We start from the raw sequence: 82850 nt of genomic DNA, 5'->3' as shown, positions 1-82850 counted from the left end.
ACACGGCGCCCGACTTCGAGGTGCCGACCGACGCCGACACCAACAACACCTACATCGTCACGGTCCGCGCGACCGACGGCAACGGCAACACCTCGAGCCAGACGATCACGGTGACCGTGCTCGACCTCGACGACACCGCGCCGGTGGTGGCCGCGGGGCAGAGCTTCGCCTATGCCGAGAACCAGTCCGCGGGCGCGGTGCTGGGGACGGTGGCGGCGAGCGACGCGGTCGGCGTGACCGGGTTCCGCTTTGCGGCGACCGGGACGGCGACGAGCGCGGACGGCTACTACGCGATCTCGAGTGCGGGGGTGATCACGCTGACCGCGGCGGGGGCCGCGGCGGGGGCGCCGAGCAACGACTTCGAGACCGCTCCGAACAGCTTCGTCCACGGGGTCGAGGCGCGCGACGCGGCGGGCAACTGGTCGGCGGCCGCGGACGTGACCCTGGCGGTGACCGACCTCGACGACGCGGCGCCGGTGATCACCGGTCCGTCGGGCGGTGCGGGGGCGACCGCCTCGGCGATCTCGGTGAACGAGAACCAGACCGCGGTGACCACGCTGACCGCCGACAAGGCGGTGACCTGGGCGATCACGGGGGGTGCCGACGGGGGCCAGTTCTCGGTGAGCCCGTCGGGGGTGATCACGTTCAACACGGCGCCCGACTTCGAGGTGCCGACCGACGCCGACACCAACAACACCTACATCGTCACGGTCCGCGCGACCGACGGCAACGGCAACACCTCGAGCCAGACGATCACGGTGACCGTGCTCGACCTTCCAGACAGTCCGCCCGTTCTCCTCGGACCCGGGGGCTCGACCGGACCCGAGGCATCGATCAGCGTCCCCGAGGGCAGCACCTTGGTCGCGACCCTTTCGGCGAACGTCCCGATCTCCAACTGGGCCATTGTGGGCGGCAACGACCGGGCGCTGTTTGCCATCAGTCCGACAGGTGCCTTATCGTTCACTTCGCCCCCGGATTTTGAGCGCCCGGCCGACAGCACCCAAAGCAACACCTACGTGCTGGTGATTGAGGCCACCGATGCGAATGGAAACCGGACCCGGCAGACAGTGACCGTGACCGTGACCGATATCGCCGACACGCCGCCGGCCATAACGGGTCCGAGCGGCAGCGCCGGTGCAGCCACCTCCTCCGTTACCGTTAACGAGGGTTCGACCGAAGTGACGCAGCTAGGAGCAAACGTGCCTGTGACGTGGTCGATCGTCGGCGGGGACGACCGCGCCCAGTTCGCGATCACTCCGACGGGCATCGTGACCTTCGTCGCTGCGCCCGACTTCGAGTCGCCGACAGACAGTGATCGCAACAACGTGTACACGCTGGTGGTGCAGGCCCGCGACCAGCACGGCAACACTTCGAGCCAGACCATCACGGTGACCGTGGTGAATGTCGACGAGATCCAGCAGAAACTGGACGAAATCGGCGGGAGCCTGCGACGCGATCTCCGGAACCACGCGTTCTCGAGCCTGTCGACCATGCTGGCGTTCAACGAAGACCTGATTGGTTTGGATGACACCTGTGCAAGCGCGGGCGATCGCAAGCTTCTATCGGGCGGCGTCCAGGCGGACGAACGGCAGCAGCAAGCCGGGGTTGGCATCTCCCGCGATCTCTCGTCATGTGAAAGCCGGACCCGCGTGTTCATCGATGGCGGTCTGGCCTTCACCCGTGTCGACGGGAACTGGGCCAATCGCGGCCTGGCATCTGCCCGGTTCGAACGACGGGCCGGGGAGCGTACCGTACTCGGGGCAGCTCTCGTGGGTACCGCCGCTAAAGGAGACCTCGCAGCGTTCGACGATAGCAAAGTGAGCGATCAAAGCCTGCAATTGAACGTCTATGGACGCACCTACCTGGCCGATGCCTTGCGGTTTGCCGCGTTCGCCGGGTGGGGCCGCGCCTGGTATTCGTTCGAACTCGCTGATGATGGCTTCGCAGCGAATGGCGAGATGACCGGGAAGCGTCACCTGTACGGCGCAGCTCTTTCGGGTGACATCATCGTGGGTGCCACCTCGATTACAACGGACGCCATCCTGTCGCGCGCTGTGGAGCGGCTCGGGTCGAGCAAACTCGAAGCCAGTGCCGGTGGGGAAAGCCGGTCGGGGATTCTGTTCGACGTTGGCACAGTGGACATTACGCGGCTGAGCCTGCCAGTGCATCTCGCTCATGTGTTCGGACAGCCAGCGGACGGCCGCGACGCCACGCGCCTCGACGTGAGCCCAGGCGTGCTGTGCCAGGACATCGCGCAGGATTCGTCGGCACTAACTTGCGGTTACCAGCTTGGGTTGGGTTTCCGCCATGCCCCCTCCTTGAACACAATCCTGCGCGGAGAGGCGCGGTTCGAATCGGTTGGCGGGTATCTGCTTCACCGCTTCACGGTCGGATTTGAACGGCGGATCTTCGGGGAGAGGCCGATTTCCGTCGGCCTGGACCTGGGGCGTTCCGCAGGAGGCGCGCAAGCAGATAACCGGGTCTTGGTTCGCTTCGGACTTAGTCCCTGAGGTCATGTCGTTGATCGCCCCGTTGACCAGCGACTATGCTCGTCGAGGCGGCGTGCTGGTGCGAGCAATGTGGGAGGGGCTCGACACGGTGGAAATCACCGTCCGATACGTCCAGCCGGTCAACTTCATTCTCTTCCAGACGCCTCCCATTACCCTGCGGGAAACGGAGCGCGTCTTCACCCAGCTGAAACAGGAATAATCCTCCCCGAATCCTTCGACCAGGAAACCACCTGGAAAAGTGGGGGCGCCTCTAGTGCCGTCGGCGCTGCATCGCGGGTCGCATCAACCCACTCCATTGGAATATCGGCTAAGAATCTTACGCCGCCCGATTTGCTCGGCTGCCACACCAACTCAACGGGTCGATTGTAATCGAGCCACTGCAGGGTAGCCGTCTCGAACGGGTGCGGCTTAGATAGAGTGACCTGAGCACCGGATACTGACAGATCCTCTATCACGGCAAGTTGGACCCGGCTGGCTGTTATCAGTTGTGCTGGCAAGCCCACGCGGACGCGCGCATGGGATCGTCGTCCAATCTGAATCTCGATGGACGTAGCCCCGCTCATCCTGCCAAATTATCGTTTCGATCATTAAAGACCCAAGGCCGTTCTGCGATAACGGGAGGTTACTCCAAGCACTCCTTCCCTCCTCTCGGTTGTCAAGGCATCCATTTGATCGTGAGGGAGCAAATTAGCAGTCGAGACGAACTCTTGAGGCGGATCGACAAAATTCATGGGTTCGCAGCGTTTCCTCTCCGCTCCAGTTTGAACCTGACTGTCTCTCGGCGGGACACCGAACGCCCAAACCGACCTTCCCTAACTTTCGATTACTGTTCGAGAAACCCGTTAACTCTTAAGTAATGTTCATCCCGAGACCGACGAGTCGCAAAGGCCGGGAAATCCATGGAAACCGTAGCTGACGGGGCATTTAGCCCCGCCGGAAAGCCCGCTGCATCTTGCGGCTCAAGGGCGGTAAGCGGTTTGGTTGTTTGGAAAGGTGGGGGATGCGATTTTTGTTCGCGATGCTGATTGCGGCAGCCTTTGCTGTCCCTGCTTCGGCTGAAGAGATCAACAACGTTCGCACGGTCCATATCGCGATCGATGGCACGATCGCGCAACGCTGCGCGATGGGCAGCATCGGGAATATGGACTTCGGCGATCTCAGCCGGCCCGGGTTACGCGCGAAGGCCTTGGTCACGTTAGACTGCAACATCCCATTCACCATGAACATCGTCGGCACTACCGGCGCGCTGACCAACACTGCCATGCCTCTCGGGCAAGGGCCCTACTCGGGCTCGTTGCCCTATTCGCTGGGCGTGTCGGTGCCGGTGCGGCATCCGTCGGTCGAAATGCTGAGCCGCACGTTCGACAGTCGCCAGCTGCGGGGGGGCGGCACCCTGTCCAGCAACGGCGGCATCGCAACGGACGGAATGACCCTGTCGATCGAGCTCGGCACGCCTTCGAGCGAAGCCGGTCTGTTGGCAGGAAATTACTCGGAGACGATCACCATCACGGTGACGCCGAGCTGACATTCGCCGGTGGAGCAACGCTCCGCCTGCGGCCGGACCATCCCGCGTGGCGGGTCTGGCACGGTAAACCGGTCGGCAGGCACCGCTGCCGCTTCGGGGTTGAGAGCAAGCGGTGCGAGCAACCCTGTCACCCGTCCCAGTACGGGCGACTCTTGAAGGATCGTGGCATGAAGATGATTATCAAGGCCGCTCTGGTCACCACCGCAATGGTGTCGCTGGGTGGCGTCGTCCAGGCGCAAACGCACAGCATTGTAAACCCAGTCAACGAGCAAGTCGTGACGCCGGTCACTACAACAACCACGACGATCGTGTCGCAGCGACCCACAAATACAAACTCGTCTTCGGGCGGCTTCACGACGAACGGTTGTCCGGGCAATCCGGCTTGCGTGAACACGCCTGTCACGACCACCACGACCACGAATGTGGTCGAGACCCAGTTCACCATCACCGGTTCGGCCGCCAACGACACGACCACGGCGACGCCGACGGTCGAGAATAGCTTCACGCTGACCGGCACTGTGAGCAAGGATTGCTCGTTCTACGCCGGTAACACCACCGGCGCGCGCACGATCGACTTTGGCACGATTGGCATCCGCACCGGCAACAACGAGAACGTGAACGCCGCGTTCGAGATGGCCGGTCCGGCCTCTGCCGACGTCCAGACGCTGACCGCGGGCTGCAATACCAACAACTCGGTCGAGATCAGCAAGAACGACATCCGCGGCATGGTCAACGCCAACCCAAGTGGTTACGACACCGACGAGTTCCAGGCGAACATTCCCTACTCGGTCCAGGCCAGCTGGACCGGCGTCGGCGTGAACTCGATTGCCTCGGGCACGCCCCAGACCTTCACCGTGCCCACCACCGCCAACGCCGGCAGCGTGCAGCAGGGTGCATGGCGCTCGACCATGGACATCAAGTTCAACGCGCCCGCGATCACCGATCGTGGCCTGGTCGCCGGTACCTACACCGGCACCACCACGGTGACCCTGCGCGCGCTGTAGGACTTCGAGGACCGGCAGTCCGGGTCTCTCGGACTGCCGGTTGATACGCTTGAAATGCACGCACCGCTGGGTCGCGGTCCTCGGTGGTGCAGGCCGAGCTCCCATCTGTATTTCCACATTAAGGATGAATTGCTATGAAGACCCTTCTTTACGTGAGCGCGGCTGCTTCCGCTCTCGTGGGCACCACCGTGCATGCCCAGACTCACCAGACGACCAACATCAACGAGTACGCGAGCTCGGCGCCGATCAACGGCAGCGCGACTTCGATCAATGCCACTAACGCCGGTGAAGTGGCTGCCGCTGAAGCGATACTGGCGCAGGGCAATAATCCGACCGTGGCTCTCGGTACGCGTTACACCGCCCGCACGACCGCGGCCGACGACACGACCGCGGCGACGCCGACGGTCGAGAATAGCTTCACGCTGACCGGCACTGTGAGCAAGGATTGCTCGTTCTACGCCGGTAACACCACCGGCGCGCGCACGATCGACTTTGGCACGATTGGCATCCGCACCGGCAACAACGAGAACGTGAACGCCGCGTTCGAGATGGCCGGTCCGGCCTCTGCCGACGTCCAGACGCTGACCGCGGGCTGCAATACCAACAACTCGGTCGAGATCAGCAAGAACGACATCCGCGGCATGGTCAACGCCAACCCAGGTGGTTACGACACCGACGAGTTCCAGGCGAACATTCCCTACTCGGTCCAGGCCAGCTGGACCGGCGTCGGCGTGAACTCGATTGCCTCGGGCACGCCCCAGACCTTCACCGTGCCCACCACCGCCAACGCCGGCAGCGTGCAGCAGGGTGCATGGCGCTCGACCATGGACATCAAGTTCAACGCGCCCGCGATCACCGATCGTGGCCTGGTCGCCGGTACCTACACCGGCACCACCACGGTGACCCTGCGCGCGCTGTAGGACTGAATCCGGTATCGATGGAAGAAGGGGGGGAGCGCGGGCTTTCCCCTTTTTTCACCTCTGTATGGCAGGTCAAGATTTTTGAGTGGACGGGACGCATGACGATACTGGTGATGCTGCGACAGCGCTGGTGCGCGATCATCGCTGCGCTCGCGCTGATGACCGCGGCAGGAGCGGCATATGCAATGCGCGTCTCGCCCATGGTGATCGAAATGGAATCGCGCGGGAGCACGGCGGTCGCGCGTCTCGAAGTCCAGAATATCAACCGCGGAAACCTCGCGTTCGAGACGAGAGTCTATCGCATGACGCTCGACGCCGATGGCAACATCATCGAAGTACCGGCGGATGACCAGTTCCTCATCTTTCCGCCGCAGGGCGCGCTTGCGCCCGGTGGCCGCCAGGTCGTTCGGCTGCAGTGGGTCGGCGCGGCCGATCTTGCCGCGTCCGAGGCCTTTTATGTTTCGGTGAACCAGCTCCCGGTGGCATTCGCACCCGGAACCGAAGATTCGGTCGCGGCACAGGTGCAGGTCGTTTACAACATGCGCGCGTTAGTGGTCGTCGCACCACCTGGCGCTGCGCCCAACGTCCAGGCCACTTCGGTCGAACCTATTACCTATACTCCGCCCTCGGCTGCGGAAACAGAAACGCCCCCCAGATCCGTTCCGGGCTTGGCGGTGACGTTAGCAAACACGGGCCGCCGCCATGCCATGATGTCAGAATTCAACTGGCGTTTTGAAGGCACCGACCCGAACGGAAAGCCGCTCCGGATCGATGTCAGTGCGGAAGAGCTCAACCGCCACCTGGGTACCGGCTATGTACCGGCGCTCGGACAGCGGACCTTCCGGCTCCCGGTCATGGGGTTCGGGACCCAGCCGATTAAGCTGTCGTTCTTTCGGTGAGAACGCTTCTGCTGTCCTCGACAGCGATAGTCCCCTTGATCATCGGCCCGGCCGCCCACGCGCAAGTCACGGTGCCGCTGCGGCCATCGCCGCCTGAGCAGGCAACCCCTGCCACGCCAGCACCGGCGCCGAGCGGACCAGTGTCCGTGCCGCTCCCTGCTCCCCTCGAGCCGGTGCAGAGCGATCCGCCAGTGTTTGTGCAGGTCCCGATCGGTGCACACGGCCGCCCCGATATCAATCCATATGAGCGGGACATCGACATGACGGTGCCGCTTACGTTTCTCAGCCGATCACTCGGGGACATCCCCATGCGTCTGACGGCCGATGATCGCTTCATGCTCGAGACCGAGACTTTCCTCCGCCTGATGAGAAAAGTGCTCAACGAGGAAGCCCACATTTCTCTCAGCGCGCGGTTGAAGCCGATCGCCTCATTCGGTCCCGAAGATCTCGAGGAAACAGGGGTTGAGCTGACCTACGACCCGGCGTCACTCGCCGTGGTCGTGGTCGAGGTGTCGCCTGAGCAACGCGCGGTAGAGGATCTGTTCGCACCCCCGCGGGACGACCTTGACGACACCAGCCTCAGCCCGGCGCGCGTCTCGGGCTATCTCAACCTCAACGCCTCCCACACCTACGTCTGGAGCAGGGACGATCAGCCCGCTCCGACGGTCAACCTCGACGGGGCAATCCGCCTCGGGCCCATCGTCTTCGAGGCGGACGCCGCGCTGCGCGAAGATTTTGGCCGTGTCCGTCCGTCTTATCGCTTCGCCCGCAATTACGCCCGCCTGGTGTACGACCAGCCTCACGACTATCGCCGGTGGTTCGCAGGCGACCTCGATCCCGAGATCCGGGGTCAGCAGTCGTTCGTGCAGATGGGCGGGATCGGGGTCGCTCGTCAGCAGCGCCGCTTCAACGTGTTCCGAGCCGCTGTGCTGCAGGGCAACCGTCAACTTGTCCTGCAGCGCGAGTCAACTGTGCGCTTCCTTCGCAACGGGAGCCTGTATCGCGAGTTGCGCCTGCAGCCCGGGCGGTACGATTTCAGCTCCCTGCCGCTTCTGGCGGGAAGCAACGACGTGCGCGTGCAGGTGCAGGACGATACTGGTGGAATTCAGAACCTGTCGTACTCGCAGTACCTTGATCCGATCGATCTCGATCCCGGTGACTACGAGTACAGCGCGTACTTGGGGCCGTCGAGCGAGCGACTGGGCAGCTCTCCCGATTATCGCGGGCCGATCGTGTTCACCGGGTTTTTCCGCAAGGCGTTTTTCGACCGCCCGGCGATCGGCATCGGGCTGCAACTGAGCGAGGACGTCCAGACCGTTACGGGTCAGACCCAGTTCGTTCTCCCGACCGGGGGTCGCTTGCTGCTCGACGGCGGGATAAGCAATTCGACAGTGGCCAGGCTCGGGTATACCATTGGCCTGGGCTATGACCAGTTCTTCGACCGGGGCGGCCTCGCGGACAACTTCTCGATCCGCGCGGAGCATATCTCGCGTGAGTACGCCAATCTCGGCAATCCGGAAGGTTTCAACTCCACGTCGCTCGCCGTAACCGCGCAGTACACCCGGCAATTCAGCCAGCGTTTCCTCACGACGGTGAGCGGATCGTTGATCAAGAACCGTCGCCAGTCGGGAGACACGTATCGCATCGGGGCGACAGCGTTCTACCGCCTGACCGATCGGTGGGCGATCCGCGGCGGCGTCGACTATGCGGGGTTCGCGACCCCTCTCCCGACCGGCCGCGGGTTTAGCGCCAACATTGGCGTGGTGTTCCAACCGAGTTACCGCCGCCGGGCGGAAGCGCGCTACGAGTCCCGCGACAACTTCGCTGAGCTGTCGTACGTGCAAAGCGGCTTGAACGAACTCGACAGCGTTGGGTTCGGCGGGGTGCTCAACCACCGCAGCGGCACCGTGCAGGCCCAAGGCTTCGCCAGCTATTCAGGGAACCGGTTCGATGCGTCGGCGAGTCACGCTGCGGTCGGTGAGAACTTCTCGGACCTGGGTGCACTGAATGCGACATCGGTGCGGGTCGGCACGACCCTGGCGTTTGCGGATGGTGTCGTCGGGTTCGGCCGGCGGATCAACGACAGTTTCGCGCTGGTCTATCCTCACACGACGCTGGGCGACCGCAGCGTCGCCGCGGGTGCCTCGCTCGCCCAGAACAACTATATCGGCAAGAGCGGCGCGCTCGGGGCGGCGGTCAACAACTCCTTGAGTTCGTACGTCACCCAGTCCGTCCAGTACGACGTCGAGAACCCACCGACGGGCTACGACATCGGGCCCGGTGTCGTGCGGGTGCGGCCCCCCTACCGCAGCGGCTTTGCAGTTCGCGTGGGCACGGACGCGTTCGTCAGCACGATGGGGGTGCTGCTCCGCGGAGGAAAGCCGGTATCGCTGATCGGTGGCCGCGTGACGCTGTTGGACGTCCAAGAAGGCGAGAATCCGCAGCCGGTACCGTTCTTCACCAATACGGTCGGACGTTTTGCGATCTCATCGCTCTTGCCTGGCCGTCGCTATCTGGTGGAAACATACGGCCCCGGTGGAACCGTCGAGCGGAGCTTCGAATTCAAGGTGCCTGCGGACAGCGACGGCCTGGTCGATCTCGGCGCAGTGAGCGCGGGCAGGAACAAATGAGAGGACACCCGATCATGCGCCAGATAATCCGCACGGTGACGTTAGCCACGTGCCTTGTCGGGGTTCCGGTCCTGGGACAGTCGGCGGGCGCTGCCCCGAGCGACTGCCGGGTGCGGGTCAACGCCACGCCGGCCGCTTGGATCATCCGCGGATACGACCCATACGAAAGCACGCTGCCGGAAAGCACGTTCAGCGTCACCTTTACCAACGATGGCGCGCAGGAATGCCGGTTTACCCCGGTTTTCCAGCTCGATGATCCGCCGATCGGGATGTCTTCGGGCGTGGGAAGGACGATCGGATACTCGCTCATCAACCTCAGCGACGCGCGGGACGTGACCCCCCGCAACGGTCGCCCGGTCAGCAGCGGCGACCGACGCCAGATCGTGCTCGGTGCCAGCGGATCGCACACCGTCATGTACAAGCTGGTGGCAACCGAGGCCGACGTCTCGCGGTCAGGTACCTTCACCCAGAATGTCACGCTGGAGGCACAGGACGCAAGCCTTCGTGTGCTCGGCGGTACGCCGGTCTTGCTCGGACTCGAGGTGCTGCCATCTGCCCGCATCGGCCTCGCCGGCGCCTACAGGATAAGCGACGGTCACGCGCTCGTCAGCCTTGGAGAGCTTCGGAAAGGGCCTGCCCCCGTCCCGCTGCAGCTGCGGGTCAACAGCACGGGCCGCTATGACCTCGACGTGACCTCGCTCAATGGCGGCAACCTGCGGCTCGGTTCGAGCGGATGGAAGGTGCCGTACTCGATAGCCATCGGTGGCACGAAGTTGAACCTGTCGGGCACCGGTCGGGTTTCGGGGCCCTCCGACGACGGTCTTACCCGGGCCGCGCTGCCGATTCACTTCGTCATCGGCGATGTATCCGACCGGCCAGCGGGGAGGTACTCTGACCTCATATCGATCTCGGTCACGGCACGATAGCGTGCGCCCGGTTTAACCGAATTCCAAGCATTTGCAGGTAGCAGGATCACACCTGATCGCGTCCGCTCGAGGACCAGGAGTGATCGACAATGCGCAACTTCACGCTCGTGGCCGGTTTGGGATTGCTTGCCGCGCCCGTCAGCACTGTCTCGGGCGCCGATGCCGGATTCTCGCTCGGCGCGCGCGTACCGGTCTTTTGCGAGGTAAGGCAGCGCGGCGTGGTCGAGGATGCCATTTCGGGCAGCGCTGTCTCGCTGGGCAAGTTCCTCGAGTATTGCAACGCTCCCGGCGGCTATCGGTTCGTCGTCCGCTATGCGCCCGGTAGTTTGCGGGGGGCAGTTCTGACCGCAGGGGGAGACCAGGTGGTGCTCGACGGATCGGGAGAGGCGGTGCTGAGCCGCGCGACCGGCCCCCGTATCCGCGAACGTGCGATCACGGCCACCCCGGGCGCGGCCGGCTTCGACACCGACCATATCACCTTCCAGCTGGTGTCCGCCTGAGCAGTCGTTCTCGGCCGTGCAGGTATCGAAGTGGTGGCTGGCCCAAAGAGGATGTCGGATACTGCTAGCAACAGGTCTGATAATGACTGTTGTCAGGCAGGCGGGGCGCCGGGATGATGAGATCGTACCTGTGTATCGCAAAAATCGGACACGCAATAATGCGTAACCCAGGGCGAACACATAATTGACCACGACTGGCGCAAGCCCGTGAGATGGGAGTCGCAGGCAACCAAATCGCAACGGGTTTGAACGGCAATCGGGGGCACCTGTCCGCCGCCCTCGCAACAGCGGTTATATTTGCGCTTTGCGCTTATCTGCTGAACATCGCCTCCCTTAATGATGGCCAGCTAGCCGGATTGTGGATCGCGAATGCGATCGTCATCGGCTTGTTGTTCGGCAAACCTCGCACGTTCGTCGTCTCATGCCTTCTGGCCTGCGTTCTTTCTGGAACGGTGGCCAACCTGGCAGCTGTCGCTATGCCAGTCGTGGCTCTGGGCCTGGCACTGGCTAACGTCCTTGAGATGGCAATCGTGCTGATAGCGCTCGAACTCGTTTTCAAGAATCGCGATCCGCTTGCAAAGCAAAGCGACCTTGCCGTCCTGGCTCTTTTGGGGGCGGTTTGCCCGATCGTTCCTGGTTTCCTCGCGTCTGCCATTCTCTCTTTTCAGGGGTCTGTCGGCTATCTCGATGCATTCGCGACCTGGCTTGTCGGGCATTGCATGGCCATCCCAGTCTTCACCGCCATGGTGCTGGCGTTGCGTGGATTTGGCAGTCACCCTTCCGAACCGGTCATTAGCATTTCGAACAAGGCGTTGTTGGGCTTAAGCCTATTAGTGGCGGTTGTCCTGATCTTCGGGCAGCGTTCCTACCCCTTCCTGTTTCTCGCGCTGCCGGTGATCTTGCTCGCCGCGTTTACTACCGGCAGGTCTGGCACGGCGCTCGCGGTAGCCGTCTTCTCCGCGGCCGCCGCGATTGCTTACGCCCGGGACCAGGGTCCGCTCGCGCCCGTAGAGGGTCCCGAGCGGGTGGACCTGATCACGCTCCAGGCCTTCATGGCCGCCTGCCTGTCGGTCGGCCTCCCGGTGGCTATTGCGCTTGCCAATCGGGCGGTCATCAGGCGGGAACTCAGCTCGAGCGAAGCGAGGTTCCGTCGGCTGGCCGAGGCCTCTCCGGTCGGTATCTTTCAGGCGGACGCCGAAGGTGACCTCACCTACGTCAACAGTGCCTGGCTCAAGCAATTCGGTTTCGAGAGTGAAGAGATTCTCGGGGCGGGCTGGAAGAGGCTTCTCGCGAGCGGCGAGGAGTTCGAAGACGATCCGGCGTTTACCGGCTTTCACAAACCCGGTGATGTCCGTCACCGCATCCTCCGTTTTCGGGACGCGGAAGGGCGCGCTTTCTGGTGCGAGACGGTTAACTCGGCCGAATTCGATCCCGATGGCCGCATCTGCGGATTCGTTGGTGTCGCGCACGACATTACCGAGCAGCGAGCGGCGATGGAGCTGCTGGTCGAGAGCGAAAAGCGGTTTGCTGCGCTCGCCGACATGGCACCTGCCGGCATCTTCCGAACCACCCCCGACGGCAGCTGCAACTACGTGAATGAGAGATGGAAAGCGCTCACCGGCCTCAAGGATGACGAGTGGGAGGGCGAGGGCTGGGCTAGCGCCCTCCACCCTGACGACCTGGAGCGGGTCATTGATATCTGGTCCGCATGTGTCGAGGCGGGGAAGAGCGGCGATGCCGAGTTTCGCTGGCTGCGTGCGGATGGCACTGTCGTCTGGGTACACGTGGTGTTTGGTCCCGAGGTCGACAGCCGCGGCAACGTCACCTCTTTCATCGGGGTAGTAAGCGACATCACCGAACGGCACATCGCACGCAAGCAGATCGCCGACCGGGAGGCCCAGCTTGCCCTGCTCGCGGACAATGCCACCGACGCGGTTGTGCGTCTCGATCTGACAGGCCGGTGCACATATGCCTCGCCGTCAGCAACCAATGTGTTCGAAGTCCCGCACGAACGACTGATTGGGCACAAGCTGATCACTAGGCTTCATCGAGAAGAAGAGCGCGCGGTCAAGGAGGCCTTTCAACGCTTGAGGGAGGGTCAATCTGACAAGGAACGGCTCGCATTTCGCGCTGAAAGTCTGGTTCGGCCAGGTGAATTCAACTGGCTCGAGGCTAACTGCGGTTTGCTCCGCGACCCTACGACGAGCGATCCATGCGGTATCATCGCCTCATTGCGGAATGTCGACGGCACGAAGCGTCTCGAAGCAGAACTGGTCGAGGCAAAGGCGGAGGCGGAAGCGGCAGCGGAAGCCAAATCCGCGTTTCTCGCCAACATGAGCCACGAAATCCGGACACCGATGAATGGCGTCATTGGTTTCACCGAGCTGGCGCTGGCTAACGAGCTATCGGACGAAGTCCGCGGACAGATCGAAATGATCGCAGACTCGGGCCGGGCCATGCTGCGTCTGCTCAACGATCTTCTGGATCTGGCGAAGATCGAGTCTGGCCAGATGGCGATTATCAGTGAACCGGTCGATCTGCGCAATAAGCTGGATGGGATCGTTCAACTCATGCGCCCCGTGGCGCAGCAAAAGGGCCTCCACCTCGATCTCGCCGTCGCTGAGGCGGTCCCGGAATGGCTTTTGTCCGATGCGATGCGGCTGAGGCAGATCGTGCTCAATCTCGTCGGCAATGCCGTGAAGTTCACCGAGCGCGGCTCGGTCCGCGTGGCGGCCAACACTGTCGATAACCCAGGGGTCAGACGGTTGCAGATAGCAGTGACTGACACCGGCATCGGCATTCCCGAACAAAGCGTCGGGCTCGTGTTCGAGAAATTCAGCCAGGCCGATGCAAGCATCGCGCGCCGGTTTGGCGGCACCGGACTGGGGTTACCGATCAGTCGGCAACTCGCCGAGAAGATGGGGGGGGCGTTGAGCGTGCAGAGCAAGGAAGGCGAGGGGACGACCTTCCTGCTCGACCTGCCGCTGGAGCAATGCGCCCCGCCGCTGGTGACCGCGGACCATGTCAGCCCCGCAGGTCCATCGCGGCGCATCCCCCGCCAGGCTCGGATTCTCGTCGCGGATGACAATCCCATCAACCAGGCCCTGACCCTCGGCATGTTGCGCCAGGCCGGGTTCGAGGGAGAAGTGGCCAGCAATGGCCGCGACGCAGTGTCCAAGGTTATCGAGGCACGGGGACAGAGACAGGACTTTGATATGGTCCTGATGGACGTCCAGATGCCGGAACTCGACGGACTCGAAGCGACGCGGCGCCTGCGCAGCGTAGGATTCACGCCCGAAAGCCTGCCCATCGTGGCGTTGACTGCCAACGCCTATGCCGACGACATCAAGGCGTGCCTGGCCTCCGGCATGCAGGGGCATATTGCCAAGCCCGTGCGGCTCAGGGACCTGCGAAGTGCGCTTGAATGTCACCTGCGAAGCAATGACGAGAGCGAGGACAGCACGGACGATCCTCTCGTCAACGGCCGGCTGGCGGCCATGTATCGCGAGCGGAAGCAGCAGGTCCTGAACGCGATCGACGAGGCTTTGCGCGAAGGGAAACTGGAAGGGCGCTCGATCGAGGAAGTCGCGGGCTTGTTGCATCAGATTGCGGGAATTGCCGCGTATTTCGGCGAAGAAGGGCTAGGCGAAGCGAGCCTCGGCGCCGAGGAACGCCTTCCGACCCTGTCAATCGAGGAGAAACGGCGGCTGCTCAGGGAGATGCGGGATTTGCTGGCTGCCTAGGGCGGATCGCGTGGCAGAGATCAGCCAGGTGGAAGCATCACGATCGCGGGCCCATGCTCACACCTCTCAGGCAGCTCCCGGTAGGGCGGGCGGCGGCGATCCGGGTCTCTGGCCGGACGTGCGGTCGAGATCAACCACGGGCACTTGAACTTGGCGCTCGATCATGCCCGCGACGTGGCGTTATCGGGCAAGGGGGGAGGGGGGGAAACGCAGAAATGCAATTCAACCCCATGCACAGTGGATTTCAGCACCTTTTCCGCGCAGCCGGGAGCCGCTAGTATCATCACGGTCCTGTTTTTCCGGGGATGGGAGCGCGAGACGTGACGTCGGCGAAAGCGGCAAAGGCGAACCCGAAGAAAACGTCCGGCTCGCCGAAGGGCAAGACGTTCGAGGTGACCCCCGAAGGCGTGGCCGAGGCGGTTGGATCGACGTCCGAGGCGTTCCAGATCACGGCGATTAGCCAGGCGCTCGAAGCCTTGTGGCAGCCGGCCCGGAAACCCGAAGAGACCAGGGAGCGCGAACTGCAGGCGACGTACGACGCGCTACGCAGCATCGCCCCGCGCAGCGAGCTCGAAGGGATGCTCGCGGTGCAGATGCTGTCGGTGCACAACGCGGCGATGGAGTGCATGCGACGGGCCATGTTGGAGCAGCAGACGTTCGAGGGACGCGACCAGAACCTCAAGCACGCGGCGAAGCTGATGAGTCTCTACGAGCGGCAGCTTGCCGCGCTCGACAGGCATCGCGGCAAGGGACAGCAGAAGATCACCGTCGAGCACGTCACCGTCGAGGCGGGCGGGCAGGCGATCGTCGGTGATGTCAGCCTTGCCAAGGACAACACGATACCGGGCGGCAACCGCCAGCTCGGCGACGAGGGAGCCGGTTCGATCGAACCCTCGGGCGATCAGGCCCGCGTGCGCCAGGCGGCAGGCCGCCGCAGGTGATCGCGCTGGTCTTGGTGCGTTTGTGACGTGGCAGACATGACGGACCATTCGCGCAACACCGAACCGATGCGGGCCAGCCCGCGCTGCGGCGCGAAGACCAGGGGCGGTACGCCTTGCCGCGCGCCCGCGGTGAGCGGAAAGCGGCGCTGCCGCATGCACGGGGGCGCGGCCGGGTCGGGCGCGCCGAAGGGTAATCAGAACGCGCTCAAGAGCGGGCTCTATACCCGCGAGATGATCGAGATGCGGCGGAAGCTGGCGCAACTGATGCGCGAGGCGCGTCAGACCTTACGGGACCTGTCCTGAGCTAGGGGCGGCGCAGGCGAACACCGGGCGAGGCGAGCGGATCACCGATGAACTCGATGCCCGCGACCTCGAGCGCGGTCTTTACCTTGGCGAGCGTGCCACCTCGAGACGGGGGAATGCCCTGAGCGGTTTCAAATCGCTGGATCGTCCGCAAAGGCAGGCCCGCTCTGACGCCTAACTCAGCCGCCGATATCCCGATCAGGGCGCGTGACGCCCGAATTTGCGCCGCGCTTATCAAAGCTTGTCTTGTGTCGTATTTTGCGTCATAAAACTCGTCGTGTCTGGTCGTTCGGCAGGTCTGTGTCACCTCGACGCGATACTCGCTCGCTGCGACGGAGCATATTCTCCGATCACTCTTCGTGGCTACCGAAATGATCTCCTCGTGTTTATGAGTTGGTGCGTTCGGAGTGGCCAAAACTGGCTGCCCGCCTCGCCCGCATCGGTCGCCCGCTTTATTGACGAGGAAACAAACTCGAAGTCGATCGCCACGATCAGGCGGCGGGTGTGCGCGATCCAGTTCGCACACAGGATCTCGGACCTGCCTTCGCCGCTGCGCCACAGCGACGTGTTCCTCGCGTTGCGGCGGGCAACGCGCGCGAAACGGCGTCGCCCGCGGCAGGCGCTTGGTCTCACCGCCGGGATGCTTGAGAGGATCGCGGCGGCCTGTCCCGACACGCTGTTGGGTGCGCGGGACGCCGCGCTCTTCAGCGTGGGATACGACACGCTGTGCCGCAGTGCCGAACTCGCCGCCATCCACGTTGAGCACGTCTCTGCCGACCTTGGCAGTCTCGTGGTTCCGCGTTCGAAGTCCGACCCGTTCGGTGACGGGCGGGTGGCATTCCTCTCGGCGGCGAGCGCAGCCCGCCTGCGGCGATGGCTCGACCTCACAGGGATAGCGCAGGGCCCACTGTTCCGCGGTCTTCACACCGGCACGCTCTCGCCCACGTCGCTCGATACCTCTTCAATCCGTCGCCGGATCAAGGTCGTCGCACGGCGCGCGGGTCTGTCTCCCGACCAAGTCAGCCATCTCTCGGGACACTCGATGCGGGTGGGAGCGGCGCAAGACATGCTGGTCGCGGGCGTAGACGCTCTCGGCATCATGCAGGCTGGCGGGTGGCGCAGCCACGCGGTTCTCGCGCGATATGTCGAGTACGCAGCGGCGGGCGAGATGCACCACCGACGCTGGGCAAAACTGCAAGGGCAACGGAGTCGGTCGAGTTGCTACCATCCGGAAATTGCATGAGAGCAACGAAGGCGACGGGTAAGCCATTGACAACTTGTGTGTTGTGACCGATGCGCGCGTCCCCGGTCGCACGAGTGTGACCGGCGGCTCAAGGGCACTCGAGGAATCAAAAGAAGATTGCGATGGTCGGCTCGGACTATGTCGGTCTGGTATCGAGCGCGTGCTTTGCCGATTTCGGGCACGAGGTCGGGGCAAACGTTCAGGACGTTGCGCGCGGAATCGGGAGGGACGGACGCATCGGCGCCAAGTTCCTCCATGCCGGCCCCGGCTATGGCGGCAGCTCTTTTCGCGAGGACACGCTGGCACTGCTCAAGACCGTCGAGGATGCGGGTTCCATCAAATAAGCACTGCCGAGGCATGCGCATTGGTACGTGGGTAGGACTTACTCGGTGCCAAAAGAGTTCGAGAATTCAGAGATGATTTCGCTATTGTACAGCTACTGGCGCGTTGCAGACCTGACCCTGCGAACACCTAACCTCCGTCAAGCGCGAGGGTGACTAAGGTGAAGGTCCCACGCCATCCTCGTTTGTGCGTGTTCACTCGGGCATGGCTGTCGTCGGGCGCAGGGCTGTTTGCGCAGGAACTGGTGGCGGGCATGGGAGACGTTGGGGCAGAAGTAACCTTCGTGGCCCCTCGCGCTGAGAGTGCGCGGTTTGAAATACCGCGTGCCGGCATTGCTCGTATGCGCCCGCCGCGGGAGCGACGTGACAACGGGCCGAGGCTGGTGCGGATAATTTGGTCGCTTGCTCGGGTGGTTGGCGGGCTGGCTGCTTTGCTGCTCGCGCGGGCGCGCCACCGAATCTTTGTGGTGACTATACCAGATCCATTGATCTTCTCGGTGCCGATTCTCGCACTTCTTCGGATTACTGGAGCAAGAATAATCTTCGTGGCGCATGATCCCGTTCCGCACGCGTGGCGCCTACCCAAAATGTTTCGATGGCTCGAACTGAAAATGCATGAATCTTGTTATCGGCTGGCGGAGGCAGTCGTAGTACTTAGCGAGCCCGGTAGAGAAAAAATTCTCGAGACGTTCCCCAAAATTAAGACTCGGATCACAGTGATCGAGCATGGCGTTTTTCCCCTTGGCGAACCGACGCCGATACCGGGGGCTGGGCGGTTGTTGGTCTTCGGAGCTCTGCGGCGTAACAAAGGCATCCGAGAATCAATTGAGGCGACGGTTGCGGCCGCCGCCAGCGGAACGCCAGTAACGCTGGTAATAGCTGGAGAACCGCATAACGAGGAGCCAGGATACTGGCGCGCCTGCGAAGCGTTAGCACGGGCCCATCCTGAAGTAATTGATCTTCGGATCGGATACGTGCCGGACGAAGCACTAGAGCGACTGATTGCGGAATGTGACGCCTTTCTTTTACCGTACAGCGAATTTTTCTCACAAAGTGGTGTGGCATTGCTCGCGGCTTCGAACGCACGGCCGCTGATTGCTTCCCCAGTGGGAGGGATTGGTGCGCTGATGGCGGAAGGCATGCCAGCATCAACGATCGAGTTGCCTGTAAGCGCGGAGAGCGTGCGTCAGGCCATCGAGGACTTTTTTCGCACCTCGCCGGAGAGCTGGCGGAAATACGCTTCAAACTACCGGGCGGAGACATTGGCTCGGCGAGCCTGGCCGGCGATTGCAAGATCCTATTGCGAGTTGGTGCAGGAGATCTCTGCATGACGACCCGAGTAGCAATCGTACTGCCAGAACTGCTGCCGATGCCGCCGGTCCACGGCGGGGCGGTGGAGCATTGGGTCGAGGAGGTGGTGCGACGATACCTTCGTGACGGCGTCGAAATAACGATCTTCTCGCGGCCTGCTGGCGTCGCTGGCCAGCCGGGAGTCCATTATGTCGGGATACCCTGGACCACGACTGAGAAGCGCGCCAAGGCTTTGCGAGACCGCCTCGGGGGACGCAACCCGCTCAGGCCGTTGCTGAAGATCCAGAATGTTTGGTCCTATGGTCGGCGGGTGGTGCGGCAGCTGGACGGGTTTGACATCGTCTGCATCCAGAACGAGCCCAACCTGCTCGCGATGGTGCGAAAGCGTGCCGGGCAGCGTTTGGTGCTCCACATGCACAACGACCATCTGATTTCGCGCCCATTACGCTTGCTCTATGCGCGCGCGCTATCGAAGGCGGACCGGATCATTTGCGTCAGCGATTATATCCGCAAGCGGGCCGTCGCCGCCTTTCCGAAGCATGAGGGGCGGTTCGGGGTGGTCATCAACGGCACCGACCCCGACACATTCAAACCACTCGGGTCAGACGATGCGGGGGGCGCGGCAGCGCTGCTGGAGACGCTTCACGGCAAGGGGGTGATCTTCTATGCTGGCCGGCTGGTTGAACAGAAGGGAGTGCATGTCCTGATCGCGGCGTTCCGCACGCTGGCGGCATCCAATCCGGCGGCGACGTTAGTGATCGCGGGGTCGTCCTTCTTTGACGGGGCGGCGGTGACGGCCTATCAGCGGCGGCTGGCGGCGAGCGCGGCGGCGGTGGGGGATCGGATCGTTTTCACCGGCTTCGTGCCGCACGGGACACTAAAGCATCTGTACGCACGGGCGGACGCAATCGTGTTGCCGTCGATCTGGAATGAGCCCTGTTCGCTGACGGTGATCGAGGGGATGGCATCCGGCAGCGCTGTGGTGGCGACGCGGGTGGGTGGCAATCCGGAACTGGTGGTGGACGGCGAAACGGGCCTGTTAGTGCCGCCCGACGACGCTCCTGCGCTGCTGGCGGCAATGCGCGGGCTGATCGACAATCCGGAGCGGCGGGCGGCCCTGGGGGCCGCGGCACGCGCGCGCGTGATCGCGCAGCTCAACTGGGATCGTGTCGCGCGTGACTTCGCCCGCGAGCTGGAGGGGCGGGGATGATTGTGATCGTCTATCCGCAGCTTGAGGGGGTCGGCGGGATCGCGCGGTATCTGCGGTCCTTCCTAGCCAATTACCCGCCGGACGCGCCTGAGCTGCTGGTCCTCGCGGGAGATCGGGGGCCGGCGGTGTCGGCACCGCCCAACGTGACGGTCGAGTATCTAGGAATGGCCGCCGACCGGGGCGGGCAGGCGAAGTGGTCCCTCGCAGTTCGCCGTCGCCTCAAGGCGATCGCCCGGACGGGCAAGCTGCAGGCGATCAACCTCCAGCTACCTCCGCTGATCCCGGCGCTGATGGTGCAACGGCTGGCGCCGATCATCGTGACGGCGCACACGACCTATCTGGGCATGTCCGGGCAATTTTATTCGCCGCGACGCTTTACGAGTCACTGGAGCGCCATGTCGATCGCGATCAAGAAGGCGATTGAGCGCACCTTATTCGCCCGTGCCTCCGCGATTATCAGCCTGACCGAGCAAGGGCGGCAGGAAATTGAGCGTTATGGCTACAAGGGGCCCGTAGCGGTACTGCCCAATGGCGTCGACATCGCTCAGTTCGCGCCCTCTATCGATCCGATGAAGACGATCGACGTGATCTTCACCGGACGGATCGAGAAGCGGAAGGGCAGCCGGCCGATGGTGGAAATCGTTCGGCGTCTAGTGGCTGCGCGCCCCGGGATCCGCATCTGCATCGTCGGCTATGGGGAAGATGAGGACCACGTCCGCGCGGAATTGGGTGGGCTAGGGGACCGAGTCGAGCTCACCGGCAAGATCCCGTTCGATCAGATCGCCGCCCGGCTCGACGCCGCCACCGTCTATGCGTCGGCTTCCTATTATGAGGGTCTGCCGGGCACGTGCATGGAGGCGATGGCGATGCGCCTGCCGGCGGTAGTTTGGGATTTCCCATTTTACAACGGTTTGGTGGACGACGGTGCCACCGGCCGCCGCGTGCCTCCCAACGACATGGACGGGTTTGTGGGGGCTGTGACGGCGCTCCTCGACCGGCCCGATAAGGCGTGTGCTATGGGTGCGCGGGGCCGGACGCGGGTAGAGGCGGAGTATGACTGGGCGAATCTCAGTCCGCGTATCGCCGCCGAGATGGCCGAGCATGCCGGCCGCGCGACCGCGGCTCGATGACGGGCGTCGCGAGCCCGGCTGCCGCCGGCAATGGCATGAACCGCGGCAAGCTCTACATGCTCGCTGCGACGATCGCGCGGATGAGCGCAGGGCTAATCACCTTCATCCTGCTCGCGCGCTATCTGGGGCCGGTCCAGTTCGGCCTGATCGCGACCGCCATAGCCTACGCCACCTTCGCAGGCATTGCGAGCGACTATGGTCTCTCGACCTATGCGCTGCGAAACGCGAGCGCGGATCGCGAGGAGGCGGCGCGCATCGTCGGCGAAGCGCTGGCGGTCAAGACGCTGCTGTCGGTGTCGGTGTTCGCGCTATGCGCGGCGCTCTTCGCCGCGGTCCTGTCGCCTTTCGATACTTCGGTCTACGCGCTGGTGTTCGCCGGCGCGCTTGCGGCATCCTTCGCGGACCTCGCGCTCGTAGGAGTGCGCGCGCAGCAGCGCTTCGATATAGAGGCCAAGCTGGTGGTCGCCGCCAGCGTCTTCTGGATGCTGGTGGTCGGCGGCGTAGCCGCGCTGACCCTGGACGTGCTGGCAAGCGCAGCCGCCTTCGCGGCCACCCGGATCGGCTATCTGCTCGTGGTGATGATCGCGCTGCGCGGCTGGATCGACGCTCCCGCGCGGTGGCGGCGATCGGCTACTCAGCTGCGGACAACCCTGTCCGGCGCCTCGGCCTATGCAGCTGACAGCGTACTGACGACGGTTTCCGGTCAGATCGACATTCTCGTGCTCGGGCTCTCGTTGGCGGCGTACGAGATGGGCATCTATCAGGCAGGCGCGCGCTTAGTTCAGGTGATCGTGCCCTTCGCGGTGGTCTTATCGACCGTCTATCTCCCCGCCATGGCAGGAGCAGTGTCGGCCGACCGAAAGGAGGCCTATTCGGCATCCCGGAACCGTCTGACGCTTGAGTTCACCGTTATTGCTATCCTTGCAGGGCTCGGCTTTGCGATGCTTGGGCCGCTTGTTTCACGGCTGCTCTACGGTGACAGCTACGACGCGCTCTTTTCTTTATGGCCCGGCTTCGCTGTGTTCGTGATATTCCGCTTCACGGCCGCCGCCTACGGCATTCAACTCGTGGCAATTGGCCGCATCAGGCCGCGGATCATCGCGCAAGTGGCTTCGATCGCGATGTTCGTGCTGTCGTCGCTGATCCTACTGCCCACGCACCGGCTGGAAGCGACGTCGTGGCTGCTGGCGCTATCATCGCTCGTCACCTTCGTTATTCTGGCGGGCGCGGTTCTTTCTCGGGGGGGAGGCGGACGCGTTCTGTGGGGCGCAGCGGCACTTACTCTGCTTGCCGCGATACTTATCTCATTATTCGCTCCACGTTAGGAGATTCGATGATTCGATCTATTCTCAACCGGCTCCACAGGCGGCCAACGCTTTTGCAAGAACTGGAGAGCGAAGTGCTGCGTGCTCGCTTCCGCGATCGAGGAGTCGACGTCGGTCTGTACAGCTATGGATGCTTTGATCTCCAGCGAGTTCCTGCGGGCGTGCGCGTCGGCAGATATTGCTCGTTCGCGCCGAGCAGCCAGATCTTCTTGCGAGATCATGGCCTGAACTTCTTGGGGTTAACGGCCTATCTTTATAATGCGGAGCTGGGCGTGGTGGATGAGAGCACGATTGAGCATGCCCGAATGGAGATCGCGGACGACGTCTGGATCGGACACAACGCAATTCTGCTGTCGGGAGTGGGTGCGGTCGGACGGGGAGCAGCGATTGCCGCGGGAGCCGTGGTGACCAAGCCGGTTCCCCCTTATGCAATCATGGCTGGCAATCCCGCCCGGGTGATTAGGATGCGGTTCGACGAAAGGACAATCGACGCGATCGAGGCGACGGAATGGTGGAGGCTCGACCCGGCCGCTCTCCGGGAATTGATCAAAAGCAATCCGGATCTGGTGTTCTCCCCAGCACAGCATTTTTTGGCAGACTGAGGTGACGCGCCCCATTCATATCGCACTTCTGTGGCATACCGTCGGGCACGGCAATCTTGGCGTAGATGCGTTGGCGCGGTCCAACGCCGCGATCTTGCGGGCGGCGGCCGAGCGGTCAGAGCGAGTGGTGCAATTCACCACGCTCGGATCGGGGCAGCCACAGTCGATTGAAGCGCTGCCCGAAGATGTCACGGTGGGACCAATGCCCCGGATCAAGCCGCTGCTAAAGCTGCAGTCCGACTATTTAGCCGTCCTCAGGCGGAGTGACCTTGCAGTCGACATTGGTGAGGGCGACAGCTGGACTGACATCTATGGCCCGCGGCGATTCGCCTTCCACTTCGGGACCAAAGTTGCCGCGCTCGCGCTTCGCAAACCGCTGGTGCTCGCGCCGCAGACGATTGGTCCATTCGCATCCACGGTGCGCCGGCGGATGGCGTTCGCGGTGATGAACGGTGCGCGGGCGGTGTTCACCCGCGACTCGCTCTCTACCGGCTATCTGCGTACGCATGGTTTACGCGCCGAGACGGCCGAATACATGGACGTTGCATTCCGTCTCCCTTTCACGGCGCGTTCGCGCGGCGCGGGCGACAGGGTACAGGTCGGTCTTAACGTGTCCGGGCTGCTCTATAATGGCGGCTATACTGGTGCCAATGAGCTTGGCGTCACCCTTGATTATCCCGATTATAGCCGGCGCCTGATCGAGGCGTTGCTAGCCCAGGGCGCCGACATCCACCTAATCGCCCATGTCACGGCCGAAGGTGGCAATGACGACGACCGCTCGGTTCTCCCCGAGCTGGTCGCGCGTTATCCAGCACTGAAGATAGCACCGGAATTCCGATCTGCATCGTCCGCCAAGAGTTTCATGTCGGGCATGGACTTCGTGGTCGCCGGCCGCATGCACGCGTGCATCGGCGCCTTCTCGGCCGGCGTTCCGGTGGTGCCCGTCGCCTATAGCCGCAAGTTCAACGGCTTGTTCGATACGCTGCGCTACCCTCACTACGTGGACGGCAAGGCGATGGACACCCAAGCCGCCCTGGCCGCCACGCTGCGGGCGTTCGCCGAACGAACGAGGTTAGAGGCGGACATCACGCATGGTCTGGAGATTGCCCGGGACCGGCTAGCCGCATATGAGGATCGAATGGCCATGCTGATCGCGGGACTGCGGGCATGAGCATCGATCTCGCCACCATCGTCGATAATGGCATGTGCCTGGGGTGCGGCGGTTGCGTGGCCGCCATCGGGCGGCCAGATTTTGCGATGGAGATGAGCGCTGAGGGCTATCTGCGTCCCATTGCCGCAACGCCGCTCTCGGCTTCGGAGCGCGAGACGCTGGCGGAGGTCTGCTCCGGCCGCACCATGGCCCATGATGGTGAGGCTGGGCTGGATTATCATCCTCTTTGGGGACCACTTCGCCGGGTCGCGACCGGGCATGCCACTGATCCGGAAGTCCGGTATCGCGGATCCTCCGGCGGAGTGCTCACGGCTATCGCAATAGCGCTGGTCGAGTGCGGCGCGGTCGAGTTCGTGCTATCCACGGCGGCCGGCGCGGACGACCCGATCGGCAACGAGACCGCGCCGCGAGGAGACCGGAACGCGCTGATGGCTGCGGCCGGATCTCGCTACGCGCCATCTGCGCCCCTCGCGGGCTTGGAGCGGCATCTTGCGGCGGACTCCCGCTTCGCCTTCATCGGCAAGCCCTGTGATGTCGCTACGCTGCGCCGGATGGCGAAGCGGGATCCTCGCATCGATCGATGTATTCCGTACATGTTCGCGTTCTTTTGCGCGGGCGTGCCGAGCCGCAAGGGCACGCTTGACTTGCTCGACGCGATGGGCCTGGCCCCGGCAGACGTCGGCAACTTCCGTTTCCGAGGTGACGGCTGGCCGGGGCTGGCGCGCGCGATTTCCCACGACGGGAGCGAGGCCACCATGGATTATAACAGCAGCTGGGGCACGATCTTGAATCGACACCTCCAGTTCCGCTGCAAGATTTGCCCGGATGGCACTGGCGAGTTCGCAGACATCGTCTGCGCGGATGCCTGGTACGGCAAAGACGGTTATCCCGAATTCGCCGAGCAAGACGGGCGCAGCCTTATCATCGCGCGCACCCCTGCGGGCGAGCAACTACTGCGAGAAATCGAGTCGGCAGGCCGAATTACAACGATGCCGCTTGACGTACGAGAGATCGCGCGGATGCAACCCTACCAAGCTCATCGCAAGTGCAACGTCATCGCGCGCTTGGCCGGCCTTAAGGCCAAGCGTAGGCCAACCCCGCGCTACCGCCGTCTGGGGCTGTTGCGGCTGGCGTTGCGTTCCCAGCCGTTGGAGCAAATTCGGAATCTTATAGGTACTTACCGGCGGGCGATCGGAAGGCTAGCGTGATGGCTACAATTGCTGACGATCGACGAACGGTCGCTGTCGTCCTCAATTGGCGTGGCGCGAACGACACGCTGCGCTGTGTTGCGAGCCTCGTTGCGCTGGATCGTCCGCTTGATATTGTGGTGGTTGACAACGCTTCTCCAGACGGCTCGCTGAACTCGATCCGTGCTGAGCTACCGGCAATTCTGCCGCCAAGAGGCGATATAGAAGTGCGTGAGGCGGAGCCGGCGCCGTCGGTAGCGCCGTGGCGAACAGACGGCGGTCGTACACTGCTGCTCGTTCAGAGCGGGCGCAACGGCGGTTATGCGTTCGGAAACAATGTCGGTGCGGCGCTTGCACTGCAGCAGACGTCGACGGCGTTCGTATGGATCCTCAACAACGACACAATCGTGCCGAACGCGACTACGCTTGACGCATTAGTAGCCCGCATGGACGAGGATGGGTCAATCGGGATCTGCGGCGCAACGGTTGCGTATATTGGCCGCGGTAGCGCCATTCAAACTCGTGCAGGTGGGACCTTTAAATCTCTCCGAGGGCGCTGCATGCCGATTGGGGCGGGTGACGCACCAGACCAGCCGGTCGATCGCGACGCAGTCGAGCGCGAGCTCTCTTATGTCAATGGTGCGGCCAGCTTTGTGCGGCGTCAGGTATTCGAGACGATCGGATTGATGCGCGAGGACTTCTTTCTATATTGGGAGGAGTTCGACTGGGCCCGCAGGTTGTGGCCGCACTTCCGGCTTGGCTACGCCCCGCAGGCTCTGGTCCTGCACGCGGTAGGAGCCTCCATCGGCACGGATGATTTCGGCGGCGGATCGCCCTTGTCCGCTTACTATCTCAGTCGCAACCGACTACGCGCCCTTGCCCTTCACGCGCCATTGTCGCTGATACCTGCGATCGTCGATGAGATGTTTTCAGTGCTGCGAGCCTTGCTTAGCGGTCGCAAAGAGCAAGCAAAGGCTCGCGTTCGTGCAATCTTGGGTTTGGAGCATCGCTTATGAACCGCCGGGTTCGTCCTCGGATCATGTTCCTTGGCTTACGCGGCATCGGTGGTATCCAAGGCGGCGTAGAGACCCACGTTTCTGAACTTGTCCGCAATCTGCCATACGCCCGCGAAGAGTTGGAGGTAATCGGACGCCGGCCATACCGGCGCACTGACCTGCAGAACGACCCCGCGTCGCCAATAATTCGTTGGCTGCCAGCGTGGCGTCATCCCTTTGTGGAAGCAATTTTCCACTCACTGTTGGGTGTTCTATATGCGGCCGTTCGCCGCCCGCACTTGCTTCACATTCACGCGATTGGACCGAATATCGTCACCCCACTCGCTCGCCTGTTGGGGTTACGAGTCATTTCAACCCATCATGGTGAAGATTATAGACGCGAGAAATGGGGCAGAGTAGCGCGCCTAATTCTTCGATTAGGGGAGCGTAACGCGGTTTGCAGCGCCAACGCATGCATCTCGATCTCGCCAACGGTGACAAACACTCTTGAAGCCCGCTTTAACCGCCAGGTGTTCTATATTCCAAACGGCGTGAGTCCACTTCCGCCGCTTTCGGCAGGTGAAACGCTAGCGCGGATGGGGCTACGACCTGGAGAGTACGTGCTAAACGTCGCAAGGTTAGTGCCAGAAAAAAGGCAAATCGACCTTATTAATGCGTTTCGCGCTTCTAATCTGAGGAACGCGAAGCTTGTCCTTGTAGGAGGAGCTGACCACCATACCGATTACACTAAAGCAGTGCACGAACTTGCCTGCGGGGATCCCCAAATTGTACTCGCAGGCCACTTATCCGGACCACCTTTAGTAGAGGTATTTAGCAACGCGGCTTTGTTCTGCCTTCCTTCAAGCCATGAAGGTCTTCCCATTGTGCTCTTGGAAGCCCTTTCGTACAATTTGCCAGTGTTACTGAGCGATTTGCCAGTCTATCGGGCTATGGGAATGCCTGCTCAATGCCTAGTGCCTGTGGGCGATGTACAATCTTTGGCGGCCAAGCTTTCGACTTCCTTTCCGCAATATCCGACTAGAGCAGACTGGCAGGAGACTTTGAAGCCTTATCGTTGGCGGCAAATCGCTAAGGAAACTGCTAAAATTTACGAGCGCGTGATTTGCAAGAAATGAGAAACAGTGGAATGAGAGGCAAGTTAACTGTCCAGGATTATCATAATCGACGGGATGATCGTAATGATCGGGTAATTTCAGCGCGCGTAGAAGATCGCCTTGCACTAAGCAAGCTAGCTTCACGGTGCGTGCTATTCGCATTGATTATACATTTCCTTTGGCCAAGATATTTCTTCTTCGACATCGCTGGGGTGGGAGTTAGTCCATTTACTTTCATAAGTCTATTTCTTCTGGCATCGTGCGTGTATGCTTGGCTCACGAAGTGGACTATGCGCAGGAGCATTCACAATGTAATTAGAGAAAACAAATTTTTAGCTTACACATTTGCAATGTATTGGTTATGGAGGATCTTGAGTGACTTGCTAGGGCTTTCGCCAATAGAGTCTCTGGGCGAAACCTTTCGTGCATTCTTATATTTAGGTTCATGGATGTTGATTGGTGTTGTCATTTTCTTGAATAAAAGAATTCGTGATCATTTCCCACAAATTATCATATTTTCGATTCTCTTTTCAACGGCCGTTGCAATGTTAGAGCTAATCCGGGGGGAATCGATTGTTGCTGCGCTTGGTCTAACGGGATTGATGGCGGGCAATCAAATGATCAACGAGGCCATCACTGCAGTACAGATCCGAGATGGGGCGGTTCGGGTCCAGTCTGTTTTTAATCATCCCATCGTCTTCGGGCAACTGATGATGGCGATGATGCCTTTGCCGTTGCACTTTTTAATGACTGGCGAAAAAAAAGTGAAGGTAATTTGGATTTTTGCGCTTGGCGCGATCATTCTTTGTGGATTTCTATCTAACACACGGTCAGCGTTGGTTGTAGGTATTATTGCTGCGGTGTGCTATTTCGCTCTTTATTTTCTGAATCCTCGAAGGCGTGGCGGCTTCTTAATGATTGTGGGCGCGGCGATCGCCTCTTACTTGCTTGCGCCAGTGGGGGTGGAGCTAGCCTCTCAAATAGCATATGGGAGGAATTCGGGAGAATTCGGGAGTTTCAAAGCGCGGGAAGCGCAAATTGCAACCGGTCTTGAAGCTCTTGAGGATCGTCCAGTGTCCGGCTTCGGTTCAGGCCATTCACTGCGGGTGGCAGGCTTAACCTCGGGAAGGTATCGTATTATCACCATCGACAATTTCTATCTAAGTTCCGCTCTAGAGGGCGGTTACCTCGGTTTAACATTTGTCACGCTTTTGTTTTTCGCAATTGTTCTCTGTGGAGTAAAAAGGTCCTTCAGTAATACGAGGGTTGCGCAGAGGAGCTTGTTAATGGCCTACACGGCGATGGCTTTCAGTTTGATGTGTGGTCTCGTCGTAATTTCAATTCAAGACACACTTTCAGTAATATTCCTGCTGGCAGGGTGCCTGGCCGCCGGTTTGCCCAAGCGACATTACGGTCGAGGGCAGAATCGGAATAATTCACTATTCTCGGTAGCGAGATAGAGCCGCTTGATTGGGCGTTCAATTTAATTTCCACCGTCATCGCAAATGCTCTGTAGGGATGGCCGCTGCTTGTAAGTCGCTTTCTGAATGATCATGAGCAGATTCTGCGTGGGCATACGATGCGATATGCTAAATGCCTATGCGATTTGGTGTTTTTGTTGAAGACCGTCTTATAGATGGGGTTTAGCGCCGGGAAGATGTAGGGGAATCATCGAAAGATCTTTTATCCAACCTCGGGAGGCTTTCGCGCCCGGGCCGCCTGCGGTCACGACGAAATGTTGAACCTTACATTTTTGTGAAACGCTGAAAGTAAGAACTTTCTGCTCTCCGATATACTTAATGGGCCGTTGCGTCAGACTTCCTTGTGGACTATAGCATGAAGCTCTCAGATTTAGATCTATGCTAGGGCTCGAGTCGGACCACTTTAATGTCCAGTCCCCTGGCTCAAGTGATGCGAGGGTTTGTATCAAATTGAGTGTGTTTAGGCCCACTCCCTCGATCTCAAGGGCTGGCGCTCGATTGACCGTGACCTTTCTAATTTTCGCTGAACCTCCTGCATGAAACCAATCGAAAGGTCCTCGGCTTTCTCCGATCTGACTTTTCTCAAAGGTGGGATCCCAAAGCGCCTGCGAAGAACGACGAGACTCGCTTGGTTCCGCTAAGCTCTCCCAGAACAGTCTAGCGAACTGCGGATTCTGCGAAACCATACGCCATGATGCCTCAGACGCACTGCCCTTTTCTATCTGCATCCCTAACTTTCGTGCGGTCCAGATAAGAGAGATTCGGTCAGGGATGGCTGACGACGGAAGTGTGGCGGAGGAATACAGCCATCGATTCTTCCAAGGGGGATTAAGTGCTAGCCGCCCTACCAGAGCTGTTTTTCCGGCTGACTGTTCGCTGCCCTCCTGGCTTGCCTCAAGGGCTTCCACCCAATTTGTCGGCACAGAGGTTTGGGGGGCGACACGGAGAAGAGCGTCCAGATGGAGCGCGGCTTGGGCGAGGTCTCCATTCGCTAGCGCGGTTTCCACTGCCCACGTTTGTGATGCCGTGTCACGCCATCCGTTCGACAGAGCCAGTTGGTAGGCGCGACCAGCATCAGTAGACTGGCGAGCGGTTACGAGTGCCGCGGCTAGCGTTGACGCGGAAGTCCGACCGACGGGATCTATCGTCAGAACGACCTTCGCTGCGCGGACGGCAGCCCTAGTATCGCCGCGAGAAATCGCGCGGACTGCTGCTGCGCGAGCGGATGATGCTCCCAATACGGAACCAGGCCACGACCATCCAGCGCGGTCGATCGCACTTACACTGCTGCCGAATGCAAGGAAGCCAAGGCAAGCAACAAGAGCGAGTTTGTCTGACAGGCACCCCAATGTCGTGGCTCGCCTAGGCACCCTCGACCTTCGCACCGTATGCATAGTAATCGTAGCCGTAGTAACCGTAGTCACTCGACCCAGTTGGCTCGAACTTGGTCATCACCCCGCCGAGCACCCGGGCACCCGCCGCACGCAGTCGGCGGAGCGCGAGTTTGCTCGCGCCGCGGTGGCTCCGGCCGGCCTCGATCACGAAGATCGTCGCGTCGACATCGGCCGCAATCGTAGGCGAGTCGGCGAGGCCAAGAACGGGCGGTCCGTCCATCACGACCGCGTCGTATTGCGACCGCAGCGACACGAGAAGCTCGGCCATCCGATTTGAGCCGAGGAGCTCGGTGGGGCTCGGCGGAATCGGGCCGGCGACGACGTAGCTCAATTGGCCCAGCCCCTCGGAGCGGGTCTTAACGACCTCGGCGAGTTCGCTCTGGTTGGCAAGCACGCTCGACAGGCCGATCGCGCCGTGCTGTTCGCCGACCAGCCGGTGCAGCGACGGCTTGCGCAAGTCGACGTCCATCAGCAGCACGTTGCGCCCGAGGCTGGCGAGACCTTTCGCCAATGCGAAGCTCGTGGTCGACTTGCCTTCGCCCGCCTGCGTGCTGGTCACGAGGATCGCGCGCGGCAGGCCGGTGGCCGACGAATGGAGCACCGATGTGCGCAGGGCATTATACGCTTCCGCCAGGCGCGACTTAGGCTGCTGGAGCAGCTCGAGGACCTCGTCGTCCCCGATATCGGGCACGACCCCCAGCAGCTGGAGGCCGAGCTTGCTCTCTAGGTCGTCCGGGAGCCGGACCGTGTCGTCGAGCTGCTCGCGCAGGAAGACCAGAACCGCCGCGAGGCCCAGCCCGGCCAGGAGCGCGAGCGCGAGGTTGAGCTTGAGGTTGGGCGAGCTCGGGCTCGTCGGCGGCACCGCCTCGTCGACCTTCGAGACGTTGTTGTCGGTGATCCCCGACTGCGCACTCACTTCCTTGTAGCGCTGCAGCAACCCGTCGTAGAGCGTCCTGTTGGTGTCGGCCTCGCGCTGGAGGATCCCGAGGCGGACCCCGCGGTCCTGCTCGGCCAGCGTCTCGCCGGTGAGCGCACTCACTTGTCCAAGCAGCGCCCGTTCCTGCCTGAGCGCGACGTCGTACGCGGTCCGGATCGAGCGCTTGATCCCGCTCGCGATCGCATTCAGTTGCGCGTTGATCTCGTCGACCTGCGCCCTGAGCGCGATCACCGAGGGATGGCCCGACTGGTGGACCGCGAGCTCCTGTTCGAGCTCGGCCTGCTTTTGCGCGCGCGCGGTCAGGAGCTGCTGCACCGCCTGATTCGACTGGACGTCGCTGATCGCCAGCGGCGACTGGTCGGCGACCGCCCGCCAGCGCTGCTCGGCGGCGATCCGCGCGGTCGTCGCAGCGTTGACCGCCTGGTTCTGCTGGACAAGGCTCGCGGTGGTGACCGAGGTCGGCGACGAGGACCCCCGGTTCTCGGCGGTCGGGTCGCTGGTGCGGATGAGCCCCGCCGAGCGCGCGTAGTCGGTGACGGCGCGTTCGGAGTCCTCGAGCCGCTCCCGCGCGAGGCTCAGCTGCTTCGACAGGAAGTCGCGCGCGTAGCTCGAGCTGTTGAACTTGCGCTCGAGGTTGTAGGCGATGTACTCGGCGGCATACGCGTTGGCGATCCGTGCCGCGAGCGCGGGGTCCGGGCTCTCGAAGCTGATCGACACCACCCGCGACTCGCGTGGCAGGTCCACCGCGAGATTGTCCTCCATTAGCCCGAGAAGCGCCTGGTCGCGCGCGACCGCGTTGTCGGCGATCTCGGGATCAAGCCGTCCGCCCATCCGGTCGACGAACTCGTCCGGCTTGCCGCGCATCCCGAGGCTGTCCAGCACTCGCAGCGCCATCGCGCGGCTTTTCAGGACATCGACCTGCGTCTGCAGGAAGCGGTCGGCGTCTTGGTACGCGGCGACCGGCTGGACGTCCTGCGATTCGAGGATCCGCGCGCTTTCCTGGTCGATCTGGATGCTCGCGGTCGCGGTGTACCTGGGCGTCATCAGCATCGTCGCGACCAGTCCGAGCAGCACCGCGGCGGTGACCACGCCGAGGATCAGCCAGCGGTTGCGGCGGATCGCGCCGTAGAGCTCGCGCAAATCGATCGCCGGCTCGCGCTCCTCGACCTCGAGGTCGTCGAATACGTACTCGGCATCGTCGAAGCGGTTGCCTGCAATCCTAGGCTGGAGGGCCTGGTCCATCGTCTCGCCCTCAGAACCGCGTGAACACATTGAAGATCGGCGCGGCGGTCAGGAAATCGCGGAACGCGCCCTTGACCGCCGAGAACCCGACCACCACGACGTCGCCGCCTCGCAGCTCCGGGTCGGGCGCGCGGCCCTGGCGGATCTCGTTCAAATCGAACACCGCCCCCATCCGCTGCCCCTCGACCATCCGGAACACCGCGATCTCGCTGGTCTTCGCGGTGCGCGTCGGGCTCTTCGCGCGGGCGATCGCCTGGAGCAGCGTGGTCGACCCGCCGGGGATCTCGTAGACCCCCGGCTCGACCACGTTGCCCTCGACGGTGATATTTTGCGAGACCGACGAGGCGACCCGCACCGTCACCTGCGCGTTGCGCAGGTACTGGCTGTTCAGGCGGCGGGCGATCTCGTCGGACAGCTCGCTCGCGGTGCGTCCCGCGGCCTGCACGCTGCCGATCAGCGGGAACGCGAGGTTGCCCCCGGCGTCGACCTCGATCTTCTCGAAGGTGAGCTCGGGTTCCTGGAACACGTTGATCGCGAGCACGTCGAGCGGGCCGATCCGGTAGGCGCGCGGCTCGAGCCCGGTCGACGCGGGGAACGCCGCGTAGGCCTCGCCCGCGCGCGGGAGGTCGGTCGCCATCTGCTCGGCGCAGCCGGCAAGAAAGCCCAGAAATGCCACCGCGAGCGCGCCGCGGCGCGCCCCGTTTCCAAGTTCAATCATCGACCCTCGACCCTGCTGGCTGTGCCGGCCGCCGCGAGAGGCTGCCGACGGCGTAACCCGCGAGCACCGCGATCGTCATCGCGCGCAGCGGGTAGTCCACCAGTGAATGCAATCCGACCACGAGAAGCACGGATGCCGCAAATACGACCACCGGTTCTTCCGGGCGTCCGCGGCTTGACTTGAGCATGCGCGCGATTCGCCAGGCGAGAACAGTAATCGCGGCCGCTAGCAGCAATACCGCCGCGAGACCAGCCTCGATCACGAACTCGAGGTAATCGTTGTGCGCGCGGTTGGGCTCGCTCTCGTTGACCACCTCGAGCCGCTCGACGCTCTCGAACGCCGGGATGAAGGTGCCCATCCCGCCGCCCGCGGGCCACATCACCTTCGCCGCCTCAAGCGCGTCGGGCCAGATCTCCTCGAACCGTCCGTCGGTCTCGGCTTCGAACCGCTCGAGCGTACCCGCGATCACCGCGTTGTCGCGCGCGATCGCCGCGAGGCCCCCGGCGAGCGCGAGCGCGGCCCCCGCGGCGAGCAGGACCTGGCGGCGGCCGATCTGTGCGTGGCGGAGCGCCGGGGCGAGCCACAGGTAGCCCGCCACCGCGAACGGGACCGCGAGCAGCGCGACCCCCGAGCGCGAGCCGCTCAGGAACAGCGCGGCGCCGAGGACCGCGAGCACGACCCCGGCCATCGCGAGCCGGCCGGCGCTCGGAAGCCGCGGGTGCGGGATGCTCGCGAGCGCGACCACCGCGACCATCGCGAGCACGAGCAGGTCGCCCTGCGCGTTGCGGCTCGCCATGATCCCGGGGGGCGGGGTGGGGATGTGCGGCTGGTAGAAAATGAGCGCGGTGCCGGTTCCCACCTGCAGCGTCGCGAGCACCGCCGAGGCGAGCCCGACCCCGGCGACGATCCACAGCAGGCCGGTGCGCTCGCGGGTGCCGAGCTGGCTCGCGAACCACATCATCGCCAGCGGCGGGATCAGCGACAGCAGCGAGGCGACGGTGCGCGCGGGCGCGATCGAGATCGGGCGCCATTCGTCTGCTCGCCCGATAAGGCTTATTGCCGCGACGACGTTCTCGCGGCCCGGAAGGCTGGCCCAGATCGCCGGCGGCACGGGCGTGAGCTGGAGCACGGGAATCAGCGCCAGCAGCGCCGCGCCCGCCCACAGCACGCGGTCGAGGGCGCGCGGTACCGGGTCGCGCCGCAGCCACCACGTGGCGAGTGCGGCGAGCGCGGCGAGCTGGACCGCGAGCTCGGCGAACGGGGCCGGCGAGCCGCCACCCCCGAGCAGGAGGGCGAGCACGAGGTAGGCCCCGGCGATGCGCGCGTGGCTGGAGCGGGAGGGCAGGGCGGAGCGCATCGATGCGCGCGCCCGCGGGGGCGGCGCGGCGGTCACCGGGGACATCGGGAACTACGCGGGCGACGCGCCCGCGACCGGGCGCGGACGGGCGGCGTTAGCCGCGGCTGTCGTTCTTGATGACCGCCGCCGCGACGCCCACCGCGATCGCGCCGAAGATCAGGAGCAGGAGGGGCGTGCCCGACAGCTGCTCGGCGTCCTTCGCCGGCTTGCTCGCGCGCTTGGCCATCGTCTCGGTCACCGCCTTCGACACCGTCGGCACGGACGACCCGGGGCGGGTCGCCTCGGCGCTGGCGACGGTCGCGGTGAGCATGAGCGCAGCGGCAGCGGCGGTGGACAGCGAGCGGTACAGACGAATCATGATATAATCCCTTGGTATCATCTTCCGTTAAGGGGCGAGGCGAGGAGATGCAACCATCAAAACGCATAAATGCGGAGGAATACTGGCGCTTTACTTGCGAGATCGGCGTGATGGCGGCTCGATTATGACCAGGTACGTCGCCTGCGCGCTGGCCGGACCTCGATGCGGGGTATGCGCGCGGCTGGTCGAGGCGGCGGTCCTGTCGCATCGTGTCAGTAGGCGTTGGGATGGACGAGCACGCGCAGCGTCCGGGCGATGATCACGAGGTCGGTCCAGATCGACCAGTTGCTGACGTACTCGAGGTCCGCCTGGAGCCGGCGAGTGAGGTCGTCGGTCCGCTCGGTCGCCCCGCGGTACCCGCGCACCTGCGCGAGCCCGGTGATCCCGGGCTTGACCGAGCCGCGCTGCCAGTATCGCCGGTCGATGTCCCAGAACAGCCGGTCCTCGGCGGTCGAGCCGAGCGCGTGGGGGCGCGGCCCGACAAGGCTCATCTCGCCGCGCACGACGTTGACCAGCTGCGGAAGCTCGTCGAGGCTCGTGCGACGCAGCACGCGGCCGACCCGGGTGACCCGGTCGTCGTCGCGACCGGTCGAGCGGCTGCCCTCGGCATCGAGGTTCGCGGTCCGCATGCTGCGGAACTTGAGCACGTCGAAGCGCCTGTTCGAGCGCCCGATCCGCGGCTGGCGGAAGAAGACCGGGCCGCGGCTGTCGAGCTTGATCGCCAGCGCGACGAGCCCGAACAGCGGGGCGAGCAGGGCCAGCGCGGCGAGCGCGATGCCGAGATCGAGCGCGCGCTTGAGGATGCGTTCGCGCAGCGTGAGCGGGCCCGGCGCGATGAGCACGCACGACTGCCCCCCCGCGCGGCGCAGCGCGAGCGCGCCGAGGTAGTCGAGCTCGGGGGTGAGCACCTCGACCGGGACACCCGCGCCCCTGAGCGCGGCGCCCCACAGCGTGCGCCGCGCGGGCTCGCACGCGAGCACGACACGGTCGCAGCGGGCGAGGAAGCGGCCGAGCCGGTCGTGCGCGTCGGGGTCGTTGATCGAGGGGCTGATCCCCGAGCGGTCGGCGACGATGACGATCTGCCCGCGCCGCGGGCGGACAAGGACGCCGTCGAGGATCAGCACTTCGCGGACGAACTGCCAGCCGAGCCGCTGTCCCACCGCGCGGCCGAACGCGTACCGCGCGAGCGCGAGCGCGGCGCCCGCGAGCGCGAGGCCGAGCGCGAGAACCGCGCGGGACATCTCGCCGGTCGTCTTGAGCGCGAAGAACAGCGCGAGCAGCGCCGCGGTGGTTACCAGGAGCGCCCGCACCGCGCGCGTCGCGCTCGTGAGCGGGCTGTGCAGCGCCTCGATCGAGTAGGCCTTGCCGGCAAACGCGAGCGGGACGAACAGCGTGGCCGAGATCCACGCGCCCACCAGTCCGGGAGGGGCGAGCGGGTCGCCGAAGCGCACCGCGTTCGCGGCGACGAACGCCATCGCGAGGCACCCGACGTCGATTGCCGCCAGTGCCGCGTAGAGCTTGAGCCGCTGCCGTTCCTTGGCCGCGCGCAGGTCGGGCAGCCCGACCGGCCAGTTGCGCGCAGACGGCCCGGCGGCGACTGCCGGGTCAGCCGCGGCCACGCAATCGTCGGCCTGGTGGGCAACCGGCAGCTGCAGTGTCCCGCTCCTCTATTCTCTTGCCAGCCTGGCGCACGTCCGCCCCGGTTGCCGCCCGTTCAACACGCCCTTGGCGCGACCGCCCCCGAGGCAGCGGGGGCGCGATCCGGCCGATTGCCTAGGCGGCGGACGCGACCGGCAGCACGCCGTCGATCGCGCCGACGAACGCCTGGTTGTGGTCGAGAACGTAGCCCGACACGTCGGCGCCGGGCGCGCCGACCGCCGCGATCAGCGACCGCGCCTCCGCGAACGCGTGCGCTTCGCTGGCGCAGCGCACGATCGTGTCGGCCACGACCTGCGCGCCCGCCAGCACGAGCACGTGAAAGTCCCTTCCATTGCAAGCGCTCGACCCCTTGAGCATACGTCAGACCCCGTTAGCTGGAACGACGGACGAAAACTCCACCGAAGTGTCGTCAGCCCACATCCCAACAATTGTTGATATCTCGCGCTGCGGTGCGACCCTTGTCGCGCGATTCGCGCAACCGTTACGAAAAGAGCGGGGTCAATACAAGCATTGATGGGTCCCGCGACCGGTGTCGCATTCTTCCAATTGTGCGCGCTCTTGGCCCGCCCAAGTCAAATTGTGCTGACGACTGCACGATTGGTTGGCATGACGTCGACTAAAAATCCGGACGGTCATACCACGGTGTCGAGATGTCCCATCCTGGGAACGCTCTGCGATCAGCGCTCGCGGGCCATTCAACCCGCGCGGATTGAGGCGTATAAAGAGGGCATCGAACACCGTCACGGTTGGACGCACGAGATGGACGGCGGGTCGCAAGCGACAGGCAACATTCAGCCGTGGGCCCGTTGACGGCCACCACGGCAGACATCGTTTGGATACCGACGTGAAAGAGAACATCGAGCCACTTGATCCGGCGACCTGGTTCGGCGAGGTCGCGCGGGTCGACCGCGCGCGCCGCGCGCAAGGCCGCTCGATCGCCGCGCTGCTCCGGCGGGTATTCTATCTCGTGTGCCTGGCGCCAGCCGAGCTTCGCGGAGTGATCCGCACCGGGCTGACCGAGGATGCACTCGAGCGCTGGCTCGAACTCGGAGCCACCGCCTCGGCGGCCCTGGCGCTGATCGATCCCCCATCGCGCGTCTCGCTCGTGCGCGATGCCGCCCGCGATCGCGTGACGGTGGAGGTCGAGCTTCTCGGATCGGGTGCGCCTGGCACCGCCAGCGACAACGATATCGCGGCGGCGCTGCTCGGCGCCTGGTGTCGCGCGATCCTTGCGATCGGCGAGCGAGCGCAGGGATGCGGTACGCCCGGCACGACCCATGCGGTGACCCTGGACAGTTGATCCGCCTGCAGCCCTGGCAACCTACTGGCGCGATACTGCGCCTATGCACACCGTTACTTGTCGTGAATGCTTATCTGCGTGGTATGACGGATATTCATGTGGTATTCGGTCGCCGTCATCGCGTGCCCAAACCAGTTTCAACTGAAACTGAGAGCAGGGGAACCAGCGCTAGAGATAGGTATTAATACTCTATGCTCAAAGGTCTAGGTGAATGGCGCAACTTCGTGTAGGGAGGTCACCGGTGTCAACGGATGATAATATTGACGAGATGACCTCCAGTAAACTGCATGTTGTTGAGCCGGACCCGCGGCGAAGGGCGAAGGCTGCATTTGATTTTTCCCAAAAATTCCCATCTCAGGTATACGAGAGCATCAAGGAATTCATCGAGTTTGATCCACCTGCAGGTGTCGTCATCGTCAACGATGACTGCGAAAGTGATCCGTTGCCCGAGCTTCATGCGCATTTCGCGAGAAACGGGAAAGTGCTTCCGATCGCGCTTTACTCGGAAGATCCCCGAACTCCGCGCGTCGTGGAGGCGGTACTGTCCGGCGCCGTCGATTATCTGGACTGGCCCCTGGACAGCGAGGCTATTGAGGCCGCGCTAGACCGCATCGTCGGTCGTTTCGCATCGCATGATCAGGCCCGCGCGCGGCGTCTGGCTGCCCGGAGCAAGGTGGCCGGACTGTCGAAACGGGAGCGGGGCATCCTGCAGTTGATGATCGACGGAAACTCGAACAAGCAGATTGCCCAGATTCTCGATCTCAGCCCCCGCACGGTCGAAGTGCACCGGGCAAACGTTCTCAAGAAACTCGATGCCAGTTCCACCGCTGATGCGGTGCGCATCGGTCTTTATGCCGGGCTCGAAGACGAGAATCGGTTCGACGAATGATAGCCGGCGGGTGGAACCGTCTAATCGGCTATGAAAGATCACCGGGGACAGAGGTGATCGAGGCTGCCCAGGTCCGGCGGGTGCCGGGCTGATCGACCGCATGCGGGATCGCGCCGCGCCCGATTGCCGGAACTACCGCGAGCGGCGCATTAGCTGCCGAACAAGGCATTGCCACCGATGATGTAGGCCCCGACCAGAATGGCCGCAATCACCCATGCCTCCCAGGTCAATCTGTTGTCCCGAAAAGTATCGTCGCGTCGGTCGAGCCTGAATCGTCTAGGATCAAGATTCACGCCTCGTTCTTTCCCCCGGGCAACCCCGACGTCAAGTCAAATGATCCGTTAGCGCGCTTGGGAGGCGATGTAAGGCGGTCCGTTCCGCCGCGGCGGTTTGAGGATCGGAGGGGGGGACGGGAGGCGTTCGGTAAATCCGTAACCAAAGGCTCGGAACAACCGGAGCGCCCCCGGTCATCCTTCTAACTACGGCGTGTTCACGCTCCACCAAGGAACTCGGTGGACACTAAGTTAAGGGAAATGGTTAACCGCTTAACCATCGGCGACGATATGCCGAAAAACTTGGAGTGGATGGCCCGCGCGAGTTGGCCGCGATCCTCTTGTGAGCTGTCGGCGGCGAGCGTCTTCAGATGATCACCGCTCCTGAAACCCTCGTCGCACACGGTGTATTTGCTCTCGCTCGGGCTCCGGACAACGCTGCAGCCTGGAGAGTCACCCGCACGACGGCGGCGCGAATGCCGCGCAAGGAACCTACGGTAGCGGGCTAGTCGCGGCCGATCGCGTGCAAGGACCCGTAGACCACCCGCGCATGCGTCTCGGATCGCGCGCGGCGAGATCGGCTCGATGGGCGCGTGGTCCAGGCAGGCGGGTTGCCAAGCCGACCGCGTCACGCGCGCCCGGCGCCACGGCAAACCGATTGTTAACTTCCACTATGTAGAAACCCTGATGACAGGAATTCTACCACCGGAGTGCTGAAGAATGATTTGTATTTCTAATCTGCGACGCGCTCTGACCGTCGCTCTTGCGCTGTCTGCGGGCATGGCAGGAACGCTCGCCGTACCCGCGGCCGCGGCAACCGACGGGACGCTTGGAGCGACCTCGACCGGCACCATCGCGATCACCGCCTCGGTCCCCAACCGGGCCAAGATCAGCGGTCTTTCCGATGTCGCTTTCACCAATCACGATCCCGCGAGTGCCGCCAGTAGCGCGCAGAACATATGCGTGTGGAGCAACACCGCGACCCGGTCGTACACGGTCACCGCGACCGGAAGCGGGGCGGGCTCGGCGTTTGCCCTCAGCAACGCCGGGTCGAATGTGCCGTTTCTGGTGCAATGGGCCGGCGCCTCGGGCGCGACATCGGGCGTCGATCTCAACGCGGGTTCAGCGTCGCCGTCATTTACCTCGTCCGCAGTCGATCCGAACTGCGCCAGCGGTGGAAGTGCCAGCGCGAGCCTGATCGTGGGCATCGACGTCGCGAGCCTGAGCGCGATGAGTGCCGGAGCAAATTACACCGGCACGCTCCAGTTGTTGATCTCGCCGCTCTGAGGCGTGGTCTTGGAAATCAAGGCCCGTGCGCGGACCATGCGCACGGGCCTTATTATATCATAAGTTATCAGAAAATTAACTCTCCTTCGATAGATTCTCGCAATGACCAGATCACGTCGTTGGCTGTGGAATCTGATCCTGGCGGTGGGCTGGGCAGCAGCGCTTGCTACTCCCGCGGGGGCGCAGGAGAAGTCCAACATCACCGGTCTGTCAGATGCCCACTTCGGATTGATCGCCGGTACCACCGACGCCCGGATCAGCCAGAGCGTCTGCGCCTTTACCTCGAGCCGTATCGACCGCTACTCGGTGCGAGCGCAAGGGAGCGGTCCCTCCAGCGACTTTGTGCTCGGATCAGGGCCGTTCGCCCTGCGGTACGAGGTGCTGTGGTCCGATACGGCCAACGACGCCGGGGGAACCTCGCTTGTCCCCAACACGGTGTCCGGCGGATTCGTTTCCCAGGCCAAGCAGCACAGCTGTCGGAGCGGTGAGCCGAGTACCGCGACTCTCTCGATCGTGCTGCGCAGCCATGCCCTCGAGCGCGCCTACGCCGGAACGTATTCAGGCAGCCTCCAGATCACGCTTGCGCCGGAATAGGGTCACCCGCTCGTGACACCCAGACAGTCTCCGCTGCGAAGAACCGGGTTGCTCGCGACGTTGAGCGTTGCAGTCCTTGCGACGTGTCAAGCGGGCGCCGCCTGGGCGGGGGACTTTCACGTACCGGTGTCCGAACCCGCAGGGTTCTCGAGACTTGATGGCGAAAGCCTGTTCGTCGTGGATGTCTTCTTCGGGGGCGTCAGGGTTGGCGAGGCAAGGATCATGGCCTCGCCCGAAACGATCCGGTTCGAGGAGCCCGACCAGGTCAGGTCTCTCCTGCCCCCGGCTGTCGATCCCGGGCGGTTGCTCGCAGCACTGGCGAGACCCTCCCTCGACGCGAATGCCGACCTCGCCTGCGTGGGGACCGCCGACCCGGCACGATGCGGTCGACTGGAGCCGCTCGACGTCGGGGTCATCCTCAACCGCGAGAAGTTCCGGCTCGACATCTTTCTCAATCCGGAACTCCTGCGCACCGAGCCCCGTCTGGCGGAGGAGTACCTGCCCGAGGCCCAGCACGGCTGGTCACTCGTGAACTCGATAGGCGGGATTGTCGCGGGACAGTTCGAAACAGGCGGTTTGTATGTGAACGTGCAGGACCAGTTCGTGCTCGCCCGTGGTTCGCAGCGGCTGCGTGCCGACCTCGCGATCGATAGCGAGCGGGGGTTCCGGGCAGAACAGTTGCTTCTCGAGTGGGATCGCCCCGAACGACGGTATTCCGCAGGTGCCTTGTGGACGCGGGGCGACGATCTCTACGGCCGGACGAAACTGCTCGGGCTGGGGCTGGAATCCCAAATCGACACCCGGCGAGACCGGGACGAGCTCGAGGGGACCCCGGTGGTCGTCTTTCTCGACCGTCGCTCGAGGGTAGATATCGAGTATCGGGGACGTGTCGTCAGCTCCCGTATCTACGAAGCGGGTAACCGGCAGCTCGACACGTCATCGCTGCCCGATGGGTCATACGAAATCACTTTGCGGATCGTCCCCAATGGAGGGGCACCCCGCGAGGAAGCGCGGTTCTACTCGAAAAGCCCCCGCCTGCCCTCGCTCGGGCGAACGGACTTCTACGCCTTCGGGGGCGTCATCATCGATGACCACGTCGCCGGTAGCGGCGATCTCACGTCTGCCCCGCTCGCTGAAGGCGGTGTGATCCATCGTGTCAGTGACAACTGGGCACTCGAAGCGAGGACCCGCCTGACCGAAGACGACCAATCGGCGCAGGTTGGGGTCACCTACCTGTCGCCGATGGTGAAGGTGCGCGCGGCCGGGATAGTTGGGTCCGACGGAACGCGGGGGACCCTCTTGAACCTGAGTTCGACCGGGACAGGGCGGTTGCACTTTAGCATCGACGTGCGCGACGTTCATTCGGGGAGCGAGGAGCCCCCTCCGGGCGCACTCTCGCCCGGGCAGTCCGGGCCTCTCTCGACAGCGCTCCCGAGTCTCTCGGCGGCAGACTCCCGGTACACCCAGATCGGCGGACTTGCCGCCTTCAGCGCTGCGAACGTCCGGTTCCTCAGCACCATGTTCTATCGTGACGCGCGCGGCGAGGACGCGCAGTTCGGCATTGGTCCTGCGCTCGAATGGGACGCGTACCGGTCCGGACCGCTCGTCCTCACCCTGCGCGGCGACCTCACCGTGACCGAGACGGGACGGACAGGCTTTGCTGGGATGTCGCTGCGCTTCGTGGGCAGGAAGGCATCGGCGACGGCGCTTGCAGGCGTGCGCTCGTCGACCACCGCGGGCGACTCGCGCGGGAGCGGATTCTCCGGGGCGTTGTCGGCCGGGTGGAATGCACGGGCGATCGGCGGGGACATGTCGGTCGGCCTGGGGTACGAGCATGATCCCGAGGAATCGAACGTGTTTGCCTCGGCGCAGGTCGAGAATTCCGCGGGGTCGCTGAGCGCCGACCTCGCGCGGACGTCTGCCGGGGGCAATTTCGGCGCAGCAACGCAATACGCGCTGGGATTTCGCTCCACCATCGTCGCGTCGCAAGGACAAGCGCCGCGGATCGTCGGCAAGACCACGACCGAGAGCATGATCGTTGCCAAGGTCGCCGGCGCGGGGCGCGACGACCGTTTCCAGGTTCTGGTTGACGAACAGGTAGCGGCCACAATCGAGGGCGATCGCAGCGCATTCATCAGCCTCCCGTCGTATCGCGCCTACCAGGTGAGGGTGCGTCCGGCAGGCAAGCGCCTGCTGTCTTACGACAGTTCATCTCACGAAGTGAGCCTGCTTCCGGGTTCGGTGGTGCAGCTCGCGTGGGACACCGCTCCCGTCGTCATCAAGGTAGGTCAGCTTGTCGACAGTAAGGGAGTTCCGGTCGCAAATGCCTCGATCGCAGGTCCCAGGATATGGAGCCAGACCGACGACTTGGGTTTCTTCCAGGTCGAAGCGCCGGAGGGAACGGTGATGGAAGTGACGACCGCGGACGGGCGGCGCTTCCCGCTCACTTTGCCGAGCGCCTCCGCGTCTCTCGCGGGACTCGTCCACCTCGACCGCGTGCGGTGTTGTGACGGCGTGGAGGGTCGGGAAATGGCTCGCAACGAGACGAGCGAAGCATCGAGGGGGATTGGAAAATGAGGTTGGCACGGCTTTTACGCCCGGTCTTGATACTGTCCGCGCTGCTGAGCAGCACCACCGGCCACGCGGAACTGGTGCTGAGCCAGGTGATCGTCGACATGGCGGCGGACAAGCCTCCGACAGAGGATATCGAAGTCTGGAACGACAGCGCTGAGCGGATGTATGTTCAGGCCGAGCCGGCAGAGATTCTCCACGCTGGTACTGCGGAGGAGCAGCGGATTGCTGCTGGCGATCCCGGCGCCGCGGGTCTCCTGGTATCGCCGCGACGGCTGATCCTGGCGCCGGGCGAGCGTCGTACTGTCCGGGTCGCGTCAGTGGGTACCAGGTCGACGAGCGACAGGGTCTACCGGGTTGCCATTCGACCGGTGACCGGTCCGGTGTCGGTTGAGACGACTGCGATCAAGGTGCTGGTGGGTTACGACGTTCTCGTGATCGTCCGTCCCGAGACCCGCACGGGAGAGGTGATTGGAGAGCGCCGGGGACATACACTTGTTCTGCGTAACGAGAGCAACACGAGCCAGGAAATTTTCGCCGGACGGCAATGCAATGCGGATGGGACGGACTGTCGCGCGCTGCCAGCAAAGCGGCTCTACCCCGGGAACTCGTGGGAGCAGACGCTCCCGTTTCCCACTTCTGTCAGGTACTCGGTATCGTCAGGCGCCGCGATGACCACGCGGGACTTCTGATCCAGCGAGGCAAGTCATATCGAGCGTGGTGGGTCGCCCGCCAATTTAGAGCCACCAAATCATGAGGCCGGGGCCTTTGCGCGACTACGCGTTTCGCAATTACCCGTTCGCGTGTTCGCTGCGCGCGATCTCGTGCAGCCAGTCTGCGTGGCGCGGCGCCTTCTTCGTCTGCGACCATTCGTCGAGCATCATCGGGGCGACCCGTTTCAGCTCGGCGTATTGTTCGTCGGTGCCGATGTCGGCGGCAAGCTCGACCCGGTGGCCGTTGGGATCGAAGAAGTAGATCGACTTGAAGATGCCGTGGTGCGTCGGCCCGAGCACGTCGATGCCCTGCGCCTCGACGTGCGCCTTGGCGGCGAGCAGCTCCTCCTCGCTGCTAACCTTGAACGCGAGGTGCTGGACCCAGGCGGGGGTGTTCTCGTCGCGCCCCATGTCCTTCTGGTTGGGCAGTTCGAAGAAGGCGAGGACGTTGCCATTACCCGCGTCGAGAAACACGTGCATGTAGGGATCGTACTCGCCGGTCGAAGGCACGTGATCCTCGGCGAAGGCGGTCGTGTAGTCCATGCCGAGGACGCGGCCGTACCACTCGACGGTCTCCTTGGCGTCCTTGCAGCGGTAGGCGGCGTGGTGAATGCCGCCGAGCCTGATCGGTTTCTCGCTCATGTCGTCACGTCCTTCCAGCCTGACCGGGTCTTGAGTTCGGTCTCGCCCATTACCGTCTTGTCGCCGCTCCAGAGTCCGCCGGGCTGGAATAGCTTCCGCTTGAGCTTTCCGCGCACCTAGCAGCCTGTTCCTCCGTCAAGAGCGGCATCGCAAATCTACTCAGCGGGTTCCTCGACCTTGAGCGCGCCGCGCTGGATCTGGTCGCGCTCCATGCTCTCGAACAGCGCCTTGAAATTGCCTTCGCCGAAGCCCTCGTCGCCCTTGCGCTGGATGAACTCGAAGAACACCGGGCCGACCTGCGCCTGCGCGAAGATCTGCAGGAGCAGGCGGGGCTGGCCGCCCTCGGTGGTCCCGTCGAGCAGGATGCCGCGCGCCTTCAATGCCTCGGCGTCCTCGCCGTGGCCGGGCAGCCGCTCGTCGAGCATCTCGTAGTAGGTGGCCGGCGGCGCCGTCATGAACGGCACTCCGAATTTCTTGAGCCGGTCCCACGCGGCGACGAGGTCGTCGCAGATGAGCGCGATGTGCTGGATGCCCTCGCCGTTGAACTCGCGCAGGAATTCCTCGATCTGGCCGCCGCCGCTCTTGCCTTCCTCGTTCAGGGGAATGCGGATCTTGCCGTCGGGCGCGGTGAGCGCCTTGCTGGTCAGGCCGGTGTACTCGCCCTTGATGTCGAAATACCGGATCTCGCGAAAGTTGAAGAGCGTCTCGTAGTAGTCCGCCCAGTACTTCATCCGCCCGCCGTAGACGTTGTGGGTCAGGTGATCGATGCGGTCGAAGCCGGCGCCCTCCGGGTGCTTGTCGACGCCCGGCAGGTATTCGAAATCGATGTCGTAGATGGACAGCCCCTCGCCATCCTCGTCCTCGTAGCGATCGACGAGGTAGAGGATCGCCCCACCGATGCCGCGGATCGCCGGGATGTGCAGTTCCATCGGTCCGGTCTGAACCGCTACCGGCTCGGCGCCCTTCTCGAGCAGATGATCATACGCCTTTCGCGCGTCGCGTACGCGAAAGGCCATGCCGCAGGCCGAGGGGCCGTGCTCGCGGGCGAAGTACCACGCGGCGCTCCTCGGCTCGTAGTTGGCGATAAGGTTGATGCCCCCCTGGCGCCAGAGATGCACGTCCTTCGACCGGTGCTCCGCCACCCGGGTGAAACCCATCGCCTCGAATACAGGCTCGAGCATACCTTTCTCTGGCGCGCAGAACTCGACGAACTCGAACCCGTCGAGACCGGCGGGGTTTTCGAACAGGTCGGGCATGGGCATTCTCCGGTGACTAGTTTCTAGTGAAACTATCTACCGAAGGGACGGAGCCATGTCAACGAAAGGCGGGGTTCCGGGGGATCAACCTGCAACCCGCAATCTGGGAACCGCCGTGGCCATGGACGGCTCCGGCCAGATGCCACGTGTGTCGTAGATCACCGCGCCCGAACGTTCCTCGTGCGGGACGGCGCGGAAGGCGTCGTGGTCGACGAGCACGATCAGCACGCCGCAGGTCTCGAGCGCGGTGTCGATATCGACGAGGGTGGCATCGGTCCCGTCGAACTCGGCCGGGAGTTCGCTCGCATACGGTTCAACGATCCGGATGCGCTCACCGAATCTGCGTGCGAGACTGGCGGCGATGAAGCGTGCGGGGCTTTCGCGGAAATCGTCGATGTTGGCCTTGAAGGCGAAGCCGAGGCAGGCGACGCGCAGTCCCGGGTTCGCCTCGATCAGCGATGTCGCGCGGGCAAGGACGTGGCGCATCTTGGCGTCGTTCACTTCACGCGCGGTGCGGATAACCTGCGATTCATCCGGCGCTCCGTGGACGATGAACCAGGGATCGACCGCGATGCAGTGTCCCCCGACCCCGGGACCCGGCTGGAGAATGTTCACCCGCGGGTGGCGGTTGGCAAGTCGGATGACCTCCCACACGTCGAGGCCCATGCGGTCGGCGATCATCGACAGCTCGTTGGCAAACGCGATGTTGACGTCTCGATACGCATTCTCGACGAGCTTGGTCATCTCGGCGCTGCGCGCGTCGGTGGTGACGCAGGCGCCCCGCACGAACAGCTTGTAGAACGCCAGCGCCTTGCGCGCGCAGCGGGGGGTGATCCCGCCAATCGAGCGATCGTTGTTGGTGAGCTCCTCGAGAATGCGCCCGGGAAGAACCCGTTCGGGGCAATAGGCGATCGCGACATCCGGCGTGCCGCTCGCGAGGCCGGGCATCGCAAGGTCCGGGCGCAGGTCTGCCAGGCGGTCGCGCAGCGCCTCGGTGGTCCCCACGGGCGAGGTCGATTCGAGGATGACGCAGTCGCCTTTCTTGAGGACGGCTGCGAGCGATGTCGCCGCGGCGATCACGTAGCTGGTGTCCGGCGTGTGGTTGCCGTCCTTCTCGAACGGCGTGGGCACCGCGATCACGAAGACGTCGGCGGGCGCGATCTCGGTCGAGGCGCGCAGACACCCGCGCTGGACGACGCCCCGCACGAGTCCGTCGAGATCGACTTCCTCGATGTGGATCTCCCCGCGGTTGATCGTGTCGACGACCGCCTGGCTCACGTCGATCCCGGTCACCCGGCACCCGCTGCGCGCGATCACCGCGGCGGTGGGCAGGCCAATGTAGCCCAGCCCGATGACGCATACTTCCGGATTGGCTTCGCCGCGCATGGTGATCCCGCAATTTCCTTTGCCGCGGGTCTACGCGGGAGGGGTAAATTTAGCGGTAACGCTGCTTCACCGGGCCGCCAGCAGTTCGACGATCCGCGTGGTCGCCTTCCCGTCACCGAACGGATTGTGCGCCCGGGCCATCGCCTCGTAGGCGTCGGCATCGTCGAGCAGGCGCGTCGTTTCCGCGACGATACGGTCCGCGTCCGTACCGACCAGTTTCGCGGTGCCGGCCTCGATCCCCTCGGGCCGTTCGGTCGTTTCGCGCATGACGAGCACAGGCTTGCCGAGCGCGGGCGCTTCCTCTTGCACCCCGCCGCTGTCGCTCAGCATCAGCGTCGAAATGTCGAGCAACCGGGCGAAGTGAGGGTAATCGAGCGGCTCGATCAGCGCGACGTTGGACAGCCCTGAGAGCGCCGCGTTCATCACGGCCCGGACGTTGGGATTGAGATGTACCGGAAAGATCACCGCGACGTCGCCGCGCACCGCGAGACGGCGTACCGCGTCAGCTATCGCTTCCATCCCGTCGCCGAAGTTCTCGCGCCGGTGGGTGGTCATTCCGATGATCCGCTTGCCGGCGAACCGCCGCTCGAGTTCTGCAAGGCCCGATGCCAGCCCGGGATCGGAGGCGATCTTCGCGGTCACCCAGTGGAGCGCGTCGATCACGGTGTTGCCGGTGACGTGGATCGTCGCCGGGTCGACGTTCTCGCGCTGCAGCGCGGCGGCAGCGGTCGCCGTAGGGGCGAAGTGAAGCGCCGCGAACGCGCCGACGATCTTGCGGTTCACCTCTTCCGGCCAGGGATGGTGGATGTTCCCGCTTCGCAGTCCGGCCTCCACGTGGGCAACGGGAATCTTGCGATAATACGCGGCCAGCGCCCCCGCCATCGCCGTCGCGGTATCGCCCTGCACGACGACCCAGTCGGGTTTTTCCTCGTCAAGCACCCTGCCGATCCCGGTAAGCAGGTTCGCGGTAAGTGCGTCCAGTGTCTGGTCCGGCTGCATCAGGTCTAGGTCGTGGTCGGGAACGACCCCCGCGATTTCTAGCACCTGGTCGAGCATGCCGCGATGCTGGCCCGACACGCAGACGCGTCCATCGAAGCGCGGATCGCCTTCGAGTGCATGCACCAGCGGGAACAGCTTGATCGCTTCGGGCCGGGTGCCGAAGACGGTAAGGACCTTGCGCTTGTTCATCGGCAGGGCCCCTAGCACCACGCGCCTACGATCGCGTTAACCCTCCGTCAATCCACGAAGTCGTCCACCCGCTCGACGATGATCGCCGGGGCCATGCCGCCCGCCGCGCACATCGTCACAAGCCCGTATCGCCCGCCGGTGCGCTCGAGTTCGTCAACGATCGTTCCAATGAGGATCGACCCCGTCGCGCCGATCGGGTGACCCAAGGCCATCGCACCGCCGTTCACGTTGACCTTGTCCTCGGGCAGGTCGAGATCGCGGATGAACTTCGCGGCCACCACCGAGAACGCCTCGTTGATCTCCCACAGGTCGATGTCGTCCTTGGAAAGGCCGGCCTTCTGCAGCACCTTTTTGGCTGCCGGTACCGGTGCGTTCAGCATCAGCGTCGGATCGTCCCCCTGGTTCGCGGTAGCCACGATCCGCGCGCGCGGCCTCATCCCGTGGGCTTTCGCATAGTCCTTGCTGGCGACGAGGATCGCCGCCGCGCCGTCGACCACGCCCGAGCTGTTGCCCGCATGGTGAAAATGCCTGATCTCGAGGTCGGGGTACTTCTGGTTGATCAGCTTGCGGAAGGTCGTGCCCTTCTCGTCGAGCGGCGCGTCGGCGACCTTCTCGAAGCTGGGCTTGAGCTCGGCAAGACCCTCGGCCGTCGTCTCGGGACGCGGAAATTCCTCGCGATCGAGCACCAGCGTGCCGCTGTCGTCGTAGACGGGTACGACCGACTTCTCGAAGCGCCCTTCCTTGATCGCGCGTTCGGCGTTGCGCTGGCTGCGCAGGGCGAGCGCGTCGAGTTCCTCGCGGGTGAAGCCTTCCATGCTCGCGATCGCATCGCCGCATACGCCCTGGTGGCTCTGGGGGTGGACCTGCCGCAAACGCTCGTTGCCCGCGCCCATGCCGAGCGGTCGAATGCCGGCCTGCATTTCCTCCTGCATGCTGGACGAGGTGTAGCTCATCATCTCGGTCCCGCCGGCGACGACGAGGTCGGCCATCCCGCTCATCACCTGTGCCGCTGCGAGGTTGACCGAGGTGATGCCGCCCCCGCAGAACCGGTCGAGCGTCATGCCGCTGCTGGTCACGTCGTAACCTGCATCAAGCGCGGCCATGCGCCCGAGGTCGCCGCCCTGCTTGCCCTTCTGGCTGCTGGTCGACCAGATCACGTCGTCGACGTCCTTCGTGTCGAGGTCATTGCGCTCGGCAATCGCCTTGAGGACCGTGGCGGCGAGGTGCTGGGGGTGCATGTGCGCGAGCGCTCCCTTGCCGACCTTGCCGACCCCCCTGGGAGTGCGCACCGCGTCGATGATGTAGGCTTCGGCCATCAGTCGTGTCCTCTCACGTTCCGGAATCAGGTTGACGCAAGCGTAAACCTTGCCGACAACTCGCACAAGACGAGTTGCAAAGAGAAATGGGAGAGCGGCGGTGCCGGAGAGCGCAAACGACGAACTGCTGACCGAGGTGCGCGACGGGGTGCTGATCGTCACGATCAATCGGCCCGAAGCCAGGAACGCGATGAACAGGGCGGCGGCCGAGGGGATCGCGGCAGCGATGGACCGGCTCGACGCCGACGATAACCTGCGTGTCGGCGTGCTGACCGGGGCGGGCGGGACGTTCTGCTCGGGCATGGACCTCAAGGGCTTCCTGCGCGGCGAATCGCCGTCAATAGAAGGGCGCGGTTTCGGCGGGGTGGTCCAGGCGCCGCCAAAGAAGCCGCTGATTGCCGCGGTCGAGGGTTATGCGCTGGCCGGCGGGCTCGAACTGATGATCGCCTGCGACCTCGTCGTCGCGAGCGCCGGGGCGAAGTTCGGCATCCCGGAGGTCAAGCGCGGGCTCGTCGCCGCGGCGGGCGGGGTAATGATGCTGCCCGACCAGATCCCCGAGCGGATCGCGATGGAACTGGCGCTGACGGGCGAGTTCATCGACGCCGCGCGCGCCTACGAACTGGGGCTGATCAACAAGGTGGCCGATGGCTCGGCGCTCGACGCGGCGCTCGAGCTTGCCGCGAAGATCGTCGCCAACGGCCCGCTCGCGGTGCGTGTTTCCAAGCAGATCGTCAGGGAATCGCGCGGCTGGCCGATGGATGAACGCTACGACCGTCAGGCGCAGTTGATCGCGCCGGTCTTCGTCAGCGAGGACGCGCGCGAGGGCAGCCTCGCCTTTGCCGAGAAGCGCAGCCCGAACTGGAAGGGCCGGTAATGCCGGGGCCGCTCGAGGGGATACGCATCGTCGAGTTCGCCGGGATCGGCCCGGGACCGTTCTGCGGGATGATGCTCGCCGACCACGGGGCCGAAGTCATCCGCATCGACCGGGCGAGCGGCTCGCGTGGCGGATCGCAGCCGGTGACAACGAAGGACGTGCTCGCGCGCGGGCGAAAGTCTATCGCGATCGACCTCAAGAGCGCAGAGGGCTTGGCGCTCGCCCGGCGGCTCGCCGCGAGCGCAGACGGGATCATCGAGGGCTTTCGCCCGGGCGTGATGGAACGGCTGGGATTGGGGCCGGAGGAGCTTCTCGCGGACAATCCGAGGCTTGTCTACGGGCGGATGACCGGGTGGGGGCAGACCGGTCCCTATGCGCCCTACGCCGGGCACGACATCAACTACATCGCGCTCGCCGGTGCGCTGGCGCACTTCGGGCGAGCGGGCGGCAAGCCGACTCCGCCGATCAACATGGTGGGCGATTTCGGCGGCGGCGGCATGATGCTCGCCTTCGGGATGGTCGCCGCGCTCCTCAACGTCGCGCGCGGAGGACGTGGCCAGGTTATCGACGCCGCGATGACCGACGGCACGGCGGTGCTGATGAGCATGATGCACGGGATGAAGGCGATGGGTGTCTGGTCGGAAGAGCTGGGCGCCAACATGCTCGACACCGGCGCGCACTTCTACGACACCTACGAGACGGCCGACGGCAAGTTCATAAGCATCGGCAGCATCGAGCCGCAATTCTATGCGGAACTGCGGCGACTGGCGGGCCTCGCCGAGGACCCGGTTTTCGATGCCCAGCACGACCGCACGGCATGGCCTGTGCTCAAGGACAAGCTAGCCGCGCTGTTCAGGAGCAAGACCCGCGCCGAGTGGGACGCGCTGATGGCGCACACCGACGTCTGCTACGCGCCCGTCCTGACCATGGGCGAGGCGGTGGAACACCCGCACAACAAGGCGCGCGGGACGTTCGTGGAGGTGGGCGGCGCGATGCAACCGGCTCCGGCTCCGCGTTATTCCGCAACCGCCACGGCGAAACCGCGGCCCGCGCCGATGCCGGGGGACCAGACCGAGGAGGTTTTGGCTTCGCTCGGTCTCGACAGGGATGCGGTCGCAAGGCTTCGGGAAGCGGGAACCGTCGCCTGAAGCCGGTGCGGAGCGTCAGGGATTGTCCACGCGAACCGTGCAGCGCAGCCCGGCTGGCGCGAGGTCGAGTTCCACTCGGGCTCCCGAGCCGAGCACGCGGGTGAGCAGGGTCGACCCGAAGCCGGGCTTGCCGGCCGGGTCGACGGGAGGCCCTCCGCGTTCGACCCATTCGATGCAAAGGTCGCCGTCGCGTGCAGCGATGGAAATTTCGACCCCGCCCGCTTCGTTTGAGAAGGCGCCGTATTTCAGCGCATTCGTGATCAGTTCATGAAAAACGAGGGCGAGGCCCTGCGCGGTCGAAGTTGACAGGGCAGGTTTCGAGTCCGCCTTTACGTGGGTTCGCTCGCGCAATCCCGGGAAAGCATTGAGTTCGGCGGCGAGAATCTCGCTGGCCGACATCGCGGCCCCCTCGTCCGACACGAGCAGGTGATGCGAGCGGGCGAGCGCCGCAACCCGGCCCTTGAGTGCTTCGACGAAGGAGGGGATGTCCTTCGCCCTGGGGGCCGACATCGTGACCATCGATCCGATCATGGCGAGCATGTTGCGAACCCGGTGGTTGAGCTCGGCGGTCAGCAGTTCGAGGCGCGCCTCGCGCTCCTTGGTCGATGTCACGTCGATGACGTGGCCGATCAGTTTCTCGACCGTTCCGTCCGGTCCGCGAAGCGGCCGGCCCGCGGCGCCGATCCACCTGTTCCTGTCATCGGCGGTGCGGATCGCGCACTCGAACTCCCACGTGGTGCCGTTTTCTATCGCGGCCTTCTGCAAGGTGTCGATGCGCTCGCGGTCTTCTTCGACTACGTGCCCGAGGAACCGCTCGTAGGTCCATTCGGGCAGGAGATCGGGATACCCGAAGATCTCGTCGTGCCGCTGGTTGCGGATCGCGCGACCGGTCGCGACGTCGAGTTCCCAGATGCCGATGCGGCCCGCTTCGATCACGGACCGCAGGTGGTCGGCACTGCGTTCCGCAAAAGGTCTGAGGTCCGACATCATATCCTGTCTAGGTGCTGGGGATTGACGTGTCACGATCGCGATTGCCGCTCCGGCCGCAATTTCAGGCGATGAAGTGACTGACTTCCGACACAAAATCCTCGAACCGGTCGTGATGCACCCAGTGTCCGGCGCGTTCGTACTCGCTGACCGTCACGTTCGACCCGAAGTGCGCCAGCCGGCCGTCCTTAGCGGGGTTGCTGGCCCAGGAGTCGGCTCCGTAGATCATCAGCGTGGGGCAGGTGATCGCGGCCCACAGCGCGTGCTGGCCCCTGGTCGGCACATCATCGGGGGGCCAGGCGTGAAGATGGGGGTCGAACTTCCAGCTGAAGGTACCGTCCTCGTTGCGCATCACCGCGTGCAGCGTGAGGTGGCGGGCTTGTTCTGCTGATAGATAGGCATTCGCCTCGCGCATGCGCTGAAGGCAATCCTCGAAGGTCGAGTACTTGCGGATCAGCCGCGCGCTCGCCTCGCGCTTCTTGTCGATCCATCCGGTCCACAGGTTGCCGTAAGGGCGCGACCGACGCTCCGCGATCACCTTGGGACTCGGCCCCAGCCCCTCGATCGCGACCAGCCGGCGCACCTTCTCGGGATAGAGACCAGTGTAGCGAGTGGCGACGTTACCGCCCAGCGAATGGGCGACGATCGTCACCGGCTCGAGTCCCAGCTGGTGAACCAGCTGGGCCAGGTCGTAGACGTAGCCCATCGTCGTATAGACGCCGTTGTTGTTCCATTCGCTGTCGCCGTGGCCGCGCAGGTCGGGGCAGATTACGTGCCAGTCGCCGCGCAGCCGCTCGGCCGTCCAGTCCCAGTTGCGGCAGTGGTCGCGCCCGCCGTGCAGCAGGATCAGCGGCGGCGCGTCCGGGTTGCCCCAGTCCGCATAGTGCAGCTTCGTGCGCTGCGAAATGTAGCTCTGCGAGGTGGGGCCGCTCTCGATCATTCCTGCCCTTTACGTAAGCGGAAAATTCCGTTGCGGATCGCTACCCGCCTGATACGCTTCCGCCAAGACAAGAATCAAACGAGAGGACCAAGGCCCATGCCCGTCGTCGACGTGCCCGATCCCGAATTCATGGCCGACGAGGAGATCGCGGTCTTCCGCGACGCGGTCGGCAAGTTCTACGAACAGCACGCGCCCCCCAAGCGCGTCGAGAAGTGGCGTGAGGACGGTCAGGTCGAAGCCGAGTTCTGGCGCGAGGCGGGAGCGGCAGGACTTCTCGGCATGACGGTGCCGGAGGAATACGGCGGCCACGGCGGCGATTTTCGCCATGATCTGGTGGTGCTCGAACAGCAAGCCGAAAAGGGCGTCGACGGGTTTGCAGCCTCCCTGCACAACGTGATCATCCTGCCCTATATCGTTCGCCACGGGACCGAAGAGCAGAAGAAAAAGTGGCTGCCCCGACTCGTCACCGGAGAGCTGATCAGCGCGATCGCGATGACCGAGCCGGGGGCGGGCAGCGATCTCCAGGCGATCACCACGACCGCGACACGGGACGGCAACGGCTATCGCCTGAACGGCGCCAAGACCTTCATCTCGAGCGGGCAGCTGGCGAACCTGATCATCGTCGTCGCCAAGACCGACCCCAAGGAGGGCGCCAAGGGGATCAGCCTGATGGTGCTAGAAACCGAAGGGGCCGAAGGCTTCCGTCGCGGCAAGAAGCTCGACAAGATCGGACAGGATGCGGCCGATACCAGCGAGTTGTTCTTCGACGACGTGTACCTGCCATCCGACAGCGTGCTCGGCGGGGTGGAGGGGCGCGGGTTCTACCAGCTGATGGGCGAGCTGCCGCAGGAGCGGCTGGTGATCGCAGTGGGCGCGATGTCGACGATCGAGAAGGCGCTCGACACCACGGTCGAGTACGTCAAGCAGCGCAAGGCGTTCGGCAAAACGATCTGGGACTTCCAGAACACCCAGTTCGTGCTCGCCGACCTCAAGGCGCGGGCGACCGCCGCCAAGGTCTTCCTCAACGATTGCATCGCCAAGGTGCTGAAGGGCGAGCTCGACGTCACGACCGCCTCGATCGCCAAGTACTGGCTGACCGAGCTGCAGGGCGAGGTCGTCGACAAGTGCCTGCAGTTCCATGGCGGGTGGGGCTACATCAACGAGTACGCGATCGCGAAAATGTACCGCGACAGCCGGATCACGCGCATCTTCGGCGGATCGAACGAGATCATGAAGATGCTGATCGCGAGGTCGATGTGAGCGCCGCGGGCTCGGCCTTTCGCGAGGGGCTGCTCGAAGGCAAGGTGGCTTTCGTCGCCGGCGGCACGAGCGGCATCAATCTCGGCATAGCGAAGCGCTTAGCTGCCCTCGGCGCGAAAGTCGCGGTGTGCGGGCGTGATGCGGAAAAGGCGGCGCGCGCAGCCGGGGAGATCGGCGAGCAGGCGCTGGGACTGTCCGCCGACGTGCGCGACTTCGGCGCGATCCGCAGCGCCCTCGAGCAGGCGCGGAACGACTTCGGGCCGCTCGACATCGTCGTTGCGGGCGCGGCGGGTAATTTTCTCGCTCCCGCCCTCGGCATGTCGGCCAACGCCTTCAAGACGGTGGTCGACATCGACCTTTTGGGCACCTTCAACACGTTCCGGGCCTGTCACGACCTCCTGGCAAGGCCCGCCAGCCTGATCGCCATCACGGCGGGCCAGGCCGAACAGGCGATGGCGTTCCAAGTCCATGCCTGCGCGGCAAAGGCCGGGGTCAACCAGGTCGTACGAACGCTGGCGATCGAATGGGGCCCCGACGTGCGCGTCAACGGCATCTCGCCCGGACCGATCGCGGGGACCGAGGGGATGGCGCGGCTCGCGCCCAACCCGGCGCTCAAGGAAGCGAGCGAAAATCGCATCCCGCTCAAGCGATGGGGCGAAATCGACGAGATCGCGGAGGCGGCGGTGTTCCTGTCCTCGCCGTCGGCTTCCTATGTCACCGGCACGATCCTCGACGTCGACGGGGGCAGCAGCGTGGGCGACGCGGGCCGGATGGATATGGCCAGGGGCCTGTCCTGATCGGTTCGGACTAGACCGCGGGTAGCGACTGTTCGGCAAACCCCCAGCCCGCCAGCCCCTTGCCCTTCGCGCGGGTCATCAGCGTCCTGGTGTCCGAGATCGAAAACGGGTGGGCGTTCTGGAAATCTTTCAGCTCGCCCCAGGCAATCGGGACCGCCACCGGCGCACCCTCGCGGGCGCGGGCGGAGTAGGGAAGGACGGCCGTACTGCCGCGCTGGTTACGAAGGTAGTCGATGAAGATCTTTCCCTTGCGTTTGGCCTTGCTCATGGTGGCGACGAAGCGGTCGGGTTCGGCCATGCTCATCGCTTCGGCGAAGCGCTTCGAAAAATCCTTGTGCGCGTCCCATGAGTGGCCCGGGGTCAGCGGAACCACGACATGCACGCCCTTGCCGCCCGACAGCATCGCGTAGCTGGCAAGGCCGATATCCGCGAGGCGGTCGTGAATGTCCTTCGCGGCGCGCTTGACGTCCCCGAAGTCTAGGCCCTCGTCGGGATCGAGATCGAAGATCATCCGGTCGGGCTTCTCGACATCGGTTGAACGCGAGCCCCAGCCGTGGAATTCGATCGTGCCCATCTGGACGCAGGCGACGAGGCCGGCTGCGTCCTCGATGTACAGGTAGTCTTCCGCACCGCCATCCTTCTCGACGATCGGAACGTGGTGGACGTGCGGTCCGAAAGACCCGCTGTCGTGCTTCTGGAAGAAACACTTCTTGCCGCGCCCCTGGGGGCAGCGCACGAGGCTGATCGGCCGCTGGGCGGCCCACGGCAGCATCAGGGGAGAAATCGACTCGTAGTAATCTGCGAGCTCGCCCTTCGTCTGCCCGCTTTCGGGAAAGATCACCCGGTCCCGGCTCGAGATCTTCACGTCGACCTCGTCGCTCTCGACCGCCTCGGGCCGCTCCGGGGAGACGGCTTCAGCCTCCTTGTCTTGGCGCAGGCCGAGGAAGCTGCCGTGGCGCACGTTCCCGTCGGCGGTGAATTCCGAGAATGCGATTTCGGCCACCAGCCTGGGCGTCACCCAGGTCACGCCGCGGGCAGACGGCTTGTCGACTTCGGCCGGGGGCGTCTTGCGCTGGATCCGCGCTAGCCGGGTGGCCAGGTCCTCGAGCGTATCGCCCGAGAATCCCGTGCCGACGTTGCCCTTGTAGACGAGCTTGCCGCCCTCGTGTTGTGCGAGCAGAAGCGAGGAGAAAGGGCGTCCCTTGGCGCTCGACTTTTTCCATCCGATGATGACGAATTCCTGCCGCCGGGTGCATTTGACCTTCACCCAGCTCCTGGTCCGGCCCGAGCGGTAGGGCGCATCGATGGTCTTCGATATGATCCCTTCCTGTCCCGCTTCGCACATCGTGTCGTAAAGCTTCTCGCCCGCCCCGAGGATATGATCCGCGACGTGAATCGGCGGCTGGGCGGCCGCCAGCAGCGCCTCGAGGCGCTCCTTGCGCTCGATGGCGGGCAGCCCGGTCAGGTCCTCGCCGTTCGCCTCGAGCAGGTCGAACGCATGATAACTGAGCTTGTCCTTCTTGCCCTGCGTTCCGTGTCCGCGCTTGAGGACGGCCTGCAGCGACGAAAAGTCCGGATTGCCGTCCTTGCCGTAGGCGACGATCTCGCCGTCGATCAGGCAGGGCGGCAGGTCCAGCGCGGCAACCGCGTCGACCAGCGGTGCGAACTTCTCGGTCCAGTCCTTGCCGCTGCGGGTCCATACCGTGACGGCATTGCCCGCAGCGGCGATCAGCGCGCGGTAGCCGTCGAATTTGATCTCGTGCATCCAACGGTTGCCCGACGGCACGCTGTCGACCAGCGTGGCGAGTTGTGGCTTGCGAAAACCGGGCGGCTTGCCGGTGCGCGCAGCCTTCTTCGGCCTCGCCTTCTTCGCGTTGTGTCTGGCTGCCTTGGCCATCTCGCTTGCAAAGGCATCGCCCTTCTTCCCTGCGAGCGAGTGCTCACCCCCGGCGTCCGCCGCGATCTCGGCCATCGATCGCCCGGTCAGTACGCTGGTAAGCGCGTGTTCGACGAGTGGGTCGCCCTTTTCGGCGAATTCGTCATCGATCTTTCGCAGCAGCCAGTTCTCTCGCTTCTCGTTGCCGCGGGGCTTGAGCCGGATGAGGATCCAGTCGCCCTTCATCCGTTCGCCGTGAAGCGTGAAGTGCAGGTGCCCCTTGTCGATGTCCTTCCAGCTCTTGCCCTCGACTGGCGCCCAGGTACCCCTGTCCCACAGCATCACCGTGCCGCCGCCGTATTCCCCTTTCGGGATGGACCCTTCGAACTCGGCATAGGATAGCGGGTGATCCTCGGTGCGGACCGCGAGCCGCTTGATGTCGGGGTCGGGCGAGGGACCTTTCGTCACGGCCCAGCTCTTGAGCACGCCGTCGGCTTCCAGGCGCAGGTCCCAATGGAGCCGGGTCGCATCATGCTTCTGCACGATGAACCGGTTGCCGGCCGTGCTGCTCTCGCGCTTTCCCGAAGGCTCCGCCGTTTTCTCGAAGTCGCGCTTGCGATTGTACTCGGCCAGCGGATCGCGCGCGTTCATGCGGTGGAATCCTCGTCCGGGAAAAACCGGCGTTCGACCACCCGCAGCAGCGTGAGCATGATCAGCGAGATGACCGCGCCCATCGCCACCAGCGGCCACTGGCCGGCCCCGCAGGCAAGACCGATGACCGCTGTGAGCCACAGATGTGCCGCCGTGGTCAGGTTCTTCACCGAGCCCTTGCTGAACACGATCAGGCCCGCTCCGACGATGCCGATGAAGGCGCCCGTCGCCTCGAATACGCGGAGCGGGTCCATCCGCGTGGTCGCCAGGTCGCCGCCCAGCGCGTGGTAGAGCGCGATGACCGAGACCGTCATCGCGGCTGCGGAAAAGCAGATGAGTCCGTGGGTGCGCATCCCCGCGGCAAGACCGCGCATTTCGCGATCGAGGCCGAGGAGCAGGCCGATCAGCGCCGCCACGCCCAGCCGCGTCAGCAGGTCGGCATCGAACCAGTGGACAAGGACGGGGGCATTGAGCTCCATCAGGCGCGCTTCTTGGCCTTGGTTCCGGATGACGTCTTTTTCGATGACGGCTTCTTCGCCGGCTTGTCGTCCTTCACCGACTTCTTGAGCGCGGCCATCAGGTCGATGACGTTCGACCCGCCCGTCGGGGCCGGCTCTTCCACGTCCTCGAGGATCTTCTTGCCCTTGGCCTTGGCCTTCTTCTCGATCAGCTCGTGCAGCGCCTCGACGTAACGGTCGTGGAATTCACCGGGGTCGAACGGAGCGGTCTTCTTCTCGATCAGCGTCTGCGCCAGCTCGAGCATTTCCTTTGCGGGCTTGGTGTCGGGGATGTCCTTGAAGTAGCTCTGCGCCCGGCGCACTTCGTCCTCGTAGCGCAGGGTTTCCATCACGATGCCCTTGCCGCAGGGCTTGAGGCTGACGAGATATTCCCGGCCTCGCAGGGCAAGCTGTCCGAGTGCGACCTTGTTCGCCTTGCGCAGCGCTTCGCGCAAGACGACGAAGGCCTCCTCGGCAAGTTCGTCCTGCGGGACGACGTAATATGGCTTCTCGAAGTAGAACACGTCGATCTCGCCCTGATCGACGAACTGGACGAGTTCGAGCGTCCGCTTGCTTTCGATCTTCACCGCCTCGATCTCGTCGTCTTCGAGCAGCACGTAGTTGCCCTTGGACACCTCGTAGCCTTTGACGATTTCGTCGCGGTCGACAGGCCCGATGCCCTGGACGACCTTCTCGTAATTGATCCGCTTGCCGCTGGGTTCGTGAATCTGGCGGAAGCTGATCGACGCGCCGCTCTTGGTGGCCGAATAGACCTCGACCGGGATGGAGACCAGTGCCAGGCGGATCTGCCCGGTCCAGTAAGCACGTGCCGCCATTGCGGGATTTCCTTTTCGTTGCGCCGATTCGACTCAGCAGGAGCGGATTGGTTTCCAATCGCGGCCGGGCTGCCTATCTCCCGGCCATGATCGCGCAGACAATCCAGCTCGCGCTCGCCCCGGTTTTCGTCCTGGTGGCGATCGGCAATATCATGAACCTGCTCTCCACCCGTCTCGGGCGGGTGGTCGATCGAAGCCGGGCATTGCAGGCTCGCTACCGGGAAACGTCGGGGGACGAGCATGACATGATCGTGCGCGAGATGCGGGTGGTCGATCGCCGCATACGTCTCGTTGGTGCGGCCTTGCGCATCCTGGTAACCAGCGGCCTCGCAATCGGGCTGACGGTGGTGTTGCTGTTTCTCGAGGATATCCTGCGGTTCGACTTGCAGCGCTTCGCCGCGGCAACCTTCATCGGTGCCATCGGACTCCTGATGTGGGCGCTGGTCCTGATCCTGCGCGAGACGCAGGCCGCCTCGGGCGCGCTGCGCATCCCCGAGGAATTCCTCGAGCGCGAGCGGCGGCTGTAGCTTGCGGTTCCTAGGACTTTGGCGGGGCGAGCAGACGGTCGCCCTGGCTGCGGATTGCGCCCGCGATCACCGGCTCGACGAAAGCGAGCGCGGGCGGCAGGTCCACAGTCAGCACGACCTGATGCGCCTCGACGTCCACGTTCGCCCGCAGGGACTGGCCCATCGCGCTGATGTCCATCGTCATGCGGTCCTCGCTCGGCCAGGCGGTCGTCACCCCGGCACCGCCCGGGATATGGTCGGCAACGGAGGCGGTGTTCGCCCTCAGCCGGCGGCGGACCTCGTCCGGTTCGAGTTGATGGGGGATGGCGACGCGCATCAGGCGGGGTCCTTGGTCCTGTCTTCGAGGGCGGCCCCGGGATCGTCGAGATCGCCGCCGTACTTGTAGTCGAGATAGCGGGTGCGAACGGCAAGATCGTCGAGCGATCCCTCGGCGAGCTGCCGGGTAACCCGGTCGATCTCTTCGCTGATCCTTGCAAGCCCGCTCGCAAGCTGGTCGTCCGGTGCCATGCCGCCTGCGCGCTCCTCCGCGCGCAGGTGCAGCGGGATCCTCCGGTAGCTGTCGACCATCTCGGGCAGCGTCTCGCCCACCAGGCCGCGCACCTCGCGCGCGGCGGGATGGTTCGCGTCGATCCCCTCGAGCTGGAGGCCGAGCGCGTCGAGCTGGACACCGATCCTGCCGACCATGTCCGCCGCCGGCGCGGGCAGGGCGGGGCGCTGCGCCTCGAGCCAGAGCTCGGTCTTGCCGACCAGTTGCCTTGCATCGGTGCTCCGGGCCAGATCGGCGCGCCGGGGTACCACCATCTTCGGGTATTTGCCGAGCACCGCGACTGCCGCGACGATCGCCAGCGCGGTGATCATCACCCCGGTGAAGCCGATGCCGTCGACGATCAGTCCCGCGACCATCGCGGCGACCACGATTCCGGCGATCGCGAGGACGATACGCTGGAGCTTGCGACTGAGATGCCGGCTTTTCATGCGCCGCGATTCGCGACCGATCGACCGGCTGGCCTCGCGCCGGTGGCGGCCGCCCGCGCGATTGTCGTCGCGCACGCGCCGCGCCTCCGACAGGACGCGATCGGACTGGCGAGCGAGGTCGTTCAATTCAGGATTCCACCGTCAGCAGCTTCGACTCGGATACCGATGCCGCCGCCCGGGCCTGCCCTTCGGCGCGGGCAATGTACCCTTTCGACTTCTCGACCTCGTTCGACAGGGTTTCGACCGTCTGTTTCATCGAATCGAGCGCGCGGAGCTTGAACTGATCGACCTCGTCCATCGTGTCGTAGATGTTCTGGAACGCTCGCTGGAGCGTTTCCATCGGGATCGTCGACGAGGCGGCCTGTTCGTGAATCTTGCCCGTCTGCTCGCGCAGCATGGTCGACGTGCTGTCGATGATGTTGGCGGTCGTCGTGTTGAGAGCGGTGATCTGGTTGAGGACGAGCCGTTGGTTGGTCATTGCCTCGGCCACCGTCACCGCGGTCCGCAGCGCCCCTACGGTAGTGGTACTGGCCCGGTCGACGCCCTTCACCAGTTCGACGTTGTTCTTCTTGACGAGGTCGAGGCTGAGATAGCCCTGGACCGACACCGCCATCTGCGTCAGCAGGTCCTGCGTGCGCTGGCGAACGTAGAACAGCGCCGTTTCGCGCAGGGCCTTCGCCTTGGCCGGGTCGGTCGCGTCGAGTTCGGCGGCCTTGTCCTCCAGCTTCGCGTCGAGCACCCGCGAGATGTGGATCATCTGCTCGAGGTTGCCCATCGCCTCCCACAGCTTCTGCCGCTCCACGTCGATAGCCGCGTTGTCCATGAGCAGTTCGTCCTTGCCGCTGGCGAGGTTGCCGAGGATCGACTGGATGTGGGTCTGCGCGCTCTGGTAGCTGCGGAAATAGTTCGTCAGCTTGTTGCCGAACGGGATGATGCCGAGGATCTTGCGCGGACCCGACTTAGCGCCCCGCCGGCCGGGATCGAGATCCTCGACCACGCGCCGCAATTCGGCGAGGTTGGCGCCGACGCCCTCGTCCTTGTCCATGGCGCGGACCGGGCGGTCGAGAAAGCGGTTCGACATGCCCGCGGCCGCCATGATTTCCTTGCGCCCCATGTTGGTGATCGCATCGACCTTCTTGCCGAACTCGGGCGAATTGGCATCCTGCGCGACGAGATCGGCGACGAAGGCATCAGCCTTCTCCTCCAGCTTCGACTTCTTCTCGTCGGACACGGGGACAAGGCCCGCGGCCTTTTCGGCCGATACGACCGGCACGGGGTCGGGCGGTGTCAGCTCGAGGTCGGTCGCGGTCGCCGTCTTCGTTTGCGTCTGGGTCTGCGTTTCGGCCATGGGGTCCTCTGGCATGGTGTGTTATCTAATTAGGACAGCTGCGGGCTAGCACAAGCATTTTTCGCGGCGAGAGTAGCAGGTTCTTCGCCGCTTGCACCTTCAAGAGCCCGACAAGCCCCCTTCCGCCCACTTGCCCGATTGGCTAGTCCGGCAGTGGGCTTGGTGGGGAAACACGATGGGCAACGCGGAACAATCGGCGGCAACTGGCGCGGGGCCCGGCACTACGGCTAGGACCGACCCTCACGTTGCCGGCTTCGCGAGCGTCCTGCGCTCGCTGCGGCGCTGGTGGCTCCACGTCATCATCGAGATCGACCAGGCCGCGGTCATCGCGGCGCGGCGGGAAGAAGCCTACCTGTCGGGCCGCTACATGTTCATGACCGCGATGAGCGGCGGGATAGCGATTCTCGGCCTTCTCCTGTCGAGCCCGGCGGTAGTGATAGGCGCGATGCTGCTGTCGCCGCTCATGGGACCGATAATCGGTCTGGGTTTCGCGCTCGCGATCGGCGATTACGAATGGCTCCGCAAGTCGGCCAAGGCGCTGCTCGCAGGCAGCCTCATGGCTATCCTGCTGTGCGCGCTGATCGTGTTTCTCTCGCCGATCCAGACGGTCACGAGCGAGATCGCCGCGCGGACGCGGCCCAACCTGTTCGATCTGCTGGTCGCGTTGTTCTCGGCGCTCGCCGGCGCCTATGCGATGATCCGCGGCCGGGAAGGGACGATCGTCGGGGTCGCGATCGCGACCGCCTTGATGCCTCCGCTCGCGGTCGTGGGCTACGGCATGGCGACGTTCAACGGAACGGTCTTCTGGGGCGCGCTGCTGCTGTTCGTCACCAATGCCATCACGATCGCGCTGACCGCCATGCTGATGGCGCGGCTCTACGGGTTTCGCGCTGCGCTGACCGAGCGGCAGACCATGCTCCAGAACCTTGCCGTGACGATCGTGTTCGTGGTCCTCGCGGTCCCGCTGGGCTACTCGCTGATCCAGATTGGCCGGGAAGCCAACGGCGCCCGGTTGGTCAACAGCGAGATCCGCAGCCTGTTTGACCCGCAGTCCCGGTTGAGCCAGGTCGATATCGACTGGCGTGCCGAACCTGTGCGGATCGACGCGACCGTCCTCACTCCTCGCCTAGAGCCCGAGGCCGAAGGCCGCGGGCAGCGCTCGCTGGTCGAGATCCTCGGCCGGCCGGTCGAACTGCGGATCAGCCAGTACGAGGTGGGCACCGGGGCTAAGGCAGCCGAGGCGGCCCAGCTGGCGAAGGCGCAGGAACAACGGGAGGCGGCCGAAAGTGCGCGGGCGGCGGAGGTCTCGCGCAATCTGGCGCTCGTCGCAGGGGTCAGCGAAAGCGAGGTGACGATCGACCGGAGCAAGCGGCGCGCCGTCGTGCGCGCGCGGCCCCTGCCGGGCGCCCAGCTCGCCGCCTACCGCGCGCTCGAGCGCCGCATCGCCGCCGATGCGAAGGACTGGACTGTAATGATTCAGCCGCCTGCCGGACCCCTGCCGACCATCGAGTTCGCCGATGGCGAACTGACCGAAAGGGGCCTTTCCGCGCTCGAGCTGGTCGCATGGGCGGCCGAGCGAACCGGTCAGCGGGTCGCAATCTCCGGCCCGGCTGACAGCGCCGGCAAGGCTCGCCAGTGGCTGCTGGAACAGGGAATCGACCCGGTCATGACCACGGGCCCCGCACCCGTCCGCGCAGGGTGGAGCAGCGAAGGGTCCGAATAGCTCAGGCCGCTTCGAGAAGCTTGATCGGCTCGATCTCTCCCGCGAGGTAGAGCCGCTTCGCCTTGGCGCGCGAAAGCTTGCCCGACGAGGTGCGCGGCAGCGTGCGGGGCGGGACCAGTTCGACTACGCAGTTCATCCCGGTGATCGAGCGAACCTTGTCGCGGATCTGCTCGTGGAGGCGCAGGCGCTCCTCTGGATCCGATACCCGGCAGTGAACCAGTACCGCGGGGGCTTCCTCGCCGTTGTCCATCTCGAAGCTGAATGCCGCCACGTCGCCGTGGTTGAAGCCGGGCAGCTGCTCGACCGCCCACTCGATGTCCTGCGGCCAGTGGTTCTTGCCGTTGATGATGATCATGTCCTTCGCCCGGCCGACGATGAACAGGTAGCCGTCGCCCAGGTAGCCCATGTCGCCGGTGTCGAGCCAGGCATCCACGAGGCAGTCGTTGGTCGCCTCCTCGTTGCGGAAGTACGAGTGCATCACCGATTCGCCGCGGCACCAGACCTTGCCGATCTGGTGGTCGCCCTTGATCTCGCCGTGCTCGCCGCGGATCTCGACTTCCATGCCCGGCAGGGGTTTTCCGCAATTGACGATCGCGCGGTATCGGGCCGGCCGCGACAGGTCGCGTTCCGCGCCCGACAGGCGTTCTTCCTCGACCAGTTCCACCCGGATACCCTCGCCTGGCGGCATCACGGTGACGGCCAGCGTCGCTTCGGCAAGGCCGTAGCTGGGCGTGAAGGCGCTCGCCCTGAACCCGGCAGCGGCGAATGCGTTGACGAAGTTCTGCATCACATCGGGCCGGATCATGTCGGCGCCGTTGCCGGCGGTGCGCCAGCGCGACAAGTCGAACCGTTCGGCCACGTGGCTCTGCGAGGAAATGCGCCGTGCGCAGATGTCGTAGCCGAAGGTCGGCGAATAGCTGAGCGTGTTGCCCTTGTTGCGGCTGATGAGATCGAGCCATGCGAGCGGGCGCCGGGCGAAATGTTCGGTCTTGAGGTAATCGCAGCTTGCCTGATTGGCGATGGGGGAGAGCAGGCAGCCGACAAGGCCCATGTCGTGGTACCACGGCAGCCAGCTTACCACGCGGTCGTTCTCGCCCAGGTCGACCCCGGTCGCATGGCCGTAGAGGTTGTGCAGCAACGCCCGGTGGGTGACCGCTACCCCGGTGGGAAAGCGGGTCGAACCGCTCGAGTACTGCAGGTAGCAGATGTCGTCGGGAGACAGGTTCGGCAGGCCGGCTTCCGGCGCGTCGTGCGTGGCAAACTCTTCCCAGCTCAGGCCTTCGCAGCCCTGCCGCTCGGCCGCGGCATGTGCCATTTCCGCGATCTCGCGGGGATAGATGAGAAGCTTGGGGTCCGCGCTCGAAATCTGGACCGCGAGCTGATCGATGTAGCTGTCCTTGCCGCCGAAGGTGGTCGGAAGCGGCAGCGGCACCGGCCAGGCGCCGGCATAGATGCAGCCGCAGAACAGCGCCGCGAACTCGGGACTGGTCTCGGCGATAAGGGCCACCCGGTCCTCGCGCCCGATCCCGGCCGCGATCAGCCTCCGGGCCATCATCAAGCCGTCCTCCCGCATCTCGGAGAAGGGATAGGCGCGTTCGAGGTCGCCGCGCATGTCGTGGAAATTGAGGCCCTTCCGGCTCTTGGCGGCGTAGTCGATCGCTTCGGCGAACGTGGCGAAGTCCGACCGTCGCCGCGGTAGCGGGCAGTCGTTCGGCGTCGGCGTCAGATTCGTATCGGTCATGTAAGAAGCGAAACCCGTTGTCTGCGCGCCCATCCGGCGCTTCCCGTGTGCAGTCTGCGGCGCCCTATACCCTTGGATGCCCGGGCGCGCGAGGTTCAAGATTTCCCATTCGTTTCACAGTGTGGCACGAATATGGCGAACATGTCCCGCCGCCCCGCCCGAGAGCGCCGTCCGCCGCCCCCTCTCGATCAGGCGAAGCTCGAGGATATCGCACTCGCCTACGTTGCGCGTTTTGCAACCAGCGCGGCGAAAGTCGAGCGGTATCTGGTCCGCAAGCTGCGCGAGCGGGGGTGGGAAGGCCACGAGCCTGCCGATCCCCGGCGGATCGTCGAGCGTTTCGTCGAGATGGGCTATATCGACGACGAAGCGTGGGCCCGGGCGAAAGGCGACAGCCTGATCAGGCGCGGATACGGCGCGCGGAGGGTCGATCAGGCGCTCGGTGCAGCCGGGATCGACGAGGCATTGCGCGCGGACCTGCGCGCCGGCGAGGCCGATCTGCGCCGGGCAGCCGTCGCGCTCGCGCAGCGCCGCCGACTCGGACCTTGGGGGGCGCGAGCGATCGATCGTACCGCGCGCGAGAAACAAATCGCCGCTATGGTGCGGGCGGGGCATGGATTTGATGCTGCGCGCGCGGTAATCGACGCGGCGACGATCGCCGAGGCATTGGGCTGGGCGAACGAGGCCGAGGAGAGCCAATGAATCCCGTACTTAGCCGGACGGTCGCGGTTGCGTTGTTCGCCGTGCTGGCCGCCTGTTCGCCCCAGCAGGCGGCAGAGGCCACGCCCGCCGCACTGGCGTCCGCCACGCACCCTGTCTCGGGCCTGCCGGTCGTTCCGCTCACGGTGACGACTCCAAAGGGTCCGCATACCTTCCGCGTCGAGGTGGCATCGACCGCAGCACAGCAGGCGCAGGGGCTGATGTTCCGCACCGAGATGGGGCCGGACGAAGGCATGATCTTTCCTAGAAATCCGCCCGATGTCGCCAGCTTCTGGATGAAGAACACGCCGCTGTCGCTGGACATCATCTTCATCGGCACCGATCGCAGGGTGATCAACGTCGCGGCCAACACGGTGCCCTATTCGCTTGCCCCGGTCGGGTCGGCAGGGGTCGCCGGCGCCGTGCTCGAGCTCAGGGCAGGCCGGGCCGCCGAACTCGGCATCGGGCCCGGCAGCGAGGTGCGGTGGTAGGAGCGTCCGCTAGGTGCTTGGCGCTGGGATGCGAATAGGCTAGGCGCGCGCCCCATGGGAATCCTGTCGAAGATCTTCACCTGGTGGGACGGCGCGACCATCGGCACGTCGCTCTGGAGCTCGCTCAACGGCGAGCACGTCGGTACCGATTTCGCCGGCAACAAGTACTACCGGTCGAAGAAGCGGGTGCCAGCCGGTCAGCCGTTCGCCGGCAGGGAGCGGCGGTGGGTGATCTATGCCGGGTCGAACGACGCGAGCAACGTGCCCGCCGAATGGCACGGCTGGCTGCATGGATCGCTCGACGGGGTGCCCGAAAGCCATCTGCCGCCAGCGCGCATCTGGGAAGCCGATTACACCCCTAACGCTACCGGTACGCCAGCCGCCTACAGGCCTGCGGGCGCCCTCGAGCGTGGCGGCAGGCGGGCGGCAGCAACCGGTGACTACGAGGCGTGGAGCCCGGACGCCTGACCGTGCGCGCCATCCGCGTCCTGGCCCTTCCTGCCGCGTTGGCCCTTGGCGGCCTAACCGCCTGCACGCAGGAACCGCCCGATCCGCGTCCGGTGGAGACCGAGGTGCCCGAGGAGCTGCGCGCGCCCCGGCTGGTCCAACCGGTCGAGAAGTCGGCGGGCACCCCGATGAAGGACCGCGTCGCGGTGATCGGCGTGCTCAACAAGCGCAACAACCTGACCCGGACGTTCGAAATGAAGCCCGGCGACGCAAGGCGATGGGGCAATGTGATCGTCCGCCTCTCCGCCTGCGAGCGGACCGCGCCATGGGAATTCCCGCGCCAGACCGGTGCCTTCGCCCAGGTGTTCGCGCAAAAGGCCGGAAGCGAGACGGCGGACTGGGACAAGGTCTTTTCAGGCTGGCTGTTCAGGGAATCTCCCGGCCTCAACGTTGTCGAGCATCCGATTTACGACGTGTGGGTCAAGGACTGCAGGATGAGCTTTGACGGGGGCAAGCCGGCTCCCGCCGCTTCTCCCTCGAGCGCGCCGAATTCGTCGGGCAATGCCGCCGCGTCGGCAGCCGCGGCCTCGCCCAGCAACGCTACGTAGCGGGCCTGCGCGATTTCCACCGCCCCCAGCGAGGCGAGGTGGTCCGTCATGAACTGGCAGTCCAGCAACGTGGATCCGGCGCGGCGCATCACGGCAACGAGCCAGGCGAGTGCGACCTTGCTGGCATCGTCGGCCCGGCTGAACATCGATTCGCCGCAGAACACGCCGCCGAACCCGACGCCGTAAAGACCGCCTACCAGATCGCCGTCGCGCCAGCATTCGATCGAGTGCGCGTGTCCCTCCGCGTGCAGCGCGCGGTAGCTCGCCACGATTCGCCCGCTGATCCAGCTTTCCGGATGATCGGGGCGCGGCTCCGCGCAGGCGGCGATCACGTCCGCGAACGCCTCGTTGCAGCTTACCCGGAACCGGTCCCTGCGGATCGTCTTGGCGAGCGACCTTGACAGGTGGAATCCGTCGAGCGGAAGGATCGCGCGCCGGCGGGGCTCGACCCAGAACACCTCGGGGTCGTCGCGATGGTCTGCCATCGGAAAGATCCCGTTGCGATAGGCAAGCAGCAGCAGGTCGCTCGGGATCAGGGGAAGGGCGGGTGCGTGCATGGCGGGACGAAACATGGTCTAGCAGGGTTTGCGCGCTTGCGATGCAGCGCGTTTGCACCTAAAGCGCGCGTCCCTGCGCAGGGGTGTAGCTCAGCTGGTAGAGCATCGGTCTCCAAAACCGAGGGCCACGGGTTCGAATCCTGTCACCCCTGCCAATTTCTCCCGCCTACCGACCAAGCGCCGCGCGATCGCTTTTCGCGGCCGGTCGCCTTGTGCGCGGGGAACCATCGGGACGAACCGTTGTTTATTAGCGACAGCCGGAGGGGCAATTTCGGTTCACGGAGTTTGCGATGTCAGGATTGTCGTTTCGTAGCAGCCGCCCCGATTCCTGGGTCCAGCCCCGTCCGTTCAGCGACGCTTCGCAGCGCTATCGGATGTACGGGCCGATCCGCCCGATGGAGGAACCGGGTTTCCTTGCCAGGCTTCTCGGCCTGCGCTGAAGGTCAGGTCAGTCAGGCACATTTCGGGGCCGGCCGCCTTCGGGCGCCGGCCCCGCTTGATTTCGCCGCTCGGCGCCGCTAGGGCGGCACCGCTTTTTCCGACAGATGAGCGATGGTAAGGCCCTCCCGGTACTTGAACCGGGGCGGCGCTGACCCCATCCCGGACCGAGCGTTCAATTTCTGGGGGGCGTAAGCTTCATCATCATGGCCAAGACCAGTCCAGCCGAGTTCATCAACCAGGTGCGCGCCGAAGGGCGCAAGGTCGTCTGGCCAAGCCGCGAGGAAACGGTTCGCACCGCGATCTTCGTCGGCATCATGATGCTGATCCTGTCGCTCTTCTTCCTCGGGATCGATACGCTGTTCGGCGCGGTGATGCGCTGGCTGCTGTCGCTCGCCTGACCCTTCACGGACGAGACAGAACACATTCCATGGCACGCTGGTACATCATCCACGCCTATTCCGGTTTCGAGAACAAGGTCCGCGATTCGATTATCGCAGAGGCCGAACGGCTCGGGCTGTCCGAGGCGGTCGAAGCGGTCGAAGTCCCGACCGAGACCGTGACCGAGGTCAAGCGCGGCAAGAAGGTGCAGGTCGAGCGCAAGTTCATGCCCGGCTACGTCCTCGCCAAGCTGACGATGACCGACGACGTCTATCACCTCGTCAAGAACACCCCCAAGGTCACCGGCTTCCTCGGTTCGGGCAACAAGCCCCAGCCGATCTCGGAGCGCGAGGCCGCCCGCTATTTCGGCGGGGTCGAGGAAGCCAAGGCCGCACCCAAGAAGCACGTCAACGTCGATTACGAGATCGGTGACCAGGTCAAGGTGCTCGACGGCCCGTTCGCCAGCTTCAACGGGCTGGTCGAGGAGCTCGATTTCGACAAGCAGAAGGTCAAGGTCTCGGTCTCGATCTTCGGCCGGGCGACACCGGTCGAACTCGACTTCGAACAGGTCGAGCTGGTCAAGTAGGCCGGCTTGAATACCGGCGCCGCTTCTAGTAGGGGCGCCGCTTCCCGTGCCCTGGCGCGGGATTTCGCGCGGGAGGGCCTCCAAGCAGGGTCCGCTTGACCGCTTACCATGAGCCCATGCCGGAAGCGGCGGGGCAACAGTGAGAAAGGAGGCCATCCGTGGCCAAGAAGATCGACGGCTATATCAAGCTGCAGGTGCCCGCGGGCACCGCCAACCCGTCGCCCCCGATCGGCCCCGCGCTGGGCCAGCGCGGCGTCAACATCATGGAATTCTGCAAGGCCTTCAATGCTGCCACCGACAGCATGGAAAAGGGCATGCCGATCCCCACGGTGATCACGGTCTATGCCGACCGCAGCTTCACTTTCGTCACGAAGACGCCCCCGGCGAGCTTCCTGATCAAGAAGGCGGCGAACCTCAAGTCGGGTTCCAAGGAGCCCGGCAAGGTGACCGCGGGCACGATCAAGCGGTCGAAGCTCTCGGAAATCGCCGAGATGAAGATGAAGGACCTGAACGCCAACGACATCGAGATGGCGACCCGCATCATCGAGGGCTCCGCGCGCTCGATGGGCCTTGAAGTGGTGGAGGGCTGATCCGATGGCCAAGCTGACGAAGAAGAGCAAGGTTCTTGCCCAGATCGATCGCGACGCGTTCTACAGCTTCGGCGATGCGCTGAAGACCCTGCGCGAGCATGCGAGCAAGAAGTTCGACGAGACCCTCGAGGTAGCGATGAACCTCGGCGTCGACCCGCGCCACGCCGATCAGATGGTCCGCGGCATGGTGTCGCTGCCCTCGGGCACCGGCAAGGATGTGCGCGTCGCCGTGTTCGCCCGCGGCGACAATGCCGAAAAGGCGCTCGCTGCCGGGGCCGACAAGGTCGGTGCGGAAGACCTGATGGAAGACATGCAGGCCGGCAACCTCGATTACGACCGCGTAATCGCCACCCCCGACATGATGGGCGTGGTGGGCCGGCTCGGCAAGGTGCTCGGCCCCAAGGGCCTGATGCCCAACCCCAAGCTCGGCACCGTGACTCCGAACGTGGAGCAGGCCGTGAAGGACGCCAAGGGCGGCCAGGTCGAATTCCGCGTCGAGAAGCAGGGCATCATCCACTCGGGCCTCGGCAAGCTCTCGTTTTCCGACGAGGCGCTGAAGAAGAACTTCGACGCGCTGACCGAGGCGGTGGTCAAGGCCAAGCCGGCCGGCGCCAAGGGCAAGTACGTGCGCAAGGTCTCGCTGACCACCACGATGGGCCCGGGCATCAAGGTCGATCTCGCCGAGGTCGAGGGGGCCTAACTCCCTCGCATCAAGCGATGCAGAAAAGGGGCCGGCGGAGCGATCCGCCGGCCCTTTTCGTGTTCTCCAGCCACAAGTTGCGCCGCCCTGCTTTGCCTATTGGCTTGAACCTGTCTTAAGGTATGGTCTTGTGGTCGCGAGCAACACGAATGCAGGGGATCGTGTGAGCGAAGAGCCGCGGATTGCCGTGATCATGGCGCTCGACGTGGTGGGCTTTTCCAAGTCCATGCACGCCGACCTAGAGGGGACGGTGACGCACGTCACCGGCCTGCGCGACGGCTTGTGGGCCGAGACCATGGCCGCCCACGGCGGGCGCATCTTCAAGCACACCGGCGACGGGTTCCTTGCGCGGTTTCCCGGCGCGCGGTCGGCATTCGCTGCGGCGGTGGAACTGCTCCATGGCAATACCGACGAGAAATTCCCGGTGCGGATCGGGATTCACCTCGGCGACGTGTTCGAGAAGCACGACGACCTCTATGGCGATGCGGTCAACATCGCCTGCCGGATCGAATCGGTCGCGCCGACCAATTCAGTCTGCGTTTCCGAACGGGTGTGGCTCGATCTCGACAATCGCGATTCGGACTTCGTGCCGCTGCGCAAGATCAAGCTCAAGAACATCTCGACCGACATCAAGATCTACCAGTTCCAGCCTTCGCAGACGAAGTTCGCCTACTGGATGTCGCGCGCGAAGCGGAAGATGTCGGTCCCCGCGATCGTCCTGACGCTCACCGCGCTGCTGGCGGTGGGAGCGGTCGCGACATCGCTCTACCGGCCCGAGCCGGTCCAGGAGGTGACGACCAAGGACCGCCTCGTCCAGCTCGTCGACACGCTGCCGTGTTCGTGGTTGCGGGTGTCCGACGTCGAGCAATCGGGGACACGGCAGAACGTAGTGCTCAAAGGGTATTCGCAGCTCGAAACCGATCGGCTTCGCCGTCTGATCGAGTCCCGGATCGACCCGGACGGCCAGCGCGATCTCCAGCTCGATCTCGGCGGGACGTCGCGGCCGCCGGCATACGCGTGCTCCTTCCTCGAGACCGCCAACCGGTTTCGCTACAAAGGCCTGGCGCGGGTCGCGCTCCTAAGCGTGGAGGAGGCCGACGAATTCGACACCTCGCTTACCTTCAAGTCCGGCATCGACCTGACCACAGTGATGCAGAATTCCGAGTTCGGCGAATATGTGATGCTGATCGAGGTGTTCGGCAACGACTTCAGCAAGGCGGCCGAGTTCTTCACCATCGAACCCGACGGGTCGGTGAAGGCTCTCGGCAATCTGCACCAGATGGCCGAACTGCTCCAGGTGAACGAGCTGTCGAACAAGGAGAAGCTCGTCCTCGCCTGGCCCGCGTCGACCCGCGAAAACCTCCTCTTCATCATCGATTCAAAGAAGCCTTTCGACGCGGGGGCCGTCGAGAGAACCGTCGACAAGGACTGGACCCAGTTCAACAAGATGGCGCAGGACAACGGGTTCTCGATCGAGATGGCGATCGTTCCCGAGGCGAAGCCGATACCGCAGCCGGCAAGCCAGACCTGACCTGCGGCAGCGCGGTCCAGTTCGTCAGATCTCGGTCCTGCTGACCGCGTGTCCCGCACTCTCGAGCGCGGTCGCGAGGTCCTCTACGCATCGCGCAAGGAGCGCCCGGTCGGTGGAGCGGACAACGAAGTTCGCGCCCACCCGCCCTTCGCGGAAGAAAGGGTAGCTGCCGATCTGGATGCCACCCTCTTCCTCCGCGTAGTCTTTCTCGACCTGCCGGAGGATGTCGGCCACCTCGCTCTCCGCGGTCCAGCAGCCGATCGTTTCGGTGATGAGCGGCGCGCCGCCCTCGAGCGTGCCGGTCAGCGCGTCGAGCATGCCGGCGGTGATGTGGGGAACGCCCGCCATCAGGAACAGGTTGCCGATACGGATCCCCGGTGCCCCGGACATGCGGTTGGGAATCAGTTCAGCCCCCTCGGGCGTGCGCGCCATGCGCAGCCGGGCCTCGGTCAGCGGTTGGCCACGCCCGGTATAGTACCTCTCGAGCATTGCCCGCGCCTCGGGATGGACGATGACCGGAACGCCGAGCGCGCGCGCCACCGCGTCGACCGTGATGTCGTCGTGCGTCGGGCCGATCCCGCCAGTGGTGAAGAGGTAGTCGTTGCGGGCGCGCAGGGCGTCGACCGCTTCGACGATCCGGTCCTCGACATCCGGGACAACGCGGACCTCGGCAAGGCGAATGCCCTGCACCTGAAGCCAGCTTGCGACCTGCGCGATGTTCCTGTCGTGCGTGCGGCCCGAGAGAATCTCGTCGCCGATGACTACGAGTGCGGCGGTCCAGATGCGATCGGAAGCGGGCATGGACATGCGTTAGGCGAGTGCTCTTGCGGACGGAAGCCGCCTATTCGGCTGCTTCGAGTTCCCTTTGTTCGTCTTTCGCCTCCTCGCCGGCCTTGTGAAACCGGAGCAGGCCGTCGTCGACCGGGTTTTCCGCCATGTACCGTCGGTCGTGCAGATAGTCGTGGTTCAGGCGCCAGGGATCGCTGCTGGAGCTTTTCGGCAGCATGTTCCCCGAGCGCTGGACATATCCCGCGTTCAGGTCGAACGCCTGGACCACGTCGGGTTCGGCCCCTTCAGGGATGGTCGGCACGGCAATTGCTGCACCCAGTTCGGTCATCCTGTTGAGCACGCGGCAGGTGTACCTCGAGACGAGGTCGAAGCGGAGAGTCGAGCCCGCATTCGTGTAAGGCACCGGAAGCACCAGGTTCGGCACGCCCGAGAGCATCGCGTTCTTGTAGAACCAGTGTTCGCTCGGGACGACCGGGTTGCCGTCGACGCGCAGTTCGACCTTTCCCCCCATGGCGAGACGTAGTCCGGTCGCCTTGACGATGATGTCGGCGGGCACGGTCCGACCGTCGGTCATCACAATGCCGCGGCTCGCAAACCGCTCGATCGTGCCGTTGACGATCTCGACGCTGCCGTCCTTGATCCGCTCGAAAAGATCGGCGTCGGGGACGAAACACATCCGCTGGTCCCACGGTGCGTACGGCGGCGTGAAGTCCTCGGGCCGGTAGTGCTCGCCCAGGTGCTTGCGGGCGTCGCGCTCGATGCGCGCACGCACCTTTTCCGGTTCCCTGCGCGCGGTCTTGTACATCTTGTCGCCAACCCGGATGTGCATCCAGCGGGTGATCTTGAGAGCGAGCCGGAGGGGAAGGAACCGGCGAAGCAGGCGGCCGATCGGGTCCTCGGCCGGGATCGAGCGCACATATGTGGGCGTACGCTGGATCATCGTCACCTTGGCGGCGGCGTCCGCCATGTTGGGAACGATAGTAACTGCCGTGGCGCCTGAGCCGATCACAGCGACGCGCTTGCCCGTGTAGTCGAGGCCCTCGGGCCAGTGCTGGGGGTGCACGACAGGGCCATCGAAGGCGTCCTCTCCTTCGAAATCCGGCACATGGGGATCATCATAGTCGTAGTAACCGGCCGCGAGATATAGGAAATTCGCGGTGATGGCCTGCCAGCCGCTCTCGTCTTCGAGCTCGACGGTCCAGCAACCCGCAGCCGTGTCGAAGGCGGCCGAAAGGACTTTGGTGTTGTAGCGGATGTGCTCCGCGACGCCGTACTTGCCGGCCACCTCCTCGAGGTAGTGCTGGATACGCTCGGCCCGGGCGAGGGTCTCGGTGCCGGTCCACGGCTCGAATTCGTAGCTGAGCGAGTGCATGTCGCTGTCGGACCGGATGCCGGGATACCGGAACAGGTCCCACGTTCCGCCCAGCTTCGCCCGCCTTTCGACGACCGCGTAGGTGCGCTGCTGGCACTCCATGCCAAGGCGCGCCGCCATGCCGATGCCGGAAATACCGGCACCGACGATCAACACGTCGACATCGCATCCTGACTGGCTCATCGCCCACTCTCTCCCGCGCGGGAGACGAACGTAGGCGAGAAACGTTGCCGGATGCAACTGTCCCGGGTCGTCAGCCGCCTTTCCTGCTCTCCCGCGCGGCTTCGGCCACCCCGGCGGGCCAGGTCACCTGCGTCTGCGTTTGTGGATTGAACACGCTCCCTTCGAACTCGGCGGATTCGGCCGCCCGGATTTCCTCTACGGTCAGGAACTCGCTCGGGGTCAGGGCGAAGACATCGAGTCCGCGGCTGATCTCGGTGGCGTATATGCGCCCCTTGTACCAGTAGGCCGACCAGTAGCCGCCGGTGACCAGCTGATCCTTGTCGATCGGTCCGCGGTCGAAATAGGCGATCTCGTGGACGTTCGCGGGATCGGTGAAGTCGATCACGCTGACTCCGCCCTGATACCAGGCTTGGACGAACAGGTCGCGGCCCGGAACCGGGATGATCGACCCATTGTGCGCGACGCAGTTCTCCTTGTCGCTCTGCGGCGCGGGCAGCTTGTAATGGCCCCGGGGGACGAGCTTGCTGTTCTCGATCCCGTAGAAGGCATCGGCCCCCCAGTTGGTCGGGTCGCCGGCCTGGCAACGAGGACGCCCGCCGCCGCCCCATTCGTCGGTGAACAGCACCTTGGTGCCGTCATTGTTGAAGGTCGCTGAGTGCCAGTAGGCAAAGCCCTTGTCGGTGACGTCGTCGATCCGCTTCGGCTTGAGCGGGTCGGAAACGTCGAGGATGATGCCGTTGCCCGAGCAGGCCCCCGCGGCCAGGTTCTTGGCCGGAAACACGGTAATGTCGTGGCACTGGTTGGTATCGGACGTCTCCTGGGTCCCGTCGCCGTGGTCGCCGCCGCGCCAGAGGCCAGCGATCTGGCCGTTGGCGGCGAACACGCGCGGCCGGTCGACGATACGGCCCTTGTCCGGGTTTGCGACCGGTATTTCGATGACGTCGATCGAGAACAGGGCAGTACGATCGTCGCCCTGCGTGTCAATGCAGCCGGCGAGTTCCTTCTCGTCGCGCACGTAGCTCGTGCCCGAGTTGTAGACGACGATCCGCTCCGCGTCGGCGGAAACCACCGAGTGGGTGTGGCTGCCCCGGCAGGTCTGCACCTGCCCGACCTGACGCGGCCGGGAGAGGTCGGAGATGTCGAAGATGCGCAGCCCGCGGAACCGTTCCCCGCTGATCTTTTCGCTGACCCCTTCGAGACCGCAGTCGACTCGCGCCCGGCTATCCTGGACGCTCATGAGGAGAAGATTGCCGACCACCGAAACGTCGCCCTGCCCGCCGGGACATACCGTGGAGCTGACGAGATCGGGAACTCCGTCCTCGCCGAGGCGGTAGATGTTGAACCCGTGATAGCTGCCGGCGAACAGCAGGTCGTCCTTAAACGCCATGTCGGTCGCGGCGAAGTCGAGCAGCGAACCCCGCTCGGCGAACTTGGGCTTCGTTTCCTTTCCGGCGTCCTTCGCGTCGCGGCCCTTCGGTCTCCTTGTTTCCGCGGCGTCCTTTTTCGGAATCTTGGGCTGGAGCTGGGCCGGGTTGGCGGGATCGAAGAACCCGGCCGGCTTGGGCAGCGCGGCGACCTTGCGCATGTTGAGGATAGCCTCGCCCGCGTCGCGGAAGCCCGCGGCGAGCGTTGCCCGTGGGTCCTGCGACAGCCCCGCGGCGACCGCGTTCATCCGGTCGATCTCAGCCTTCTGGTCGGTCACCACCTCATTCGTGAACTCGAACATCACCGGGTCGTAGGCGGTGCCGGGCTGTTTGTGCAGCGCGCCGACCATGTCGACCGCGCCGCGATGGTGGGCGATCATCATCTGCAGGAACAGGCGATCGAACGCGGTTCCCTCGGCTGCGGCGAGTGCGGCCATCTGTTCGGGGCTGGCCATCCCCTTCATCGCGTGATGGTCGTGGCCGGCGTGGCCCATGCCCGGCGTCGAGACTTCCTCGTTGCGGTCGGCCAGCCAGCCGGTCATGAACTTCATTTCGTCCGCCTGTCCCGCCGCGATCCGGTCGGCGGTCTTGAGGACCGCAGGATTGCTGGTCCGCTGGCGGGCGAGCGCGGCCATCTCGACCGCCTGCTCGTGGTGCACGATCATCGCCTGCATGAACGCCACGTCGCCGGGCGCATAGCTCGTCCTGGCGAGCTTCGTCGCCTCGTCGGCAGTCAGTACGCGGCTGGCCTCACCCGGCGCGCCGGGCTGCACGATCGGCGGGGCGGCCAGGGCGGCCGCCGAGAGCGACAAGGCCGCGCCTCCCAGGAGGATGGCACGTGAGGTGAGGCGACCCGGCGTAATCATCGAACAGCTCTCCGCAATGAACGCGGCGCTTGTCGTTCGTGGTCTATCTCAGGTCAAGCAGGTTCGATCCCCGTCCGCGGGGACGCATCTAGCTCGCACGGACGTGCCTGAGGAAGCCATCGACCTGGCTGCGGAGATTCGCGGCCTGCCCCTTGAGATCGCTCGCCGAGCTCAGCACCTGGCTCGCCGTGGCTCCGGTCGCGAGCGCGGTCTCACGCACCTGGACTACATTGGCCGTGACGTCGCCGGAGCTGCGGGCGGCAGTGTCGATATTGCGGGCAAGTTCCTGCCCGGCGACCGATTGCTGATCCACTGCCGATGCGATCGATACGGCGGTCGCCTCGAGTTGCTGGACCTGCTCCGAGATCGCTTTCAGTGCGCCCACGCTCGCGCCGGTCGATTCCTGCATCGCGCGGATCTGCGCGGCGACTTCATCGGTCGCCTTGCTGGTCTGCGCAGCGAGTTCCTTTACCTCGCTTGCAACGACCGCGAATCCGCGTCCCGCCTCGCCGCTGCGGGCCGCCTCGATCGAGGCGTTGAGGGCGAGCAGGTTCGTGCGCCGTGCGATCGAGCTGATCAGTTCGACGATCTCACCAATCTCGTCGGCGGACATCGCCAGGGCCTTGACCGTCGTGTCGGCCTGCTCGGCTGCAGTGGTCGCCTCGCGCGCGAGCCCGGCGGAGTGCGCGGCCTGGCGGCTGATCTCGCCGATCGACATCGCGAACTCGTCGCTTGCGGCGGCGGCGGCAGCGACCCCCGCCGAGGCATCGTTCATCGCCCGGGACACGGCATCGACCTGGCTGGCGGACTGGTCGGCAGCCGCAGCCATCGAACTCGCCGCGTGTTCGAGCTGGTCCGCCGCGGCGGCGACCGCGCCCATGACTTGGCCGACTTCACGCTCGAAGTTGCCTGCCAGCTGCAGCAGCAGGCGCTGCTGTTCGGCGCCGGTGATCTTGCGCTGCTCGAACATCTCGTCGAGCTTGTAGCCGGACCGCACGAATACCTCGAACGCGCGCGCCATCTCCCCGATCTCGTCCGCGCGGTGGAGATTATGCAGCGTGAACGAGCGATCGCCCTTGCCGAGGCGAACCATGTCGCCCGACAGCTTGCGCAGCGGCATTGCGGTATCCTTGATGATCCTGCGCAGCGCGATGCCGCCGAGCCCGATTCCCAGCAGCCAGCCGAACACGATCAGCGTGGTTGCCGCATCGACCGAAAGCAGGCCGCGGAACGCCGCGACGGCCTCTAGCGCGGTGACGGTCAGCCCGAACAGCAGTCCGCCGACGAGCAGGGCCAGCTTGCGCGCCAGCGGCAGGTCGTTGAACCAGCGTGCGGCGATCCAGCGGTGGCCCGCTTCTGCGATCGTGCTCTCGCCAAGGGTGGTGGCGGCGATTTCCTCGTTGAGGTCGGACGCCTCGATTGCCGTGATTGCGTTCATGCTGCCCTCGTGCCTCCGCGGTGCTTGGGCACCACGGGTTCCTTCAGCCGCGCCGACAGTTCGGCGGCCGGCATTGCCTTGTAATAGAGCCAGCCCTGCAGCTGATCGCACCCGGCGGCGCGGACCAGATCGGCCTGTTCTTCGGTTTCGACGCCCTCTGCGGTCACGTCCATGTTCATTGCGCGCGCGACCGAGATGCTCGACAGCATCATCGCGCGGCTTCCGTTGTCCCGCTGCGCCTCTTCGACCAGCGTCCGGTCCAGCTTGAGCTTCTCGAAGCGGAATTGCCGCAGGAAGCCGATCGAGGCGTAGCCCGTGCCGAAATCGTCAAGCGCGATGTTGACCCCGAACTTGCGAATGAGGTCGAGGCTGCGCTCGGCAACGACCGGGTCGAGCACGAGACAGGTCTCTGTAATCTCGAGCTCGAGTCGCTCTGGGGGAAAGCCGGTATCGTCGAGTATCTGCCCGAGATGGATCGGAAACTCGGGGTTTCGCAACTGGGCGGCCGATACGTTGACCGAGAGCTTGATCGGGTCCCAAGCCAGCGCCTCGCGGCACGCCCGGTCGAGGACCCATAGCCCGATGGCGTTGATAAGGCCCGATTCCTCGGCGACAGGGATGAAGACATTGGGTCCGATGCGCTTGCCGTCGGGCCGCTCCCAGCGGATCAGCGATTCGACCGCGACGATCGCACCTGTGCGCGCATCGACGAGCGGCTGGTAAGCTACCTGGAACTCGCCTCTGGCCAGCGCCACGCGCAGTTCCCCGTCGAGCAGGTGGGCGGCCTCGCGGCTCTGGTCGAAATCGTCGCGAAACCACGTGCAGCGCATCTTGCCCCCGCGCTTGGACGCGTACATCGCCACGTCGGCGCGGCGCAGCAACTCGGACGAACCAATTCCGTCACTGCCAGCCGTCCTCGACAAGCCGATGCTGGCGCCGATCGGGATGCGCCGGTCCTCGATCGGGATGGGCGAACCCATCCGCTCGATCACGGTACGGCAGATTCCTTCAAGGATCGTGCCCGCCAGGGCCCCTGTCTTGAGGATTGCGAATTCGTCGCCGCCAAGGCGGTAGGGGCGCGCTTCGGGTCCGCAGATATCGAGCAGGACCTGGGCGCATTCGCGCAGCACCTGGTCCCCGACGACGTGGCCGTAGTGATCGTTGACAAGCTTGAACCCGTCAAGGTCGATGAGCGCGACGGCGATTTCCTCGCCGGGTTTCGCGCAGCGGGCGGCGTCCTCGTGCAAGGCCCGGCGATTCGGCAAGCCGCTCAGGCTGTCGGTGCGGCTGAGTCCCTCGAGGCGCTGGATCTGCTGCAGCCCGTATCGCCCGAGCACCGCCACCACCGTGGCATAGCAGACCACACCCAAGGCAATGATCGTGATGCCCGAAAACTGGGACAGGCGCGCGCCCGCGGCGAAAAGCGCCGTGAACGCACCGAAAAGCCCCGACAGGATGGCCAACGGTCCGAAGACGAGCGCCTTCGACCCGATTGTCTCTCTTGCGACCCCCGAAATCACGCGGTTCCCCTCCTCGCGCGGCGCACTGCGCCGGCCGAGGCGATAGAACGCACTACCTAAGGAAGCGTTAAATCGTTGTTTACCGAGCATTTCAGCGCGCTACCGCAGTGCGCGGCTCGACGGATCGCGGGGTCCTGCGATAGAGTCCGCTGGTGTCGCATGCGGGAACGAATGCGTCGGAATGACCCTTTGCCGATTCCCCCGCGCCGATCATCAGCCAGCCGTCGACCGCCACAGCTTCGGCAAGGCGATCGAACGCGCGGCCGCGGTAGACGAGGTCGAAATAGAGCAGGACGTTGCGGCACAGGACAAGGTCGAAGCGGCCCGGCTCGGGCGGAGCGTCGAGCACGTTGCGGCGTTCGAATCGCATCCGGCGCGCGAGCTCGGGACGCGGCCTCCATCCCTGTTCGCTTTCGTCGAACCAGCGCAGCATCTGGGTGACCCCGAGACCGCGCTGGATCTCGAACTGCGTGTAGCAGCCGCGCCGCGCCGCCTCGATCGCCTTGCCCGATATGTCGGTCCCCAGAATGTCGATCCGCCAGCCGTCCCATGTCTTGGGGTCGTCGGCAAAGAGGATGGCGAGCGATAGCGCCTCCTGTCCGCTCGAGCATCCGCCTGACCAGATCGTCAGGCGCCGGGTCGCCGCACGCTTCGCCGCGAGATCGGGAAGGACCTCTTTCGCGAGGAGGTCGAACATCAGGCGATCGCGGAAGAAGTAGGTCTCGTTGTTGAGCAGGGCCTCGACCACGTCCTGGGCCAGTCCCTCCTCGCGCGGATCGGCGAGCAGGCAGACGAGCTGGTCGAGATTCGAGATGCCGCGCTCGCGAAAGAGCCCCGCGAGCGCGGTCTGGATGCGCCAGCGGCGATTCTCGGCGAGCTGCTGTCCGGTCCGCGAGAAGAGCAGGTCCGCGACGATGCGCTGGGATATCTCGCTCATGCCCGGACCGTCCGCGCGGTGCGTGCCGGGCCGCGATCGTCGGTCGTGGCGAGGGCCGCGAGTTTCTTGGCCAGAGCTTCCGGATCGCCCACCAGCGTCGTCAGGCCCGCTTCGACCACGGCGCGCGGCATTCCCCAGACTGCCGACGTCGCAGCGTCCTGTGCCAGCAGCGTGCCCCCCGCGTTAACCAGCCGTTCGGCACCGACCGCGCCGTCGCGTCCCATGCCCGAAAGGACGACGCCGAGCGCGCGACCCCCCGTGGCGTCGGCGAGGGTCTCGAACAACGGATCGACTGACGGCGTGCAGCCGCTCGGAACGGCGTGGTGCGCAACACCCGTCACCAGTCGCCCGTTCGTTCGCCGTACGACCATGTGCCCCGCTCCGGGCGCGACGAGGATTTCGCCCGGTTCCAGCGGTGTTCCGCAGTCGGCTACCGAGGCTGGACGACCCGAGGCGGTCGCGAGCTGGCGGGCGAGGGTGGTCATGAAGCTTGCCGGAAGGTGCTGGACTACCAGGATCGGCAGCGTGAAACTGCGGGGCAGCGCGCCGAGCAGCAGGCAGAGCGCATGGATACCGCCTGTCGACGCGCCGATCGCAAGCGCGAGGGGGTCTCCGCTTGCCGGTATGGCGCGAGCCGCGGTGGGCGCCGCCCGGTGTGCGCCGCCGGCGCTCGGGCCGATCCCCGACGGCGCGAGCGCCCGGATCTTGTTGACGAGCGTCCTCGCGTAGGCGGCATCGAACTCGCCTGAGCGCGGTTTGAGCAGCGTATCGGCCGCGCCGATCGCGAGCGCCGAAAGGGTGGCCTGCGCACCGCGTTCGGTCAGTGACGAGACGACGAGGACCTTGGCGTCGCGGGCGAGTTCGAGAATACGGGGAAGCGCGCCCATACCGCCGATCCCGGGCATTTCGAGGTCGAGCAGGACGACGTCGACCGGGGTTTCGGCGAGGCGCTGGATCGCCATTTCCCCGGTGGTGGCCTTGGCCACGATTTCGAAGTCGGGTTCGCCCTCAACGATGCGCGAGAG

General features: G+C 64.5%; 73 protein-coding genes, 1 tRNA gene and 2 pseudogenes (1 of these 76 cut by a window edge). 47 read left to right on the top strand and 29 right to left on the bottom strand.

The window, feature by feature from the left end; translation table 11 throughout:
* Both ACPV3N_RS11815 and ACPV3N_RS11810 read left to right on the top strand, forming a co-directional pair.
* On the top strand, window positions 1-2510 hold a 2510-nt coding region (locus ACPV3N_RS11815), incomplete at its 5' end, for an Ig-like domain-containing protein (protein ID WP_440118004.1).
* 58 nt (window positions 2511-2568) lie between these two features.
* Window positions 2569-2709: a hypothetical protein gene (locus ACPV3N_RS11810; RefSeq protein ID WP_440118002.1), complete on the top strand. Its 141-nt coding sequence runs from the start codon at window positions 2569-2571 to the stop codon at window positions 2707-2709.
* Here the strand turns inward: ACPV3N_RS11810 and ACPV3N_RS11805 are convergent.
* Window positions 2687-3073 carry a PilZ domain-containing protein gene (locus tag ACPV3N_RS11805; RefSeq protein ID WP_440118000.1) on the bottom strand — a complete coding sequence of 129 codons (387 nt, stop codon included), beginning with the start codon at window positions 3071-3073 and terminating at the stop codon, window positions 2687-2689. The two genes, ACPV3N_RS11810 and ACPV3N_RS11805, sit on opposite strands and share 23 nt — an antisense overlap.
* Before the next feature lie 437 nt (window positions 3074-3510).
* Between ACPV3N_RS11805 and ACPV3N_RS11800 the strand changes: the two genes are divergently transcribed.
* The 22 genes and pseudogenes from ACPV3N_RS11800 to ACPV3N_RS11695 all read left to right on the top strand — a co-directional run bounded on the left by ACPV3N_RS11800 (window position 3511) and on the right by ACPV3N_RS11695 (window position 28991).
* Window positions 3511-4035 (top strand): hypothetical protein, encoded by a 525-nt coding sequence (locus ACPV3N_RS11800; protein ID WP_440117998.1) that lies wholly within the window; start codon window positions 3511-3513, stop codon window positions 4033-4035.
* 167 nt (window positions 4036-4202) lie between these two features.
* The gene (locus ACPV3N_RS11795; RefSeq protein WP_440117996.1) at window positions 4203-5039 is read left to right on the top strand and encodes a hypothetical protein; all 837 of its coding nucleotides are present in this window, start codon (window positions 4203-4205) and stop codon (window positions 5037-5039) included.
* Between the two features lie 134 nt (window positions 5040-5173).
* Window positions 5174-5959 (top strand): hypothetical protein, encoded by a 786-nt coding sequence (locus ACPV3N_RS11790; RefSeq protein WP_440117994.1) that lies wholly within the window; start codon window positions 5174-5176, stop codon window positions 5957-5959.
* Between the two features lie 17 nt (window positions 5960-5976).
* Window positions 5977-6858, top strand: coding sequence for a fimbrial biogenesis chaperone (locus ACPV3N_RS11785; RefSeq protein WP_440117992.1), 882 nt, complete (start codon window positions 5977-5979; stop codon window positions 6856-6858).
* A gap of 146 nt (window positions 6859-7004) precedes the next feature.
* Window positions 7005-9488 carry a fimbria/pilus outer membrane usher protein gene (locus tag ACPV3N_RS11780; RefSeq protein ID WP_440117990.1) on the top strand — a complete coding sequence of 828 codons (2484 nt, stop codon included), beginning with the start codon at window positions 7005-7007 and terminating at the stop codon, window positions 9486-9488.
* A 14-nt stretch (window positions 9489-9502) separates the two neighbouring features.
* Window positions 9503-10414, top strand: coding sequence for a hypothetical protein (locus ACPV3N_RS11775; RefSeq protein WP_440117988.1), 912 nt, complete (start codon window positions 9503-9505; stop codon window positions 10412-10414).
* 89 nt (window positions 10415-10503) lie between these two features.
* Window positions 10504-10914, top strand: coding sequence for a hypothetical protein (locus tag ACPV3N_RS11770; RefSeq protein ID WP_440117986.1), 411 nt, complete (start codon window positions 10504-10506; stop codon window positions 10912-10914).
* A gap of 212 nt (window positions 10915-11126) precedes the next feature.
* The gene (locus ACPV3N_RS11765) at window positions 11127-14657 is read left to right on the top strand and encodes a PAS domain S-box protein (RefSeq protein ID WP_440117984.1); all 3531 of its coding nucleotides are present in this window, start codon (window positions 11127-11129) and stop codon (window positions 14655-14657) included.
* 320 nt (window positions 14658-14977) lie between these two features.
* A complete protein-coding gene (locus tag ACPV3N_RS11760) occupies window positions 14978-15598 on the top strand; it encodes a hypothetical protein (RefSeq protein WP_440117982.1) in 621 nt (206 codons plus the stop codon).
* Window positions 15599-15634: 36 nt separating this feature from the next.
* On the top strand, window positions 15635-15901 hold the full coding sequence (locus tag ACPV3N_RS11755) for an HGGxSTG domain-containing protein (RefSeq protein WP_440117980.1): 267 nt from the start codon (window positions 15635-15637) through the stop codon (window positions 15899-15901).
* Window positions 15902-16178: 277 nt separating this feature from the next.
* The gene (locus tag ACPV3N_RS11750) at window positions 16179-17144 is read left to right on the top strand and encodes a tyrosine-type recombinase/integrase (protein ID WP_440117978.1); all 966 of its coding nucleotides are present in this window, start codon (window positions 16179-16181) and stop codon (window positions 17142-17144) included.
* Window positions 17145-17311: 167 nt separating this feature from the next.
* Window positions 17312-17479 (top strand): annotated as a pseudogene (locus ACPV3N_RS11745) (UDP-glucose 6-dehydrogenase); the annotation flags it as partial.
* A gap of 167 nt (window positions 17480-17646) precedes the next feature.
* Entirely contained in the window at window positions 17647-18816 is a 1170-nt protein-coding gene (locus ACPV3N_RS11740) for a glycosyltransferase family 4 protein (protein ID WP_440117976.1), read from the top strand.
* Entirely contained in the window at window positions 18813-20006 is a 1194-nt protein-coding gene (locus tag ACPV3N_RS11735) for a glycosyltransferase family 4 protein (RefSeq protein ID WP_440117974.1), read from the top strand. The genes ACPV3N_RS11740 and ACPV3N_RS11735 overlap by 4 nt, the downstream gene beginning before the upstream one ends.
* The gene (locus tag ACPV3N_RS11730) at window positions 20003-21136 is read left to right on the top strand and encodes a glycosyltransferase family 4 protein (RefSeq protein ID WP_440117972.1); all 1134 of its coding nucleotides are present in this window, start codon (window positions 20003-20005) and stop codon (window positions 21134-21136) included. Before ACPV3N_RS11735 ends, ACPV3N_RS11730 begins: the two co-directional genes overlap by 4 nt.
* Window positions 21133-22461 carry an oligosaccharide flippase family protein gene (locus ACPV3N_RS11725; RefSeq protein WP_440117970.1) on the top strand — a complete coding sequence of 443 codons (1329 nt, stop codon included), beginning with the start codon at window positions 21133-21135 and terminating at the stop codon, window positions 22459-22461. The genes ACPV3N_RS11730 and ACPV3N_RS11725 overlap by 4 nt, the downstream gene beginning before the upstream one ends.
* A gap of 8 nt (window positions 22462-22469) precedes the next feature.
* Entirely contained in the window at window positions 22470-23063 is a 594-nt protein-coding gene (locus ACPV3N_RS11720) for an LbetaH domain-containing protein (RefSeq protein ID WP_440117968.1), read from the top strand.
* A gap of 1 nt (window position 23064) precedes the next feature.
* Complete coding sequence (locus tag ACPV3N_RS11715) at window positions 23065-24234, top strand: polysaccharide pyruvyl transferase family protein (protein WP_440117966.1); 1170 nt, start codon at window positions 23065-23067, stop codon at window positions 24232-24234.
* Window positions 24231-25442, top strand: a complete 1212-nt coding sequence (locus tag ACPV3N_RS11710) for a Coenzyme F420 hydrogenase/dehydrogenase, beta subunit C-terminal domain (protein ID WP_440117964.1) — start codon at window positions 24231-24233, stop codon at window positions 25440-25442. Before ACPV3N_RS11715 ends, ACPV3N_RS11710 begins: the two co-directional genes overlap by 4 nt.
* Complete coding sequence (locus ACPV3N_RS11705) at window positions 25442-26437, top strand: glycosyltransferase family 2 protein (protein ID WP_440117962.1); 996 nt, start codon at window positions 25442-25444, stop codon at window positions 26435-26437. Before ACPV3N_RS11710 ends, ACPV3N_RS11705 begins: the two co-directional genes overlap by 1 nt.
* The gene (locus tag ACPV3N_RS11700; RefSeq protein ID WP_440117960.1) at window positions 26434-27552 is read left to right on the top strand and encodes a glycosyltransferase family 4 protein; all 1119 of its coding nucleotides are present in this window, start codon (window positions 26434-26436) and stop codon (window positions 27550-27552) included. Before ACPV3N_RS11705 ends, ACPV3N_RS11700 begins: the two co-directional genes overlap by 4 nt.
* Before the next feature lie 350 nt (window positions 27553-27902).
* Window positions 27903-28991: an O-antigen ligase family protein gene (locus ACPV3N_RS11695; RefSeq protein ID WP_440117958.1), complete on the top strand. Its 1089-nt coding sequence runs from the start codon at window positions 27903-27905 to the stop codon at window positions 28989-28991.
* Between the two features lie 1383 nt (window positions 28992-30374).
* Here the strand turns inward: ACPV3N_RS11695 and ACPV3N_RS11690 are convergent.
* The 6 genes from ACPV3N_RS11690 to ACPV3N_RS11665 all read right to left on the bottom strand — a co-directional run bounded on the left by ACPV3N_RS11690 (window position 30375) and on the right by ACPV3N_RS11665 (window position 36992).
* Window positions 30375-32585, bottom strand: a complete 2211-nt coding sequence (locus tag ACPV3N_RS11690; RefSeq protein WP_440117956.1) for a GumC family protein — start codon at window positions 32583-32585, stop codon at window positions 30375-30377.
* 10 nt (window positions 32586-32595) lie between these two features.
* A complete protein-coding gene (locus ACPV3N_RS11685) occupies window positions 32596-33303 on the bottom strand; it encodes a polysaccharide biosynthesis/export family protein (protein ID WP_440117954.1) in 708 nt (235 codons plus the stop codon).
* Window positions 33296-34660 carry an O-antigen ligase family protein gene (locus tag ACPV3N_RS11680; protein WP_440117952.1) on the bottom strand — a complete coding sequence of 455 codons (1365 nt, stop codon included), beginning with the start codon at window positions 34658-34660 and terminating at the stop codon, window positions 33296-33298. Before ACPV3N_RS11680 ends, ACPV3N_RS11685 begins: the two co-directional genes overlap by 8 nt.
* 94 nt (window positions 34661-34754) lie before the next feature.
* A complete protein-coding gene (locus tag ACPV3N_RS11675; RefSeq protein ID WP_440117950.1) occupies window positions 34755-35018 on the bottom strand; it encodes a hypothetical protein in 264 nt (87 codons plus the stop codon).
* Window positions 35019-35230: 212 nt separating this feature from the next.
* Window positions 35231-36637 (bottom strand): sugar transferase, encoded by a 1407-nt coding sequence (locus ACPV3N_RS11670; protein ID WP_440117948.1) that lies wholly within the window; start codon window positions 36635-36637, stop codon window positions 35231-35233.
* Window positions 36638-36791: 154 nt separating this feature from the next.
* Window positions 36792-36992 (bottom strand): hypothetical protein, encoded by a 201-nt coding sequence (locus ACPV3N_RS11665; RefSeq protein ID WP_440117946.1) that lies wholly within the window; start codon window positions 36990-36992, stop codon window positions 36792-36794.
* 529 nt (window positions 36993-37521) lie between these two features.
* On the opposite strand from ACPV3N_RS11665, the gene ACPV3N_RS11660 reads away from it, so the two are divergent.
* The 6 genes from ACPV3N_RS11660 to ACPV3N_RS11635 all read left to right on the top strand — a co-directional run bounded on the left by ACPV3N_RS11660 (window position 37522) and on the right by ACPV3N_RS11635 (window position 44282).
* A complete protein-coding gene (locus ACPV3N_RS11660; protein ID WP_440117944.1) occupies window positions 37522-37977 on the top strand; it encodes a hypothetical protein in 456 nt (151 codons plus the stop codon).
* Between the two features lie 241 nt (window positions 37978-38218).
* Window positions 38219-38866 (top strand): response regulator transcription factor, encoded by a 648-nt coding sequence (locus ACPV3N_RS11655; protein WP_440117942.1) that lies wholly within the window; start codon window positions 38219-38221, stop codon window positions 38864-38866.
* Window positions 38867-39918: 1052 nt separating this feature from the next.
* Window positions 39919-40425 (top strand): hypothetical protein, encoded by a 507-nt coding sequence (locus ACPV3N_RS11650; protein ID WP_440117940.1) that lies wholly within the window; start codon window positions 39919-39921, stop codon window positions 40423-40425.
* Between the two features lie 102 nt (window positions 40426-40527).
* On the top strand, window positions 40528-41019 hold the full coding sequence (locus ACPV3N_RS11645) for a hypothetical protein (protein WP_440117938.1): 492 nt from the start codon (window positions 40528-40530) through the stop codon (window positions 41017-41019).
* Between the two features lie 126 nt (window positions 41020-41145).
* Window positions 41146-43596: a TcfC E-set like domain-containing protein gene (locus ACPV3N_RS11640; RefSeq protein ID WP_440117936.1), complete on the top strand. Its 2451-nt coding sequence runs from the start codon at window positions 41146-41148 to the stop codon at window positions 43594-43596.
* Window positions 43597-43622: 26 nt separating this feature from the next.
* Window positions 43623-44282 (top strand): hypothetical protein, encoded by a 660-nt coding sequence (locus tag ACPV3N_RS11635; RefSeq protein WP_440117934.1) that lies wholly within the window; start codon window positions 43623-43625, stop codon window positions 44280-44282.
* A 99-nt stretch (window positions 44283-44381) separates the two neighbouring features.
* Here the strand turns inward: ACPV3N_RS11635 and ACPV3N_RS11630 are convergent, their stop codons facing one another.
* The 5 genes from ACPV3N_RS11630 to ACPV3N_RS11610 form a co-directional block, all read right to left on the bottom strand.
* Entirely contained in the window at window positions 44382-44945 is a 564-nt protein-coding gene (locus tag ACPV3N_RS11630; protein WP_440117932.1) for a VOC family protein, read from the bottom strand.
* A 155-nt stretch (window positions 44946-45100) separates the two neighbouring features.
* Complete coding sequence (gene hppD / locus ACPV3N_RS11625) at window positions 45101-46201, bottom strand: 4-hydroxyphenylpyruvate dioxygenase (RefSeq protein WP_440117930.1); 1101 nt, start codon at window positions 46199-46201, stop codon at window positions 45101-45103.
* Window positions 46202-46285: 84 nt separating this feature from the next.
* Window positions 46286-47587, bottom strand: coding sequence for a UDP-N-acetyl-D-mannosamine dehydrogenase (wecC, locus tag ACPV3N_RS11620; RefSeq protein ID WP_440117928.1), 1302 nt, complete (start codon window positions 47585-47587; stop codon window positions 46286-46288).
* 66 nt (window positions 47588-47653) lie between these two features.
* Window positions 47654-48775 carry a non-hydrolyzing UDP-N-acetylglucosamine 2-epimerase gene (wecB, locus tag ACPV3N_RS11615; RefSeq protein ID WP_440117926.1) on the bottom strand — a complete coding sequence of 374 codons (1122 nt, stop codon included), beginning with the start codon at window positions 48773-48775 and terminating at the stop codon, window positions 47654-47656.
* A gap of 47 nt (window positions 48776-48822) precedes the next feature.
* A complete protein-coding gene (locus ACPV3N_RS11610) occupies window positions 48823-50091 on the bottom strand; it encodes an acetyl-CoA C-acetyltransferase (protein WP_440117924.1) in 1269 nt (422 codons plus the stop codon).
* 100 nt (window positions 50092-50191) lie between these two features.
* On the opposite strand from ACPV3N_RS11610, the gene ACPV3N_RS11605 reads away from it, so the two are divergent.
* Entirely contained in the window at window positions 50192-50965 is a 774-nt protein-coding gene (locus ACPV3N_RS11605; protein ID WP_440117922.1) for a crotonase/enoyl-CoA hydratase family protein, read from the top strand.
* Window positions 50965-52113, top strand: a complete 1149-nt coding sequence (locus tag ACPV3N_RS11600; RefSeq protein WP_440117920.1) for a CaiB/BaiF CoA transferase family protein — start codon at window positions 50965-50967, stop codon at window positions 52111-52113. The genes ACPV3N_RS11605 and ACPV3N_RS11600 overlap by 1 nt, the downstream gene beginning before the upstream one ends.
* Before the next feature lie 15 nt (window positions 52114-52128).
* Here the strand turns inward: ACPV3N_RS11600 and ACPV3N_RS11595 are convergent, their stop codons facing one another.
* Together ACPV3N_RS11595 and ACPV3N_RS11590 are read right to left on the bottom strand one after the other, a co-directional pair.
* Window positions 52129-53100 carry a sensor histidine kinase gene (locus tag ACPV3N_RS11595; RefSeq protein WP_440117918.1) on the bottom strand — a complete coding sequence of 324 codons (972 nt, stop codon included), beginning with the start codon at window positions 53098-53100 and terminating at the stop codon, window positions 52129-52131.
* A gap of 64 nt (window positions 53101-53164) precedes the next feature.
* Window positions 53165-54040, bottom strand: a complete 876-nt coding sequence (locus tag ACPV3N_RS11590) for an alpha/beta fold hydrolase (protein WP_440117916.1) — start codon at window positions 54038-54040, stop codon at window positions 53165-53167.
* A 96-nt stretch (window positions 54041-54136) separates the two neighbouring features.
* On the opposite strand from ACPV3N_RS11590, the gene ACPV3N_RS11585 reads away from it, so the two are divergent.
* Window positions 54137-55300 (top strand): acyl-CoA dehydrogenase family protein, encoded by a 1164-nt coding sequence (locus tag ACPV3N_RS11585; protein WP_440117914.1) that lies wholly within the window; start codon window positions 54137-54139, stop codon window positions 55298-55300.
* Window positions 55297-56097: an SDR family oxidoreductase gene (locus ACPV3N_RS11580; protein WP_440117912.1), complete on the top strand. Its 801-nt coding sequence runs from the start codon at window positions 55297-55299 to the stop codon at window positions 56095-56097. The genes ACPV3N_RS11585 and ACPV3N_RS11580 overlap by 4 nt, the downstream gene beginning before the upstream one ends.
* Before the next feature lie 10 nt (window positions 56098-56107).
* Here the strand turns inward: ACPV3N_RS11580 and ligD are convergent, their stop codons facing one another.
* From ligD to ku, 3 genes are read right to left on the bottom strand one after another with little or no spacing between them, the layout of a single operon-like run.
* Window positions 56108-58624, bottom strand: coding sequence for a DNA ligase D (gene ligD / locus ACPV3N_RS11575; protein ID WP_440117910.1), 2517 nt, complete (start codon window positions 58622-58624; stop codon window positions 56108-56110).
* Window positions 58621-59103 carry an MgtC/SapB family protein gene (locus ACPV3N_RS11570; RefSeq protein WP_440117908.1) on the bottom strand — a complete coding sequence of 161 codons (483 nt, stop codon included), beginning with the start codon at window positions 59101-59103 and terminating at the stop codon, window positions 58621-58623. Before ACPV3N_RS11570 ends, ligD begins: the two co-directional genes overlap by 4 nt.
* On the bottom strand, window positions 59103-59957 hold the full coding sequence (gene ku, locus ACPV3N_RS11565) for a non-homologous end joining protein Ku (RefSeq protein ID WP_440117906.1): 855 nt from the start codon (window positions 59955-59957) through the stop codon (window positions 59103-59105). The genes ACPV3N_RS11570 and ku overlap by 1 nt, the downstream gene beginning before the upstream one ends.
* Before the next feature lie 86 nt (window positions 59958-60043).
* On the opposite strand from ku, the gene ACPV3N_RS11560 reads away from it, so the two are divergent.
* The gene (locus ACPV3N_RS11560; protein ID WP_440117904.1) at window positions 60044-60484 is read left to right on the top strand and encodes a DUF2721 domain-containing protein; all 441 of its coding nucleotides are present in this window, start codon (window positions 60044-60046) and stop codon (window positions 60482-60484) included.
* Window positions 60485-60494: 10 nt separating this feature from the next.
* Here ACPV3N_RS11560 and ACPV3N_RS11555 read toward each other — a convergent pair whose 3' ends face one another.
* From ACPV3N_RS11555 to ACPV3N_RS11545, 3 genes are read right to left on the bottom strand one after another with little or no spacing between them, the layout of a single operon-like run.
* Window positions 60495-60800 (bottom strand): polyhydroxyalkanoic acid system family protein, encoded by a 306-nt coding sequence (locus tag ACPV3N_RS11555; RefSeq protein WP_440117902.1) that lies wholly within the window; start codon window positions 60798-60800, stop codon window positions 60495-60497.
* Window positions 60800-61585: a hypothetical protein gene (locus ACPV3N_RS11550; RefSeq protein ID WP_440117900.1), complete on the bottom strand. Its 786-nt coding sequence runs from the start codon at window positions 61583-61585 to the stop codon at window positions 60800-60802. Before ACPV3N_RS11550 ends, ACPV3N_RS11555 begins: the two co-directional genes overlap by 1 nt.
* A 1-nt stretch (window position 61586) precedes the next feature.
* Window positions 61587-62807 carry a toxic anion resistance protein gene (locus tag ACPV3N_RS11545; RefSeq protein ID WP_440117898.1) on the bottom strand — a complete coding sequence of 407 codons (1221 nt, stop codon included), beginning with the start codon at window positions 62805-62807 and terminating at the stop codon, window positions 61587-61589.
* 175 nt (window positions 62808-62982) lie between these two features.
* On the opposite strand from ACPV3N_RS11545, the gene ACPV3N_RS11540 reads away from it, so the two are divergent.
* Window positions 62983-64530, top strand: coding sequence for a TIGR00341 family protein (locus ACPV3N_RS11540; RefSeq protein WP_440117896.1), 1548 nt, complete (start codon window positions 62983-62985; stop codon window positions 64528-64530).
* Between the two features lies 1 nt (window position 64531).
* On the opposite strand, the gene ACPV3N_RS11535 is transcribed toward ACPV3N_RS11540, so the two are convergent.
* Window positions 64532-66271: a fatty acyl-AMP ligase gene (locus tag ACPV3N_RS11535; RefSeq protein WP_440117894.1), complete on the bottom strand. Its 1740-nt coding sequence runs from the start codon at window positions 66269-66271 to the stop codon at window positions 64532-64534.
* Window positions 66272-66412: 141 nt separating this feature from the next.
* Here ACPV3N_RS11535 and ACPV3N_RS11530 point away from each other — a divergent pair, with 141 nt between their 5' ends.
* From ACPV3N_RS11530 to ACPV3N_RS11515, 4 genes and pseudogenes are all read left to right on the top strand, one after another.
* The gene (locus tag ACPV3N_RS11530; RefSeq protein ID WP_440117892.1) at window positions 66413-66970 is read left to right on the top strand and encodes a regulatory protein RecX; all 558 of its coding nucleotides are present in this window, start codon (window positions 66413-66415) and stop codon (window positions 66968-66970) included.
* Window positions 66967-67458, top strand: coding sequence for a DUF192 domain-containing protein (locus ACPV3N_RS11525; protein WP_440117890.1), 492 nt, complete (start codon window positions 66967-66969; stop codon window positions 67456-67458). Before ACPV3N_RS11530 ends, ACPV3N_RS11525 begins: the two co-directional genes overlap by 4 nt.
* A gap of 54 nt (window positions 67459-67512) precedes the next feature.
* Window positions 67513-67926, top strand: a complete 414-nt coding sequence (locus tag ACPV3N_RS11520; protein WP_440117888.1) for an NADH:ubiquinone oxidoreductase subunit NDUFA12 — start codon at window positions 67513-67515, stop codon at window positions 67924-67926.
* A gap of 167 nt (window positions 67927-68093) precedes the next feature.
* Window positions 68094-68336: pseudogene (locus ACPV3N_RS11515) on the top strand (DUF2155 domain-containing protein); the annotation flags it as partial.
* A 35-nt stretch (window positions 68337-68371) separates the two neighbouring features.
* Here the strand turns inward: ACPV3N_RS11515 and aat are convergent.
* Window positions 68372-69070 carry a leucyl/phenylalanyl-tRNA--protein transferase gene (gene aat / locus ACPV3N_RS11510; protein ID WP_440117886.1) on the bottom strand — a complete coding sequence of 233 codons (699 nt, stop codon included), beginning with the start codon at window positions 69068-69070 and terminating at the stop codon, window positions 68372-68374.
* Between the two features lie 79 nt (window positions 69071-69149).
* Here aat and ACPV3N_RS11505 point away from each other — a divergent pair.
* The 7 genes from ACPV3N_RS11505 (at window position 69150) to ACPV3N_RS11475 (ending at window position 73296) form a co-directional block, all read left to right on the top strand.
* A tRNA-Trp gene (locus ACPV3N_RS11505) sits at window positions 69150-69225 on the top strand.
* 135 nt (window positions 69226-69360) lie between these two features.
* A complete protein-coding gene (locus ACPV3N_RS11500) occupies window positions 69361-69510 on the top strand; it encodes a hypothetical protein (RefSeq protein ID WP_440117884.1) in 150 nt (49 codons plus the stop codon).
* A 204-nt stretch (window positions 69511-69714) separates the two neighbouring features.
* Complete coding sequence (secE, locus tag ACPV3N_RS11495; RefSeq protein WP_259962344.1) at window positions 69715-69909, top strand: preprotein translocase subunit SecE; 195 nt, start codon at window positions 69715-69717, stop codon at window positions 69907-69909.
* Window positions 69910-69938: 29 nt separating this feature from the next.
* Entirely contained in the window at window positions 69939-70475 is a 537-nt protein-coding gene (gene nusG / locus ACPV3N_RS11490) for a transcription termination/antitermination protein NusG (protein ID WP_259962345.1), read from the top strand.
* 158 nt (window positions 70476-70633) lie between these two features.
* Window positions 70634-71065 carry a 50S ribosomal protein L11 gene (rplK, locus tag ACPV3N_RS11485; protein WP_259962346.1) on the top strand — a complete coding sequence of 144 codons (432 nt, stop codon included), beginning with the start codon at window positions 70634-70636 and terminating at the stop codon, window positions 71063-71065.
* 4 nt (window positions 71066-71069) lie between these two features.
* A complete protein-coding gene (rplA, locus tag ACPV3N_RS11480; RefSeq protein WP_440117881.1) occupies window positions 71070-71765 on the top strand; it encodes a 50S ribosomal protein L1 in 696 nt (231 codons plus the stop codon).
* Window positions 71766-71928: 163 nt separating this feature from the next.
* Window positions 71929-73296: an adenylate/guanylate cyclase domain-containing protein gene (locus ACPV3N_RS11475; protein ID WP_440117879.1), complete on the top strand. Its 1368-nt coding sequence runs from the start codon at window positions 71929-71931 to the stop codon at window positions 73294-73296.
* 24 nt (window positions 73297-73320) lie between these two features.
* On the opposite strand, the gene ACPV3N_RS11470 is transcribed toward ACPV3N_RS11475, so the two are convergent.
* From ACPV3N_RS11470 to cheB, 7 genes are all read right to left on the bottom strand, one after another.
* Window positions 73321-74097: a competence/damage-inducible protein A gene (locus ACPV3N_RS11470; RefSeq protein WP_440117877.1), complete on the bottom strand. Its 777-nt coding sequence runs from the start codon at window positions 74095-74097 to the stop codon at window positions 73321-73323.
* 40 nt (window positions 74098-74137) lie between these two features.
* Window positions 74138-75640 carry a flavin-containing monooxygenase gene (locus ACPV3N_RS11465; RefSeq protein WP_440117875.1) on the bottom strand — a complete coding sequence of 501 codons (1503 nt, stop codon included), beginning with the start codon at window positions 75638-75640 and terminating at the stop codon, window positions 74138-74140.
* A 70-nt stretch (window positions 75641-75710) separates the two neighbouring features.
* Window positions 75711-77930 (bottom strand): DUF305 domain-containing protein, encoded by a 2220-nt coding sequence (locus ACPV3N_RS11460; RefSeq protein ID WP_440117873.1) that lies wholly within the window; start codon window positions 77928-77930, stop codon window positions 75711-75713.
* Between the two features lie 88 nt (window positions 77931-78018).
* Entirely contained in the window at window positions 78019-79368 is a 1350-nt protein-coding gene (locus ACPV3N_RS11455) for a methyl-accepting chemotaxis protein (protein ID WP_440117871.1), read from the bottom strand.
* On the bottom strand, window positions 79365-80888 hold the full coding sequence (locus ACPV3N_RS11450) for a putative bifunctional diguanylate cyclase/phosphodiesterase (protein WP_440117869.1): 1524 nt from the start codon (window positions 80886-80888) through the stop codon (window positions 79365-79367). Before ACPV3N_RS11450 ends, ACPV3N_RS11455 begins: the two co-directional genes overlap by 4 nt.
* A gap of 91 nt (window positions 80889-80979) precedes the next feature.
* Window positions 80980-81825, bottom strand: coding sequence for a CheR family methyltransferase (locus ACPV3N_RS11445; protein ID WP_440117867.1), 846 nt, complete (start codon window positions 81823-81825; stop codon window positions 80980-80982).
* On the bottom strand, window positions 81822-82850 hold the 3' portion of the coding sequence (gene cheB, locus ACPV3N_RS11440; RefSeq protein ID WP_440117865.1) for a chemotaxis-specific protein-glutamate methyltransferase CheB. It continues 105 nt past the right edge of the window; only the last 1029 of its 1134 coding nucleotides appear in the window; its start codon lies off the right edge, out of view; it ends in the stop codon at window positions 81822-81824. Before cheB ends, ACPV3N_RS11445 begins: the two co-directional genes overlap by 4 nt.

It is taken from the genome of Tsuneonella sediminis, from assembly GCF_051912845.1.
Taxonomy (GTDB): domain Bacteria; phylum Pseudomonadota; class Alphaproteobacteria; order Sphingomonadales; family Sphingomonadaceae; genus Tsuneonella; species Tsuneonella sediminis.
This window is presented reverse-complemented; position numbering and strand designations above follow the sequence as displayed.

Bases quoted from the DNA above. Each gene is read 5' to 3' on its own strand.
- ACPV3N_RS11570 (WP_440117908.1), bottom strand. From the start codon at position 59,103: ATGGAGCTCAATGCCCCCGTCCTTGTCCACTGGTTCGATGCCGACCTG.
- ACPV3N_RS11630 (WP_440117932.1), bottom strand. From the start codon at position 44,945: ATGAGCGAGAAACCGATCAGGCTCGGCGGCATTCACCACGCCGCCTAC.
- ACPV3N_RS11455 (WP_440117871.1), bottom strand. From the start codon at position 79,368: ATGAACGCAATCACGGCAATCGAGGCGTCCGACCTCAACGAGGAAATC.
- wecB (WP_440117926.1), bottom strand. From the start codon at position 48,775: ATGAACAAGCGCAAGGTCCTTACCGTCTTCGGCACCCGGCCCGAAGCG.
- wecC (WP_440117928.1), bottom strand. From the start codon at position 47,587: ATGCGCGGCGAAGCCAATCCGGAAGTATGCGTCATCGGGCTGGGCTAC.
- ACPV3N_RS11590 (WP_440117916.1), bottom strand. From the start codon at position 54,040: ATGATCGAGAGCGGCCCCACCTCGCAGAGCTACATTTCGCAGCGCACG.
- ACPV3N_RS11555 (WP_440117902.1), bottom strand. From the start codon at position 60,800: ATGCGCGTCGCCATCCCCCATCAACTCGAACCGGACGAGGTCCGCCGC.
- ACPV3N_RS11540 (WP_440117896.1), top strand. From the start codon at position 62,983: ATGGGCAACGCGGAACAATCGGCGGCAACTGGCGCGGGGCCCGGCACT.
- ACPV3N_RS11535 (WP_440117894.1), bottom strand. From the start codon at position 66,271: ATGACCGATACGAATCTGACGCCGACGCCGAACGACTGCCCGCTACCG.
- ACPV3N_RS11765 (WP_440117984.1), top strand. From the start codon at position 11,127: ATGGGAGTCGCAGGCAACCAAATCGCAACGGGTTTGAACGGCAATCGG.
- ACPV3N_RS11600 (WP_440117920.1), top strand. From the start codon at position 50,965: ATGCCGGGGCCGCTCGAGGGGATACGCATCGTCGAGTTCGCCGGGATC.
- ACPV3N_RS11470 (WP_440117877.1), bottom strand. From the start codon at position 74,097: ATGCCCGCTTCCGATCGCATCTGGACCGCCGCACTCGTAGTCATCGGC.
- ACPV3N_RS11785 (WP_440117992.1), top strand. From the start codon at position 5,977: ATGGAAGAAGGGGGGGAGCGCGGGCTTTCCCCTTTTTTCACCTCTGTA.
- ACPV3N_RS11520 (WP_440117888.1), top strand. From the start codon at position 67,513: ATGGGAATCCTGTCGAAGATCTTCACCTGGTGGGACGGCGCGACCATC.
- ACPV3N_RS11500 (WP_440117884.1), top strand. From the start codon at position 69,361: ATGTCAGGATTGTCGTTTCGTAGCAGCCGCCCCGATTCCTGGGTCCAG.
- ACPV3N_RS11610 (WP_440117924.1), bottom strand. From the start codon at position 50,091: ATGGCCGAAGCCTACATCATCGACGCGGTGCGCACTCCCAGGGGGGTC.
- ACPV3N_RS11545 (WP_440117898.1), bottom strand. From the start codon at position 62,807: ATGGCCGAAACGCAGACCCAGACGCAAACGAAGACGGCGACCGCGACC.
- ACPV3N_RS11690 (WP_440117956.1), bottom strand. From the start codon at position 32,585: ATGGACCAGGCCCTCCAGCCTAGGATTGCAGGCAACCGCTTCGACGAT.
- ACPV3N_RS11790 (WP_440117994.1), top strand. From the start codon at position 5,174: ATGAAGACCCTTCTTTACGTGAGCGCGGCTGCTTCCGCTCTCGTGGGC.
- ACPV3N_RS11465 (WP_440117875.1), bottom strand. From the start codon at position 75,640: ATGAGCCAGTCAGGATGCGATGTCGACGTGTTGATCGTCGGTGCCGGT.
- ACPV3N_RS11705 (WP_440117962.1), top strand. From the start codon at position 25,442: ATGGCTACAATTGCTGACGATCGACGAACGGTCGCTGTCGTCCTCAAT.
- ACPV3N_RS11675 (WP_440117950.1), bottom strand. From the start codon at position 35,018: ATGATTCGTCTGTACCGCTCGCTGTCCACCGCCGCTGCCGCTGCGCTC.
- ACPV3N_RS11800 (WP_440117998.1), top strand. From the start codon at position 3,511: ATGCGATTTTTGTTCGCGATGCTGATTGCGGCAGCCTTTGCTGTCCCT.
- ACPV3N_RS11805 (WP_440118000.1), bottom strand. From the start codon at position 3,073: ATGAGCGGGGCTACGTCCATCGAGATTCAGATTGGACGACGATCCCAT.
- ACPV3N_RS11685 (WP_440117954.1), bottom strand. From the start codon at position 33,303: ATGATTGAACTTGGAAACGGGGCGCGCCGCGGCGCGCTCGCGGTGGCA.
- ACPV3N_RS11775 (WP_440117988.1), top strand. From the start codon at position 9,503: ATGCGCCAGATAATCCGCACGGTGACGTTAGCCACGTGCCTTGTCGGG.
- ACPV3N_RS11725 (WP_440117970.1), top strand. From the start codon at position 21,133: ATGACGGGCGTCGCGAGCCCGGCTGCCGCCGGCAATGGCATGAACCGC.
- hppD (WP_440117930.1), bottom strand. From the start codon at position 46,201: ATGCCCGACCTGTTCGAAAACCCCGCCGGTCTCGACGGGTTCGAGTTC.
- secE (WP_259962344.1), top strand. From the start codon at position 69,715: ATGGCCAAGACCAGTCCAGCCGAGTTCATCAACCAGGTGCGCGCCGAA.
- ACPV3N_RS11460 (WP_440117873.1), bottom strand. From the start codon at position 77,930: ATGATTACGCCGGGTCGCCTCACCTCACGTGCCATCCTCCTGGGAGGC.
- ACPV3N_RS11645 (WP_440117938.1), top strand. From the start codon at position 40,528: ATGACCAGATCACGTCGTTGGCTGTGGAATCTGATCCTGGCGGTGGGC.
- ACPV3N_RS11530 (WP_440117892.1), top strand. From the start codon at position 66,413: ATGTCCCGCCGCCCCGCCCGAGAGCGCCGTCCGCCGCCCCCTCTCGAT.
- ACPV3N_RS11525 (WP_440117890.1), top strand. From the start codon at position 66,967: ATGAATCCCGTACTTAGCCGGACGGTCGCGGTTGCGTTGTTCGCCGTG.
- ku (WP_440117906.1), bottom strand. From the start codon at position 59,957: ATGGCGGCACGTGCTTACTGGACCGGGCAGATCCGCCTGGCACTGGTC.
- ACPV3N_RS11710 (WP_440117964.1), top strand. From the start codon at position 24,231: ATGAGCATCGATCTCGCCACCATCGTCGATAATGGCATGTGCCTGGGG.
- ACPV3N_RS11700 (WP_440117960.1), top strand. From the start codon at position 26,434: ATGAACCGCCGGGTTCGTCCTCGGATCATGTTCCTTGGCTTACGCGGC.
- nusG (WP_259962345.1), top strand. From the start codon at position 69,939: ATGGCACGCTGGTACATCATCCACGCCTATTCCGGTTTCGAGAACAAG.
- ACPV3N_RS11595 (WP_440117918.1), bottom strand. From the start codon at position 53,100: ATGTCGGACCTCAGACCTTTTGCGGAACGCAGTGCCGACCACCTGCGG.
- ACPV3N_RS11680 (WP_440117952.1), bottom strand. From the start codon at position 34,660: ATGCGCTCCGCCCTGCCCTCCCGCTCCAGCCACGCGCGCATCGCCGGG.
- ACPV3N_RS11735 (WP_440117974.1), top strand. From the start codon at position 18,813: ATGACGACCCGAGTAGCAATCGTACTGCCAGAACTGCTGCCGATGCCG.
- ACPV3N_RS11730 (WP_440117972.1), top strand. From the start codon at position 20,003: ATGATTGTGATCGTCTATCCGCAGCTTGAGGGGGTCGGCGGGATCGCG.
- ACPV3N_RS11585 (WP_440117914.1), top strand. From the start codon at position 54,137: ATGCCCGTCGTCGACGTGCCCGATCCCGAATTCATGGCCGACGAGGAG.
- ACPV3N_RS11770 (WP_440117986.1), top strand. From the start codon at position 10,504: ATGCGCAACTTCACGCTCGTGGCCGGTTTGGGATTGCTTGCCGCGCCC.
- rplA (WP_440117881.1), top strand. From the start codon at position 71,070: ATGGCCAAGCTGACGAAGAAGAGCAAGGTTCTTGCCCAGATCGATCGC.
- ligD (WP_440117910.1), bottom strand. From the start codon at position 58,624: ATGAACGCGCGCGATCCGCTGGCCGAGTACAATCGCAAGCGCGACTTC.
- ACPV3N_RS11720 (WP_440117968.1), top strand. From the start codon at position 22,470: ATGATTCGATCTATTCTCAACCGGCTCCACAGGCGGCCAACGCTTTTG.
- aat (WP_440117886.1), bottom strand. From the start codon at position 69,070: ATGCACGCACCCGCCCTTCCCCTGATCCCGAGCGACCTGCTGCTGCTT.
- ACPV3N_RS11755 (WP_440117980.1), top strand. From the start codon at position 15,635: ATGACGGACCATTCGCGCAACACCGAACCGATGCGGGCCAGCCCGCGC.
- ACPV3N_RS11560 (WP_440117904.1), top strand. From the start codon at position 60,044: ATGATCGCGCAGACAATCCAGCTCGCGCTCGCCCCGGTTTTCGTCCTG.
- ACPV3N_RS11795 (WP_440117996.1), top strand. From the start codon at position 4,203: ATGAAGATGATTATCAAGGCCGCTCTGGTCACCACCGCAATGGTGTCG.
- ACPV3N_RS11650 (WP_440117940.1), top strand. From the start codon at position 39,919: ATGGCAGGAACGCTCGCCGTACCCGCGGCCGCGGCAACCGACGGGACG.
- ACPV3N_RS11445 (WP_440117867.1), bottom strand. From the start codon at position 81,825: ATGAGCGAGATATCCCAGCGCATCGTCGCGGACCTGCTCTTCTCGCGG.